The following is a 115,343-nucleotide window of genomic DNA, read 5'->3' on the forward strand; positions in this document are numbered from 1 at the left end:
AAAAAATACGGAAGCTATAGCGGCAGAGCCTGCCACGCCATAACGGAAGACGGAAAGAACCTTCGCCTGATCTGAAGCGAAGGTTCTTTTTTATTTTTACAACGGATATTTTATGAAACGTAAACGAACATTTTACAGTATGTAAGGCTAAAGTGATTATTAGATGCGAAGGGGTCAAGGACTGCGATGACAACTACGGAAGATCTTCAGTACTTAAATTCAGAGTTAAGGTTAATCGAACAGTGGGAGAAGGAGCAGAAGGATCTGTTCTTCTGGGAAAAGCTGGGCCGCTTGCCTTTTGTCATCCTGGACCGGATAACGCCAAAGTTCATCCAGGACAAAATAGGAATCGTTCTCGACGAGCTTGGAAGCTATGTGCAGAGCGGCGGCCGTTATTTAATCAGCAAGGAGCAAATGTACCGGAAAATGCTGCCGCACGAAGAACCGGATGCAGATACGGCATTGGAGAGTATTGCGCAGCTTCCTCTTGGCAGAATGGATGAAGTCGCCGAAAGCATAAGCAAATCAGGCAGCAACACGGCGACCGTTCAAGGCGCAACGACGGGTATCGGCGGAATCTTTACGCTAGCCATCGATATTCCGCTCCTGCTTGGGATTTCCATCAAAGCGCTGCAGGAAATCGCAATCAGTTACGGCTATGACCCGTCAGAGAAATCCGAACGTATTTTTATCGTAAAATGCCTGCAGTTTTCCTCCTCCGACATTGTAGGGAAGAAGGCTATTCTCGAGGATCTTGCCGCTTTCCGTTCAGGCGAGCAGAGCAAGCAGATATTGTCTCAGCTGCAAGGCTGGCGGGAGGTCATGCTGTCATATAGGGATAATTTCGGATGGAAAAAGCTCTTTCAGATGATTCCGATCGCGGGAATTTTATTTGGCGCTTATCTTAATCGCTCTACCCTTCAGGATGTGACCGAGACTGGCCGAATCATGTACCGGAAGCGCAGAATTATCGAAAAGCTGGAAGCTATATCGTGAATAGTGGAGCATCAACAAGGCAATTGTAAATGAAGCAGATGAACTCGAGTTAAGACAAAGGAGCAAATCTTAGTGGAAAATATGGAATGGTACGATAAGCTGCATGACTATTTTCCTGAGCACGAGATGAAGGATCCTCATCAACTCGTTGACTTGCTTGAAGAGACCGACGTCTATCACATTAAAGAAACCGACAGCTACATCGTTTTGTATGCCGAATTCACAACCTTTATTTTTATCGATTATCTGTTGGTTACGCCGCATTCGAGAAGCAGAGGAATAGGTTCCAGAGTACTTAACTCGTTAAAGACGAAGGGGAAAATGATCCTGCTTGAAGCCGAGCCGAATGATCCCGATAACGAGGATACCCGCCGGCGTCTTGCTTTTTATAAAAAGAATGGCTTCCGGAAAGCCAAAAGGATTGTGTATGCTCCCGAGGATTTCGATGGCCATCCCTATCCCATGCATGTTTTATACTGGTCGCCAGTCGAATTGGAGGAAGAAATCATTATGGGCCGCATGGAAAAGGCGTGCAAAGAAATTCACAACTTCAAATCCAAGCAATATTACGGGCGTATTTTGGTCGATCCCGATAAAGCTTTGAAATTACTGCACTAAGGCATGGCGGTGGACTTGAACGGCAGCCAGGCAATGGCTGCTTTTTTTGCTATCATCTTTTGAGATATTCATTATCTAGATTTCGTATTAGGCACGTTAGCGGAGATATAGTAATATGAAGCAGCGGACAACAAAACGAAAAAAGCACCACCTACCTACTAATAGGTAATGAATATACAAAATTGAAGGAGGTGAGACCATGTTGTACGAGCTGCGAATTTACGATATGCATCCTGGCAAGCTGCAGGCTATTAAAGACAGATTCAGAGATCATGTCATCGAATTATTCGCGAAGCATGAGATGAAAATCACGCTATTCTGGGAAGACCAGGATGAAGCTAAAGAACGTTTATATTATGTTGTCGAGCATGCCGATATGGAACAACGCAACCTCAACTACGATCGCTTCCGCAACGATCCGGAGTGGATAGAAGTGAAACGGGTCTCTGAGCTTGACGGACCATTGGTGAAGAAACAAGAAAGCATCTTTATGAAGAACGTATCTTTTTTCCAAAATAACTAATAAACCATTAAAGGAGCAATTCATCATGAAAACATTGGTAATCGTAGCACACCCTAATCTGGAAGCTTCCCGCGTAAATAAGGCTTGGATCGAGGAATTAAAGAAACAAGGCGAATATACGATCCACGAAATTTACAAAGCTTATCCGGACGAAAACATCGACGCCGCGAAAGAGCAAGCGCTGGTGGAAGCCCATGACCGCGTTATTTTCCAATTCCCTGTATTCTGGTACAGCGCGCCCGCGCTTTTGAAAAAATGGTTCGATACCGTGCTGCAATACGGCTGGGCGTTTGGTCCGGAAGGCGACAAAACAACCGGCAAACAATTTGGCGTGGCCGTCTCCACTTACGGTACGGAAGAATCTTACCAGCCAACCGGCTTTAACCGGTTCACTTTGCAAGAAATCCTGAGTCCGTTTGAAGCAACTGCCCATTTCATTAGCGCAACCTATCTGCCGCACTTTACGTTAAACGACGTATCCAATCTCTCGGATGAGCGTCTGGCGCAAAGCAGTGCCGACTACGTTGAGCATCTGAAATCGGTTAAGCCTTTGGCAAACGTCTAATAACTAAGCATCTAAATAAACTATCTATTAATAGGTAAACAAAAGGAGAGCAAACAACATGACTTTTCAAAATAAAGTAGCCATTATTACAGGCGGAAGCAGCGGTATGGGCAAGGCTGTTGCCATTGAACTCGTTAAAAAAGGCGCGAGGGTCGTTATTAACGGTCGTCGCGAGCAAACACTAGCGGAAGCTGCAAAAGAAATCGATCCAACCGGATTGAATATCGCGTTTGTCGCAGGGGACATCTCCAAACCGCAGGTGGCGGAACGTCTGATTAGCGAAGCTATCGCACGCTTTGGCCGGGTGGATACCCTGATCAACAATGCCGGCATTTTTCTCGCAAAGCCGTTTACGGAATATACCGAAGAGGATTTTGACGCGGTATTGTCTACAAACGTAGCAGGCTTCTTCCATATTACGCAGAGAGTCCTGACGGAAATGCTGAAAACAGGCTCCGGACATATCGTGAATATTACGGCAAGCGGCGTCTCCGAACAACCGATTAAAGAAGTACCGTCGGCACTTGCCGCTTTGTCCAAAGGTGGCTTGACGACGGTATCCAGGTCCCTTGCGATCGAATACGCGGACAAAGGCATTCGCGTTAATGCGGTTGCGCCAGGCGTTATCAAAACGCCTATGCATGCTCCCGAAACTCATGATTTCTTGTCTAAGCTTCACCCGATGAAACGAATGGGCGAGGTACATGAGATTGTGGAAGCTATTCTGTACCTCGAAGCCGCGCAATTCGTGACGGGCGAAGTCCTGCATGTGGATGGCGGTCAAAGCGCGGGCAAGTGGTAAACGGATTGTTTTCCGCGTTTATTTGGAAAGACTATATCTCGTGAGGAGATGATGTTCATGCTTTACGAGCTGCGAATCTACGATGTGGTTCCGGGTCGATTGCATGCCCTGCTGGATCGGTTCGAGAACCATACAATCGGATTTTTTTATAAGCATGGGATGCGGGTTCCGAATTTTTGGGTAGATGCGGACGCATCAAAGAACCGTTTATATTACATTTTGGAGCATCCGGATATGGCTGCGCGCGAGCGGAACTTCCAAGCCTTCATGGAGGATCCCGAATGGCGGGCTATTGTAGAGAAAACCGAAACAAACGGTCCTCTGCACGAGAAAATAGAAGTGATCTATATGCATAACGCGCCTTTTTCCCATTCCGATAAAGGATGATTGAAATAAATGTGCTATCTGCTATCTCATTTTAGGATAGCAGATAGCATTTTTCTGTATTATTCGCGAAAGCCGGATCGTTGTATACTTGAAGCAAGAAAAGGCTGGACGATAAAAAAGGAGTGATCCCGATGAAAATAACTCTGCAGACGGCTTTGTGCGAAATATTCGGTATCCGTTATCCGCTCTTCCTGGCCGGGATGGCAGGCGGGCCCTCCACGCCGGAATTAACGGCAGCCGTCTCCGAGGCGGGCGGTCTTGGCACCTTGGGTGCAGCTTACATGGCGCCATCGGATATCCGAATAGCTATCCATCGAATAAGAGAGATAACTTCGGCACCGTTTGGAGTGAATCTCTTCGTGAATCAGCCTGCCGATCAGAACATGCGGATCCAAGAAGTTCAGGACAAGCTTAACGATTTCCGAATGCAGCTGGGTATCCCCGCTTCAGAAGGAACCGAGGTCCATTCGCCTAATTGGTTCGAAGAACAGTTCGAAGTGCTGATTGAAGAGAAGGTTCCCGTAATTAGCACGGCTTTTGGCGTGTTGCCCGAACCGCATATGCGAAAGGCCAAAGCGTCCGGGATTAAGGTAGTGGCCATGGTAACTACGGTAAGGGAAGCGCTATTTGCCGAGGTGAAGGGCTGTGACGCCATTGTAGCGCAAGGAAGCGAAGCCGGCGGACACCGCGGAACGTTTAGCGGGGACGTTCATCCAATGGGAGCGAATATCGGTACGATGGCTCTTGTTCCGCAGATTGCGGATCGCGTCTCTATTCCCGTTATCGCTGCAGGGGGGATTATGGATGGCCGCGGGTTTGCTGCCGCTCTGATGCTTGGCGCGCAAGGCGTGCAGCTGGGAACCCGCTTCCTGACGTCGATTGAAGCCGGAACGAGCGAAGCATACCGGGCGGCGCTGCTTGCCAGCAATGAGGAGAGCACGGTCATCACCAATGCGTTCTCCGGAAGGCCGGCGCGCGGCATTAAAAATAGCTTTATCGAGCAGTGGGAAGCTAGCGGTATAGAGCCACTGCCATTCCCGACGCAAAATACCGCTACGCGAGATATCCGCAACGCGGCAAGCAAGCTGCAGAATGCGGAATACTTGTCCTTGTGGGCAGGACAGGGAACGCGAATGCTGACTGCCGGTCAATCTGCCTCGCAGATTGTTGATGAGATCATGTATCAAGCTGCCGCATTAACGAAGTAAAAGCCCATTTAACTAAAATGGGCTCTCATTTCCGAGAGGAACGCGGATAATGCGGGAGTCATTAAGGCATCCTTGCGCCGTATGAATACCGTTGTGACTAGCGCATGCTTGCTTGGAATCGCGTGCGTGCGAATTTGCCCTTGCTGCTCCTGTTCGATGACAATGGAGCGCGGCAATAAAGAAATGCCGAGTCCTGCTCCGACGCAGCCGATTATCGTCTCCAGCGAGCCGAATTCCATCAGCTTGACGGGTACAATGCCTTCGTCTTGAAGCATTTGATTAAATTTTGCCCGGTAAGAGCATCCGTTTTGAAAAACAAGCAGCGTCCGCGATTGAACCTCGTGAATGCTGTTAATAGGCGGGTGGGAGGCTGCGGTGACGAGGACTAGTTCTTCGTCAGTCACCTCTTCCTGCTCCAATTCGGGATGATCAACCGGTCCGGCCACGAAGGCGCCGTTCAGCTCGTAATGAAGAACGCCATGTATGTTACGCTCCGTCGGACCCGTAACCAGATTGAAATCGACAGCCGGATAATCTGCGTGATATTTGGCAAGAAGAACGGGAAGCCGGACGGCAGCGGTCGTTTCCATCGAGCCGATAGACAAAGGTCCCGTAGGAACCTTGGAGTCTACAACTGCCGATCTGGCTTCCTGAATGACATTCAGAATTTTCTCCGCGTACGAGACGAGAATTTGTCCCGAAGGGGTCAAGGTAATACCCCGGTTGTGGCGGTAGAAGAGCTGAGTCTGCAAATCGGCTTCCAGCTGCTGAATTTTGTGAGTGACGTTTGATTGGGCAAAATTCAATTTTTGTGCCGCTTTAGAGATACTTCCTTCTTTAGCGGTAGCGGAAAAGACTTTGAGTAATTGAATGTCCATTGCGGCCTCCATCGTATGATTATGTCATTGATATCTGGAATCTAGATATTAAATTTATATAAAATCCAATATTCATGATAACAAAATTATAGCATCATGAACAGGCTGTCCAAAGAAAGAAGGAACATTTATGAGAAGACGCACTTGGATTGTACTTGCCGGGGGTGTAGCCGCCATGATGGTTGCCATGGGGATCGGGAGGTTTGCCTTTACCCCGATTCTGCCCATCATGATGGATCATCATCTGTTTTCCGCAACAGGCGCCGGCTATCTGGCTTCGAGCAATTATTTGGGATATTTAATCGGTGCATTTCTCTTAACGCTCATACAGGTCAAGAACCGCTCAACGCTATTGTTTGCGGGTATCGTCATTAGTATAGGGACGACATGGGGCATGGGGGAATTCCACAGTCTGGAGGCGTGGCTGCTTCTACGGTTTTTATCCGGCTTGGCAAGCGCTACTGTATTTGTTATTGTCACAAGCATCGTAATGGAGCGTTTGTCCGCCCTGCAGGCCGGTATCTTCTACGGAGGGGTAGGAGCCGGGATCCTGCTGACCGGGATTGCCGTTCCGCTGCTAGCTCACAACAGGGAGTGGATGGGAATCTGGAAGGGATTAGGCTTGATTAGCCTTGTCCTTGGCATGGCGGCCTGGTATTCATTAGGGGGAAGCAATGCCGGAGCGGTTAAGGCCAGCTCTTCAAGCAACCAAGTTTCGTCCTCCGTGCGCCGGATTTTGGTCTGTTTAACGATTGCCTATGGCTTGGAAGGCTTGGGTTATATCGTGACGGGAACTTATCTCGTAGCGTACGCCAAGACGGTATCGAGCATACCGAATATGACCTCGCTCAGCTGGATGCTTGTTGGCGCTGCAGCCATTCCTTCATGCGTCGTTTGGTCGATGGCTGCAACGCGGTGGGGGAAAAAGTGGACGTTGTCCCTTGCGATGGCCATACAAGCCATTGGAATTGCCATTCCTGTGATCATTCCGAATACGGCGGCCGTCTTTGCCGGCGCTATTTTGTTTGGGGCTACTTTCATGGGGATTACCATGATGTTTGTTGCATATGCCAAGGATCTGTTGCCGCAGAACAATCGGAAAATCATTGGCCTGCTGACTACGTTTTTCGGCTTGGGGCAGATCATCGGTCCGCTTATTGCGGGTCACTTGATCTCCGGCAACGGCAGCTATCTTGCGGCTTTGATTGGAGCAGCGCTTATCGTCCTCGCCGGTGCGATAAGCTTGCCGCTTGGGATCGGCCGTGCCGAACGGATTGCATGAAAGAAGCCTGGAGCTTAACTGCGCTCCAGGCTTCTTTCATGCAATCCCTGCTGAATATTTTGAATCGCCGCATCCATACTATGGGAATGGAATTCATTATGGGCCTGATACCGCCTGGGAGGAGCCTTCATGAGGAGATTAAGAATCAGATCATCCGGTAAAGCCTTCAATATTCTTAAATCCAAAAGCAGCATCCTCCAGGAAGATCACGATAAAGCATTTGGCCCCGCCATAGAGCTGAACGAAAGTTATATCAAAGAAACGTTTAAGAATTGCTATGACCTGGAGTACAGAAGGATAAAAGCTCATCAGCACTTGCAGTGGATCGTTGTTTACATAGACAGCTTGATTGACAAACCGATGCTCGAAGAGCACGTATTAAAACCATTGCTCCGGCGTTCCGCAGAGGATGATATTCCCGCAATAGCGGAAGAGCTGGCCGACCAATGGATTTCGATCGGAACAACGGCGTGCTCCGGTCGGATATCCGATGTCGTCCTCAACCTCCTGCAGGGCCATGCGGCAATCCTGTCGGCAGGAAGCAGCAGCGTTATCACGGTTGCGGTTCCCGGAGTCGCAAAAAGAAGCCTCGAGGAACCTTCCTCCGAGCCCGTTATCCGCGGTTCCAAGGAGGGCTTTATCGAGCAGCTGCCGACCAATCTGGGTCTGGTCCGCGCGAGACTCAAAACCTCAAAATTAAAGACGGAAAGCATAACGCTAGGAGAGCTGTCCCATACGCAAATCGTCATGACGTATCTTGAGGGTATTGCAGAAGATAAGGTAATCGAGCAGGTTAGAAGCCGATTGCGGTCCATACGAATAGACGGCGTGCTTGATTCGGGCTATGTTGAGGAATTCATAGAGGATCAGCCCTATTCACCGTTTCCCCAGGTCCACAGCACGGAACGTCCGGATGTGGTTGCCGCTGAGCTGCTGGAAGGGAAAGTGGCCATTCTCGTGGATACAAGCCCTTATGTCCTGATTGTTCCGATGACGTTCTGGACGGGGCTTCAAGCCAGCGAGGATTATTATATCCGGTGGCCCATCGCTACTTTTATCCGGTGGATCCGTTTTTTGTTTATACATTTCGCCGTTTTTGCCCCTGCTCTTTACGTAGCGATCACGACCTTTCATCAAGAAATGATCCCAACGAACCTAGTGCTCAGCATTGCCGGATCGAGAGAGGCCGTTCCTTTTCCCGCGATGATTGAAGCCTTAATGATGGAGATTGTATTCGAGGCATTGCTTGAAGCCGGGGTCCGGATGCCGAAGCAAATCGGTCCTACGATCGGCATCGTTGGAGGTCTTGTTATCGGACAAGCAGCGGTGCAGGCCGGATTAATCTCCGCTCCGGTTGTCATCATCGTATCGATTACGGGGATATCCGCTTTTACGACCCCGCGGTTCAGCTTGCGCAACGGGATCCGGCTGCTTCGTTTTCCGATGCTGTTTATGGCTGGTACGCTAGGGTTGTACGGCATTGTTCTCGGGTTTCTCGGCATCATGCTGCATGTGACCTCGCTTCGATCCTTCGGCAAGCTGTATTTTGCTCCGGTCACTCCGATTGGACTGGCTGCTTTTAAGGATGTTTTCGTCCGAATCCCGATTCGGCTCAAATATCGCTTGAAGTCTACTTCTAATCAAGAAGGTGAGAAATAGATGAGAGTGCTGAAAGGTGCATTGCTTTTTCTTGTCGTTTGCATCCTCGGCGGCTGCTGGGACCGCATGGAGATCAACGATCTGGCTTTTGTAACGGGGACGGCCTTGGACGTGCAGGAAGACGGCAGCTTATTCTGCACTCTGCAGATCGCCATTCCCGGCTCCAAAGAAGGTTCGGGAGGCGGGGGAAAAGGAGATTCAGGTTCCTTCTATCTCATCTCGGCAAAGGGGAACAACGGTAATGAAATTCATCAGGCCTTGCAGAAAAAAAGTTCGCGTCAACTGTTTTACTCCCATCGCAGCGTGGTGTTTATAAGCGAGCGGTTGGCCAGACAAGGCATCAATAAAGCCTTGCTTGATGTCTTTACCCATGATCCGAGAAATCGCCTGAAAACCTATATGATGATCGTCAAAGGCGGAGATGCGAGGCAGATTCTTGAATTAAACTATCCATTGAAACAAGTGCCGCTGGAAGTCGTTAACGAAATGCAAAGAACGGGAGACGAAGTCGCCGTCACCTTGCGCGATTTTTTTATCGCCAATCAAAGCGAAGGGATTCAGCCCGTTGTTGGAGTTCTGGAGCTTGGAGATCACCTTACCGATAAAAAGGAGCAGATCTTTAAGGCCGAAGGGACGGGAATTCTGAAGGATCTTAAGCTAATCGGACTATTGGACGAGAAAGAGACGCTTTCTTTAATGTGGTTAATGAATAATTTGAAATACGGGCGCATTTCGACACCATTACCCGAGGACCAGGGAAAGATCGGGATTATGCTGAATCATACCACAAGCAAAATCGTAACTCATGCGGATAAAAACGCAGTCCGTTTCAACGTCATGCTGGAAGGGACGGGGACGGTAGAGGAGAATAATTCTTCGCTCGATGTTAGCGATTCCGCCCAAATGGCGATGATCAAACAAGCGGTGGAGAATTCCGTGCGAAAGCAAGTCGAGCAGCTGTTACTTAAACTGCAGAAGAAATATAAAGCGGATAGCGTGGGATTTGGACAAGAGGTATACAAGAGTAATCCGGGCAAGTGGAAGACGCTAAAAAAAGAGTGGGATGCCCAGTTCCAAAACGCCAGCATAACCGTTGACGTCGATCTGACGGTCAATGGCGCCGGAATGGTTCATTCCACGCTCCAGCATGAATAGGAGGACTGCCCAGTGATCTTGCAGTTGATTGTTTTTGTTCTAATTGCGGTAGGCTGGACTTTGTATCAAATTCAACAAATAAAACAGCCGGGATCGGCTGTTTTATTTGCGAGTTTAATGGTGATCTGCGTAATTGCGGGATGCCTATGGATTGCTCATATTCCGCTTCCAAGCACAACAACCCCTTTAAGAGCTTTTTTTGAACCATTCGGAAGAATGATAGTTCGACATCATTAATGCGCAGCCTTCCTAATACCTCTCCTGATCGTATCAATGGCAAGAAGGATAAGAGGCAACACAAAGTGGGTAAACATCGCGTAGCTGGGATAGGTAAAGTTCAGATAGCTGGTGAGCTCCGTAGAGTAATTTTCAAATACGGTTAACGAACCCAGTACAGACAATAGCATGACGGGAATAACGATGTCCCTGTAGTTTTTCGTATTGAACGTCTGGCTGATGCTTAGGCAGATTACGAACATCGTAACGGCGATTTTAATAAAGCAGCTCATGACCCAGATCGCCACGGCCAAGGCTTCCAATCTCTCAAAGCTTCCTTTGATCCCGATATACTGAATGACGCTTAATACGGGAAATGTCAGCTTGTCCGTTAAAGGTCCAAACACCATAATTAAGGGAAGCAGCGTAATGCATAAGAGTCCCGTGATAATGCTCAAGGAAATATAGGAAGCTTTGGCAGCTTTTTTCGGTTGATTCAAGTATGGCAGAAGCCAGCCTAATGTGAAAAATTGAGTGATGTATGCGATGGGAAAGACGCTCGCTTGAACGATGGGGACCACTCCGCTGCCCATTACCGGACGAAGCCTCTCCGGATCCGATTCCGCAAGCATCAGGAAAAGAAGGGGAATCAGAAGCAAAAAATTGAGCAAAGCAAGATATTCGTTGCATCTCCCAATCGCTTCAATCCCCATATAGACCGCAATGCAGCAGAAGATCGCCAGCGTTAGACTAATGACGACGGAAGGAGTTCTCATAAGAAAAACCGTATTTATAAATTGGATATGCTGATTAAGAATGATGAAATCGAAATTAAACCAGACGTAAATCAGATAACAGCTTAGAATCTTCGCGGGCCATTTGCCAATAATGCAAGCACTGTATTGGATGATGGTCATCCCGGGATAACGTTTTGACAAAATGAGCATGATCCCAATATTTAACGCACCGAACAAGAATGTGGGGAGTATCGTTATCCAAGCATCCTGCTTGGCAAGACTTGACATAAGGCCCGGAATAACGAGAATGACGGTAGGGGCGATAAAAGAAAACATTAATAGGCATAATTGCGTTCCTGAGATTTTTTCTGCGGACTCCATTCATTAACTCCTTCCTCAGCCATGGCTACAACCAAGTATTCCCATGAATGCATTGATAATACGGAGGATAGAAAGGAACACACGAATGATAACAACGACTAAACGGGCGCTCAGGCGCTTTTTATTGGAAAAGCAGCTTCTTCTTACACCGCGAAGCAATGTTTCAGCCGATCATGTTGGGGTACTCGATACCATCCGCCGCTTGGAATGTCTGCAGATCGACCCGGTGGCTGCCGTCCGGGCGAATCAGCATTTGGTCATGTCCGCCCGGCTGAAGGGTTATGAGCCAAGTTTTCTTAATGACTTATTAAGCGATCATAAGGTATTCGAATATTTTGCTAATGCGGCTTGCATTATTCCGATGGAGGATTATCCCTTATTCGAACCTACCCGGTCAAGAATCCGTGAGCGATTGTCTTCCGCGATTGAAGCCTTGCAGCCTGTTCCGGAGCAGGTTATGGACAAGCTTCGCCAGGAAGGAGCTTTGCCTGCCAGAGCGTTCGAATCGGATACTCGGGTACACGGTTATTGGGAAAATACAAACGCGGCTGCCAAAACGAAAGCAACCTCGCATGCCATCAACCTGCTAACCGATTCGGCTCATATCCGGATTGTCGGCAGGGAAGGCAATCAGAGATTGTTCGATTTGACGAGCCACAGCGTGCCGGAGCAGCTCCTTAAAGCTGCCGGGGAAATGGGGATAGAAGAAGCGGAACGGCTTATGCTGCTAAAATATTTCCGCGCTTACCGCGTCTTTGAGCCCTCCGATTCCCGATTTGGCTGGCTGAGATACAGTGCCGCCCAGCGTCGTGACGCAATCAAGCAATTTATCCAATCCGGCATCCTGACAGAGGTTGAGGTGGAAGGTCTTAAGCATCCGTATTATGTGCTGTCTTCCGATGCGGAACGGGTGCTGGCACACCATGATACGGTTGCCGAAGAACAAGAGCAGGCGCTGGAAGCGGAAGCCGCTGAAATTACGTTCTTGCCGCCGCTTGATAATTTACTGTGGAGCCGAAAGCGCTTGGAAGATTTATTTCATTTCGAATACCGCTGGGAGATATACACGCCCGCGGTTAAACGGAATTATGGCTATTATGCGATGCCTATTCTTGCCGGGGACCGATTAATCGGCAGGATGGATCCCCGGCTCGACCGGAAAGAAAATGTGCTGAAGGTTGAGCTGCTGCATTTTGAACCGGACGTTAAAATATCTGCCCAGCTGCGCAAAAACGTCAAGAAAGCGGTCAAGGAGTTTGCAAAAGCTAACGGAGCAGTTAATGTTATTTATAATTAACGTCACTAAATAATTATGCGCCAATGCAATCGGACACATTTTGTTGACATCTTCGAGACATCTTGTCCGCAGCTTCTAGACAATGCCGAAACATATGAAAGTTACTCTTAAAGATACAAACGAATTAAGATTGGAGCTTCATTATGGACAAAACGAGAATACTCATCATCGAGGACGAGGAGGCCATTGCGGATCTGCTTGCTTACGGTCTAGGGCGTGAAGGCTTCGAGACGCGTATAGCCTGCACTGGCGCGGACGGGCTTCGGGAGATTGACAGGTTCATGCCCGATCTGCTTGTGCTGGATTGGATGCTGCCTGACAAAAGCGGTCTTGATATCTGCAAGCAGGTTACCGCTCAATATAATATCCCGATTCTCATGCTTACGGCCAGATCCGACATAACGGACAAAATCCTCGGACTTGAGGTAGGGGCGGACGATTATATTACGAAGCCGTTTGATCTCCGCGAAGTGGTTGTCCGGATCCGAACCATACTCCGCAGGCTTGCGCAGGCGCAAATGCCGGTCAGGGAAACTGTTTCGCCGGTGATTGGCTTCCGGGACATCGCCATTTCGAGAGAGGAGAGGCTTGTTACAAAGAATGGGGAGGCCGTTGACTTAACGCCAAAAGAGTTTGATCTGCTTCTTGCGCTGCTTGGCGTACGGGGCAAAATCTTTACGCGCGCCGAGCTGCTCGAGTCCGTGTGGGGGTATGATTTTCCCGGGGACATGAGGACCGTGGATACGCATATTCAGCGGCTGCGCAAGAAGCTTAATGCGGCTGATCTGATAACAACAGTGTTTGGTATCGGTTATAAATTCGAGAAAAGGGCGGATTGACCGTATGCTCCATACTTTGCGGTCCAAGTTCGTTATCGGATTTTTCCTGATATTTTGCCTTTCGTTCCTCTTGCTGAACGTCACTTTAAAGGAATACATCCGAAACAGCAACAAGAGTATTGTCACAACGGATCTCATAGATCTCAAGAACAACGGCAATATTTACGTCACTCAAGCCTTCCTCATTAATCATTTCACGAACAACGACCTTTATTTCGGTCAGATGGCCGAGGAGATGGTTAGCGACCTTCATCGAGCCACTTCCAGCGACGTCAGTGCCTATACGGTTGATGGCATGCTGCTGTATTCCACGGACGCCGGTAAATTCGCGGGTCGTTCCACCGATGACCTGAAGCTTGCGCTGCAAGGCAAGACGGCATATACCATTTCGTATAACGGCAGCGCCGGCTCCGTGCTTTATTCCTATCCTGTCGTTATCGATGGGGTAAAAGTGGGGATTCTGCGTTTTGCAAAAGACTTTTCTTCGCTGTATGAGCAGAGCGGACGAATTCTAAACATTATCTTCTATCTCGCTCTTGCCATCTTCCTGGCTGCGTTCGGTTTCTCTTATTTGCTGTCCCGGAATATCACGATTCCGCTAATCAAGCTGACTAACGCATCCACAGAGGTCATACGGGGGAATCGGAATGTCCGTCTCACCTTTAGGCGCAAGGATGAAATCGGGCGGCTCGCGGACAACTTCAACGATATGATTGAACGGATTGACAGCCAGATTGCAACGATTGGCCGGGATCGAGACAGGCTGCAGTCCCTAATCGAGCAGGAAAAGCGCTTCTTCGATAACGTCACGCATGAGCTGAAGACGCCGCTGACGTCGATTCTTGGCTATGCGGAGATCATCCGGGAGAATGGAGAGAGCGACCCTGCATTTTTCCGAAAAGGCATGACCCATATCGTAGAAGAAAGCCGGCGGCTGCACGGCATGGTGCTGAACCTGCTTGAAGTGTCCCGGCGAAACGCCGTAAGGGAGGAAGCGGAACTTGTCGATACCGGCATTTTGCTCCGTGATCTATGCGATGCCATGACGATTCGCGCCAAACGTTATAAGAAGAGCATCGTTTTGAAGATGGATGACGGGCTTGTTGTATTTGGAGAAGCGGATAGGCTGCGGCAATTGTTTATCAATTTGCTTGATAACGCGATCAAATACAGCGCACCGCTGGCGGAGATTATGGTTACCGGAGAGCATGGGTCGAAGGGGGAGACTCTTCGCTTCGCGATAAGCAATCCGGGCGAAACGTTATCGGCCGATCAGATAACCAGCGTATTTAACCCCTTCTATTCCGGCGACCGGACATTTAAGGAAGAAGGAAGCGTGGGCTTAGGACTCAGCATTGTAAAATCCATCGTGGAGGATCATAGCGGAACCATTCGTATGGATAGCGACGAAGGACGGACTACCGTATACGTTGAGCTTCCGGCCGCAGGCAGTAAGGGAGGCGGGGAGTAATGCGCAGCAAGATTAAGCGGTTCACGCATGTCCGTCTTTACCTGGTTTTGGCAGCACTGCTCCTGACGGCTTCCGGCTGCACGGGAAATCCCCGCTCCGACACAATCGTAATCCCGGAGTCGGAGGCCGGACAGCCAACGATTGGAGCAAGCATCGGCAAGGCGTTTCAGGTGAAGACGATTTATCCTCTGGAGGAGTGGTTTGACAAGTTTGCGGTACTTGGTTGGACGAACGAGGAAGAGCTCGTTGGTTATAATTCGGGTAGCGTTCCTTCCGGTTCTCCATACGACGGCCTGCAGCTGCTCGCGCCTCCATATAATCGGCTTAACCAGCTTACAACAAGCTTAAATGCAGGAAAGGATATACTTAGCCTATCGCCTGACGGCAAGCTGCTCGCATATCTGTCGGAGTCCGAGAACGGCCATTCTTTGATACTGTTACCTGTGGACGGAAGTGCCGGTAAGTCCATTGAGGAGCCTGTGCAGCCGCAGCGATTGTTTTCCCGTAACCTGCGGTGGTCGAACGATAGCCGATATCTGTCGTATCTAGTGCTGGGAGACCGCCGCGATCAGCTGAACCTTGTTGTCTATAACGTGCGGCAGGGATCGTCTAAGCAGCTGGCGCTGCAGGGCATGCCGGATATGAAAAACAGCGCTTCTGCCGTCTTGTCCGAAGACGGCAATCGTCTTTTAATCGATAACGGCACGCTGGTATCGATGGCTGCATTAAACGATGAAGGACGCTTTGAAGTCATATACGACCACCCGTCTACGATGAACGGTTGTTTTTGGGTAGATGCGAACCGGTTTATATTCCTGGGTACCGACGGCACCTTGTTCCAATACGACAGTCGTAACGGTGAGCTTACCGTATTGCTGGAGAAGATCGTCAGCTTTAGTCTGTCGGCGGATCGAAAAATGATCGCATACACGCAAAACGACGGGGAGATTATCTATGTAGGCAAGCTTCAAGGCAACAACTTGTTGTCCCAAACGGCCGTCTATCAAGGTTTTGTGCCTTCCCTTATGAAATGGAGTATCGGCAATGGCGAGCTCCTGGTTGCGGGCAGCAAGCCATTTACCAGAGCCGCGCAAGAGATTGCGCCGGCACCTGTGTCCGAACAGGAGAGCTCGCATGCTCTCCATGGTTTTATTATCGAGTTCCAGGACAAGTAAAACCGAATATTTATTTGCCCGCCAATGCGGCAGGTTGGACGAAAGCTCGTCTGGCCTGCCGTATTTTTTTTGGAAGTTGGAGACATCTTGTACGCAATTTGATGAAGGCTTGGAGATATCTCTTATTTATACTTGGGTCAAGCATCCGGCAAGATGCGGCTAATGAAATACCAGAGTAACAATACAAGAAAAGGAATGAATGGGATGAAAAATCGGGGACTAATCATACTTACCGTCTCGCTAATCGTGTTAATTATGGCTGCTTGCAGTAATAACAGAAGCATGGTAGATAATGAAGCAAGTCAAGAGCCAGGCAAGACAACTGTTCCATCAGGAACAACAACAAATACAAACCCGGATGGAAATGCATCCGGCGGAGATCAGAAAACCATTGTGTTCTCGGTTTTCTGGCCAAGCGAGCAATATGAACAAGCGGTTAAATCCTACGAAGCGGCTCATCCGAATATCAAGATCAAGCTGCAATACGGGTTAAGCGAGCCTTATAGCAACGGAGGGGGAAGTGAGCAAACGGATGCCGACATCGAGAAGTTTACGACAACCACAAACTCGGCGATGATGGCCGGAAAGGGACCGGACCTGGTTGATCTCCGTTATTTGGCGGCAGACGATTACGAGAGGCATCATTTGCTCGAGAACTTATCAGCAAGAATGGACGAAGACCATACGTTCCGCAAGACGGACTACTTCACGAATGTATTGGGCAGCGAACAAGGTGGAAAGAGTCTATACAGCCTTCCGTTATCCTTCAGCTTAAGCGGCATGGTTGGGGACCGCAGCGCGATTACCGCCACCGGGGTAAAGATCAACGACCGTTCGTGGACATGGGATGATTTCATGACAGCGGGCAAAGAACTGGTTGACGCAAACGGAAAATATAAGGCGGCTATTGTCAGCGGAGAAGGTCTTCAAGTTGGCGGTACCGATTATTTCGTACGGAGCATTGTCGCGGACAACTATAGCAGGTTTGTAGATGAGACTAACCTCAAGGCAAGCTTTGATTCACCTGAATTCAATGGTCTACTGGAGCAAATAAAAAGCATGTTTGACGCTGGAATCATCAGTACGTCGGAACGGGGATATTTTACGAATGTCAGCATTTTGTCGCCGGAAGATTATTTAACGACATTAAATGTATTTGGCAAGGATACGGAATTTTATATCAAGCCTCATGCGGATCAAGAGGCTGCGGGCACTTCCTACGAAACGAGGTCCGATATCGGCATAAACGCCAATTCCAAAGTGAAGGACGCCGCCTGGGATTTCCTGAAATACATGATGGATCATACTTCGATTGGCCTTCCCATCAACAAGGAGCGTTTCGCTGACGCCGTACAAGCCTTGAAGAAGCAGGGAACGATAACGCCGCCAACCATTGGTTCGCAGCACAGCGAGTCCTTCAAAGTGGATGAAGCGCAGCTTAACCGGCTTGAAGGCTTTGCGGATGCCGCTTCCCGCAAGAAGAATGCATCCGGCAAAGTGCTGGATATCGTATCCGCCAATACGGCAGCCTACTTCGCCGGCCAGAAATCCGCGGAAGACGTGGCCAAGCTAATACAGAATAAAGCGATGACGGTACTCAATGAGTAGAAGAGGACTGCGGAGATGGAGAGGGGACGGTATGGCAGCGGTGCTGTTCCTTGCTCCTAGCTTAATCGGATTTTCCTTGTTTTATCTCATTCCGTTTCTGCTAGGCGTTTATGAGTCCTTTACTGACGGCGCGCTTGGCGGGCAATTCGTGGGCTTTAGCAATTATTCGGAACTTCTCCATAGCGCCTCGTTCCGTAAAGCGGCAGGCAATACGATGCTTTTTACATCGGTAAGTGTTCCGTTATTAATCACGCTGTCCTTGACGCTTGCGATCCTCCTTAATAGGCGGATCTTCCTGCGAAGTACTTTGCGTACATCGTTTATGCTCCCGCTAGTAGTGCCTGTGGCATCCGTTGTGACGGTCTGGCAAATCTTTTTCGATTGGAACGGGGCCTTGAATGCATGGCTGCACGCCTTTGGAATGGACCGGATCGATTGGATGCAGTCGAATTGGTCCATGAGTATCGTTGTCTTGATGTATGTATGGAAGAACATCGGCTACGACATGATCCTTCTGCTGGCAGGACTGCAATCGATTCCGAAGGATTATTACGTGACCGCATCGCTTGAAGGCGCCGGCCGTTTCCATCATTTTCGCCATATTACGATTATTTATTTGACGCCAACCTTATTTTTTGTGCTTCTTATCTCCATCATTAACTCGTTCAAGGTATTTCGTGAAACGTATCTGCTGGCCGGAGATTATCCGTATGACCGGTTGTATATGCTGCAGCATTACATGAATAACATGTTTTTCGAGCTGGATGTCCAGAAGCTGACGGCTGCCGCGACTATGATGGTCGCCTGTATCGTGATCCTGACCTCGGGACTGCTCCGCGCTGAACGCCGGTTCAGGGAACAAACGGAGTAGGGGAGGGGGAAGCAATGAATATTAGAAAGCGGTTATCCGGACTGGCATTATCGGTCATTCTTGCCGCATTCGCAGCCGTCATGCTGTTTCCGATTGGACTTACGCTTGTAAGTTCTTTGATGACGGGGGCCGAACTTAGCCAAAATTACAATTTGATCGGACAAATGGTGGATACGGCGAGCGGCGGTAAGGATGCTTTCGTTAATCTGAAGCTGCTGCCGGACTGGCTGTCATTCGAACAATACGCGAATGTATTGTTCCTGAGCCCGAAGTTTCTTCATATGTTTTGGAATTCAGCCGGACTTGCAGGGCCTATTGTTATTGGCCAGATCTTCGTCGGTTCGCTAGCGGCTTACGCTTTCGCCATGCTGCGGTTTCCGGGAAGGGATAAGCTGTTTCTCGTCTATTTAATGACGATGCTTATGCCTTTCCAGGTTACGCTCGTCCCCAATTATCTTGTTATCGATAAGCTGGGGCTCATGAACCATCCTTCAGCAATCGTGCTGCCGGGCATATTCGGCGCGTTTGGCGTGTTTATGCTGCGGCAATTTATGGCCCATATTCCCTATGCGCTTTCGGAAGCTGCCAAAGTCGACGGAGCAGGTCTGTTTATTATCTTTTGGCAGGTTGTTCTTCCGCTGGCCAAGCCGGGTCTCGCCGCGCTGGCAGTGTTGCTGTTCGTTGATTATTGGAACATGATCGAGCAGCCGCTTATTTTCTTGCAGGACGCTGCCAAGCAGCCGTTGTCACTCTATTTGGCGCAAATCAACCAGTCGGAACGGGGGGCCGGGTTTGCCGCTTCCGCGTTGTATATGGCCCCGATGGTGCTTTTGTTCCTGTATGCGGAGTCTTATTTCGTGGCAGGAATTCAACATTCGGGCATAAAAGGATAATCTCAGGAGTGAATGCAATGGAGGAAAGAAAGTCCGTTTCCGGCAAACGGAAGCTGCGGCTGCTTGCCGGTCTGTTTCTGATCCTGCTCGCGGTATGCACCCTTGCGGGAAATACGATAAGGAACCTGTCTTTGCAGAAGGTCTATACGCAAACCGCATCCAAAGGTTCGGTCACGCATGAATTCGAAGGCAAAGCGACTGTTCAACCGGGGCAGACGCAAGCCCTTATGAATCCGGCAGGCTGGAAGGTGAAGCGGGTGCTTGTTAAACAAGGCGATAAAGTAGCGAAAGGCCAGAAACTAATCCAATATGACGGCAGCGAAGCAATGCTTCAGCTCGATGATATGAAGACAAGTCTCAAGAAGCAGCAATTGTCCATGAATCAGCTGCAGACGGATTATATTACGGCGGTAACCGAAGGCAACGAGAGCACCCTCTCTGCCGCTAAGGTTGCGCTGGATTCCGCCAAGCTTGACATGGCCTCGCAGGTAAATCACATACAAAGCCTTCAAAAGAGCATAATCGATAGCCAATCGGTTTCCGCGCCTTTTGCGGGCATTGTAACCGAAGTTAATGCGCTGGCTGGTTCGGGTCCCGGCGGTGGGCCGGATATTGTACTCGCCAATGCATCCGAAGGCTTTAAGATTCAGTTTCAGGTACCGGGCGATATAGCCAGATTGCTGGAAATCGGAGAAACGCTCGATCAATTAAAGATCGCGGGCAAGGACACGGAACAACTTACAGGAACGATAACAACTATCGATAATGACGTGAATGGCGCAGTCCTGGATACGCCAGACAGAGGCACATTGCATGCAAACGATTCTAGTTCCATTTCAGGTACCGTAGCGGTTCGGCTCCATGACAATCAGCTGATTGGCGGCGAACGTGTACAAGTGAAAATTGTGAAGAGCAACAGCGAAGCCATCCTTACGCTGCCGAACGAAGCCGTGCATCAGGATGATCAAGGAGCTTATGTATTTACGTTGGAAAGCAAGGAAGGACCGCTCGGAAATGCCTATTATGCCGTAAAAAAACCAATAAAGGTAACTGACTCCAATGCGTATGTTACGGCTGTTACGGAAGGGCTGTTCGAGGAGCAGGAGGTAATCGTGAGCAGTACCGGCTACCTGATAGACGGGGCTAGAGTAAGAAAGCAATAAGAAAAAGCCGCTATATCGCGGCTTTTTCTTGTATTGAAAATCGAGTTATAAATCAAGGCCAATCATGGATTGCGCAAGAGTAGGGGTATCCGTAATCAGACCGTCCACCTGAAATTTAAGCATTTCCTTCAAGTTGTGACGACCGTTTACCGTCCACACCCATACCTCCCGTCCGGAAGCATGCGCTCGGTCGACGAGCTGTTTCGTTACCATCACCTGTTCAACCGTATAGAAGTCAACGTCTAACGAAGAGAGATTGCCAACGGCGAAATACATGATCTGCCCGATGCGGATATCCGGAGACAGCTCGCGGATTTGCCGCAGCATGGTGCTGTCGAATGATTGGATATAGACTTCATTCTCCATCTCGTTGGCATGGATCAAGCGGATCACTTCCCGTACGAGAGGTTCGCTTGCTCCATGGGGCTTCAAATCCAGCAGCAGCTTAATCCTTCCTTTTGCTTCCGTTAATACCTGCTCTAGCGTAACGACGGGAATTGGGACGCCATCCGCATCTTGGCCGATGGATAGCTTGCTTATTTCCTCGTAAGTTAGCTCATTAACGGACTTGTTCACACCGGCCATCCGGTTAAGAGTAGCATCGTGATTCAAGACGGCAACGTTGTCTTTGGTTAATTGAATGTCGATTTCAACCGATTGAATCCCCTTGTTGATGGCACTCTGAATGCCCGGCAGCGAGTTTTCAGGAGCGTTCTCCGTGTCGCCGCGATGCGCGGAGATAAGGACGCTCCATTTGGCATAGACCAAATGGCTGCTAGCTTTTAGACCAACAAATAAGGCAAGGCTTACATAAACAACGGCTAAAAGGGCGAATAAGGCCCGTTTGTGAGTGAACCGCTTCATCATCCCGGAAACCGCGTCTTCGAATCGTCCGATTGTGCTGCGATACAATTTCAGATTATCTTGCAAATGCTGTCCGTTTTCGCGTTTGAGCACGTAGAATAACCGGGTCAGAACGATAATGTTGAGAGGCATGATCGCCAGCGTCAGCATGTACGTAAGAATAGTGGATAGCGTTAACGAATAATGATCGGAGAACGCCTTCAGCACATTGTGATTCAGCCAATGAGGCAATAAGGAGACTGACGAAAGCGTCGCAAAGCCTGTACCGATAACAATCGCATTTATTAAGAATAACGAGGTAAGCACCTTGAAATGCTTGCCCCTCGTCAGATCGAGACTGCTCCGGATTGCGCGGCTGATCGAATGTCCCTCGAGTACGATATAATGCAGCACAAAAATCCATCTAAGCACCAAATAGATGGCAGCAATCAAGATAAGCACGTAGACAATGGACATGACGAGGGACAGGTTCATGACGCTGCGTTCGAGTACGATGGGGACGTTAAACAACGCATAGAACGATTCCGACATCGGCGAATCGACGAACGGAATCAGCACGAGCAGCAAGACTAGCAGCTGCACGGTACCGAAGCCGAGTAGACTCGGCGTCTGACGAAGCGCGGTAAGAAGGGCGTCCGTAATAGCGATTCGGTTGCCGAAATAACGTTGTTGAACCAGAATAATAAGAACGCACAGCTCGATAAATATCGCGTAGGATGCGACTAGGGCAATTGCGGTAAGACCAACCATGCTCTGCCAGCTTAAGCCGAGCTGAACGACATCGTCGTTCATAAGCGAACCGGACCCAAGAACGGTCAGGATACGGCTGAAGATTAGGGTAATAATGGGAATAATGATAACGCTGGTTACCAGCATAAATAAATATTCAAACAATAAGAGCTGCGGATACGCTGCGCGGAAGTCGCGGATGCTTCTACTGAGCAGCTTGAACATGAGATTCATCCTTTCTCGACAATCAGCATAGCTGCCGGTCTCGGGTAGTTGTATTAACTTACCATACCGTAACTATAGTGACAATACCAGACTAGCTTGCGGGGAATGATTGACAGTGGTAATTATATCCAATATAATTCGAATACTTGAATACTCAGATAATCGCGCGAGGATAACTCTCGTCCCTTCGGGATGGGAGTTTTTTGTATTCATCTCTTTATAAATGAATGAAGGAGGGAACATCATGAACCCTATTTTTATTGGCGGCGCCTGGCCTTATGCGAATGGATCGCTGCATCTGGGTCGTCTCGCAAGCTTGCTGCCGGGAGATGTGCTGGCCCGCTATTACCGGGCGAAAGGCAATCCGGTCCTGTATGTTTCGGGCAGTGACTGCCATGGCACGCCGGTTGCGGTGCAAGCGCTAAAGGAAGGCGTATCGCCGGGGGATATAGCGGATCGGTATCACCGGGAATTTACGGAATGCTTTCGGAAGCTGGGGTTTACGTATGACCTGTATACGAGAACGGACCAAAAGTTTCATCATAAGGTTGTAAAAGAATTGTTTTTAAGCTTATTGGAGAACGGATACTTGTACAAGAAAACGATTCTGCAAACCTATTGCGAGACGGACCGCAGATTTTTGCCCGACCGTTATGTAGAAGGGACTTGTCCGGTTTGCGGAAACCGGGCTCGGGGAGATGCGATTATTGCTCCACTTTATTGGATCCTGCCGACCTGACGGATAAGCCCTGTAAGATATGCGGCAATCCCCCGGTAGAACGTCCCACCGAGCATTATTACTTGGAGCTTTCCCGCTTTCAGGATATTCTGACGGAGTATGTAGAGCAGGCTCGCGGATGGAAAGACAATGCGGTCCGGATAACCGGAAGGTATCTGAAGGAAGGACTGCAAGACCGTGCGGTTACGAGGGATTTAACCTGGGGAGTGGATGTTCCCGTCCAAGGCTTCGAGGATAAAAAAATCTACGTCTGGATAGAAGCCGTCAGCGGCTATCTGTCGGCAAGCAAGCAGTGGGCTGCGCAAACGGGAGGAAGTTGGGAGTTGTTCTGGCAGGAAGGCGAGGAGCCTATCACGGCCTATTACGTGCACGGCAAAGACAATGTACCTTTCCATACGGTCATTTGGCCGGCGTTGCTGATGGGCGCCCGCGGTCTGCATCTGCCGAACCGGATTATTTCCTGCGAATATATGACCTTGGAAGGAAAGAAGTTCTCCACGAGCAACAACTGGGCAGTCTGGGTTCCGGACATTCTAAGCCGGTATCAGCCGGATTCCATCCGTTACTTTCTGATTGCCAATGGACCCGAGAACCGGGATACGGACTTCTCTTGGCGGGAATTCATTCATAGCCATAACGGCGAATTGCTTGGCGCATTCGGGAATTTCGTCAATCGTACGTTGTCTTTTATCGAGAAATCGTTTGAAGGCCTTGTTCCGGAGGGTCATCTAAACGATGAATGGAAGCAGACGATCGGCGACTGTTATACTAGAAGCGGAGAATTAATAGAAGAAGGGCATATGAAAGAAGCCATTGAGCTGATACTCGCTTGCGTACGCCGGGCCAATAAGTATTTCGACGAACAGAAGCCATGGCTTCAAATTAAGGAAGATAAAGCGGCATGCGGGAATACGCTTCATGCATCCGTTCAGATCATTGCCAATCTGGCTCAATTGTTAAACCCTTTTATTCCTTTTGCCTGCGACAAAATAAGAAACTTCCTGACGCTTGATCAACCGGGATGGACGCCAGCTTCCGTTCCCGCAAACCGCAAAATCAAGGATCTGAGCATCTTGTTTGAACGGATTGACGTGAGCCGCATTGAGGAAGAAACAAACTTGTTAACGAAGCAGCAGGAAATGAAAAAGGATCAATAAACCAATACTATGATGCAAAATAAAGACTAGGGAGGATGTCGATGGATCGAGGTAACCGAACGGTGCCATTTGGCCACGTTGAAGAGCCGGACACCCGAAAGGGGACGCTGGCGTATTACGACACGTTCCAGGATGTGTCTGAACTGCAGCTGGAACAAGCGGCGGCGTTAGCTAAGGCAAGGTCGTTTGCCAAGCTTGTCCTTTATCCGCTCCATGAAGAAACGGCAAGACGCATGTGGAAACGTCCTATCGAGCCTTATTACAAGCGGGAGGACTTCCTATTCGACTGGAGAAGGGAACACGGGGACGAAGGTATGATTGCGATTGAGAATTGGGAAGGAAAGCGCAAAAAATATACGCCTATCGAAGCGGCTATCCGTCATCTGATTGAAGCATATCCTCCGCCGCTCTTCCTGTACGTTTCGCCGGAGACGGCCAACGCTTTTGCTTCGTATCATTCCTTCGAGGAATGGATGGGCAAGATTCGCTTGATCATCACGGAACCGCCTCCGGATGCACATCCGAATCTGACCAAGTTTAGACATCGTTGGGATGTAGGTTAGAACAGCATTAATCTCGTAGAAGCAGCTGCCAAGCATTGGCGGCTGCTTTCTTTATGTATGCCGCCTGAACGATAAGGACACGCATAATTTCCATCACATTGGTAAAACCTGAGAAAGCATAAAGTCAGATTATGGTGAGTAGCAGGTGATGAAATGCCAACAAGAAAAGTCAGAAGATTAGACGCGAAGCTGCTTATGCCAAGCCCAAGCAAAACGATGGATAAATACAAGGGACAACAAGTATCCGGAAGCTTAGGCGACACCATTGCTTTTTTAGACGGAATTTTGGGTATAAACGAAGATTTTACGGTCCGTAAATTCAACGTATTTGGCCAGTTTCCTGCTGCCATTATGTTCTTCTCCTGCATGGTCAATCAAGACAGCGTCAATTCGGATATTATGAAAGCGCTGATGTATACGCCGCCGCATCTTATCGGGAGATCCATCGAGTCTAATCAGTTATCCGACGTGATCATGAATGACTCTCTCTATCATAGCAAAAGCAGCTTGCAGGGCGAATTAACAGCGCTTGTAGAATGCATTTTACGGGGGGATACGGTCATTGCCGTTGACGGGATGAAGGAATCCATCATCATTACGACGCGATCCGTTGAGAAACGTTCCATCGAACAGCCTGCAACCGAGCAGGTTATCAGAGGGCCACGCGAAGGCTTCATAGAGCCGCTTGGCACCAATATCTCCTTAATCCGCTACCGGCTCCAGTCTCCGGATCTCCGCATACAGACCATGGAGATTGGCCGCAGAACCAAATCAAAGGTAGCCATCTGTTACATGGATGGCATTACCAATCCGGCATTAGTGGAAGAGGTTCATAATCGTCTTTCCAAAATCGATATCGATACGGTGCTGGATTCCGGCTATCTGGAGCAGTTTATCGAAGACAATCATTATTCACCGTTCCCTCAAGTTCAATATACCGAAAGGCCGGATAAAGTGGTTGCGAATTTGGCAGAAGGAAGGGTTTCTATTCTTGTAGACGGTTCGCCATTGGCGTTGGTTGTGCCTACGGTGTTTAACCAGTTTTATCAGACGGTTGAGGATTACACGGAACGATTTCTACTGATGAGCTCGATCCGTTTTGCCAGACTGATCGCTCTTGTTTTTTCGTTGGTTTTTCCGTCCTTGTACGTCTCGATTATTTCTTACAATCCGGAGCTCATTCCGACCGATTTTGCGGTAGCCGTAGCGGGAGGACGAGCAGGCGTACCGTTTCCGGCCGTTATCGAGGTCATCATTATCGAGATTTCCATGGAAGTCCTTAGGGAGGCCACGATCCGATTACCGCAGCAAGTTGGCGGAGCCCTTTCGATTGTCGGCGTGTTGGTTGTTGGTCAAGCAGCCGTAGCGGCCGGATTCGCGAGCCCTATTACGGTAGTTATCATTGCTTTAACGACAATAGGATCATTTGCTACACCGGCATATAACGCAGCCCTTGCGCTACGGCTGCTTCGTTTTCCGCTCATTATATTAGCCGGGACCTTTGGACTTTACGGGGTAATGATCGGATTGATCTTAATTGCAAACCATCTCTTGTCCCTGAAGTCTTTCGGTGTTCCATACCTCAGCCCGCTTATTCCGGTTGACTTTCAAGGCTTGAAGGATCTATTGATCAGAGGGCCGTTGTGGCTGATGAACAAACGACCTGCTTTTCTGGATCCGGTCGAAGAAACAAGGGTATCGGAGTCGAAGTTTGACGAGCTCAAAAAAACGTCAAAGAACGTGTTGGATCCTTTAAATGATAAGAGTGAGTAGGAGGAATCGTTAGATGGAGACCCGCCAGATTACAGTCATACAGGCAGCCGCAGTTCTAGTCAGCACCATTATTGGTGTAGGCGTGCTCGCACTGCCGCTATTTGCGGTACGCGCTGCCGACTCAGGCGGGCCACTTGTCACCTTTCTGGCTATGCTGCTTGCCTTTGTCGGGTTAAGTCTGATTGCCCGGCTCGGCATGCGGTTTCCGGACGAGACGATTATCCGATATAGCGAGAAGATTATAGGCAAGTGGCTCGCCTGGATTGGGAGCGTATTTATTATTCTCTTCTTCGCGGTACTAACCTCGTTAACCGCACGGGAATTTGGTGAAGTCGTCGTTACATCGGTTTTGAAATCAACTCCGGTTGAAGTTACGGTTATCGTCATGCTGCTTCTCGCAGCTATATCTACTCGGCACGGAATTACCACCTTCGCCCATATCCATACGTTTTACTTTCCGTTTTTGTTAGTCCCAGCTCTCGTCATTGCCGCTTTGTCCCTAAAAAATGCGGAAGCGATTAATCTGCTGCCAATCTGGGGCAATGAGCCGGGCGGAATGCTAAAGGGGACGCTAACGATTGCCGCCCTTTTCCAAGGGGCGTTCGTATTGACGGCCGTAATCCCGAGTATGAAGCACCCGGGGAAGGCTATGAAGGCTAGCTTCTGGGGGATGATGATTGCCGGAGGCCTCTATGTTATTATCGTGGCGGCCACGATAAGCGTGTTTGGTTCGGAGGAGATAAAAAAGCTTCTATGGCCGACTTTGGAGCTTGCCAAGGCAACGTCATTGCCCGCTAACATTTTGGAGCGGATGGATGCCGCTTTTCTCGCCGTATGGGTGACGGCCGTGTTTACAACGCTGTTCTCCAGTTACTTCTTTACGATTTATTCAATGAGTCATCTGTTCCGCTTGAAAGAGCATAAGCTCTTTTCCTATTTTATTTTGCCTTTTGTTTTTGTAATGGCCATGCTGCCGAAAAACATTATTCAAATGTATGAAATCATTGAAAATGTTGGCCGAATCGGCCTGATTATTACGATTGTCTATCCGGGTTTATTGCTTATCGTTTCGATTCTTCGCAAGAAGAGAGGGAACCCTGTTGCGGATCAAAATCATTAGAACCCTTTGTGCGGTCACGCTTGCCGTACCGTTTCTCACCGGATGCTGGGACAGGCTGGAAATCGAGGAACGTGCCGTTGTACTAGGGGTATCTATCGATAAGGTAAACATGGAAACGGCGGAAAAAGAAGAAGACGAAATCTCCCATTTACACGGAACGATTCCGGCCCCGGAGAAAGGGATGGTGCGCGTTGCCGTTCAGATTGCGCTGCCCGGAAGAATTCCGTTAGGTCCCGGCGAGAGCGGAGGAGGCGGAGGAGGCTCCGTTGGAAAGACGGTATGGGTTATTGACGTTGTTGGCCATAGCTTAAATGATGCATTCATGAACTTGCAGCAGCAGGTATCCAGCAAGCTTTTTTTCGGTCATCTTCGCGTTATCGTTATATCCGAAGCCGTTGCAAGAAATGGCCTTGAAAATATAAACGATTATTTTCGCCGCAATTCCGAAGTCCGGCGAATGGCCTGGATGATGGTGGCGAAAGGACAAGCGCGGAAGCTTATGCTCGCTGCTCCGCCTCTGGAAAGGGTTCCTACTCTTTATTTGATGTCAACGCTGGATGAAGGCATTCGAATGGGGAAATTTCCGAAGGATTATATCGGCATTTTCTGGAGCAATGTCTCCAAGAAGGGACAGGAAGGTTTTTTACCGTATGTCGATATCAAAAAAGAAGAGAATGTGGAAATTAAAGGATTAGCTTATTTTGTAGGAGACCAAATGGTCGGGGTGACCAAGCCCCTAGAAATTGCGGGTTATCTGGGAATTAAAGGGATAAATCCCGCGGGCTACAGAGTATTTGTTCAACTGAGCAATCCGGAACAGACGATCATGACGACCGCAACGCACCGCCGGTCAAAAATAAAGGTGCAAATCAAGGACGGAATTCCCCATTTCACCATTGATATGGGAATTGAGCTTAACGTGGAAGGAAAGCTAAGCGACGAAATTCAGATCAATAATCCGGAAGTTCTGAGAATGATAGAGGAGAAGCAAACCGAAGATGCCGTCAAATCCTATTACAAGCTCATCAAGGATTCGCAAGAGAAAGGTTCGGATTATTTCGGATTCGGCGAAATCGTACGGGCCAAAAAGCCTCATTATTGGAATAAACGGATCAAGACGGCAGAGGAATGGGGCAAAATGTACCGGAACTGTACTTTTGATATCAAAGTAACGTTGAAGGTGCGCAGGATCGGAATGAAAGGCGTTTAATATCCTGATTGGCGAGGAAGGGATTACGGATGCTTGGCGGTTACACGATAGGCTATCTGTACTACGCAATCACATTGTATATCATAAGCGGGCTGCTTATCATTTACATTGATGCAAGTGATCTGGGTAAGGATAAAAAGAAGAAAAAGGAATGGAAGATTTCGAGGTTCATCGGGTGGTTCAATATCGCGGCTGGCGTCCTTATGTGGGCTTTCGATGTGATTTTGAATTAATTAAAAGCTGCTAACAGCCTTAAGACACGGGAAATCCCGCCTTGAAGCTGATTCATGAAACCCTCTTCCTCCAAATTCGTAAAAAGTAAAAAATCAAACATGCAGGAAGGAAGAGGCAGCTGAATGAGAACGCTGATGATTCTCTTACTCGTCGTTTCATCGATGACGCTAAGCGCTTGTTCGTTGTTTGAAAGCGCCAATCAAACCGTTCAATACGCGGATTCAGCACAGGAGCATATCAATAGATTAACGGATTTCGCGGAGCAAGCACCGCAAATGATCCAAGACGCGGCGACTAATCCCGAAACGAAGCGGCAGCTGGAGGAACGGCTAGTTGCGTTAAAAGAGGATATTGAGCAGTTTAATTTGATGGACGCCCCCGCCATGGCAAAGGATCTGCATCAACAAATAATCGAGAAAAATCAAGTATTGCTGCAGGAGATCAACGACGCCCTGGTTAATGGCCATCTCGCATTGGACCAGCTTCAAAATTCGCCTATCATACAAACGATTACGGATATAACGGGCTTGCTTAACCGGATCGAAAATTTAGGTTTGTAACAGCAAAGGGCCATCTGATATCGGAGGGAAAGCCACCGAAATCAGATGGTTTTTTTCTTAACGATACATGGAGTAAACCTGGTTATTTTCGAATAACTGTTGAACCTGGCCAGCCATAAATGAAGTGGAATGAGGCATACCGCGGCGGATCCACCACTCCACAATGCCAATAAAGGCCGAAGCCATAAATTGCGATTTAATCTCTAGGTCTATATCGGGCTTGTCATTCGTCTGCTCCATCTTGACCGTCATATTCACGGAGAAGAAATGCAGCAATTGATCCCGGAATAGAAAAGCTCTCTCATTGGAAAACATAGCGGAGAAAAAGGGGAAGTGCTCTTGGAAGTAATCAAACACCTGCTGGGGATTTCCTTCGCCCGACTCGCGATTTTTACATAAGGAGATAATTTCGCGTATATGCTCTTCCGTACACTTGTCCAAAAGGTCGTATTTGTCGCTGTAGTGCAAATAAACAGTACCGCGATTGACATTTGCCCGATCCGCAATCTCGTTAATGGTGATTTGTTCAAATTCTTTCTCCGTAAAAAGCTCAAGAAACGATTTCTTAATCGCCTGCTTCGTTCTTAGAATTCGGCGATCGGTCTTAGCCACATTTTCCATCCTGCTTGGTTCCTCCGTAAGATAATCAACAATTGCGTTGAGAGTGTCGGATATAAAACAAAAGCGCATCAATCAACCATTGAGAGGCTGAGACATCTGTCTATAATGTAAATCAACGGCCGTTAAATATTCAACAAGCGTTATCCAGGAGACACAACTTCATCATACAAAAGGAGAGTACTCATCATGGAAAATATCAAAGATAAAGTGGTCATCATAACGGGGGCTTCAAGCGGAATAGGAGAAGAAACGGCAAAGCTGCTTGCGCTAAACGGAGCGAAGGTTGTTTTAGCGGCAAGGAGAGAGGATCGTCTCCGGGCGGTTGTTAATGACATTAAACAATCAGGTGGAGAAGCTGCTTCCGTTCGAGCGGATGTCGTATCCGCTGAAGATATGAATAGCCTGGCTCAATTTGCCCTAGACAAATTCGGCCGCATCGATGTCTTGGTGAATAACGCAGGCATTATGCCGAACTCCAGATTAGACGAGCTTCGTGTAGAAGAGTGGGAGCAAATGATTGACGTCAACATTAAAGGCGTATTGCACGGAATCGCGGCGGTACTGCCAATCATGCGCGGGCAAAAGTCCGGACATATCATTAACTTGACTTCCACCGCAGGCTATCAGGTGTCCCCGACGTCTGCCGTATATTCGGCAACTAAGTTCGCCGTTCGTGCGATCTCCGAAGGATTGCGCCTCGAAGAGTCCGCTACGTCGGGTATCCGATCTACCTTAGTGGCACCTGGCTTGACGCAAACGGAGCTATTCAGCAGCATTGCTAGTCCGGAGGTGCAAGCAATGGTCAGCAATTTGGGGATTGCTCCAGCCAGCATTGCGAGAGCGATCGCCTATGCAATCGGTGAACCAGATGATACTCTGGTAAGCGAAATTATGGTACGACCAACCGCATTAGCTTAAAGCATACCGGTTTAGGAGACTGCCGATAATAAGGTATCGGCAGTCTTTGCTTAGAGCAACGACTTGACACGCAATGAAATTCACAGTATTGTTAACTTGCAAATAATTAAATGATTAATTATAAAGGAGGCTAACCGTATAGAAAAATGGGATCCGTTTGAGAAGCCTCTTCTCGAAATCGATGTATTTCTTACGATTTATAAAACTAGTCATCATCTGGTCCAAAAGCTGGAAGAGCATTTAGGGAAGTTTGATTTAACGCTTGGCCGATGGTGCTTACTGGTCGCCTTGAAAAGAGGCGGAAAGCCAATGCTTCCGTCCGAATTAAGCGATGACCTCGCCGTGACCAGGGCGAATATCAGTAACTTGCTGAATACGTTGGAGAAGGCTGGGAGGATCCAGAGAGATTTTGACCCCTCTAACCGAAGACGGATACTTGTCCGATTAACTTCTCAAGGCGAGGATCTGCTTGAAAAGGTGTGGCCTGTTTACGAGGATACAATCAAAGAACATATCGGAAAGCTATCGCGGGAAAATCAGTCTAATCTGAAACAATTGTTGAACACCTTATTCTAAATCACGATTACCGTCCTGGAATAGGACGGCTTACACCAAATAGTTAAATAATTAATTATTAATTAATTAATATAGTAAATAATTGCTCAAAGGAGACTGAACTTATGTTAAACGATAAAGTTGTCATTATTACCGGCGGTGGAGCCGGTATCGGATTTGCCGCCGCGCAAATGTTCGCTGCGAAGGGAGCTAAGGTGCTCATTACAGGACGGAGGGCGGAAGTTCTGGAAGAGATTACGGCAAAGCATCCGAATATCAAAGGAGTTGTCGCTGATGCAAGCGATCCCGATTCGGCGGCCGATACGGTTTCGGCGGCAATCGATCTGTGGGGACGAATAGACATTATTATCAATAACGCGGGAGCAGGCGGCATTATGCCGCTTGAGCATGTGAGCGCGCAAGCGATTACGGATATTTTCGCGGTGAATGTCCTGGCACCTACTCTTCTTGCCGCAGCCGCTATTCCTCATCTTGAGAAGACTAAGGGATTAATCATCAATATGTCGAGCACATTTGGCAGTAAAGCCGGAGCTAATCTGTCGCTATACGGTTCGAGCAAAGCTGCAATGGAATATATGACGCAAAGCTGGGCGCTTGAGCTTGCTCCGAAAGGCATTCGCGTAAATGCCATCGCTTCCGGGCCGGTCGAAACTTCTTTTCTCGAGGAGAGAATGGGACTAACGCCAGAGCAGGCCGAAGCAGTGAAAGAGCATGAACGTCGGAGCATACCGCTTGGCCGCCGCGGAGAGCCTGCCGACGTTGCGGCATGGATCGTGTCTCTTGCCAAGCCGGGTATGGACTGGATAACGGGCCAGGTTATCGCCGTAGACGGCGGGCTGAACATCACTTAAAACTTTTTTCGATGCGGCTGTCACAAATCAAAGTCTTCGATTGTCTTAATAACGTCACAACAAATTCGAGGAGGAATACAAAATGACACAACGTGTAAATTATATGCAGCAATCGCCGGAGTTTACTAAAAAGATGATGGAGCTCAGCTATGCGGAGAAATCCAGTTCCATTGAAACGAGCATTATTCATCTCGTCCATATCCGGGCTTCCCAAATGAACGGCTGCGGATTCTGTCTGGATATGCATGTGAAAGAAGCTAAAATTCACGGAGAGAGAGAATTGCGCCTTTACCATCTTGCTATCTGGAGAGAATCCACGTTGTTCGACGCTCGTGAAAGAGCTGCGCTTGCTTGGACCGAGGTTTTGACTAAACTGCCGGAGCACGGCGTTTCCGACGAAATCTATAATCGAGTTCGCGAACAATTCACGGAGAAAGAGATTTCCGACCTGACTTACTCGATCATGGCGATCAATGCTTGGAACCGAGCAAACGTAGCTTTTAGAACAGAACCTGGCTCCGCCGACGCTGCATTTGGTTTAACCAAAGCCGGCTTGAAATAATCATAACAATTATAAAAACAGAGATAGGGAGAGAAACCTTATGAAAATCGTCGTTATTGGCGGCAGCGGACTAATTGGGAAAAAGCTGGTCAGCAATCTAAAACAATTAGGTCATGAAGTCATAGCCGCATCACCGTCGCTTGGCATCAATAGCGTTACGGGCGAAGGTCTGACCGATGCCTTAAACGGAGCAGAGGTAGTTGTTGACGTAACGAATTCTCCTTCATTCGAAGACAAGGCTGTTCTGGAGTTTTTCGAGACCTCAACCCGCCATCTTCTTGCCGCCGAAGAAGCGGCTGGCGTTAAACATCATGTTGCTTTGTCGGTTGTTGGTACAGAAGGTCTGCTCCAAAGCGGCTATTTCCGGGCCAAAATCGCGCAAGAGAACTTGATTAAGGCTTCCAAAATTCCGTATACTATTGTACGGGCTACTCAGTTCTTCGAGTTTGTGGGCGGCATTGCTTATACGTCTACAGAAGGGGATAAGGTGCGGTTATCGTCGGCTGATGTACAGCCTATTGCGGCGGAAGACGTATCCGAAGTACTTGTCGACTTTACGCTCGATAAACCGTCGAATGGAATCCGTGAGATTGCCGGCCCCAAGAAGTTTGGTCTCGACGAATTTGTCCGTCAATATTTGATCGCAACCCAAGATGCTCGTCAGGTTGTAACCGATGATAAAGCTCCGTACTTCGGCACAGAGCTGAAGAAGTCCTCGCTTCTACCGGATGACAGTTCTGCACGGCTTACCTCTGCGCGTTATGCGGATTGGCTGAAAAGTATTGCCGTTAACGTCTAAAATACAGATCATAGTAAGCACAAAAAGAAAGGAGACCCGTCAAAGGTCTCCTTTCTTTAATGCTTAGGTTTATAAATGGATGACTCCATTACTTCTGTTTATTGCTATCCCCGGTGGAACCGTTTATATTAGGTAATGTTCTACTTAAATTGATTTCGTTATGATTAGATATAAAAGAAAGTGGAGGAGAAGGTTGATTAGCGCGCATGATTTTTGGCTTCCTATCCGGCTATCCATACAAGTAGCCTTGTTCTCGAGCATTTTTGTGCTGTTTCTTGGGGTAGCTGCAGCATGGTGGATGTCCCGGACAAAGCTAAAAGGCAAGATACTTATCGAAACCGTATTTATGCTGCCGTTGGTCCTTCCGCCAACGGTTGTTGGTTTTTTATTGCTTGTGTTATTGGGAAGGAGAAGCTGGTTGGGGCGGGCGATCGAATGGCTGTTCTCGGCTCCGGTTATTTTCACGTGGTGGGCAGCGGTTATTGCCGCGGTTGTCGTTTCTTTTCCGCTGGTGTATCAAACCATGAAAGTTGGCTTTCAATCCGTCGATAAAAAATTGGAAGAGGCTGGACGGTCTATCGGGGCGAATGAATGGCAGGTTTTCCGTCACATAACATTGCCGCTGGCATTCCGATCGCTTGTTTCGGCGTATATACTTGGTTTTGCACGCGGATTAGGCGAGTTTGGCGCTACGTTGATGATCGCAGGGAACATTCCGGGCAAGACGCAAACGATACCTACCGCCATCTATGTAGCCGTTGATTCCGGCAATACCGCGCTGGCTTGGGCATGGACAGGCTCCATCATTGTGATCTCGTTTATCTTGCTCTTAATAAGCAGACGATAACGGAAAGCAGCTGCCGATTTTTTTCGGAAGCTGCTTTTTTGTAATGAAATATTCACGATTCCTTCAATGAACAGCCACATGGCCGGCCATATGAAGTCATGTTGAACGTGTATAATCGACCTAAGGAAGGAGTGCATTTTATGAAAAACAGCATATTAAAATCCCCGACCATGTGGCTCGTTTTAGCGATAATTTTGATATGTGCTTTATTTTTCGTCTTCTTCTACTCATCAAACACGAAGACAAATGCGGAGGCACCCGCCGTTTCTATGCAGGAAGGTTATCAGGTGGTTACGATCCAAGTCAAGAAGGACGGTTTTTACCCTTCAAAAATTGAAGTGAAGGCCGGAGTTCCCGTAAAGCTGAACTTTGTCAAGAATACCTCTTTTACCTGCATAACAAGCGTGGATTCGGATGAGCTCGGATTCGATCTTTATTTGAAAAAAGGGGAGAATTACACGACGCTGGATCATTTATCGCCCGGGTCGTATCCATTTGATTGCGGAATGTACATGTACCACGGAACGATAACGGTCGTTGCCTGATCAACATAAAATAAACCGTTAGCCAAAAGCTGCAGATTAACGATCTGCAGCTTTTTATTGATTTTAAAGATAGCCAAGATTCATAGATTGGCTTGTTTGGCACCCTATGTCCGGGATACATAATGACTGTATTTCGGGTAACGCTATGAGGTAGCACCTTATTGCGATTTCTAAGGTTAGGAGAATAAACGAACATGGCGAACAGCGAAAGTGTAGTGGATAAAATGAAAGAATCCTCAATCCCGCTAAGAAGCGCAGCGGATCTTGACCCATTAATCCAAGCCATTGGAGATGCGGATTTTGTATTATTGGGCGAAGCCTCTCACGGGACGTCCGAGTTTTATACTTGGAGAGCGGAGTTGTCCAAGAGACTTATTGCCGAGAAAGGTTTCTCATTTATTGCGGTGGAAGGGGACTGGCCCTCCTGTTATACCCTCAATCGATATGTAAAACAGTACAACGGCGCTGCTCCAAATCCGAGAGAGGCGCTCCGCGACTATAACCGTTGGCCGACCTGGATGTGGGCTAATGAAGAAATTTTGCAATTAACGGAATGGCTTCATGATTACAATCGTTCTCTATCTTCGAAGTCGAGGATTGGCTTTTACGGCATTGACGTATACAGCTTGTGGGAGTCCATGGACGAAATTTTGAAGCATTTGGAGCAAACGGGCTCGCCGGAACTTGAGACGGCGCGCAAGGCGTTTGCCTGCTTTGATCCTTATAACCGCGAACCGCAAAACTACGGGGTTTCCGCTGCATTTTTATCCGAAAGCTGCGAAGAAGAAGTTGTGCAGTTATTGAAAGACCTTCAAAGCCAAAGACAGCTGAGCGACAACCGGGACGAAGCGCTCCTCAGCGATGAGCTGAACGCACTCGTAGCCGTCAACGCCGAGCGTTACTATCAGTCGATGGTGCGTGGAGGACCCGAATCCTGGAATGTTCGGGATCAGCACATGGTTGAAGCGCTGGACAGAATCAAAGCCTTTCACGGCCAAGGGGCCAAGGCTATTGTGTGGGAGCATAATACTCATATCGGCGACGCCCGCGCAACGGATATGCTCGAAGACGGTATGGTGAACGTCGGCCAGCTGGTTCGGGAGAAATACGGGGAGGACCGTGTTTATGCCATCGGTTTCGGCACGCATAGGGGAACAGTTATTGCTTCGGATGAGTGGGGCGGAGAGATGATAACAATGAGCGTGCCGGAAGCCCGTAAGGACAGCTGGGAAGACCTGATGCATCGAGCGGGCGCTTTTGACAAAATCCTGCTGTTCGATGAGCAAGATCTATCTCTTTCGGAGCCGGTTGGACACCGCGCGATAGGTGTTATCTATAATCCTCGGCGAGAGCGGGGGAATTACGTTCCATCTGTTCTGCCTCACAGATACAACGCGTTTATTCACATCGAGGAGTCGCATGCGCTGTCACCGTTGAATCAAGAAGTATTGCATATTTGAACGGGAAAAAGGGATATTCCTCAACCGGGAATATCCCTTTCTTGTACGTTATACAAGGGCGCCAGCCTTCTCCGCGATGGCTACCGCTTGTTCATAATCGTCTTCATCGATAACGACAGTGAGAAGAATGTCGCGTCCGGCTGTTTCATAAGACTGTTCTCCAGAACTCATGCCGCTTGCGCTAACGTTGGCTGCGGCAAGGATGGCGGCATCCCGATCAGGGAAATCCCCTCCCAAAGTCAAGTAACCAAGTCCGGGGAAATCGCCTGTTATCGGGTTGCGAATCCGGTCCGATCCGTCACCGGGATAACCGTCAAACCGGTTAATGGAGCTGTCTACAAGCTTTAGCGCTTTTATTTGCTCGAGTGCTTTTTCTGCTTGCTCGGGACTTTTGAAATAAGCGAGAATATTTTTTTCCGCCATGGCAATCCCCCGGTTCTGAGTAATCATTAGTCAGGTTCCAAGCTGTATCTTGCGCGTATAGCCTGAGATCTATGCACTACGGTTACCGGATACGCGCTTATTCGTATGAAATTGACGATTTCGTCCACCCTAAAGTTGATCGCGAAATGAATCGTACAGTGGGGTGAGCTGATTTGTCCAATTCAACCGGGTTATTGACTCCGCCGGCACGCGATACGAAGGTATTCGTTCCGGAGCTTGTTTATTTTGAGCCTGATGCGCTGAACTATGCGAAAGGCCAACGAATATATGAATGGGCCAAAGAACAAGGGCTTCCGATTCAAATGACGACCTCGCATAACCGGATAACGAACTTGCCGGGGGAGAGCGATCTGGAGAAGTACAGGATTGCGAAACGTACTCTCGTCGTAGGCATTCGGAAGACGTTAAAATTCGACCAATCCAAGCCATCGGCCGAGTATGCCATTCCGATTGCTACGGGATGCATGGGGCATTGCCATTACTGCTACCTGCAGACAACGCTTGGAGCCAAACCGTATATTCGCGTCTACGTAAACACAGACGATATTCTTAACCAGGCTAAACAATATATCGAGGAGCGTGCTCCGGAGATTACCCGCTTCGAGGCAGCATGCACCTCCGATCCCGTTGGCCTTGAGCATATTTCCGGCTCACTGAAGGAATACATCGAATTTATGGGGCAGCAGCCTCTTGGACGGCTGCGTTTTGTCACGAAATACCATCATGTCGAGCCGCTCCTGGATGCGAAGCATAACAAGCATACCCGGTTTCGCTTTAGCGTAAACGCCGACTACGTCATCAAGCATTTCGAACCGGGCACGTCGAAGTTCTACGAGCGAATTACCGCAGCTGGCAAGGTTGCCCATGCGGGCTATCCGCTTGGATTTATTATTGCGCCGATCATTTGGCATGAAGGATGGGAAGACGGTTACGCCGAACTTATTAGTCAATTAAAACAAGCGCTTCCTCCGGAAGCATGCACCGATCTGACATTCGAGCTAATTCAGCATCGCTATACGAAAACAGCCAAAAATATCATTCAGCAGCGCTATCCCAAATCCAAGCTGGAAATGGACGAAGAGAAGCGGAAATACAAATGGGGCCGCTGGGGACAGGGGAAATACGTTTACCCCGATGAGCAAGCTAACGCGCTCAAGGAATTTCTTTATAAACGGATCAACGAGCATTTTCCGGAAGCCAAGATCGAGTATTTTACATGATACCAAAAGCCAGGTAACAGATTCGTGCCAGGCAAGCGGCCATGATATAATCGGAAGAAGCTAAGTTGTAGCTAAACAGCTTAGCTTCTCTTTCTAATCGGTTTCCGAACGGTTTTGCGTACATATTTAAAGTTCATCAAGACGACTGCTTAAGAAGCCCAAAGGAGGATTCTATGCGATATTTTCGAATGTTTACGCTTTACGCGACAATTTTTACGCTCCTCGTTCTAACCGGCTGCGGGACGGCAGAGCAACAGCAGCCTGTAATCAGCGAGACGCCAAAGCCTGTCGATCCGATAGCCGAGCTTGTAGCATCCATGAGCTTGTCCGAAAAAATCGGGCAAATGATATTGGTAGGGATGGACGGCACGGAAATACAGCCCGAAATAAGCAAGCTAGTCAAGGATAGCCGTGTTGGCGGAGTTATTCTATACAGTAATAATATCGCGTCGGCATCTCAGACAATTAAGCTGGTTAACGATCTAAAGCAGATGAATAAAGATAACGGAGCAAAGCTTCCGCTTCTCTTGAGCACGGACCAGGAGGGAGGCCGGGTCTCCCGGTTGCCTAAGCAAATCAAGGCATTTCCGGCAAGCAGAACGATCGGCAAGACTAACGATCCCCAATATGCCTATCGGGTGGGCACGGCATTAGGCGAAGCGGTGAAAGCGATTGGCTTGAATACCGATTTCGCACCCGTACTGGATATTAACACAAATCCCAAAAATCCGGTCATCGGCAACCGCGCTTTCGGAACCACGGCAGAATTGGTCAGCAGCATGGGCGTGCAGGAGATGCTTGGCATCCAATCGGAAGGGGTAATTCCGGTGGTCAAGCATTTTCCCGGACATGGCGACACTTCCGTTGATTCGCATCTCGGTCTGCCTGTTGTGGATCATGATCTGGAACGGCTCCGCTCCATTGAGTTTGTACCGTTCAGCTCGGCAATTAAGGAAGGAGCGCCAATGGTAATGGTCGCGCATATCTTAATGACCAAGCTTGATCCGAACACACCAGCCTCTATGTCAAAAAAAGTTATCCAGGATTATTTGAGAGGGGAGCTTAAGTTCGGCGGAGTCGTTATTACGGACGATATGACAATGGGAGCCGTAGGAAAAGTTAAACCAATCGGGCCAGCCTCCGTACAAGCCGTGCAAGCCGGCGCGGATATCATTCTTGTCGGGCATGACCCCATTCAGCAGCAAACCGTTATCGATGCACTGACTGCAGCTGCGAAGAACGGAGAAATCACTCCGTCTGTTCTGGATGCCAGCGTGTATCGCATCGTCAAGCTTAAGCAAAGCTTCAAGTTATCGGATCAGCCAACGTCTTCAATCGATATAGCAGCGCTGAACCAACACATTCAAGACGCTCTGGAAAAATGAGAATCTAAACGAAAAACGGATTCGAGAGCTTTAAGATCGCAAAAAATAACGTTAGCGTGGCCCGCGGAGAATCTGCGGGCTTTTTTGTTTTGTACAGTCCCATACAAAACGATTAATACAGTATTTAACGCGAAATACAGCTTTAATGTGCTGCTATTCGAGAATTGAACAGTTTCCATCTGATTCATGATCAGGCACGATGAAGGAGTGGATAAGGGAGGTGAAGACTGATTCAGAGCGGTTAGCAGCAGAGAGAGGAACTTCTTAGCAATCATAACAGGGGAGAAGAAGCCGGGAGCATCTGTATGCCATTATTCCAGTAACGAAAGAGAGAGTGAAATTATGAGATTAGCCAAGTCGATGCGGACTTCCAGGACCAACAAAAAAATCGCAAGCCTTTTATGCGCGACAGCCTTGCTGCTTCCCGTCATACCCGCGATGCCTGCTTACGCCGCAACCTTGAATGTCGCTTCGTACGGCGCGAACGGCACGGACACGGGTGACGACAGCTCCGCTATTCAAGCGGCCGTTAACGCGGCAGCCAGCGGCGATACGGTCTTTATTCCCGATGGCACGTATTATCTGGGAACCGCGGTTAGCGGAAAATCCGGCGTCAAAATTACGGGACAAAGCAGGGACAACACGATTATTAAATACAATTCGACCTCCGCTAATACGTTTTTCTCCCTCTACAACTTGTCGGGCGCCGAAGTGTCGTCCATGACGCTTGACGCGGGCAGCAGCGCGGTCCCGCAATCCGCCGTTGTATCGGAAAACGGCAGCGGCAATAAAATGCTCAATTTGAAGGTCAAGGATTTCGGCATGTCTTCCGGGTTCGGCCCGTTTGCCCTATACGGTGTCAATACGGATAATCTGACCATCGCGGACAGCGTGGTAACCAATATCGGGGTCAATTCGGACTGGGGCGGCGGCGTACGCGTAGGCTGGGGTTCGGATCATGCGCTTGTCGAGAATAACTATGTTGCGGAAACCGGACGCGGCGGCATCTTTATAAACGATGACAGCCCTTACGCAATTGTTCGGGGGAATACGGTCGCCGGCACAGGCAAGAAAATGGAAGGTCTAGGCATCGAGCTCCATACCAACGTAGATTATTCCCTGGTTGAGAACAATACGGTCGATCATTGGATCAGCACGGTTCGGTCGGCTTATATCGCGGTTCGCAACAATTATGTCGGCTCCAGCACAACCGTGGGGAATATGGGACTAGAGGTGATGGTTGACCACGGCGTCACTTCCGGCAATATGGTTGACGGCGGCCAACAGGTCGGCATTCAACAATCGCCGGGTACCGGCTATCAGCTCTGGAACTACAACACGGTACAGAATATGGTGATGTGGGGCATGCAGCTGCAAGGCGAAGGCACTGGACAAACGGAGCAATACCAATATTTTTACAAAAATACGTTTAGAGACGGAGCCGCCGGCAATCCGAAAGCAGCTTATCCCGGTTACGACGGCAACGCGGTCCGCATTCACGGCAATACGAAAAACGTGACGTTCGACAGCAATACGATTACGAATAACGGACGAAAAGCAATCGAAATTACTACCGCGGGCGGTACAGATCGCCTAAGCTTCATTAATAACATCATTACAAACAACGCCGGGCCATCCATCGACCAATATCCTTCCTCGGCAGCGGACCTGGAGTGGAGCAACAATACGGTCAGCGGTAACGGCAATAACACGCAGCTTACAAGCAGGGGCTTCAGCGATCCGAAGCCGGTAGCGAACTTCACCGCTCCGCTTACCGTGCAGCTCGGTCAATCCGTGACGTTCACGAATACATCGACCGATAACGGTACCATCGTCGAGAATTTGTGGGATCTCGGCGAAGGACTGCCGGTTACGACAGTCAGCCCAACCTATACTTATCAGAAGCCCGGTACTTATCAAGTTATTCTTGGCGTTTGGGATAATGGCGGACGCGCCAGCGTAAAGGAGCAGACGGTTACCGTTATCGCGGGACCGCCGGATACAACGCCTCCTACTACGCCAACCAATTTGGCGTCTCCGTCGAAGACCGATACAATCGTTACGCTGACTTGGACGGCCTCTACGGACAATATCGGTATTGCCGGCTACGACGTTTACAAAGACGGCGTGCTGGCGGGCTCGACGGTTGGCTCAACCACGACTTCCTTTACGGCTAACGGCTTGACCTCCAACACGGCTTACAGCTTTGCCGTCAAAGCGAAGGATGCATCCGGCAATACTTCCGGGTTAAGCAGCGCAATCAGCGTGACGACCAGCTCGATTCCGACACCCGTATGGGTAGCATGCGCGGGGGAGAACAATATGTGCAGCTTCACGGGAACGAAGGAAGTCCGCTACGGCGCAGCTGGTCTATACAATTACGGCACGTTTACAAACGGCGTCATGTGCGCCAACAACATATTTGGCGATCCGGCTCCCGGACAATATAAAACCTGCGACGTAAACATGGCTGCCGGCGGTGGCGGAAGCGATACGCAGGCGCCTACGGCTCCAACCGGATTGTCTGCTCCTTCGAAGACATCGTCAAGCGTTAATCTGACTTGGTCGGCATCGACGGACAACGTGGGTGTTACGGGCTACGACATTTATAACGGAAGTACGCTGGCCGGATCGACCACAGGCGTGACTTCCTTTAATGTAACCTCACTTTCTCCAAGCACAACCTATTCATTCACGGTGAAGGCGAAGGATGCCGCCGGCAACGTATCTGCCGCAAGCACCCCGCTAAGCGTAACGACTAATGCTCCGGCTGGCGATACGCAAGCTCCAACGGCGCCAACAGGGCTTACTTCGCCATCGAAGACGTCCACAAGCGTAAGCCTGTCCTGGTCGGCTTCGACGGACAACGTGGGCGTAACCGGATACGAAGTCTACAACGGAGCAACGCTTGCGGGCACAACAACGGGAGCCACGTCGCTTAATGTAACGGGCTTGTCTCCAAGCTCGACCTACAGTTTTACGGTGAAAGCGAAAGACGCCGCCGGCAACGTGTCGGTAGCAAGCGCTGCGCTGAACGTTACGACAAACGCGTCCGGCAGCCAGACGCCTACGGGCTCCATCACACGCGAATACTGGACGAATATTACGGGCAGTACGATTGCCAGCATCCCGACCGGTACGGCTCCTACCGGAACCAGCTCGTTAACAAGCTTCCAGGCGCCGTCCAACTGGGGCGATAATTACGGCACGCGGATCCGCGGCTATTTTGTCCCTTCGGTAACGGGTATCTATCAATTCTCAATCGCGGGAGATAATAACAGCGTATTGTATCTCAGTACGGATGCGAATCCTGCCAACAAAGCGCAAATCGGGGAAGTTGTCGATTGGGTATATCCGCTGAACTTCACTCAAAACACGGGCCAGCAATCCGGACAGATTACGTTAACGGCCGGCCAGCGCTACTATGTAGAAGTCCTGCATAAGGAGGAAGGAGGAGACGATCATGTCGCGGTAGGCTGGAAGACGCCGGGCAGCTCTTCTTATACCGTAATCGACGGGGCTAACCTTGCCCCAATTCAATAACGGAATCCTACAAAGAACCGCAAGCAGCGCTATGCTGCTTGCGGTTCTTCTTTATCCACCGGATTAATCGTCAAATCAAAGGACGCATATGCAAATACGAATAGATTCTTCAATGTTACGATAAACGAAAGGTCTGCTTATGCCCGGGAAAATGAAGTGCGGGGAAACGATTTTTATAGGATAATAGAGAAAGAGCGTGTAAGCGCTGCCAGCATATCAGGGAGGGGGTGGCGAATGAAAAAGTTTAACAGCGTTTTTAGGAGATTCCTCGTATCGTACATCGTTATTCTGATTATTCCGAGCATCGCCGGCTTCCTATCCTATCACACTTCCATTTCGGTCACGGAGAAGCTGTCCATTGAGAACAGCGTCATGCAGCTGCAGAAGAGCAAAGAGCTGCTGGAGCGAAGAATGGCGGAGGTTGAAGGATTTACGAGACAGCTTGCGATCAACCCGGATATAAATGTACTGATGAACGAGAAGAGCTCCGGAGAGCAGACGAATGTATACGGCATTTGGCGGATCTTGCGCAGCGTGCTGACGTTTGGACAGACCAATGATTTTCTGCAGCAATTTTATATTTATCTGGGGAATTACAACGTCATTCTGACGCCAGGCTCCGCATACGTAAGACCGGAACATTTCTACGAAAGCTTCCGCTATGAAGACCAGTCATTGGCAGAATGGCGACAGTCTATTCTCGGCCAGACGCACCGAAGCGAAATTATGCCGCTGCGCCAATACAATAATAGGGGAACAATTACATCAGTTGTCACCTATATGCAGTCTTTGCCGCTGGACAGCTTCAGCGGTTCGTCTCCTGCCGTAGTGGTTGTTACGATCGACGAGAAGACGATTACCAATCTACTCACGGGCATCACGGACAAATACGGCGGCTGGACGCAAATCAGCGATGCCAGCGGCAGAACCATCGCTTCGCTCGGTAACGGCGTACCCGACATGCAGGCCTTAGCCAAGGATGCGAGCTTTGATGCAGACAAAACCAGCCAGTTCTACAAGGACGATCTAGTCATCACGATTCATTCCAATACGAACGGCTGGATATACCGCTCGGGTATTCCGAGACACGCTTTGCTTGAGTATGCGAACCAGATCAAATTCATCACTTGGACGATTACCGGCATTGCCATCGCCGTAGGTCTGTTCGTTGGTTTGATGCTGGCATACCGCAACAGCATGCCAATCCATAAGCTGGTGTCTGTCGTTAAGGAACAGTTCGGAAAAGACGACACAACGGAGAGGAACGAATACGACTTCCTGCACGGGAACATAGCGGAGATGATTCGCAGCAGCAATCAGCTGGAATCCGAACTGCGAAGACAGCTTCCGCTCATTCGAGATGCGTTCCTGAAAAGGCTCCTTTCCGGAGAACTGCAGACGCGCGAAGAAATATTCGCGGCTGCCTCGCAAGCGAATACGGGCATTTACGGGCATTCCGGATTCGTGTGCATTTTACAGGTGCAAGGCTATACGGGCATGGACAGCGTGGAGGTGCTGAATGAGCTTCATGCCGCCAGGTTGCTGCTGAAGCAGGCGCTCCTCGACATCGCCGGTTTTACGTTGACCACCGATTGGGGCTCCGACAGGATTGTTATCGTATTCGCGTCGAAGGAAGCGGAAACCGGCAATACGATAGGAAGGGATGAGATTGCCAGTCTGCTCGATCAGCTGTCCAAACATGCGTTCGCCGAATACCGGATTACGTTTATTGCCGCGCTTGGCGAAGCGTTCGCTTCGGAGACGGAAGTCAGTGTCTCCTATGAGCAAGCGAAGCAGACAATGGATCAAGCGCTTCATGCCGACCGCAAAGGAATCGTCTGGTTTGAGGAAACTAGGCTCGAGAGCGCTACTTATTACTATCCGCTTGAGATGGAGCTGCGTCTGATCGGTACGATCCGGGCAGGAGAGACGGAGGAAACAAGTCGCATCGTCCGTACGGTCATGTCGCTTAACACCGAGCAGCGCGAGCTGTCCGTGGAGATGTGGCAGCAGCTTGCAGGCGAATTGAAGGGGACTTTGCTGAAGCTGCTCGATCAGAAGTCCTTTATGGAATCCGGTATGTTCGAACAGCTTAAAGACAGGATCATTGCGCTGCATGCCACTGACAAAAGATCCTTCCAGGCTGAAATCGAGGAGATTACGGGCGTGATGTGCTCAATCGTCGTCAGCCGCAAGAATGACGGACATACAAGGATTATTGAAGCGATTAAAACTTATGTTTCCGGTCATTTCTCGGATTCCGACCTGACCTTGTACCGAGTGGCTGAAGCCGTCGAGAGGCCCGAAAAATATATATCCCAGCTATTCAAGGAAGTGACGGGCTCCAATCTGTCCGATTATTTGGAACAGGTACGGATGGAGAACGCAATTGCGCTGCTGCGCGAAAACCGGTACACGGTTGACGAAATATCTTCCCGTGTCGGCTACAACAGTTCCCATTCTTTCCGTCGCGCATTCAAACGGGTAACCGGCGTTTCGCCAAGCTCTTACAGGCAAACGGTGGAAGGGTGAAGGGAGGAAATGCTTTGAACAAGCTTATTCGTGTGGCCTGCACCGTTCTCTGCGTTTGCTCGGTCTTTCTGGCGCTCTCCTCTTGCAATACGGCGGAGCAACAAGGTGCCGAAGCGAATAAACCGCTTCGGATCAGCGTTTTTGCTCAGCAAGACGCCGGCCAGAACCTGAAGACCAATGATTTCTCGAGATTATTGGAACAGAAGTTTAACGTAACCTTTGATTGGCAGACGATTCCGTACGAAGGAGCCAAGGAGAAACGGCAAATTTCGCTGGCTAACGGTCATTATCCCGACGCTTATATTCTGACCAGCTACATTGACCAGTTCTCGCAAGCGGACGTAATCCGCTACGGCAAGCAAGGAATCTTTTATCCGTTAAACGATCTTATTGAACAGTATGCGCCTCATATTAAGACGGCTTTTGAACAAGAGCCCGGGCTGCGGGCGCTTAATACGGCCCCGGACGGCAATATTTACGGTCTTGGCGCTTATAGCGATTGCTTCCATTGCTCGTATCCGTACAAGCTTTGGATAAACGACAAGTGGCTCAAAAAGCTTGGACTGGATATGCCGGCAACGACGGAGCAACTGCGCGAGGTGCTTCTGGCATTCAAGGATGGCGATCCGAACGGCAACGGCTTGCCGGATGAAATACCGCTCAGCGGTTCTACCGAGGAGTTTGGCGTACGCGTGCTTCCTTATTTAATGAACGGATTCGTGTACGATGACGACCGGACCTATTTGAACGTGGCGACCGGAAAAGTCAGTCTGGCGGCAGTCAAGCCCGAATGGCAGGAAGGATTGAGGTACGTCAAGTCCTTGTATGATCAAGGGCTTATCGACTTGGGCGCTTTTACGCAAAATGCCGACGCGTTCTACAAGCTTGGCGAGAATGCCGAAGCTCAGATTTTGGGGGCGGGTACGGCCATGCATCCGGCGATATTCGTAAATACCGGGCCTGGCAATAAGAGAGGGAGCGATTACGTGCCGGTTCCGCCTATAAGTGGACCGCATGCCTCTTATGCGGTATATTATCCGTCCGGCATCATGCCGGGCGCCAAATTCGTTATTACGGACAAAGCTAGTCTCGAGGCGCGAATCGCGCTCATCCGCATGGCCGATTATCTCTTCACGCCGGAAGGTCAGGCAAATGCGGAGATTGGCAAGGAAGGCGTGGACTGGAGGAAGCCCATGCAAGGGGAGCAGGCGCTCGATCCGGATATCCCGGCAGCGTTCGCCAGCATTGCGCCCAAAGAAGGGGATCCTCCGCATAATACGAGATGGAGCGGGATGGGGCATTTCTATATGCCGAAATCCTACCGGAACAGCTGGGTGCAGGACATGGATATTTACGCCCCCGGCGGTTATGAGAGAAGGCTGTTTCAAGCGACGAAATTATACGAAGGGCATGAACCGGAGGAATACTTTCCGATGTGGTCCGTATGGCTTGATCCGGGCAGCGCGGATGAAGCAAGTCTCTTGCAGTCCAATCTTAAAAACGAGATCGATGAGAGCGCCATGGAGTTCATTACCGGCCAGATGGATCTGGATAAGGATTGGACTTCCTATGTAACCCGATTGGAATCACTCGGATCCGACCGCTATATCGAGATCATGCAGCAAGCGTACGATACGTGGCTGCAGGAAAAAAATACAAAATAAAGCTTTAGGCCGGCCGCGGCGCACGCGGCCGGCCTTTTTGCTGTAATTGTACGGTGCCGCAAGGCCTAAATGGCCGTACCACGCGGAATTGTCCCTCGATTTTCGGGAGATTTGTACGCTGAATGACGCAATTGTACCTATTCCGGCACCCTTGAAATCCCCTATGATCAAACCTGTAGAAAGCGCTGTCATCCATCAAGACGCGGTTTACTCAATTTAATAGGGGGGATTCGTTTGGAAGCCGCCGGCAAACGTCTCAGCGCAAGAAAGAGCTTCGCTAGACACTGGCAATTGTATCTTATCGTAGCACCGCCGCTGTTGTTCTTTATCATTTTCAAATACTACCCGATGCTGAACGCGGTGCTGGCCTTCAAAGACTATTACGTCACGAAAGGCATATGGGGAAGCCCTTGGGTCGGATTCCACAACTTCAGGTTGTTCTTCGAGAATCCGATATTCGGCTCGCTTGTGAAAAACACGCTGATGCTCAGCTTCTATCTGCTGCTTGCCGGATTTCCGATTCCGATTCTGCTCGCATTGATGCTGAACGAAGTGCGAGCCCAGAAATTCAAACGGTTCGTGCAGCTCGTGACATTCGCGCCGTACTTTATCTCCACGGTTGTCATGGTGTCGATTATCATGCTGTTCCTGGCGCCAAGGCTTGGTTTCGTAAATGTGCTTATGAATCATCTGGGGATGGAATCGGTCAATTTTCTCGGTAACCCCGGCATGTTCTCGTCGATCTATGTCTGGTCCGACATTTGGCAGACGGCCGGCTATTCTGCCGTCATTTATTTGGCCGCATTATCGGGTATCGACCCAACCCTGTACGAAGCCGCAAGAGTGGATGGAGCTTCGCGTTACCAGAAGATTTGGAACGTTGATCTGCCCGGTATTCTGCCAACGATCTCCATCATTCTCATTCTGAACGTCGGGAACGTTATGGCGATTGGCTTCGAGAAAGTGTACTTGCTCCAGAACAAGCTGAATATCGCCAACTCGGAGATTATCGCTACTTACGTGTACAAGATCGGCTTGCTGAACGCGAATTACAGCTTCGCAACGGCTGTCGGCCTGTTCAACTCGGTTATCAATCTTGTTCTCCTATTTACGGTTAACGCACTGGCACGACGTTTTTTGAAATCCAGCATCTGGTAATGAAGAGGTGTTTGCATGGCTAATGTAGCGAAGGTAAGGAATAAAATCAGAGAATCATCGGGCGATAAAGTATTTCTCATCACCATTTATATCATTCTTGCGCTTGTGCTTGTCGCCGTACTCTATCCGCTGATCTATATTTTGAGCAGCTCGTTCAGCAGTCCGTCCGCCGTTTCGGCAGGCAAGGTCTGGTTGTGGCCGGTGGACGTCTCGCTGAAGGGATACGAAGCGCTATTCAAAAACTCTCAGGTGTTGACGGGTTACGGCAACTCGCTGCTGTATACGGTATCGGGCACGCTCGTAAGCGTCACGTTGACCATTATGCTGGCGTATCCGCTGTCGCGGTCAACCTTCTTCGGAAGAAACGCCATTATGATGATTATCACGTTTACGATGCTGTTCAGCGGCGGCTTGATTCCAACCTACATGGTTGTGAAGAGCCTGGGCCTCATCGATACAAGATGGGCGCTCATTATCCCGAATGCGGTCTGGGTGTGGCAGGTTATTATCGCCAGGTCGTTCTTCCAGCAATCGATTCCGTCCGAGCTTGTTGAGGCAAGCGAAATCGACGGCTGCAGCGATCTGCGCTTCATGCGCAGCGTCGTGTTGTCGCTTTCCAAGCCGATTATCGCCGTACTTATCATCATGTATGCGGTAGGGCAGTGGAACGCCTACTTCGATGCCTTGATTTATTTGAAATCGGACACCAAGTATCCGCTGCAGCTTATTTTGCGCAGCATCATTATCCAGAATAACAGCGGCAGCGCCAATATGGACGCCTTGAAGCAGGTTGAGCGCCAGCAGCTGGCGGAGCTTCTCAAATACTCTCTGATTGTGGTGGCAACGCTTCCCGTGCTCATTATCTACCCGTTCGTGCAGCGGTATTTCGTGCAAGGGATGCTTGTTGGTTCCGTCAAGGGCTAATTCCGTGGACATGGAAAGGGGGAATGCCGTTCAAAGCGCAGCATGAAGGACATCTTCGATACAGCTAGCAAAACTTAACGGAATTCATTAAAAGGGAGCGATTGCACGTGTTAAAACAGAGAATGGTCATTCTGCTCGTGACAGTCTTAATGGTCAGCTTGGTCGTATCGGCCTGCTCGAAAAACAATGCAGGCAGCAATGCGCCAGCCAGCAACAAACCTGCTAACAGCGCTTCAACAAACACCGAAACCGAAAAACCAGCCGCACCGGTAGATATTAAGCTGTTTGCGGTACAAGAGCCTAACATCGACCTGGCAACGAACAAATTCACGAAATTCGTGGAAGAGAAATTCAACATCAAGTTCAATTTTGAAGCCATCCCTTCGGACGGCGCCAAGGAAAAACGCCAAATTTCGCTGGCGAGCGGCGATTTCCCGGATGCCTACATGCTGACAGCCTACATCGATCAGTTCTCGCAAGCGGACCTGATCAAATACGGCAAGCAAGGCGTACTTATCCCGCTGAACGACTTGATCGATAAATACGCGCCAAACATCAAGCAAGCCCTTGAAACCAACGCGGACTTTAAAGCGTTCAGCGTAGCGCCGGACGGCAACATTTACGGCCTTCCCGCTTACTCGCAATGCTTCCACTGTTCGTATCCGAACAAATTGTGGCTGAATACGGGGTGGCTGGAAAAGCTGAACCTGGAAATGCCGAAAACAACCGAAGATTTCAAAAAAGTGCTCGAAGCGTTTAAAAACCAGGATCCTAACGGCAACGGCAAAAAAGACGAAGTACCTCTGAGCGGTTCGACCGAAGAGTTCGGCGTTCATGTCGTTCCTTACCTGATGAATGCTTTCGTCTACGACGACGACCGCAACCATCTGATGCTGCAAGACGGCAAAGTTGGCTCTGCCGCTGTTACGGACGAATGGAAGCAAGGCTTGGCGTACATTAAATCGTTGTATGACGAAGGCTTGATTGATCCGGGCGCGTTTACGCAAAATGCCGAAGCGTTCAAAAAAATCGGCGAAAACGGCGATGCTCAAATTCTTGGCGCCGGCGCCGGCATGCACCCTGCGATCTTCCTGAACATTGACCATGGCAACAAAAATTCGAAGGACTACAATCCGGTTCCTCCGCTTACCGGTCCTAACGGCGTATCGCTGGTAACGCATGACGGCGGCGGCGTATCTCCCGGAGCCAAGTTCGCGATCACGAGCAAAGCAAGCGAAGAAAAACAAATCGCACTCATCAAACTGGTAGACTACATGTTTACGCCAGAAGGTCAAACGAACGGCGCATCCGGCATGAAAGGCATTGACTGGACAGACCCGAAGGAAGGCGATCTTGCGCTTGGAGAGAACGTCAAGCCGATGGTAGCGCCAATTCCAACGACGGAAGGCGAAGCACCGCGCAACGCTGGCTGGAGCGGCATGGCGCACTTCTATATGCCGAAAGAATACCGCGACAGCTGGGTGCAAGGCTCGGACATCTATGATTCCGCGAACTACGAACGTCGTCTGTATCAAGCAACGCTGCTCTACCAAGGACATGAGCCGAAAGAATTGTTCCCGCTGTGGGCGATTTGGCTTGATCCTGCCGAAGTAGACGAAGCAACCATGCTTCAAACCAACATCAAAACTTACATTGACGAGAACGAATTGCAATTCATCACCGGCCATAAGAGCCTTGACAAGGACTGGGACAGCTACTTGAAAGGCCTGAAAGACTTGAAGCTTGACCGTTACCTGGAAATTTTGCAGAAAGCATACGACGCCTCGACTTTCAAAAAATAAGAGGTATAGGCGAAGCAAGAGCGTTCTCTCCGCGATTTGGCGGATAGAACGCTCTTTTTAAACTTCACTCTGTTTATTCGGTGTTGACTAATTTTCTTTTAGCGGAAGTCATAATCCACAGACCTATCGGTATACCTATCGCGCATACCGGAATAACGATCGTTTCCCACAATTTCTGGAGCGTCATTATGGCTGCTTCATTAGGGATGGCCAGCGCAATGATATAAATGAGAGGAGCGGTGAACCAGATTAGGCGTTTCCAGGACTTGATCCGGAAGGACTGAGCCAATTCATAGCTGGTAATGAACAAGTAAAGCGACATTTTCGCAAACACTCCGAATATCCAAATAAAGATGACAAGAATATCAACATTCTGAATGAAATTCAAAATGTTGATCGACCGAACCAGCATGAAATAAGGGAATCGAAGCTCCTGGGCAACCGTTGGACCAAACACCATAAGAACCATCAGCGTGGACAGGATAAGCATGCCCCCGGTTAACCAAACGCTTGCCAAGGACTTCCTAACAATATGCTTGGGATTGGATACAAACGACAACAGAACAAGCACCATAAAAGATTCAGCCAGAAACGAAGTTGGCGCGAAGGAGGCGCTTACGATTTCCGTCAGGCTTGCATCGCCAACCACCGGCAGCAAATTAATCCATTTCGCGTTTGTTGCATTCAAAAGAAAACTCACCAAGAGGGTAAGAATCGTTAGAGGTCCCGCGATTTCGCAAAAACGACCGATCCCCTTAATTCCGCTTGTACCCGTCAAGTAAATGGCGGCAATCAGAATCATGGCCATTAGCACCCATACCGGCGTTTTGTCCAAGAGGACCAGATGAAGGAAATCCGCAAAAGAACGAAGAACATCTCCGGATAAAATAAACCAGGCCGTAAAATAGGGAAGGGTGACGATTTTACCCAGCCATGGCCCAAAGAGCTCCCGGCTGAATTGGGCCAGACTTTGGCCGGGATGCAGCATGCCGACTTTGACAACCAGAACGGTGATCGCTCCGCCTAGCAGGCATGCAAGGAGCATGGACAGCCAAGCATCTTGTTCGGCTATCTTCACGGCAGGCGATATGCGAAGCCAGACAGCCATCACCACTTCCGCGGTTGCCACAATCCAGAATAATTGCCACCCCGTAATTTTCATTTCCTTCGTCCTTTCCCGCATGCCTGCTGAACATCATATCGAAGAATTCGTTTGTCCCGGATCCTCGTACCGAAGCTGTACCTCTACCGTGATTGGAAGCCTGCTGAACGTCTCGTTCCAGTTATTCTGCAACGATTTCCATTCACCAGGGAACTTGCGATGCACATGCTTGCCGATTCCGAAAATATCTGCTTTATATTGCCCCTGAGCTTTACGGACCAGCTTGTTTACGGCCTGTTCAGCTTCACGGCTTAAGCTATCTTCGATTTTTCGGAGCTCCTTGCCTTGGGAAGGATCCCGCATGGTATTGTTTTCCACAAGGTTTCCTTTTCCGCTTAATTGAATATGTATGCGCATGCCTTTCGAGTCTTTGACCACTCCGATCCGGCTCTTGAGAGCTTGCGCCTTTAAGCTGATACTGCCATTGCTTTGAGTTCCCGAGGTTGAAACGGTAAGGGCGCTTTGCCTTCCCTTAATCCAATTCGCATAATACGATTCGTCCGGCTTCAGAAATCCGCCCAGCCTATGCGAATTTTCCTTATTCAGAATCGCTGCTCCTGCGTAGATGAACCTTTTTGTACTCGCATTGTAACTAATGGCCGGCAACAATACGGCTCCGCCTTTTGTCCGCGAGTCGCACAGAAATTCCCTATAGTAATAAGGTTTCATCCCGAGCGCCAACTGAACGCTTCCCAATGCCGTGCTGATCAACGGATCAAAGACAGGCTCCGTGGCAAGGATTTCCTTCGCCGTTCCATCTTTTACGACAAAAATGACGGATCTCATCTCCGATTTCGGATTTCGCACGACCATATCCAAATATTTGTCCATTCCTTGCTCGGCCATACGCTGGCCAATCAGCAGCGTCTGGCGATGCGCGTAGAACAAGGTGCGGGATAGCTGCGTCTGCAGATTCTGCCCCGCATCCATAAAGTCCTTGCCGGTAGCGCTGACTACCACGAAGCTTTTTTTCTTGCTGGGTCCGGTATCCGGACCTCCCAAACCAGCCGGAACGGCAATCTGGGAGCTGACATCCAGCCTTCCTTCCGCATTTATATCCAGCCCTCCGCCGATAACAATCGCCAGCTGGTCAGGCTCTTTAAGATTCCAGCAGCCGGCCGTTGCCGCTGACAGAATCAATAAGCATATGGTTATCAAGTATTTTTTCATTCATGGATCCCGCCTTAATTCATGCGCTTTCTGGGCCTTCTCAAAAAAACATTCTTCAGCTTGCTTTTACTGGTCGGCGCCATCGGTTCAAGATACGGCGTTCCAAGCGGGCTTAATTGAATCAGGTGGGACAGGATCATGATCAATCCAAGCGCAACGCCAAAGAGACCAAATAATCCGGACAGAACGAGCAGCGGGAATCTCAGCATTCGAAGCGGATAACCAAACCGGTATCGCGGAATAACAAAGGACGAGATACCGGCTGCCGATACGACAATAACAATAGGAGCCGAAATGATTCCCGCTTGCACGGCTGCTTGACCGATAACCAAAGCTCCAACGATGCTGACGAGCGGACCGATTTGCTGCGGCAGGCGAATCCCGGCTTCCCTCAATCCTTCGAACATGAATTCCATTAGAAACACCTCGATCACCGTTGGAAAAGGAGATTGTTCCCTAAGCCCCGTTATGCTCAGCATAAGCTTCGGAGGCATCATCTCGGGATGATAAGTAGTCAGCGCGATATAAATGGACGGGAAGAGAATCGAAAAAAGAGCGAACAAATAGCGGATCCACCGGTTCATCGTTACATACAGGAATCGTTCGTAATAATCATCCGGCGCCTGAAGACCGTCCCAGAACGTCATCGGAACGACAAGCACGATCGGAGATCCGTTAACGAAGACGGCAACTCTTCCTTCCAGCAGACCCGCGGACACAACATCGGCCCGCTCCGTGCTTTGCATTTGAGGAAACGGAGAATAACTCGTGTCTTCGATATATTCTTCGATATAGCCTGATTCCAGGACGCTCTGAATGTCGATTGCGCCGATTCTGGTCCTTACTTCATTAACGAGAGCAGGGGTGGAAAGACCATCGATATACGCAAGAACAACTTCGGTTTTCGTCAATTTGCCGATTTGAAAAGATTCCATCTTCAGATCGGGCGTCACGATAATCCGTCTAAGCAGCGTTGTATTCGTTCGAAGCAGCTCGGTGAAGCTTTCGCGGGTGCCGCGCAGAGCCGCTTCGGTGGAAGGCTCTTCAATGGAACGCGTCTCGTATTGGGAGACATCCGCAAGAAGAACGAAGGGATCGCCGTCTGCGAGGAACGCAACATTTCCTTTTAAAATAAAGTCGGCGGCCTCTTCGAATTTGGTAATCCTCTGGGTCTGCAAAGCCGCAATAAGCTCCATATCCAGCATTTGCGCCAGGCTGCCAAGCGTCCCGAGACCTTGGGGAATTCCCTCATACAGCAATGGCTTAAGGATCGTGTTTTGAACGAGATCTTTATCGATCATGCCGTCGACGTACACAAGCAGAAGGAAGATGTTGCCTTGCATAGTCATGCGCCGAAAGACTACATCGGAACAGTTCTCGAATATGGAACGGAGCGTTTGTTCATTTTCCGAGAGGGAAGGACTAACCGCTTTAGCGGCATTTCTTTGCGAAACGGTGCGTTCGTTATGGGATGACATTGGAGTTGCAGCACCTGCCACTGGAAAAGTTTTGTGTTTCTTGATACTATACCCAAATCGTTTGCTCCCTACACTCCGTCACTGATTTGTTCCTTATGCCAAACAACCTCCGCCAAATGTTGCGCCGAGGCTGTTTCATTATATAGGAGGAAGACGAGAGGGCGGTCCGCTAGTTACGATCCCGTCGAGCGATAATGCCTGACGCCAATATGCCATAGCAACAGGCAAGGGAGGATGAAGACTACGCCTGCGAGCGGAGACAGCATATACTGGAGCTGATGTCCGTCGGTTCGGCCAAGCACGTAGAGGAGCGGCAAATAATTGACGCAGCCTAACGGAATGACATAGGTGAAGAAATTCGTTACCCATTTCTCGTAGATCGACAGCGGGTATTTCGCCATCTCCCGGCCACCATCGGTAAAGACGTTGGCTACCTCTATACCTTGAATCGTCCAGAAGCTCAGCGAGGCGGTGGCAACGAATAATCCCGAGAAGATCAGCACCCCGCAAACAATCATCAGCATAAGCGTAAAAAGCTTCGGAAAAGTAAGCTCAATCGGCAGTTTGCTCAGCGACCAGAACAATACGATCAAGCTCTGCAGCATCCGGCCAAGCCTGGCGAATTCGAATTTGGAACCCAGCACCTGCAGAATGGTGCTTCTAGGCCGGACAAGCAGACGGTCGAAGTCGCCGCTGCCAACCAGGCTTGAGAACATATCGAAACCGCGGGCGAACGTCTCGCTAAGGGCATAGCTGAGTCCGATAACCGCGTAACATAAAGCCGCTTCGTAGAAAGTCCAGCCCTTTACCTGTCCAAACTGCGCGAACATAAAGTATAATCCGGCCAGCACGGTTAGCGGAGTAAGCGCTTGCCCCACAGTCAGCAGCCAGAAGGAGAGACGATATTGCGCCTGCGATTTGAACAAGATAGATATATATTTCAGATACAGATACATGCGAATTAACCTCCTTGTACAACGACCTGGCGAAGAGCCCGCTTCAAGCACCATCGGCCAAGCAGGATTAATGCGGCAAGCCACACGACTTGAATGAGAATGCCCCAAACCGCCTCGGATTGCGGAATTTGCCCGGAATAGACGCGAAACGGAAAATCGGCCGTCCAGCGAAAGGGGAGCGCATAAGTAATGGCCTGCATCCAGGACGGCATCAAGGGAACCGGAATAATCATCCCGGCCAGAAATTCTCCGATCACGGCGATTACCAGGGTGGATCCGACGGGGGACATCGTCCAAAAGACGGAAATGTAGATAAACATGGAGATGGCGATATTGACGGCGAGTCCTAGCAGCAGAGTCACCACAAACAGGGCAAAGGTTGTTGCCGTAGGAGGCATGGTTAAGTTATACGGTTTCGGCAGCAGGAAAGCGACCAGCAGAATAGGGACGCAACGCAGGATAGCGCTCGCTAAACGCTGGGCCAGCAGCTTGGCATACCAAAAGGAGTAGATTCCGCATGGCCTGCATAATTCATAGGCGATATTGCCGCTAGTAATCAGGTTAAAGATCTCATTGTCTCTGAACCAGAGCATGACAAAAGCGAGGAAAATTTGCTGCAGCCATATATAAGTAGCCAATTGCTCAAGCGACATAGAGGGCTGAGCCGAGCTGTGTGCATAGAAAGCGACATACACCATGATAAAAACAAAGCCGAAAAACAGCTGGGTAGCCATGCCGGCAATTGCGGCAGTCCGATATTGCAGTCCGCTGACAAAACGCAGCTTCCAGACGGACAGGTACGTATTCATATCCGGTGCTCCTTATAGAGCTCGAGCACAAGCTCCTCGACTGGCGTTGTGCCAACCTCGAGGTCAACGACCTCAACTTGCTCGGATAGCCTGGCAATTACGCTGGCTACCGGAGTGACTTCGATATCCATGCTGTACACGGCACGCTCCGGCGACCATGACAGACAAGTAACCCCGTCGATAGGTACCGGTTCGTAATGCTCGCGGTAATCGACCGTAACAATCCGCTTCGATCCGAATCGGCTGCGCAGATCGTTCAGCGTTCCATCATAGAGAAGAGTACCTTTGCCAATCATTAGGATCCGGTCGGCGAGCGCTTCAATATCGTTCATGTCATGCGTAGTCAAGATGACCGTGACGCCACGGTCCTTATTGATTCGTTTGATAAACTGTCGGACCGCGATTTTGCTGGCGGCATCAAGACCGATTGTCGGTTCATCGAGGAATAGAATTTTAGGGTCGTGAAGAAGGGAAGCGGCAATTTCGCAGCGCATGCGCTGGCCCAGGCTAAGCTGCCGGACAGGCGTATGCACAATGTCCGTTAGCGCAAGCGATTCCGTCAACATCGCAAGGTTGGCGTGGTATACATCGCCGGGAATTTTGTAAATATCGCGCAAGAGTCCAAAGGAATCGATGACGGGGACATCCCACCACAGCTGGGTTCGCTGACCGAAGACAACGCCGATATTCCGGACATACGCCGCGCGGTCTTGCCAAGGCGTGTAGCCTAAAATTTTGCATGTTCCATTGTCCGGTACGAGAATACCGCTCATGACTTTAATGGTGGTTGATTTACCGGCACCGTTCGGGCCGATATAACCTACGATTTCACCCGGGGAGATTTCAAAAGAGATATTGTGGAGCGCCTCGACAATCGTATGCTCCCGGGCGAACAGGGCTTTAACCGCTTGCCGGACCCCGGCTGTCCGCCGAGCAACCTTAAATGACTTAGTAATACCTTGCAGCGCAATCATGGAATGACGCCTCCTTAAATGAATTTTTAGTCCAGAAAAGAAATATACCGATATTTTCTAATAAAGTATAGACTTATAATAAAATCCAGGTTATAATACTATTATAGAGATCGAGGATATCTCTGAATTGGAAAATATTGATTTTTAATTTTTTAGGGACGAAAGTTGATTCGTTTCTTAATTTAATTACATAGATCGAGCATGAAACCTTGTATTTTGCTTCTCGCAGATAAGGTTTTTTTATTGCGTTAGCCACATGATCAATTAAAAGGACATCTTCCCAGTCGGAGAAGATGTCCTTTTTGTCATTCTATGAAAAAATTTTCAAGAGGACTGGTGATATGACTCAATCGTTCAACCCTCAAACTGTATACGCTAGTAAGTATGGAGATTGATAGTTTCCGAGAGAGGGAAAGGGAGGATGGAGCGATGAAAATTATCGTAAACGAGAAAGAACTGAAGGAATATTTCGACGGGCTTGCCCGTTTGTTGCCTCAGTCGAGCGCGATACAGCCGCAAGGTTCGAATCCGTGTGACATGTCGGCACTTCTGGCAGAGCTGCGTCAAACGATTCGGGAAGAATTGGCTTCGCTCGGAATGGAGGGACAACGCGATGCCGGCTCGTACAACTTGAATAAGCTCAGGCAAGTATTCGAGCCATACACAAGCAAGCCAGCCGAATTATTAACGTCGGCAGGTACAGTCGAAGGGACCATTACGAAGGTAGGCGGCGATTTTTTGGTCGTTCGCGAGCCTGGAGGAACGATGGTTATGGTTCCGCTGGAACAGCTGGTCTCCTTTCAATTGACAGGAAAGAAGGTGGAACGATGATTGAAGAGCTACTGTCTTTCGTGAACAAAGAAGTACAGATTGCAAGCACCTTGGAGACGCTGTGCGGAACGCTGGTATCGGTTGACGGATCGGCTGTTACGATCCGCACTTCGGAAGTATTCGGGTATGAGAACGGCAGCTATGCCATCATTCAATTGCGCTTTATTTCTTATATCCGGCTGTTATGACGATTTAGAAGAAAAAGGGAGGTGAGGCATTTGTCGTATCAACGCGTGCCAGGACTAGTCAGCATTGTTGTCACCGTCTACAACAAGCTTCCCTATCTGTCGGATTGCTTGACAAGCCTGCTCAATCAGACCTACACGAATTGGGAACTTATTCTTATCGATGATTTGTCTACGGACGGGTCATACGAATTCGCCGTAAATTGGCTGAACAGCAACGAGCCGTTGCTGCAGGGAATAAAAGGAATTTACACGCTTCGTCTTCCGCGCAATGCGGGTTACGCCGGCGCCATAACGGCCGGGATGTATCTGGCGAAAGGAGAGTATATCGCCATTCAGGATGCGGATGATCTGTCTCATCCGGAAAGGCTGGCCAAGCAGGTTCGTTATTTGAACGATAACCAGCATATTGATCTGCTGGGTACGAATTACGAGGTGTTCGAGGATGGTCAGCCGGACAGGCGTCTGCCTGTAAATTGGTTGAAATACGGGGATCAGATCGGGAAAGTCTATGCCAAAGGAGGGCATTGCATCTGCCATGGGACGGCTATGTTTCGAGGAACGGTGTTCGACCGCATCGGCGGGCATACAAGACGTATCGAAGGAGCCGAGGATTACGAATTTATATCCAAGGTTATCAAGCCGGGTGCAAGAAACGTGGACAATTTGCGGGAGGCGCTGTATTACTACCGCAAGCATCAAAAGCAGCGTTCACGTGAATTTTTCGGCAAATCGAAGAAGGAGCAGGGTCATGACGCGTAATCGGATTCGGCTGCTGATGGTGATGGACAGCTTGGCTGTCGGCGGCACGGAAACGTATGTGCTGAGCCTTGTGAAGGCTTTGCCGGCGCTTGGCGTCATGCCGGTGTATGCAGGCGGGACAGGCGTGATGTACGAAGCTTTTGCCCGCGCGGGATGTCCGATTCACCGCGTGGATTTGACGGCTGAGCGGCTGATGGACCCGGAACGCCAGAAGCAGGCGGAATCCGCGCTTACGCATATTATGCGCAGCCGTCAGATCGATCTCGTGCATATTCACCAGACGCCATCCGGCTTGCATGCGGCAAGAGCGGCACGAAAACTGGGGATCCCGGTTGTCTTTACCGTACACGGTGCCTACTATCCGACAGAGCAGCTTCAATTGCTGAAGGATGCCGGATGTACCTTCATTAGCGTTAGTCCTCCCATACAGGGATATTTGGATTATTTGAATTTTCCGTCCTATATGATTGCCAACGGTATAGATTTTGAACAATATCGACCCGCATCATCCGCAGCCTTGCGCGCCAGTCTTCAAATCCCGGACGAAGACAAGGTCGTTGTCTACGCGTCCCGCCTGGCATGGGACAAGGCAGCGGTTTGCGCGATGCTCGTGCGGGCGGCACGAACTCTTCGCCTTCATGAAAAGATGCCCCTTCATTTGGTTATTGCCGGCTCCGGCAATCAAGCAGCTGCTATCGCCGAACTGGCGGAGACCGCGAACCACGATTGCAACGCGAAATTCGTCCATCTGGTAGGCAATCAGATGCAAATGGGCGACTATTACAATCTCGGCGACCTGGTTGTCGGGACGGGGCGAGTCGCGCTGGAGGCAATGGCTTGCGGCAAACCGGTTCTGGCTATTGGGAATCACGGTTATTTCGGCCTTGTGGACCAGTCTGTTTATGACGAGGCATGGCTTTATTATTTTGGCGACCATAATTCCAAGGAGCGTCCGACCGAGCGGTTAATCGGAGAAGCAATCAGCGGAGCGCTATCAGCAGCGATCAATCTAGAAGAAATAGGCCATCAGGGACAAGAGTGGGCGCGGGCGAACTTTGACATTCAAGGCAAAGCGCTGCAGTTGAAGCAGTTGTACGGCTCTTTGCTGGCAAAAGTCTGATAGGAATGGAGTGAAGGTAACGTATGCGAAAGGTACTGTATTTAGGATGGATTGGCTTCAACAATCTTGGGGACGAGTGGATGTGGGAGATGTTTAAGACTTTGGCGGACACCCATCTGGCGAAGGAGGAGTATCAAGTTATCCCCTCGCTTCCTAACGTTGAATGGAAGAAGGTAGGCCAATACGATACGATCGTTCTTGGCGGAGGATCACTTATTGTACCCGGTTATGTCGAACTTGTGCATGAGGCGTTAGAGCTTGGGAAGACCATTGTCATCTGGGGCAGCGGCCATGACCGTCTGCATAAATGGATCCCGGCAATTGACGGGCGGCCGAAGCCGGAGGGGGCCGCGGAAAGCGCGGCGTATCGCCAAAAGCTGAAGGATATCTTGGAGCATAGCGTCTACTGCGGCGTTCGGGGGCCTTGGACGCGGGATTATATCGAATCGCTTGGCGCATTGCCTAAGCGCATGGAGATCAGCGGAGATTCCGCCATGCTGATGAATGCGCTGAAGCCAATGGTGACTGAGCCGCTATCCGAAGATCTGGAAGGGGACAATCGCACGATTGGAATCAACTGGGGAACTTCGTATAACCGGATTTACGGAGGTAACGAGGAAGAGGTGGAGGATCGGCTGGCGGAGACGGGACGATCGCTTCTCGCACTTGGGTACAAGCTCCATCTGTACTCCGTCTGGGGTCCGGACGAAAAGGCGCTTGCAAGCCTGTACCGCAAGATAGGCCATGACGAGCGCGTAGCATTCGATCCTAAAGTGTATTCGGCTGCGGATTACGTAAGGCAATTGTCGGGATTCGAAGCGACGATCAACCTCAAGCTGCATGCCAATCTGCTATCTGCGGCGGCTAACGTTCCCTTTGTATGTATCGGCTACCGGTTCAAAGGCTTCGATCTGATGAACGGTCTGGACTTGGCCGATTGGATTGTTGCTTCGGATGACCGGCAATTGGCCGACAAGCTGACGCAGAAAGTTCAAGCCGCCGCGGCATGGCGGGAAGGGTATATCGGCAAGCTGGAAGAGGGGCGCCAAGCTGCTTATCAATCGCTCGTTAAGCCGTTTGCGGAGAAGTTATTCTAACGTTGCTTCAAAAGAGATTGTCCGCTTATGAGAGGGCAATCTCTTTTTTGTTGATGCAACAAATCGACAATACCAACGTCTATAGAGTGTTTCTAAGGGCAGGAAATCGATTGTTGCCAAACCTAATAAAACTTTTAGATGAAGGTAACAAGGATTTCGAACATTCGTATAGTATTCATTTACACAGTAGGATTTATTTGGTTAGAAGGATGGCGTTTAGCAAGACTACGAGGCGTAGGTGATCCTTTTTGTTTCTTATTGATTATATTGTGAATCTATCGATCTTTTCGCTGCTGGTTAGCGTTCCATTCATTTTCCGTTCATTTATAAATTTCAAGCCGCTGAAGCATCCGCTCTGGGGAGGTCTTTATGCGGGAGTTGTTTCCGTCATCCTCGTTTTATTAGCGGTTAAGCAGCAAGGTTATGTCTACGACATTCGATATTCTCCCGTTATTTTGATGTTTGCCTATCTCGGCCCCATACCGGGTATTATCACCGGGTTATTCGCGTTGTCCGTCCGTTTGCTTTCAAGCGGCAATTGGATGCCCGCCATTGAAGGCTGGGCTTTTATTATGCTGGCTTTTTCTCTTCTGCATATTTACTTCTCCCGCCGGCAGCTGCCGCCTATTAAGAGAAGCCTTGCATTTTCGGGCGCCTATGTCCTGCTGTACGCATGCGTGGTATTTACCTTCCGGATCCTGGTGAACGAGCCGCTCTTTCATCTGCAGTACGTCTGTTTTGTCATATTGGGCGTTTTGCTAGGCGCGCTGTTGATTGAATCCCATGAACGTCTGCGCCGCACCATCGCCGAACGCAACGAAATGGAGCTGTCGCTTCTCGAGAGCGAATACCAGTACCGGTTAATTGCCGAGAATACGTCCGACCTCATTGTGGTGATGGATCCTGATCACTCGATACGGTATTTCTCGCCGTCCCACGCGTTTGTGCTTGGATATTCTAGTCTGTCCTTGAACCGCGCGGAGCTGGATCGGATCATAAGTCCGGATGATGCGAAGATGTTTAACCAGACGATAACGAAAATATTGAATCAAAAAAAATCGCTTTCGATGGAAATTCGGTTCCGTCATACGGACGGCCGATTGATACCATTTGATTCGTTATGCAAGCCGGTTGAGGGCAAGGATGGCCGGATCGAGCATATCGTCATTATCAGCCGGGATATCTCCGAACGCAAAAAGGCAGAGGAGTTTCTGCTGCAATCCGAGAAACTCTCGATTGTCGGGGAATTGGCCGCCGGCGTTGCCCACGAGATTCGCAATCCGCTGACTACGCTCAAAGGATTTCTCCAATTATATAATATAGAGAACCCTACTATGAAATACGGGGATTTGCTCCGGGACGAGCTGGAACGCATCGAAATCATTACAAGCGAGCTTCTCTCGATGGCCAAGCCGCAGGCGGCAATGTATACCGTCGCGAACGTCAAGGACGTCATTGAGCAAACGCTTGAATTTCTGACGCCGCAGACGCTGTTAAGCAATATTGAATTCATCCGCGAGTACGAGGGAGATTATTTCCCGGTTACATGCGCCAAACATCAATTAAAGCAGGTGTTCCTCAATGTTTTAAAAAATGCGATCGAATCCATGTCTAACGGAGGGAAAATTCATATCGGCATGCAATTGGACGAAGCAGGTGAGTGTTTAATTTCCATTCAAGATCAAGGCTGCGGCATTCCGGAGGAGCATCTTCACCGTCTGGGACAGCCCTTCTACAGCTTGAAAGAGAAGGGAACGGGACTAGGACTCATGATTAGTCACAAAATCATTAAGCAATATCACGGCCGTATCATTTATGACAGCAAAGTAGACATAGGTACCCGAATCGAAATCAGGCTGCCGATTCATAATCATTCAAAAGATCGGGCTGGTAAATAAGCATCGGGAGAGAGAAGGTATAGTTATGATATTGGAAGTCATAGCAACGTGCATGGACGATGCTTTGACGGCGGAAGCGAACGGAGCGGACCGTCTTGAGCTAATAACGGCGATTACGGAAGGAGGCTTAACGCCAGGAATCGGTCTCGTGGAGCGGGTGGTACAAGCCGTCCGGATTCCGGTATTTGTAATGGTGCGTCCGCACAGCCGTTCCTTTGTGTACGCGGAGCATGATATCGATACGATGGCTTTGGAAATAAAAGCGATTGTAAATGCCGGAGCGGCAGGCGTTGTGCTAGGCGCTTTAACGCCGGAGGGGAAAATCGACGAACGGGCGCTTGAGAGGCTTCTGCCGCTTACCGGCAGTTTGCAAGTAACGTTTCACCGAGCGTTTGACGAGCTGGCGGATCAGCATGAAGGTCTTCGAACCTTGATGAAGTATCCGCAAATTACGCGCGTCTTAACTTCTGCCGGGCCAAGACCGGCGATAGAATCGGTGAAGGAAATGGCCGATCTTGTTTCAGCAGCCGCAGGAAGCCATCTTGCGATTTTGGCGGGAAGCGGTCTTACGACGGAAGGCGTTGCAGACTTTATAACGCGAACCGGAGTAGGGGAGGTTCACTTTGGATCGGCTGTCCGGCACAACAAATCCAACCTGTCACCGATTGATCCTTCCGCGCTCCGGCAGCTGGCTGACAATTTACGCCTGTTCAGATGAACATAAATAAATATAAACAAAAAAGAACCTGGGCAAAAGCCCGGGTTCTTTATATTGCGCATCCGTAAACGCAATGTTATAATCGGTTTACGACTGCCTTATAATAAAAAGTCATAGTTATCTTATCTTACAATTTAATTGTAGCATGCCGATTCAAATCTTGTCAAATGTTTTTATCAAATTTACGATCGGGAGAGATGCGGAATGAATTCATTGGTGCTTGATTTGAAGGAAGCCGACCAAACTCAGGTTTCGCTTGTTGGCGGAAAGGGATCCAATCTTGGCGAATTATCAAAAATGAATGGCATACACGTGCCTGAGGGATTTTGCGTGACCACCGAAGGCTATCGAAAAGCCATTGAATCAAGTCAAACGTTGCATGCTTTGGTGAACCGGTTAACGTCGCTGAAGCCCGGGGACCGAGGGGAGATCGGCTCAATCAGCAGCGAAATCCGTCAGACTATCAGACAACTCGAGATTCCGGCGGAGGTTGTAGCAGCCGTTGCTCATTACCTTTCGCGGTTTGGCGAGCAGGCTGCCTATGCCGTACGCTCCAGCGCAACGGCAGAGGACCTGCCGCATGCCTCTTTTGCCGGACAACAGGATACCTATCTCAATATCGTCGGCAAGGAAGAGATACTTAGGCATATCAGCAAATGCTGGGCATCCTTGTTCACGGAACGCGCGGTCATCTACCGGATGCAGAACGGATTCGACCACGGTCAAGTTCATCTATCCGTCATCATCCAAAAGATGGTCTTCCCTTACGCATCGGGCATTTTATTTACCGCGGATCCCGTTACGGCTAACCGCAAGGTGTTGTCCATTGATGCCGGCTTTGGACTCGGAGAAGCGCTGGTCTCCGGCGTGGTATCTGCCGATTGCTATAAAGTGCGGGATGAAATCATTGTCGACAAGAGGATAGCAGCCAAAAAGCTCGCGATCTATAGCCGTGAAAATGGCGGAACCGAAACGCAGCCGATGGATCCTGACCGGCAGAACAATCAAGTGCTGACGGAAGAACAGATTTTGCGACTGGCACGGATCGGAAGACGGATTGAAGCCTATTTTGGCTGTCCGCAAGATATCGAATGGTGCATGGCGGAGGATACTTTTCATATCGTTCAGAGCCGGCCTATCACAACCTTGTTCCCGATTCCAGAAGCGAATGATGCAGGAAATCATGTTTACGTATCCGTTGCCCACCAGCAAATGATGACCGACCCTATCAAACCGCTCGGTCTATCCTTCTACCTCATGACGACTCCCGCACCCATGCGGAGGGCAGGCGGATGGTTGTTTGTTGATGTTACCCAAATGCTTGCTTCTCCGGAAAGCAGGGAACGGCTATTAAATACAATCGGACAATCCGAACCGCTGATCAAGGACGCCTTAACGACCGTAATCAAGCGTGGAGATTATATCCAGCCCGTATCGATGGAAGCTTGCGAACCTCATCCCGGCCACAGCCAAAAAGCTTCTCCGCCTGCAAATGCTAAAGCAGAACCGGAGCTTGAGCCTCATATGGTTGATGATTTAATTAAGAATAGCGAAGCGTCGATCGAGGAATTAAAACGAACGATCCAAACGAAATCTGGCACGGAGCTATTTGATTTTATCGTGGAGGATATCCAGCAGCTGAGGAAGGTATTATTTAACCCGCAAAGCATTCAAATGATTATGGCTTCCATGAATGCTTTAACCTGGATCAACGAGAAGCTTTACGAATGGTTAGGCGAGAAAAACGCAGCGGATACGTTATCTCAATCGGTTCCGAATAACGTTACCTCGGAAATGGGATTAGCGCTTATGGATGTCGCGGATGTCATTCGTCCATATCCGCAAGTCATTGAATATTTGCAGAATGGTAAAGATGATTTGGAGGGACTAATCAAGGTGAAGGGAGGACAGCAAGCCCTAACTGCGATTCATCATTATCTCGAGAAATACGGCATGCGTTGTCCCGGAGAGATCGATTTGACCAGAACCCGCTGGAGCGAAAATCCGGCTGCGCTTATTCCCGTTATACTCACAAACATTAAAAACTTCGAACCCAATGACAGCACCCTTAAATTCGAGCAAGGACGCCAGGAAGCTCTGGATAAGGAACAAGAGATATTAGCAAGGTTAAGGCAATTGCCCGATGGCGAGGAAAAAGCAAGCGAAACTAAGAAAAGAATTAATCTGATCCGGAATTATGCCGGTTACCGGGAGTATCCGAAATACGGGATGGTCAGCCGTTATTTTGTTTATAAGCAGGCCATTCTGAAGGAAGCCGAACAACTCGTGCACAAGAACGTCATACAAGAAAAAGAAGATGTGTTCTATCTCGCTTTTGAAGAGCTTAAAGAGGTTATACGCTCGAACCAATTGGATGAGCAGCTCATCATTAAACGAAAAGACGATTATAAGCGGTACGAAAAGCTAACTCCGCCACGCGTCATTACATCTGACGGCGAAATCATTGCAGGCGAGTACAGACGCGAAAATCTGCCCGCCGAGGCTATAGCGGGTTTAGCGGTTTCCTCCGGCGTTATCGAGGGCCGGGCACGCGTCATCCTGGACATGGGGGAAGCAAATTTGGAGGACGGGGATATATTAGTTACCTCTTTTACGGACCCGAGCTGGACCCCTCTGTTTGTATCCATCAAAGGTCTTGTCACTGAAGTAGGTGGACTAATGACGCATGGCGCGGTTATTGCGCGCGAATACGGGATTCCCGCGGTAGTTGCCGTAGAGAATGCCACGACTTTGATTAAAGACGGGCAGCGGATCCGGGTGCACGGAACGGAAGGGTACATCGAAATCTTGTCTTAACGATTGAACTGCATAAATCTGACCGGAAATACACAATCTAGATTTAGCTTTTGCAGAAAGGATGAGCCCGGAAATGTCCGATAACAGTAACTACAACCATAACCAGCATGATCATACCGACAATAATGATCAGCGGCAAAATAGCGTTCACGGCGGAGAGAACCGCAATGGACGTCTAAGCCAGATTAAAAATAGCAATCCGAATGGCGAAGAAGTGCAAAACGAATTTTTAAGCGAAAAAGAACTATAGGCCTCGAGACGGAAAAAATAACGGGAACAGCAGCCAAATCGGCTGCTGTTTTTTGTTGCGGGCTAGCCAGGCGCTTAAATTATTCCATTTTACGTTTGAGATCTTGCATCGGGAACGTATGTTTGGTATATAATAAATAAGAACAAATGTTCCTGACGGGGTGAATTCGAATGGAGAGGTTTATCGGCAAAGTGGTACAGCTCATTTATATTGATCGAAAGCGCGAGGTAAGCATACGCGATGTTCGCGTTATATCGGTTAAAGCCGGTCGGCTGAAGGCGTATTGTTTCCAGGCTCAAGCCATTCGTATTTTCAATCTCGAAGGAATCGTAGATGTTGAAATCGCGCGAAAGAAAGAAGGGGCTTAACCTGTTGAACGATACGGAGCGGAAATTGCTCAGGATTCTATTTAATCGAAATGGCCATCAGAATACGCGTATCGTTATTCCGGAATTAGCGCGATTCGCTCAAAGGGAAACGGGGCAGATCCGAAAGGCGCTTGAGAAATTGCGCGAGGAGCGCTTCATCGAATGGGAAGATACGATGGATTACGTAAGGGTTATTCCCGGATGGCTGCAATTGCGTTAAATGTAAACAGCCCGCTTCATTAGAAGCGGGCTGTTGTTGTTAAATGGGCAAACTTTTTATTTACCGTTAAACGCGCTAAGCATCCAAACATGTTTTTCGAGCTTGCTATGGATGGCAAGAAGCATGTCCGCCGTTGTTTCGTCGCCGGCTTCCTCGGCTTCATCCATTCCTTCTTTAAGTTCATCTATCACTAACGAGAAATCTTTAATAAGCTGGTCAACCATTTGTTCGGCTGTCTCCTTGCCGCTGGCCTCCTTAAGGGTGGACTCCTTCAGGTGGTCGCTCATTGTGGCGATCGGCTGGCCTTTTACCGCGAGTAAGCGTTCCGCGATTTCGTCGACATGCAGTGCCGCTTCTTCATAGAGCTCCTGGAACTTAACGTGCAGCGTAAAGAACTGCGAACCTTTGACGTACCAATGATAGTTGTGAAGCTTCGTATAGAGAACGCTCCAGTTGGCGATTTGGCGGTTCAAGTGTTGTTGGACGGTTTTGGTTGTTTTGGTAGTCATGCTACATTCATTCCTCTCGAGATTAATATTGAACTCTGGTTAGTAAATAAACAGGAAATCGATCATTGAAACAGCATCGCTCTATTTACTCGCGAACATCCGTTTGGTATAGTCGATTCAATAAGGAATCTTGTACGGCGAAGAGCGAGGAGCGAGAAGAACGTTATGACAAATACTGTGAAATTATCCGTGCGTGCGCTCGTGGAATACGCTTATAGGAGTGGGGATATCGATACAGCTTTCCGATCGGCCGTTGCGCTTACGGAAGGAACGAAGGCGCATCAGCAAATACAGCGGCAATATGGCGAGCAGGATGCCAAAGAGGTATACGTATCGGCAGAACTGGCTTTCCGGGATCTGCTGTTTGTCATTGACGGCCGTTGCGACGGTCTTCTTCAGACCGATGGCGGGCTAACGATCGACGAGATCAAATCCACCTCCGGCAGACTCCCCGCCCTTATGGAGGAGACGCACTTCGTTCATTGGGCGCAGGCGTATTGTTATGCCTATATGGTCGCAAAGGAGCGGGAATTAGCTTCGATTAACGTTCAGCTCACCTACATGCATATAGACACCGGAGAATGCCGCCGCTTCGTGCGGACGATGACAGTAACGGAACTCGAGCAGTTTTTGCACGATACGGTTAGCAGCTATTATCCGTATGCCGCAATGAAGATTCTTCATGCCGCAAAACGGGATGCCAGCATCAAGAAACTGGCTTTCCCGTTCTCCTCGTATCGGGCTGGCCAGCGCAAGCTGGCAGCTTCCGTGTACCAGACGATCGTGGATGGGCGCAAGCTGTTTGCGAAGGCGCCAACCGGAATAGGCAAGACGATGTCGACACTTTTTCCGGCTGTGAAAGCGATTGGGGAGGAACGGCTGGAGCGGCTCTTTTATTTAACAGCCCGAACGACAACGCGCACGGCTGCCGAAGACGCGCTTAAGATGCTCGGCGATGGCGGTCTGCATCTGCATGCGGTTACGTTGACGGCAAAGGAAAAGGTATGCCTGAAAGACGAAGTTCGCTGTTCTCCCGAGTACTGCGAATTCGCAAAAGGGTATTACGACCGCGTAAATGGAGCCATCCTGGACATGCTGGGCAACGAGACGTCCATGACGCGCGAAGTCATTGAACGGTACGCTTACAAGCACCATGTCTGCCCGTTCGAGTTTTCGCTTGATGCCGCTTATGCGGCGGATGCGGTCATTTGCGATTATAACTATATTTTTGATCCTCGCGTAAACCTGAAGAGACTGTTTGAGGAGCAGAAGCGGAAGACGGCATTATTGGTAGACGAAGCGCATAACCTTGTCGACCGGGCACGGGAAATGTATTCGGCGGAGCTTAAAAAAGCCGATTTTCTCGAGCTTCAGCGCGCAAGCAAAACGATTCGTCCGCTCGTGTACCAATCGGCGAAAGCAGTAAACCAATATTTTATCGCTTTGCGCAAATCGATTGAGGAAGTCGGCAAGGAAGCAACCGGAACAAACATGGAGCGTTACCTGCCTGAGCAATTGATTGAACAATTGGAATCGCTTGTCCAAACGGCGGAAGAGCAATTGGCTCAAGGGGACCAAGATCCGTTATTGCTGGACGTCTATTTCGGTTGCCAGCATTTCTTGCGCATAGCCAAGCTTTATGACGAGCGATACGTCACCTACGCCGAGAAGGAAAGGAATGACGTTCGCATCAAGCTGTTCTGCCTCGATCCCTCGTATCTGCTTCGGCAATTTGCCAAAGGCTACAAAGCTCAGATTCTGTTTTCCGCTACGCTGTCTCCGCTTCATTATTTTATGGACATGCTTGGCGGAGATGCTGAAACGGATTACGCCGTTGCCATTCCCTCGCCATTCTCGTCCGAGCAGCTTGATGTCCGGATCGAACGGCTGTCGACCCGTTATCAGGACCGCGAACGGACAATGGACCGGGTCGCGAGTTTGCTGCATTCGATGGCCGAACGGCGACGGGGCAATAATTTTGTGTTTTTTCCGTCATATGCCTACATGAACGGAGTGTATGAACGTTTAATGGAACTGTCGCCGTCCTCCGAAGAGATGACAACCTATACGACGATTGTCCAAAAGCCTTCTATGTCCGAGGAGGAGCGGGATGCCTATCTGGCCGCCTTTGCACCGGACAATAAAAAGACGCTTGTCGGCTTCGCCGTTATGGGCGGCATTTTCTCGGAGGGGATCGATTTGGTGGGGGACCGTCTTACCGGCGTGGCCGTCGTTGGAGTAGGATTGCCCCAGGTCGGGCTGGAAAGGAACATTATTAAAGACTATTTCGACCGCCAAGGGAAAAACGGCTTCGAATATGCATACGTCTTTCCCGGCATGAACAAAGTGCTGCAGGCCGGCGGGCGGCTGATCCGTTCGGAAAACGACCGGGGAATGCTCATGCTGATTGACGACCGTTACGCGCAACCCCAATATGCCAGGCTTTTGCCGCCGGAATGGAGTAGGCAAGAGACAAACAAATCCGAGTAGGAAGACGAACCCAACAGGGGGCGTCTTTTTTTATTCTGATAAAAATGGGATATGTTGCTTGCATTAAATATAGGTATGCGATATATTGCATATAAGATTGATAATCGATAAAAAAGAGTAAGGATGATTAAATCCATGCCGGTACCTAAAAATTTCGTCTCGCCTGCGCGAATGTCCGCAAAAGAAAGAGCCTTTTCCCAAATCCAACGATGGATTATCGACGGTACTTTGCAGCCAGGAGAAAAACTGATCGACGCCGAATTGGCGGAATCGCTTGGCGTCAGCCGCACGCCGATACGTGAAGCCTTTCAACTGCTCGAAGTACAAGGGCTTGTATCCACGCATCCGGGAAAAGAAACGAAAGTAACGGAAATCGAGAAGGACGACATATTTAAAATGTATTCTACGATGGCCGTTCTCCAGGCTTTAGCAGCCGAAATTACGGCGAAAATTATTGTTCCCGATCAAATTGAGCAGTTAAGGGCAATCAATCTGGAATTTGCTGATTCCATTAAGAGCGGTCAAGCTTATCAAGCGATGGAGGCGGATGAACAGTTCCATAATTTAATCGTGGAGCTGTCGGACAATCCTTATATCGCTACCTTCAGCGCATCCCTTCAGATTCATATCCGGCGCTTTAAATATGTGTTCTTAAAACAGCCGATTACTGCTGCGCAAACGTCAGTCGATGAGCATGCACGAATTATTTCGGCCTTTGAGAAAAAGGACAGCGAGCTTGCTCATAACGTGATGAAGCAAAACTTCATTCGCCCGATGCAGGAATTATATGAATTACTTTAAGAGATAGGAGCGAGAAACATGGCAAATGGAAAAGATCTTCGAATTCGCAGCAAGGTAATTAGCGAGGGAGTTAATCGAGTACCAAACAGGGCGATGCTGCGCGCTGTAGGTTTTACGGATGAGGATTTCAAGAAGCCGATGATTGGCGTAGCCAGTACATGGAGCGAAGTCACCCCGTGCAATATGCATATCAACGACTTGGCAGCTCAGGCTAAGCAAGGAGTACGCAACCATGGCGGCGCTCCCTTGATTTTTAATACCATAACCGTATCAGACGGTATATCCATGGGACATGGCGGCATGTTGTTTTCCCTGCCAAGCAGGGAAGCAATTGCGGATTCCATTGAAATTGTAACCGGAGCAGAGCGGTTTGACGGAATCGTAGCGATCGGCGGCTGCGATAAAAACACTCCGGCTTGTCTTATGGCAATCGGTCGTATGAATCTTCCGGCCGTTTACGTGTATGGAGGGACCATTCAACCCGGTAATCTGGACGGGAAGAAAGTCGATATCGTTACGGCTTTTGAAGCGGTTGGTCAATATCACGACGGAAGAATGACGGATGAGCAGCTTCACAAGGTCGAATGCAGCGTATGTCCGGGCCCGGGCTCTTGCGGCGGGATGTATACCGCTAATACGATGGCTGCAGCGGCGGAAGCAATGGGCATGTGTCTCCCAGGTTCTTCTTCCACGCCTGCTATATCGCCTGACAAAGCTGCGGAATGCGCTGCAGCCGGCAAACAGGTTATTTCGCTGCTGGAACAGGAAATTTACCCAAAGGACATTATGACAAGAAAAGCGTTCGAGAATGCGATTACGGTTGTTATGGCTTTGGGAGGTTCAACCAATGCCTTCCTGCATTTGCTGGCCATTGCGCACTCGGTAGGCGTTGACTTAACCTTGGATGATTTTGAGCAGATCCGGCTTCGCGTACCTCATCTGGCAGACCTGAAGCCAAGCGGCAGATACGCGATGCAGGATTTAAACGATATCGGCGGAGTTCCGGGCGTTATGAAGTTATTGCTTGCCGAAGGCCTTCTTCATGGGGATTGCTTAACCGTTACCGGTAAGACCTTGGCGGAAAATTTAAACGACATTGCTCCGCTGCAACAGGACCAGGACGTTATTCGTCCATTGGACAATCCGCTGAAGCCAAATGGACCTCTAGTCGTGCTTAAAGGAAACCTAGCCCCGGAAGGCGCCGTTGCCAAGATGTCAGGCATGAAGAAGCTGCGGTTTGTTGGACCGGCCAAGGTGTATGATAGCGAGGATGAAGCAACCGAGGCTATTTTGAATAATGAAATCCATAAAGGCGACGTGCTGGTGATTCGCTACTGCGGACCTAAGGGAGGGCCAGGCATGCCGGAAATGTTGTCGGTTACCGCATTGATTGTAGGCAAAGGTCTTGGCGGGGAGGTTGCTCTCTTGACGGATGGTCGATTCTCCGGCGGTTCACACGGATTCGTAGTTGGCCATGTATCGCCGGAAGCGCAAGTAGGAGGGCCAATCGCGCTGCTTAAGAACGGGGACATCGTCACGATTGACAGCGAAACCCAGCAGATCATGTTCCAAGTGACGGAAGAGGAATTGTCCGCACGGGCGAAAGCATGGACGCAGCCTCCGCTTAAAGTAAGCTCAGGCGTATTAGTGAAGTATGCCAGACTGGTGTCCTCTGCTTCAAAAGGAGCGGTTACTGATCTTTAAGGCATCCATACAATTGCAGCAAAAGAGTAAATCAATCGCTCATATCCCTGTTTCAAATACAACATGGATGTCTATAAGAGAGTAGCAACGTTTTAAGGAGGAATGGACATGCCTTGGAACAAAGACGACTATCCGGATTCTCTCAAAAACTTCATGGCTCCGATCCGCAACAAGGCGATTGATATCGCTAACGAGCTGTTGAAGGATGGCTATTCCGAAGGCCGCGCGATTTCGATCGCTACCGCGAAAGCCAAGGAATGGGGAGAGCATCACGATAAGCAAATCCGCAAGAAAGGCCACTGACCGCCTTCGTTAATCCCGTTAATTAATTTGGGTAGCAGCTATTATGCGCGGTTTCGAAGCTTTTGCAAAATAATTGAATTTACAACAGAAGGCCCTCACCATACGGTGGGGGTTATTCTGTATTCTTTTCCAGACGTTAAGAAATACTTTACTTGAATAATTGACGACTAGGAGAGAAATAAGATGAATTTTCGTCGTATTGTGGTTATCCCTTTAGTTTGTTTCCTGATTGTGTATTCAAGGGCTTATGCATATGCTGATCCGAATCCACGTACGGATGTCCTTGAGAAAGCGATGCTGCAGGAATTAAACCCCGTGATCAAGAGCTCGCTGCAGAAGATTTACAACGAAAAATATCCTCAGTTTAATTGCGAGAGGATTATTTCGATCAATGAACATTTTACGCTTAAAAAGAATAGAAGCCGCACGCTCCCGGTTGACGCCATTCACGGAGCTCAATATTTTGAAATAACGGTAGAGCTGTGCAAGCCGGATGGCGAACGTGTTCAACTCTTATTAAAAAATGATAGCCCCGATGGAAGTTACGCGATGAAAGATCATAAAATCATAACTGCTCCTTGATTGCATATCTGATGCCGCGTATAACGCGGCTTTTTATTTTTCCGGAAACGTGCTTCACTCTATCATGAGCAGGGTATATATCCTAAAAATTCACGTTTAATAGAATGCGAGTGTGATTTTCTATGGATTACGCAATGATATCGGTGAAGCTCGTCACGGGTTTCTTTGGTCTGTGGTTCATGACCAAGCTGCTGGGCAAGAAGGAAATATCCCAGCTTACGCCGTTCGACTTCGTTTCGTCGCTTATGTTGAGCGAGCTTGTGGGGAATACGGTCTATGACCGCGATGCGCATTTTTCGATGCTCATCTATGCCCTCGCCTTATGGATGGCGTTATCGCTCGCCCTGGAAAAGGCCGTTCAGCTTATACCCTCCCTATCGATACCTCTAAACGGCAGACCGGATATCATTATTCGCGGCGGCGAAATCGACGTGAAGGCAATGAAACGGAATCGGCTGGATATGCATCAGGTTGGCATGCTGCTAAGAGAGCAGGGAGTCTTTTCCGTTCGCGAAGTAGCATTTGCGGTATTCGAGCCCAACGGAAGTCTCAGCGTAATGAAAAAGCCAAGTCAAGAATCTCCGACTCGGGCAGAGCTCCAGATGCCTGAACCGAAGGCAGCACTTCCGCGCATTCTTATCGAGCAGGGCAAGCTGCAGAGCGGCGAGCTTAAGGAGATTGGCCGAAGCGAAGAATGGCTGTTAACTCAACTGGAGGCGCAAGGCATCAATCGCATACAAGCCGTCTATTACGCTGAATGGTCGGAGGAGAAAGGCCTGCATATCCAGCTGAAGGATACCGCAGGGTGAACGGATGGAAACGGCCGAAGGTCAGTTGGATCATGCGAATACGTAATTTGAATGGTCTTTTATAAAAAAGAAGAAGGCATTTGTTCGATAACAAAGAATTATATTATCGTATGAACAAGTTAACGGACAAGGAGAGCGAGACATGAGGATTGATCTATCTGGAAAAGTAGCCTTGATCACAGGGGCGACAGGCGAACTAGGCCGCGTCATCGCACGTTCACTCGCAGAGTGCGGGGCGGATATCGCCTTGCATTACCATAGCAACGGAGCCAAGGCAGCTGAATTAAAAAGCACGATTGAAGCGCTCGGAAGGCGTGCGGTTGCTATTAAAGCAGACGTAACGAAGCAGGACTCCATTGACGCGCTTAAGCAATCCGTCGAATCGAGCTTGGGTCATGTGGATATCGTTGTAGCGAATGCGGTGGTGCAGTACAAATGGACTTCCGTACTTGAGCAGCCGGCCGAGGACTATGCGAGCCAATTCGAGTCCTGCGTCATGCAAAGCGTGTATTTAGCTAAAGCTTTCATTCCATCCATGATCGAGAAGAAGTCCGGACGTTTCATCGGCATCAACACGGAGTGTTCAATGCAGAATTTCCCGACGCAATCGGCTTATGTAGCCGGAAAAAGGGGCATGGATGGCGTATACCGGGTGCTCGCGAAGGAAGTTGGCGAACATCAAATTACGGTCAATCAAGTCGCTCCAGGCTGGACAATCAGCGAGCGCGAGCGCACGAATGGCTTGGATGAAAGCGCCAATTACATCAAGAGCGTTCCGCTCAAGAGACGCGGCACCGACCAGGAGATTGCGAATGCGGTCGCATTCCTTGCCTCGGATTTGGCCAGCTTCATTACGGGGGCTTATATCCCGGTTAGCGGCGGCAACGTCATGCCAACGATATAAATTAGGTTCAAATAAAGCATACTTAATTCATTTTTTTATGACAAGTCATCAAAAACCGGAAACGACATTCGTTTCCGGTTTTTGATTTTCCGAAAAATCATACCTGTTCATTCAACGGAAGCGTGATGTGATACGTGGTTCCGGCGCCTTCCTTGCTATGGACCTCGATCTTGCCGTTCATTCCCCGAATGACGCTGAAGATAACCATGGTCCCAAGACCGGTACCCTTGTCTTTGGTGGTATAATAGGGCGCCCCCAAACGGTTAAGCTGCTCCTCGTTCATGCCGATGCCGGTATCGGAAATTGTAATGATAACGTTGTTGTTGGGTTCGTTGACCGTATAAGACAAAGATAGCTTTCCCCCGGCGGGCATCGCCTCTATTGCGTTCTTGCCGATATTGATAATGGCCTGCCTGAACTTGGACTTGCTGCCGTATACCGTTGCGGGATGCTTTACGTTCGTGATGATCTCTACGTTCTGCATATTCGCGTAGGAGCTCAGGATTTGTGCCGCCTTGGAGAGTGCCTCATCCAGGCAGATGGATTCGAATCTCTCGATCTGAGGTTTAGCAAGAGATAAATAATCGGAAATGATTGATTCCGCCCGGTCCAGCTCCTCGAGTGTAATAGCGGAGAATTCCTTGCGTTTATGTTCGCTTAGTGCCGGATTGGACAGCAGTTGGATGAAACCGCGGACGGACGTTAACGGGTTGCGGACTTCATGCGCGACCGAAGCTGCGATTTCGCTGACAACCTTCATTTTCTCCGCTTGGATGATTTCCTCTTGCATCCGATTCTGCGAGCGGATCGTTTCAATCATGAATACCAGCATGACCGCCATGACGCATTGAACGAGGATAATAGGCAGACTCGGAACGAACGAAGCTATAAAGAAAGTCTCCTTGCCCTCGAGCAGGGCATAAAAATTGACGACCGTTACGCGCAAAAAGAAGCATATACCGGAAGCAAGCAGCATTCTTTTTTTGGCGCCGCTTTTCTCGTATGTCCTGATGAGAAGCAGCAGCAGAACGATTGTTGGCAGCAGCGAAAGTAAGTAATGAAAAAGCTCGATGCCGCCCAAGATCTGCCTGTACGTCAGCATGCTGCCAAATAGAAGCAAGGTCGTATAAATGCCGCCGTAGAGTGAACCGATGACGAGAGGAATAGCTCTGAGGTCAAGCACCGAATCGAAAATTTTGACGGGAAAGGTCATTGTAATAATCAGGGGAATCAAAAATAAAACGTAAACGAAAAGCGGGTGTTTACGTTTATTGAAAGGTCCGTAAAAAATCAAAGGCAGGAAAATAATAAAAGCGTTGAGGATGAAGTCGGAATGAGAGATCATGAGATGTTCCTTTCGTGAGTGCTTGCCATTGTTTTCGAGAGAGGAACTGTCAATTCCTTCAAACCGGGAGAGTTAATTTTATATGAAGGTTGGGAACAGTTTGATCCGGGAACAGCGCAACTTATACACCGTCACCATTAAAGATAAAACATACGGTCTTACTGATGTACAAGTACCCAAAGAACAAATTGGAGAGAAAATTGGAAATATCCCCGTAGACTGCAATGTACCGGAATGTGCAGCACCTCCCGGGAATACCTTTTATCAAGGGAAAGGAAAGCAAGAAAGATGTGGCAATGTTAAGCTTCGACGGAGAAACTTATTACCGATGGACAAAAATAAAAGAAGCATAAGACAACAGATAAGGCTGCCGACAATTCCGGCAGCCTTATTATTTTTGTTACAAGCGATTACGGCGTAACCCGAATGGAATCCAGCAGCATATACGTGCCGGACTTCTTAACGGCCTTAAGCGTATGGCTTCCGCTCGTCAAGCCCGTCGCCTGGTATACGACTTGGTTAACTTGCCGAGTGGTACCCGCCGTATTAACCGTTGCCTGCAAGACGTTGTCGATATAGATATCAACGTTGCCTTGAGACGCATCCTTCTCCGTAATGAGTTCGACGCCGGTGCCCGTAAACGCGAACTGTAAGGAATCGTTGTTCGTCTGGGTGAAATGCACGTCGTTGTTGTAATCGCCGAAGCCGCGATTGCCGTTCAGCGACCATGAACCGGTGTAGACGATGCCGGCATCGGTATCGTTATACTGGATGCGGGGGCTTTTGATTTTGAATTGATCGATCAGCATGTACGTGCCGGATTTTTTTACGGCTTTGATCGTATGAGTACCGCTTGTCAGCCCCGTTATGCTATACACGGTTTGCTGGACGAGGCGCGAAGGGCTGTAGGTATTTACGGTTTGCTTGAACACGTTATCAATGTAAATATCGACGTCGCCTTGGGCAGAATCCTTCTCCGTGACGAGGTCTATTCCCGTCCCGTTGAACGTGTATTGCACGAAATCGTTGTTGGTCTGCGTGAAGTGGACGTCATCCTGATAATCGCCGAAGCCCCTGGCGCTACTCAGTGACCATGCTCCCGAATAGGAAATACCCGGGTCCGTATCGTTTACAGCGAGGGGTGATGCCACAAAGAAGCGCAACTTGTCGAGCAGCATATAGGAACCGGATTTTTTGACAGCCTTTAGCGTATGCGTACCGTTCGTCAGTCCGCTGACGCTGTACACGGTCTGCTGCAGCTGCCTCACGCTGTTATACGTACTGACTGTTCCTTTTAATACATTGTCGAGATAAATGTCCACATTGCCTTGGTCGGGAGATTTCTCCGTAATCAGATCGATACCGGTGCCTTTGAAGGTATATTCAAAAGAATCATTGTTCGTCTGGGTGAAATGCACGTCGTCCTGATAGTCGCCTAGTCCGCGGTTGTAACTGCGCTGCCAGGAGCCAGTGTACTTGACCCCGGTATCATCGTCGTTTGCGGTTACGGAACCGCCGGCAGCTGTCACCTTGAGCAGCCGCGAAGCATGGGGCGGCAAATTAACGGAGCTGTATCCCGCGTTGAACGATCCAAGGTCGTTGTGACTCCACAGATCGCGCACCGCAGCGGCGCCGTTCAGACCTATGTCGTTCCAATTCACCGTCACCGTAGCGGCGGAGGAACCAAGGTTGAACAATCCGACGGTATACGTTCCGTCGCCGTTATTGGCGTACCAGACTTGTTGATTAGACGCGGTCGATACGGGATGGGCTGGCCGGCCGGCCTGGTTGACGGCAATGACTTCATCGTTCGTTAGAAGCGACAAGCCAAAAGCGTCCAGGTTGGTCAGATCGTTGCCCGTATACAGCTGTGCCGAGGACATCGCCCACAGCGACATTGCCGTCTGCCGCTCATCCTGCGTCAAGCCGTCCATCGCTCCGTTGCCAACGTTAAGCGAGTCGAAGTCGTTCCAGCCGCCCGGCCCGGCATCCCGCCACCAGACAGCGGCGTCCGGGAAGAGTCGAGCGATGTTCGGCCAGCTCGTGAGCGCCGTATTGACGCAGTAGCATTCTACGTCCCAGTCAACGCGCCAGCCGTTGGCGTATTGCTTCCAATAATCGACGTAGTTATGGTCGAGCGCCCACGAGATCTCGAACCAGATGCCGCGCGAGCTGAGCGCCTGCGACCAGGCTGCCACGTCGCCGCGAGCGTCAATCGATGTATCGTTATGACCGGAACCGGGGGTAACGCTATCGAATTTCACGAAATCGACACCCCAGGAATCGATAAGATCCGCGATAGAATCAATGTACTTTTGGGCGCATGCGTTGCCGAAGTTGATTTTGTAGTCCAACCCCCAATAATCCGCGGTAGTCAGCGGTTGGACCGCGATGTCCTGCATCGAGCAGCCCGGGGCGCCGTATATCGGCAGATCGGCGTCATAAGCTTGAGGGGAGAGACCCGGAATGAAATAGAGGCCGAACTTTTGTCCGTTGGCATGCACGTAATTAATGACGTCAGTCAATCCGTTCGGATAAAGCGCCGTGCTTGGCACGGGCCGTCCGTAACCGTCAAGGCCGCCATTCCATCCCGCGTCCACGTTAATGTACTCGTACCCATGCGACTGCAGCTTCTGATGCATCGCGTCCGACTGCGCTTTGATCTGCGCCGCCGTGATCCAAGCGCCGTTGCCGGAATACACCTGCATGCTGTAGCTGCTCCAGCCCATAAGCGGCTTTAGAGCCAATCCGTTGTTCGCAGCCTCCGCGACCCGGGGTGGCAGAAAGCCGTAACCGCCGAAGACGGCGGTCAGCAGCAGGGCGAGTCCCAGAATAATCGCGCCAGCCGGTTTGAATGCTGCGGACAACCTTGCGGCATTCCTTGCTTTGTACTGTACCTTCATGAATTCCTCTCCTTCGCATTGATAAATTGTCGTCAAGAAAACGTAGCTCTCCGGTTGGAGAAACCCTGCAAGACAGCGCTTTCTTTGCTCCGATCATAGTGGTTGGGAGGAGTCCCGGACAAGGTACAGTTAAGCGCTTTCAGGTACAATTTTCCTGCTTTGCGGAGTGCTCCGTTCATATTGCCGGCTATTATCCGTTCATGGAAAAGCAAGAGATATGGAAGCAAATGAGATTGGCTGGTATAATGCCTAATTGAGGATCAACTGCTTTTCAACGGAGGATTAGATGTATTCAAATTTCAACGGCGATAATCTTTTTTTGCATGCATTCGAGAAATCTCCAATTGGAATGGCTTTGTTATCGTTTGATGGACGTTATATAAAAGCTAATTCTTCTTTATGCCGCATGTTAGGATATAACGAAAGTGAATTAATAAATCAAACCGTTTTTTCCGGCACCCATCCTGACGATTTAGAAGCAGATCTGGAATTATGGCGTAGAATGGTACAAGGTGAGATCGAAGGTGATCAAATCGAAAAAAGGTATATTCATAAATCCGGGACCATCATTTGGGGACTTCTAAATGTGACTGTCGAGAGGGATGTACAAGGGATTGATGGCAAACCTATTTTCATTTCCCAAATCGTAGATATATCCGAGCAAAAAAAGAAGGAAGAAGAGTACAAGAGGATTGAAGAGCTGCACATGCTTATTTCTGAGCATTCGCAAGACGTGATATTACGATTAACTCCCGACGGAATTATCTCGTATGTCTCGCCAGCTGCCCGTTACCAGATCGGATACGAACCGGAAGAACTAATAGGGAAGCACGCCTATGAGTATTGGCATCCGGATGATTTGAACGGCGGCTGGTTAAGGCGGGGCAATCCCGACCAATCGGATAGCAGAATATTCGTGTACCGTCTTCGGCATAAAAGCGGCCATTACATCTGGCAAGAAGCTCACTCTAAAAAAATTAGAAATGCCGAGGGAGAAATTCAGCATGTGATCAGCATGGGACGCGACGTAACCGAACGGGTTCATTCGGAAGAATTAATCCGGAGATCGGAGAAGCTCTCCTTGATCGGCGAGCTTGCGGCCGGGATCGCTCATGAAATTAGAAATCCGCTAACCAGCCTGCGAGGATTTATGCAAATGTATTTGAAAGAGGATAGGGATGGTTCAAAGAAATTGCGTAATGATGTCATGATATCGGAAATCGACCGAATCAATGAGATCGTAAGCGAGCTTCTCGTGTTAGCCAAGCCGTCGAATGAGGTCTATGAGTTAAGGGACCTGGTGCATCTATTAACTCACGTTACAAGATTATTCGAGGGACAAGCCAACCTATACAATGTTCAAATAAAGCAGGAATTCGACGCCAATCTGCCGTTGATTCAATGTCAAAGCAGTATCAATCAAGTCTTTATCAATGTTTTTAAGAATGCCATCGAATCCATGCCTAAAGGCGGAGAAGTAACTCTGCAAGCTAAGCAAATGGGGAATCATATAAACATTCGAATTAAAGATACGGGGTATGGAATCCCGAATGATGACATAGCCAAGATCGGCAATCCATTTTTCACTACGAAAGAAACAGGAACAGGGTTGGGATTAATGGTTTCGATGAGGATCATCCAAAATCATAAAGGAACGATGCGAATCGAGAGTGAAGTTGGGAAAGGAACGATGGTTGAAATGATTCTGCCGATCAACAAATAGGATTTAGGCCTGCGTATGCTTAACCTTTAAGTATACTTTAGGCTTTTTTATTTTTACGGGAAAGGAGGATATTGCAATGATTCCACCTCGAAAAATCCGGCGAATATCCATCTTTTTCATCATTCTTTTATTGGCCATTGGTTTAAGTTATAACGAAAGGAGGCCAGCGGCATGCGCGTGCTTTATGAAGCAGCCATGGATGAAGAGCGCGACGGATTTGTCGTGGGCGACGTAGACGAGCTCTTTGGAAAAAAGGGAAACTTCCGGGTGCTCCAGTTTTCGGATGCGGCCGTGCAGGGGGCGCTAGATCTGGACGATCCACAGCGGATCGTATTCGAATATCCGCAGGCGATCCTCCATCTGCTGGAACATAACCAACCGGGGCTGGAGAGCGTATTTCAAATCGGACACGGGATCGGGACGATCGCCCGGCATTGCCGGGGCGAACGGTTCAAGACCGCGGAGCTAGACGAACGGATTGTCCAAGCCAGCCGACAATATTTTGGTTCCGCCGGGGAATTGATCGCGATCGGTGACGGACGCCGTATTTTGGAAGGCGAGGAAGCGGAGTTGTACGACGGCATCATCGTGGACGCCTTCACGGACAGAGGCGTACCGCGGCATTTGACAACGGACCGTTTCTTTGCGACATCCGCGGAGAAGCTCGACTCCGGAGGGATGATTGTGCTGAACGTGACCGGCAAAGGACCTGGCGACCGGCTAATTGGCGCCCTTCATGCAACGCTGCGCGAATCTTTCACTCACGTATCGGCTTACATGCTGCCCGCTGACCGGGCATCCGAAACGCGGAATGTGCTGCTTGCAGGGCGGAATGGCCGAATCGAATGCCGGGCGCGGGATATGGCCGGCTTCGTTCCGTTTGAGCCCGCTCCGGGACATGTCATTAAGGAATCGGTTCCATTCTCATGCTGATCAAATTCATTTATAGCTAGGTTGGTGGTTTATATGCGCAGCCCGCCATTTGCTGGGAGTCATGCCGGTCACTTTTTTGAACACTGTGCTGAAATGCTGGCTGGTCTTGAATTCAAGACTTAAAGCAAGGCTCGTAATGGGAGTATCTGAATGCGCCAATAGCTGAGCGGCATACTCTACGCGTGAACGCTCCACGAATGAAGAAGGCGACTGGCCAAAGCTTTCCCGGAACAATCGGTAAAAATGGGATTCGCTCACCCCAATGGAGGCAGCAATGTCCCGGTTGTTCCAATGCTTCTCGGGGTTTCGCTGTATGTTTTCCACAATGGAACGCAAAGCGGCATGCAGATCTTCCGGGATGTGCAAATCCGGAGGAGGCTCGGTCATGTTAAGAATCAGATCCAGCACCATATGGCGGACTTTCAGCTTGAGCCAGGGCTGCGCTTCCGTTTGAAGAACTTGCTTCAGCCTTCGGAAGCTTATTTTCAATTGATTATTGGTCCGCAAAACCCTAGGCAGATTATGCAGTTTTTCTACGACGGCATCGACTTCAATCGCGCTTAAACCAAGCCATAAGGAATCCGCTGAAGGCCGTTTTACAATCATCCACCAGATCGAGCAGGGCTCCATGTAGTTCATACGCGCCCGGTGAGGCTCATTCGGCCGCGTATGAAACATCTCACCGGCCCTTGTCTCATAATCCTGTCCATTGACTTCCCAAGTTACTTTACCGCTCTCTACGAACACAAATTCAAAGGCTCCATCATGCTCATGACGAGACAATCTTAGCGCTTCGGTGAAATGATCATAGCCAAGCATGAGAAGCTCCGGTACCTGTACGGCACCGGAATTGCCATTTCCCTCCTGATCATATACCCAACGTCCCGAACGGTCTTTCCCGGCTGTCATTGGCAAGTCTCCTTGTGTCAAATCATATCTATGTACAAAATCCTATTCGATAGTTTCCGGGAAGTCAAAGTCTAAAAAAGTTGATATCTTAAGGCGGAATCAACAATTATAGACGAAGAGGTGGAATGATGGGTTTTATTCCTTATGAAGTAACTGCGCAAGATAAACGGAATTTCGAACGCGATGGTTATTGGATCAGCCCTAAGCTTATTGACGACGAGACGATTGAAAAGCTTCGACTGGCTCATGAACGGATATGGGCATCCGATTTCGATGGCGACGGTTACCCCATGCATGATGTTCGTATTCCCGAGAATAAGATAGCGTTGCGAAAACACGATAACGGCTGGTGGATTAATGACGAGGTTAAAAACGTTGTTACCCATCCGGATTTAGGACGCATGTCCGCTGATTTGATCGGTGAATCCTCGATTAGACTTTGGCATGATCAAGTCATCTACAAGCCTAGTGCGGCAGGTCAGGAAACGATGGCGGGCAATGTTGGATGGCATCAGGACTATGGCTTTTGGAAATGCAGCAGTACAACGAATATGGTAACCGTCTGGATTGCCTTGCAGGATACCGATCTAAGCAATGGGGGAATGAGAACGATATTGGGTTCCCACAAATGGGGAGTCGTCGAAGGAAGCGCTGCTTTTTTCGACCAGGATCTGGACGGACTTAAACAGAAGTTTTCCGGGTTGGGAGAATGGAAGGATGAGCCGTGCATATTGAAAGCCGGCCAGGCTAGCTTCCACCATGGATTAACGTTCCACGGTTCCGGACCAAATCTGTCAGAGCAACCGCGGCTTTCCATTGTTGCGCATCTAATGCCCGGAGATACGGTATACAAATCGGGCAGGGGCAGGCATGATAATGTTCGATTAATAGGTCCTCGGCCATATGACGGGCAGCCTTTCAATAATGAATACTTCCCATTGCTTTACAGCAGATAAGCATCGAAGGGGGATAATGGTCAGAGAGTCTCTCGAAAAATAGAGTATCCCTTTACAATATAAGGAATTAACTTTAATATCTCAATCATAAGGAACACGATAAATGGATGCGAGTGAGGAGGTACTGCCGATGATCGAAGAAACGCTGCTCTGTGCAAAGTCTACACTATAAACAACGGCGGTTGTTTGTATAGAGCGTAATATGAGTTTTAATTAACCGCCTGTGTGTTAGGCAGCTTGAACGTTTATAGCGATAGGCTTTGCCCCTAGTGTAATGGAATCTATTACGTAGGAGTGGAGCAACTATCATGAAATATGTTAAAGCGGACATGGTCTTGCCGGAGCAGCTGCTGCGGGAAGTTCAGAAATATATGAATGGCGTCATGATGTACGTGCCGAAGGCTGAGGGAGACCGTATAGGCTGGGGCGTCAAATCTGGCGGAAGACAGAGGCTTGAACAGCGTAATGGCGAAATGCGGGAGTTATTCTCGCAAGGAGCGACAATCGAGCAGCTTACGGAACGCTTCTATCTATCATGCGACACGATTAAAAAAATAGTATATGCCAAAACAAAATAGAAGAAGTTTATAACCTTAAGCCGCATAGGACCTGCTCCGATGCGGCTTTCGTGTAGGTCAAGAATGGGTTGAACGGTTTGTTGCCTATTCTTGGATGGGGAACGGTTGCTAAAATAGAAAACGTTCCCCATTAATAATCAAGTTATTGCCCAGAAAGGAGAGAGTATGATCAAGCAGCATCCATGTAAGCTTGCCGCTAACCACCGTGTCGGGGTTGTATGGTTTACCGGTTTATCCGGCTCTGGCAAAACGACAATCAGTCAGCGGGTGGAGCGGTTATTGCTAGATCGCGGTTATCATTGCGCCGTGCTTGATGGCGATAAGCTGCGGGCAGGGCTAAATTCTGATCTCGGATATACAGAGGCGGATCGAACGGAAAACTTGCGGCGAACAGCTGAGGTAACTGCCATGTTATTGGATGCTGGCTTTATCGTCCTCGTTCCGATGATTACGCCCACGGAGGCAATGCGAGCGCAGATTCGAAGGCGTTTCGATGCGCATTCGTACACGGAAGTGTATGTGCGATGCTCGCTTGACACATGCGAACAACGAGATCCCAAAGGGCTGTACCGTAAAGCACGAGAAGGTATACTCCAAGATTTTACCGGCATTGATGCACGTTATGAACCGCCGTCGCAGCCGGAACTAATCCTGGATACGGAGCATCGGTCGATCGGGCAATGCGCGCAGCAGCTTGTTGAATTTATTGATCGTAAATATTCAATTCATTAAAAAGGAGCAGGAGATTCAATGAAAAAACCAATGCAAAGCTATACGATATGGTTCTCCCAACGCACGGGCAGCACGCTTCTCAATAAAGCGCTCGCTTCGACAGGCGTAGCAGGTGACCCATCAGAATGGCTGCATTACGGGTGGAACGATCCTGTAACGTTTCGTTTAGAAAATCTGGAGAATATATGGCAGCATGGTACGACGCCGAATGGAATCTTTGGGATTAAAATCGGTTACGAGCAGCGATGGATCGATGCCTTCCGAGACATGTTCAATCTGTCATCCGAAATATCGAGCGCGGAGGTGTGGAGTATGGCCTTCCCGAATTGCAGCAAACATATCTTCATGACCCGCCGCAACAAAGTAAGACTAGCCGTATCGTGGTGGAGAGCCATCGTATCCGAAGAATGGCATCGAAGCGCATGCACACAGCCGAAGGAATGTAACCTTGAAGATCAATACAATTACGATGCGATTCATCATCTCATTCAAGAAAGTGTCATGTTTGAGGCTGCGCTTGAAGATTTTTTCTCGAAAAACGGTATATCCCCCATGACTGTTGTCTACGAAGACTTCATTGAGGACTATGAAGGTACGGTCCTGAGAGTGCTTCAGTATCTCGGCATTCAGACAGAAGGCGTGAAGGTAGCTCCGCCGGCATTCGATAAGCTCGCTGATGAGTATGCGGAGCAGTGGGTTCAACGTTATCGCACCGAAAGCCAGCATGGATGGACGAATGTGAGATGGTAGCATAGAAAAGGGGGAGAAATACAGTATTGCAATAAAAGGAAACATTAGCTAGAATAAATCGTGTATGATATATGAAACAGCAAGGCGATGATGTGATGAAAAAAAATTTAAATCGTTACGTACTAACGGAAGAAATCTATACGCTGCTTAAAAGCCATATTCTAAACCACGAGATTGCGCCAGGCGAGAAAATCAATATCGATCAGTTGGCCCGCAATCTCGAAGTCAGCAACATCCCGATTCGCGAAGCGCTGTCCCGATTAGCAGCCGAGGGCTTGGTGGACACGGTGCCATTCAAAGGCATGTTCGTAGCCAAGATGTCGCTGCAAGAGCTGGACGAGATGTTCGAAATCCGAATGGAGCTGGAGTGTCTCTCTATCCGCAAAGCTGTTCATTCGATTCCGGCTTCCCAATTGGAACAATTGCAAAGAGAGATGGAAGAGTTCCCGCGTTCCGATCTATCGTCGGGCGAGCAGCGCATTCAGGTTATTGCTCAGATGAATGAGAGCTTGCATGGCTTGATTTTGAATCACTGCGGCAACCAATCGTTGAAAAGCTTGATCGAGTCTTATATTGAGAAAATTCAAAGATATTTGGCCTTGTACCAAAAGGATTTGAACGCTCAGCTCATTCAAGACGAGTGGGAAGAACATATGCGGATCGTTGAATTCCTGACGGTAAGGGATCAGCAGTCAGCGGAACAAGCACTCAAGCAGCATCTGGAAAACTCGTACAAACGGACGCGTGCGTTCTTTGTATAAGTTTTTTTGTCTCGAATCATGTACGATACATGATAAAGGAGGATTAAAGATGAAGTTATCGGGTAAAACGGCTATTGTCACCGGAGGTTCATCCGGCATCGGGGAAGCCATCGTCCGCTTATTCGCAGCGGAAGGTGCAAACGTGGTTATAGCTGACCGGAAAGCGAACGATGCAGCACGTTTAATTGAACAAATCCAGATCAATGGCGGAAGCGTCATCGCCGTTCAGACCGACGTGTCCAAGGACGAAGAGGTTCGGCGGCTTATGCAAGAGACGGTGCTTCAATTCGGGCGCATCGATATTGTGGTCAACAACGCAGCAGCCATCATGCCTAAATATTTGGAAGAGGTTGAAGAGGAGGAATGGGATCGAATCTTCAACGTGAATCTGAAAAGCGTCTTTCTGATGATCAAGCATTCCATCGCGGAACTCAAAAAAACGCGGGGATCCGTCGTCAATATGTCTTCGCTGAATGGTCTAATCGGACAAAAAATGAATCCGGTCTATGCCGCAACCAAAGGCGGGATGAACGCCCTGACCAAGGCTTTGGCACTGGATTACGCCCCCTACGGCATTCGCGTTAACAGCATTTGTCCCGCGGGCGTTACGACGCCATTGCTGGAGCAATGGATCAGCCAACAGGCTGATCCGGTTCAAACCGTCCGGAACTTGAACGCCATGCATCCTTTGGGCAGACCCGCGACTTCGGAAGAAGTAGCTCAGACCGCACTTTTTTTGGCCAGCGATGCATCCGGTTTCGTGACGGGCGTTACTCTTCCCGTCGACGGCGGCGCTTCGCTTGGTTATTAATAGATAACCATAATATACATACGAGGGAGCTTGTGAAGATGAAAATCACAAAAGTAGAAAGCTTTGTTCTGCATGTCCCGATTACACCCCCGATTACCGATGCCATTAACGTAGCCACGCACTGGGGATTATCCGGCGTTCGGATTCATACGGATGAAGGATTTATTGGATACGGTTACACGGGTACTTGCGCGCACGGCGACGATATGATCGTCGATACGATCGACAAATACTACGCTCCGCTTCTCGTCGCTAAAGATCCGTTTATGGTGAAAGAGTTGTGGAATGAGATGCGCTTCGGGAAAATGCATTGGATCGGACGCTCGGGCGTGACTCACATGGCTTTGGCAGCGGTGGATATCGCGCTCTGGGACATCATGTCGAAGGCATCAAACAAGCCATTATGGCAGTACCTCGGCGGGGCGAAATCCAAACCTATCAAAGCCTATAACACCAACGGCGGCTGGCTTAATTGGTCAAAGGAACGGTTGCTTAAAGACGTAACGGAGATTGTCGAATCGGGCTTTACGGGCGTTAAAATCAAGGTTGGCAAGCCGGATCCCCGCGAAGATTATGACCGCTGCAAGGCAGTGCGCAAAGCGATCGGCGACGATGTGATCTTCATGATCGACGTCAACCAGCAATGGAACATCAATACGGCGATGACTTGGGGCAAAAAGCTGGAGGAATTCGATCTGTACTGGCTGGAGGAACCGCTCAATCCGGACGATATTATGGGACATAAAAAGCTTGCTGACGAACTTAACGTACCGATTGCTTTAGGCGAGCACGTGTACAACAAGTATGCCTTCCGGGATTATATCCACAATGGCGCGTTAGAGTATTGCCAAGTGGACGTAACCCGCGTCGCGGGTATTACCGAATGGCTTCAGGTAGCCGGTTTGGCTGCAGCCTATGACGTGCCGATTTGTCCTCACGTAGGCGATATGGGCCAAATTCACCAGCACCTCGTCGCCTCGACGCCAAGTGCCATTATGCTCGAGTATATTCCGTGGATCCGGCATATTTTCGAAGAGCCCGCAACGGTGAAGGACGGACATTACGTGCTGCCCCAAATGCCGGGTGCTTCAACGACCATCTTACCTCGATACTTCGACGAATATCGTATTCGTTAACAATAAGATCGGAGGCACCCCATGAGATTAATCGATAAAGTCACTTTGATCACCGGGTCGGGATCGGGAATTGGCAGAAGTACGGCGCTTCGTTTCGGCGAGGAAGGCGCCTTTGTTATCGTGAACGACCTTGATGCCGTTAACGGAGAAGAAACCGTGCAGCAGATCCGTGACAAAGGAGGCAAGGCGACATTCATTCAAGCGAACGTCGCCGATCCGCAGTCCGTGCAAGAGCTTGTAAAACAATCGCATGAGAAATACGGCCGTATCGACGTGCTCTTCAATAATGCGGGAATCAGCGGTGTCGGCGCCATCCACGAGACCGAGCCGGAGCAATGGGACAAGGTAATTGAAGTCAATGTACGCGGCGTTTTTCTAATGAGCAAATACGTCCTTCCCGGCATGATGGAGCGTAAGACCGGTAATATCATCAATATGTCGTCTTGCATTGCGGAGATTGGACTTGCTCGCCGCGCCTCTTATTCGGCGTCCAAGGGCGCCGTGCTGGCCCTTACCAAATCGATGCAAGTCGATTACGCCCCTTACAACATACGCGTAAACGCCTTGCTGCCAGGAACGATACTAACGCCGTTTGTTGAAGATTTTCTAGCAAGATCGTATGACGATCCCCATATAGCCTACGAATCTCTGCGCAAACGCCAGCTGAGCGGTGACTTGGGCAGGCCGGAAGACGTTGCGCAAGCCGCCGTATTCCTCGCGTCGGATGAGTCTAAATTCATGATGGGATCCCCCTTATATATCGACGGAGGCGTCGTATTCGGAAAAAATGCTTAGGAGGAACTTATGAAACTATTAACCTTTAAAGAGAACGGCGAATATAAACTTGGAATTAAAACGGACCTAGGCGTACTCGACGTCGCTTCCTCTGCACGGGAACTCGATATGGCCGGCAAGGTGCCAACGGATGTTCATTCCGTCATTGCCGAAGGAAAGCCGGCTGTCGAAGCGCTCAGCAGGCTTGCGGAAAAAGCCTCTTCCGCCGCTCGCGCGAGCTCCTATTGGCTCGAAGAGGATTCGCTTAACTACGGTCCTTGCGTCACGAACCCGCAAAAAATCATCTGTATCGGACTCAATTACCGCCGCCACGCGGAGGAGACAAATGCGGCGATTCCGGAATATCCGATTTTGTTTAACAAGTTCAACAACACGCTGACGGGGCACGGACACGATGTACCGCTCCCGCGAGTATCGAGCAAAGTGGATTACGAGGCCGAGCTCGCTGTCGTCATCGGTAAGCAAGCAAAGTATCTTTCCGAGGAAAATGCGCTGGACCATGTATTCGGTTATTGCTGCGTCAACGATATTTCCGCGCGCGACCTGCAGATGAGAAGCCAACAATGGCTGCTCGGCAAATCATGCGATGGCTTCTCGCCGCTTGGTCCTTACTTGGTCACGGCGGATGAAGTAGGCGACCCAAACAACCTGGCGATCCAAACGACCGTAAACGGAGAAATTCGCCAAAACTCCAACACGTCCGATATGATCTTCCATTGCGGAGAGATTGTAAACTACGTTTCCCAGCATATGACGCTATTGCCGGGAGACATCATTCTTACAGGAACGCCGGAAGGCGTCGTGCTTGGTTACCCGCCGGAGAAGCAAGTTTATTTGAAGGAGGGGGACATGGTCACGATCTCCATCGAGAAACTCGGCAGCATTACGAACCGTATGGTGAAGGAATAAGGTGTAACAGGGTCCCTGAAAGAAAAACCTTGAACGTTCGTTGCAGCCGGTCAATTTGACCGGCTGTTTTTATTTAAATAACAATTTCGATAAAAATAGTAGGAATATGATTGTACTCCTGAATATTCCATGTTATTATCTCATTGTGATAATAAATTACTTATATATGATATTTTAAAGGAGGCTTAAAGCATGAGCACGAATACGAAGAAGGTTATCAAAATCGACGTCAATCCGAGAAGGGTTCGCGTAAAGTTTGCCGGAGAAACGATTGCCGACAGCAAACGGGTACTGACGCTGCATGAACGCGGTCATTTGCCCGTCTATTATTTCCCGATCGAGGACGTAAGAACTGACTTGCTCGTCGCAACCGATCATACGACCTATTGCCCATTTAAAGGCGATGCGTCGTACTGGACGATCGAAGCCAACGGCCGCGTATCCGAAAATGCGGTCTGGGGGTATCAAGAGGCAATTGCTCCATCCGAAGCGATAAAAAGTTATGTATCGTTCTATTGGAACAAGGTTGACGCCTGGTTTGAGGAAGAAGAAGAAATCTTCGTGCACCCTCGCGATCCATACAAACGCGTGGATGCTTTGCAAAGCTCCCGCCATATTCGCGTCGTAATCGACGGCATTACAGTAGCGGAGAGCCAGCGTCCTGTCATCGTATTTGAGACCGGCCTTCCGGTGCGTTATTATTTGCCGGCGGAAGATGTCCGACAGGATTTGCTTACGGCAACGGAACATCGGACACGTTGCCCATACAAAGGCGAAGCTTCTTATTGGACTGCGAATATCGACGGTCAAACGCATGAGAATATCGTATGGGGTTACGAGAACCCGATTCCCGAAATTCCGAAAATCAAAGGGCTCCTGTCCTTCTATAGTGAACGCGTTGAAACGTATGTTGACGGCGAACGGGACGGCGATTTAACTTGGCATCTTTCGGCGCTTGATTTTTTTAACGCGAACGAAATTAAACCGGTGCTCGCTTAAAGCAAGAGTCAAATAACGGGACTGACCTGATTGCAGGAAGTCTTTTTTTTATTTTGAGGCCATGTAATATATTTGTACACGTACTTGTACAAGGGGGGGCATCATGAACGGAACACAAACATTAAATAGGGCGCTTGATATTTTGTTTGCATTATCGGAAGCGAACGATACGCTGACGGTAAGCGAGATTGCCGAGAAAGTATCCATACCGGAGAGCACAACCTACCGCTTTTTACAAACGCTTGAACAGAACGGCATCGTAGAGCGGCGCGGGAAGAGCCAAGTTGGCCTTGGCTTAAGGATCTTAGACTTGGCAAGGAGTCTCAGCCATCAGATGCACCGCGAGTTACTGCCGCTCGCTTTCCCAATCATGGAGGAATTGACTGCGCAAACCCAAGAAACATCCGTATTGTTCGTACGGACAGGACTGAACTGCGTATGTATTCAAAACGTCAGGAGCCAAGGACTTCTGCAATTCGCCGTGGAAAATGGCCGCGTGCTGCCGCTAGCTTCCGGCGCGTCGGGAAAATGTATACTCGCTTATGAAAACGAACGGACGATCGATCGTGTATTTGACACGCTTGGATCCGAGTCGGAACGGTCAAAGCTTGCCGAGGATCTTGAGATTATCAAAAACAACGGTTACTGCATCACGCACGGCGAAGTCGATCCCGATATTTTCGCTATGGCAGCCCCGATTTTCGATGCGCATGGGCTCATCGTTGCGAGTATTTCCATAGCGGGTCCGAATTTTCGCAGCAATGCCGAATACGACAAGGAGATGGCAGGATATTTGCTTGATGCATCCGAGCGGTTGTCGCGTAGGCTAGGGAATGGATAGCTTATAATTCCGACAAGTTTACTAGAAAATATTTCATTGACAGGACCATGATTCCATAATAATATTAAATTATAATATGTGTTTATCACATTGTAATAATTAAGGGGCTCACCTGGCGATAGGAGGTCTCATTTTCCCGGAAGGGAAAATGAGACCTTTTTTGTTTACCGGGAGCGGAAGAATTCCGATAGTCTGTATCGGACACTTCAAAAAGGAGGGAAAAGGACTCATTTTTCATCTATAAATCTGACTAAAAATATAAGTCTAATATGTTTTACGGAAGGGAGAACGCCATGAACAACGGTACCGCGGTGGAATTCAGGAAAGTGACGAAAAACTACGGTTCGGGCAATGTGCTGGACGGATTCAATCTCATTATACCGGCTGGAAAAATTGTTACGATCATCGGTCCGTCAGGCTGCGGGAAGACGACGCTACTTAAGATGATCAACCGGTTGATCGAGCCGGAATCAGGCAGCGTATTCGTCGAAGGGGAAGAAGTCTCGCAGCTAGACCCGGTCACGCTGCGGCGAAAAATCGGGTATGTCATTCAACAAATCGGATTGTTTCCGCACATGACGATCGCTGAGAATATTTCAATCGTGCCACGGCTAAAGGGGGAGAAGAGACAGCGTTACAATGCGCGTGCGGATGAACTGCTTGAACTGATCGGACTTGATCCTATGCGATTTCGAGGCCGGTATCCGCATGAACTAAGCGGCGGGCAGCAGCAGCGCGTAGGAGTCGCACGTGCCCTCGCCGCCGACCCCTCCATTATTCTTATGGATGAGCCTTTCAGTGCACTCGATCCAATCAGTCGCGTACAACTGCAAAAAGAATTGATCAAGCTGAACGAACGAGTTCAGAAAACAATCATATTCGTGACACACGATATTGACGAGGCACTGAAAATTGCTGATTTGGTCGTACTTCTCCGTGAAGGAAGCATCATCCAAATGGGGACGCCTGCCCAACTCCTAGATCAGCCAGCCGGACATTTCGTCCGCGAATTTCTGGGTACTGAACGGTATGGTGAATACAGCATTTAATTACTTGAAAGGAGTAATCCGCTTATGGATCAAGTGTGGAACACCTTGCAAGCCGATTGGCCGCTCATCGTGCAGAAAACCGGCGAACATTTTCGGCTATCGTTCCTATCGGTACTTATTGCGTGCCTTATCGCCATTCCAGCCGGTATTACATTGACCGCCTATCGCAGATTGGCAAACGGCGTCATTACGGTTGTCTCGGTTATTCAGACAATCCCAAGTCTGGCACTGTTCGGTTTCATGATCCCGTTTGTTGGCATCGGAACGAAACCGGCGATTATCGCGTTGACGTTATATTCGCTTCTGCCCATTTTGCAAAATACATACGTTGGCATCGGCGGAGTTAATCCCGCGCTTATAGAGGCGGGAACGGGAATGGGGATGACGAGATGGCAAATTTTATGGATGGTTCAACTGCCTATAGCGCGCAGCGTTATCATGGCGGGGGTCCGGCTCGTGGCCGTGCAAACGATTAGTTTGGCGACCATCGCCACGTACATCGCCGCCGGCGGACTTGGCGATATCATTACGCGGGGTATTTCCATGATTAATACGACTACCATCATGGAGGGAGCTATACCGGTATCGCTGCTCGTCATCGTGGTTAATGTCCTGCTGTTGGGATTGAACCGGGTTTTAACGCCGAAGGGCTTGCGTCACTATACCAAACAATAAGGAAAAGTCGAGAGGAGATATGAAATGGGGAACATGAGAGTGAGCGTGCATGGCAGATATTGGCGTAAGGTGGCATTCACTGGAGGGCTGGCATTCCTTGTGCTTTTAGGAACAGCGGGTTGCGGGAAATCGGAGTCCGCCTCGTCTTCGGCGGAGGATACGATCACCATCGCAACCAAAGGCTTCGCGGAATCCGATATTATGGCCAACGCGATTAAGCTGCTGATCGAGGATAATACGAAGCTGAAAACAAACGTGACGACGCTAGACAATAACCTGCTGTGGAAAGCGATTGATGCGGGTGACGTCGATACCTATGTTGAATATACCGGCACGGCGCTGCTGAATATCTTGAAGGCCAAGCCCGAATATGATCCGCAGAAAGCCTACGACGTCGTCAAGCAGCAGCTTAAAGAGAAGAACCACATTAACGTGCTGGACCAAATTGGCTTTAACGATACGTATGCTCTCGTACTGCGCAAAGAGGTCGCAAATAAGCTGAACATCAAAACCACTTCGGAACTGGCGGCGCACGCGGGTGAAATCGTCTTCGGCACGAGCCAGGAATTTTTGAAGCGCGAAGATACTTGGCCGCTTTTAGAGAAGGTATACGATCTAAAATTCAAAGAGATCAAAACGATTCAAAATAATGCCCTTGGTTATAAGGCGATTGAGCAAGGAATTATCGACGTTACGGACGTTTATACGACAGACAGCAAGATTCCTACCGCAGACTTTATCGTACTCGATGACGATAAGCACGTTTTCGTGCCGTATTACGCCATTCCGGTCATTCGCGAAGCGACTTTGGAGAAGCATCCCGAGTTGAAGGGCATTATTAATAAACTTGCCGGCACCATCGACGATGCCGAGATGCAGAAACTGAACGGTGAAGTGGAACTGAAGAAGCGTCCAGCAAATGATGTAGCGAAGGAATGGCTGCAGAGCGAAGGTTTGCTCAAAAAATAAAAGGGGGGCAGAAAGCATGAGCAAGAAACAACGACAAATGGCGCTTGGTGCCATGATGTATTTTCCGGCAGGCGAGCATATCTCCAGCTGGCGGCATCCGGAATCGGACGCCGCCGGCCTGATGGATTTCAATTATTATAAGCACATCGCTCAAACGGCGGAACGCGGCAAGTTCGACATGTTCTTTTACGCGGATGAGTTATACGTGTGGGATCGCTTCGAATCCGGTGTTGCGCAATCGAACAGCATTCGCCCGGAACCGTTTACGCTGCTCTCGGCGCTGGCGGCCGTCACAAGTCGGATCGGGCTAGCTGCAACGGTGTCGACGACCTACAACGAGCCTTACCATATTGCACGAAAACTGGCTACGCTGGACCACTTGAGCGGAGGCCGTGCGGGATGGAATATCGTCACATCCCAAACTGACGAAGAAGCACGTAATTTCGGGTTAGAACAGCATCCGCAGCATAAAGACCGTTACGGTCGTGCCAGGGAGTTTGTGGACGTCACCCAAGGGCTATGGGACAGCTGGGACGACGATGCGCTTCTGTTCGACAAGGCAGGAGGCAACTTTGCCGATCCGTCCAAACTGCATACGCTTCATCATAAATCAGAGAATTTTGCAGTACGCGGTCCCTTGAATGTTTCGCGGCCGCCGCAGGGTTATCCGGTTCTCATTCAAGCCGGCGCGTCGGAGGCAGGTAAAGAATTGGCAGCCGCTTCGGCTGAGGTCGTCTTTGCGCCGGGCTCCGCCTTTGGGCTGTTCGGCACGGTCGAAGACGGAAAAGCACTGTATGACGACATCAAGGACCGCATGACTAAATACGGACGTTCACGGGATGATCTAAAGATTTTACCTGGCGTGCTGCCGATTATCGGCAGAACGGAAGAAGAAGCAAAAGAAAGACTGGATGCCGTAAATGAGTTGACGCCGGAGCGTCTTGGCTTGGATCTTCTCTCGCATTATTTAGGCCGCGATATCTCCAATTATCCACTGGACGAACCGCTCCCGTACGTCCCCCAATTGGAAGGCTTTAATCAAAGCAAGAGTAATTTGACACGTATCCTGCAGCTGCTGGAACGCGAAGCTCTGACAATTCGCCAGTTGTATAAACGGGTTAACTCCCGCGGCATAGCAGGCACGCCTACACAGATCGCGGATCAGCTTGAAGCCTGGTTCCTTGCCGGGGCAGCTGACGGCTTTAACGTCATGTTCCCGCACCTGCCAGGCGGCTTGGATGATTTCGTCGATCTGGTCGTGCCTGAGCTTCAGCGGCGAGGTCTGTACCGACTGGACTATACCGGCGCGACACTTCGTGATCATCTCGGGCTGAAGCGACCCGAAAGTCGATACGCCAACGTCCAATCTCAAACAAAGAGGTGAATCCCCAATGACGGTACATGCAAACGAGAATCGAATCGAAGCTGCGCGGGGGAGTAAACTGCGCTGCAAAGGGTGGCGGCAAGAGGCACTGCTGCGCATGCTTGAAAACGTGCTGGAGAACGGGGAGAACCAGAAGGAGCTGATCGTTTATGCTTCGCTTGGCAAAGCGGCCCGCGACTGGCCTGCTTATCATGCGATTGTGGATACGTTGAAACAGTTGGAGGAGGGAGAAACGCTCGTCATACAATCCGGCAAACCAATCGGCATATTTCGCACCCAGAAACGGGCACCTCTCGTCATCATGGCCAACTGCAACCTTGTCGGCCGCTGGGCGACAAGCGAGCATTTTTATGATTTACAGGAGAAAGGCTTAATCGTCTGGGGTGGCCTTACCGCGGCTGCCTGGCAGTACATCGGCTCGCAAGGAGTCATTCAGGGCACCTACGAAATTTTTCAAAGTATTGCCAGATTGCATTTCGGAGGCAGCTTGCGCGGCAAGTTTATCTTGACGGCGGGACTTGGAGGCATGGGCGGTGCTCAGCCGCTAGCCGGAACGATGGCCGAAGCCGCCATTTTATGCGTGGAAGCGGACGTAGCGCGTATCGACAAACGCCTTGCGAGCGGCTATTTGCAGCGCAAAACGTCAGATCTGGACGAAGCGCTTCGCTGGATTGGCGAAGCGGTAACGACCCGCGAAAGTCTGTCGGTCGGCTTGCTTGGCAATGCCGCTGACGTTTATCCGGAACTGCTTCGCAGAGGCATTGTGCCGGATATTGCGACGGATCAGACCTCAGCGCATGATTTGCTTTACGGATATATCCCGAGCGGTTATACACCAGAGCGGGTGGTGGCGGTTCGGGCTGAGAATCCCGACAGGCTGAAGGACGACGCGGGCCGTTCCATTGCCGCCGAAGTCCGCGCATTGCTCGGTTTTAAGGAACGGGGGGCCATTGTTTTCGATAACGGCAACAACATTCGTACCCAAGCGAAGCTGTACGGCGTCGAAAATGCCTTTGACATCGATATTTTCACGGAAGCGTTCCTGCGCCCGTTGTTCGCGCGAGCGATCGGGCCTTTCCGTTGGATTGCATTAAGCGGTGATCAGGGCGATATCGCAAAAATCGATGATTATATTCTTCAAGCCTTTGGCGACAACGAAATCGTCGCAAACTGGATCCGGCTGGCGAAAGTCCATGTTCCGGTTGAAGGATTACCCGCCCGCATCGGTTGGTTCGGCCACGGGGACCGGACGAAGCTTGCCCTCGCGGTAAATACGATGGTTCGGGAAGGCAAGCTATCGGGTCCCGTCGCTTTCTCGCGTGACCATTTGGACGCCGGGGCGATGGCGCATCCCAATATTATGACGGAACGAATGAAAGACGGCAGTGACGCAATCGCGGATTGGCCGCTGCTAAATGCCATGATGAGCTGCTCATCCATGGCAGATCTGGTCGCGATTCATTCCGGCGGCGGAGGATACGCTGGTTATATGACGAGTGCGGGCATTACGGTCGTCGCCGACGGTTCCGAATTCGCGGACGAGCGTCTTCGCACCTCGTTGACCAACGATACAACTCTTGGGGTCCTTCGATACGCGGACGCCGGCTACACGGAATCCCATGACGAAATTCAAAACAAAGGCATCCGTCGCATCGCGACGGAGCAATATGGAGGTAATCCTAATGCGTGAATTAACACATGAAGATGTCGTCGCCGCGGTAAGAGGCGGATCCGTCTTCGCCTCCGGCGGCGGAGGTTGGGTGGATCATGGTCTTGAAATTGGCGGAGCTGCTGTCGCGCTTGGCAGGCCTAAGCTAGTATCGGTCGACGAACTGCCGGAGGATGCCATTGTTCTGACCTGTACGGCAATCGGCGCGCCGGCAGGCACGGATTGGCAGATGCTCGGAAAGGATTATATTAAAGCCGTTCAACTGGTTCAGGAGCGTTACGAAGGCAAAATCGTCGGCGTCATGACGCCGCAAAACGGCATGTCCAGCAGCATTAACGGGTGGCTCCCCGCGGCGGCGCTCGGACTCGTCGTTGTTGACGCGACCGGTGACATCCGTGCCCATCCTACGGGCAAAATGGGTTCCCTCGGACTTGCGTCCCGCATCGATTTCGAGACGATTCAAGCCGTAGCTGGCGGTAAGCCGGATAGCGGGACATATATCGAGCTAGTGACGACCGGAACCCCGGCTAAAACCTCCAATATTCTGCGCACGGCAGCTGATATGGCAGGCGGGTTCATCGCCGCGGCCCGCCATCCGTTGCCGGCTAGCTATATTAAGGAACACGCGGCCGTAGGAGGTATTTCCATTGCAATCGAATTGGGCCGCACAATTCTGCAAGCTGAGGCGAGCGGCGCGGACGCCGAAGGCATCCTGAAGGCGATTGAAACGCATACGGGTGGTTTGTTCATTGACCGAGGTAAGGTATCGCGGAAGAACGTTCGCTATTCAGGCGCGTTCGATATCGGCACGATCGAGATCGACGTGCAGGGTGAAGGCGGATTGACGCTGCATGTCATGAACGAATATATGGCAGTCGTCGACAACCAAGGGATTCGTAAGAGCACGTTCCCCGATGTCATCACAACCTTCTCACTGGAGACCGGCAGACCTGTCAGCGTCGGCCATATCGAAGAAGGTCAGGATATCGGCGTCTTCGTTATCGACAAGTCTCTTATTCCGCTAAGCTCCAGTGTCAAAGACCCTAGCGTCTATCCAGAGGTAGAACTTGCGCTCGGTATCGAGCTGTACCGCCATGCATTCCCGGAAACGGTGAAGGCGCATGTCTGACATACTGCGCCTGGATGGCAGCAGCCTTTCGATAGCAGACGTATATGAGGTTGCATACGGCGGGAGGAAGATCGAAATCGCCGCGCCGGCTTGGGAACGAGTGAACGCGGCGCGCCGGCTAATCTTTGAATTAGCCGATCGGGACGTCCCGGTGTACGGGTTGAACCGAGGCGTGGGCTGGAACAAAGATAAAACCATTGAAGCGGTTTTCTTCGAACGCTTTAACCGCAATCTGATTCGCTCCCATTCCGCGGGAATCGGGCCCTATGCATCTGAGCCCGAGGTCCGGGCTGTTCTGCTCGCTAGATTGAATACGTTATTGGTTGGTTGCTCCGGCGCGGATCCATCCATCGTTCTGAGGTATGCCGAATGCCTGAATCGACGCGTCCATCCGGTACTCCCGTTGCGCGGATCCGTTGGTGCAGCTGATATTACAACACTTTCCCATATCGGGCTTGCATTCATAGGGGAAGGGGAGGCCGATTACGAAGGCCGCCGACTTCCCGCGTTGGAGGCGTTGTCTGCTGCAGGATTGACGCCGCTTACACTCGGGCCGAGGGACGGGCTCGCTATCGTCAGCTCCAATGCGCACGCGGCTGGAACGGGGGCTCTCGTTTTACACGAAATCGGTGAATTGTTGGAGCTGGCGGATATCGTATATGCCTTGTCGCTAGAGGGGTTGAGCGGTAACGTCAGTCCTCTTGAGGAGGGAGTTCATCGCGTCAGACCGTATCCAGGTCAGCTGCGAAGCGTCGCCGGCGTGCGATCGGCTCTACAAGACAGCGATATATGGCAGCATTATAATCCAGAATCGCTGCAGGATCCGCTGAGCTTCCGCGATGCTTGCCACATTCATGGCGCGGCATACGATGCTCTTGGCTACACAGCCGAGCAACTGGAAATCCAGTTAAACGGCTCTGATGATAATCCATGCGTGCTGGTGGACGAGGGTCGTATCATCTCCTGCGCGAATTTCGAAGCGGTCTCATGGACGCTTGGCTTCGAGATGCTTGGCAGTGCCCTGCATCATGTGTCACGGGCCGCGTGTTATCGGATCATCAAGCTCGGTACGCCTTCCTTTACCGGCTTGAGTCGGTTTCTGACACCAAACGAAGATTCCTCAATCGGCTATTGCACCGCGCAAAAAACCGCAACATCCCTCGACGCGGAAATCCGACATTTATCCAATCCGGCATCTGCCGATTATTTTGCGCTTGCAGGCGAAATCGAAGATCACGCGGCCAATTCGCCTTTCGTCGTGGCAAAGACGCGGGAGATCCTCGACCGGCTGCGCTGGATTATCAGCATCGAGGTGCTGCATGCCGCGCAGGCGGTTGATCTGCGCAATGCCGCCTCCGGTAATTCTGTGCTTGGCAGGGGGACACGCGCGATTCATGCAGCTCTTCGGGAACAGGTATCGTTTCTCGCGGAAGACCGCAACATCAGCAAAGATATAGAAACCGCCTACGTTATGATTAAAAACGGAGAAATGCTTGAAGCGGCAAGAGAGGCATTCGCTACTAGTATATAAAGGGGATGTGAAATAATGGTACATTTTGATCCGCAATGGTCGCTTCGGGATATCGGAGGCGAAGATTGGCAAATTCGGGCGGAGCGGAGCCCCCGCTGGATCCGCGTGAAGTTCGGCAATGTTTTCGTCGCCGATAGCAAGCGTGCACTAGTCGTAACGGAAACCGGCAAGCTGCCGGTCTACTATTTTCCGAAAGCAGACGTGCGAACGGATCTTCTGCTAGAATCTCCGCATCGCGAATTGGACCCTAATAAAGGAGAAGCGACGTATTTGCATGTCGATACGGGTAATGGCTTCATTGAACGGGCTGCCTGGACGTATTCGACACCAACAACGAAAAGCGCGCTGCTCGCCGATTATATCGCATTTGTTTGGAAGAAGGCCGATGCCTGGTTTGAGGAAGAAGAAGAGATATTCGTCCACGCTCGGGATCCATATACGCGCATTGATGCCTTACCGAGTTCTCGCCATGTGCAAGTACTGCTAGGCGGCCAGGTGATTGCGGATAGCCGTAATCCGGTCATTCTCTTAGAGACAGGATTGACGCCTCGCTATTATTTGCCTAAGGAGGACATCGACTTCAACTATCTTATTCCGTCAGAGACGATCACAAGATGTCCATATAAAGGTCTCGCCACCTACCATACAGTAAGCGTCGGCGACAAAGTATACAAGGACGTTGTCTGGCAATACGAAAATCCGCTGCCCGAGGTGCATGAAATTTCCGGCAGGTACAGCTTCTATAATGAGGTTGTTGATGCGATTATCATCGATGGCGAGAAATGGGTTCTACGGGGAGAAGATCGTCTTGCTTACGGAAACATTGGCAAGACCAATTCGTAACCGTTTATTGCGAGGGATGGCATAATGATGAGGAGTGGGCGTCAATCGGCAGTACTGGCATTGCTTGGCACGTCCATTTCGTGGGGGTTCAGCTACGTAATTAGTGCCCATCTGCTTCAATCCTTCTCACCGATGGGGCTGTCTTTCCTTCGAATGGCGCTAACTTGGGCTTGGATCGTGATTTTGCTCTAGCGAAAAAAAGAAACAACGAGACTTTCTCATCAGACATGGTTGCTCCTGCTGATGTCTTCCGCATTCGGAACATTGATTCAACAGCCGCTCTATTTTGAGGGACTTCGTTTGTCCACGGCTGCAAATGCTTCTTTGATCTATGCTGCGGCTCCGCTAGCTGCTATTTTCCTCGAGAGACTAACGCTGAAGACACACCTGACTACCATGAAGCTGATCGGAGGAATCATCGGCTTTGCCGGGGTTGCGATCATTGTTGGTATCGGGGATAACGGTTTACGGCTTACCGCCGGAGACGGGCTATTATTTTTTGCAATGTTAGGCATGACCGCCAGCATGATGTTCACGCCTGTTCTGGCGAAAAAGATGTCGTTGCGCATCATGAACCTAAATTCCGTTGGTATCGGCATGCTTATGATGGCTCCTATTGCGGGGAGCGAGGCGTATGCGGGAAGATGGATAGCTTCAAACCAATCGATGCCTTGGATTCTATTGATTCTGCTTGCCTTTATTACAGCCGTATCCGGCATTTGGTGGACAAAGGGAGTGGCGGAGGCTGGACCGGGAACAGCGGCAATATTTATGAATCTACCTCCATTTATCTCGCTCATGGCAGGTCATTGGATTATCGGTGATCCGATCCGACACGTCCAGCTGTGGGGAGGGGCTTTGGTCTTGCTGGGAGTATTCGCTTCTACCGGCCTGCCGCTGCTTAAGCCGGATTTAAGTAAAACCACGGACCAGTAAGTAGAAACCCCAATCGCAATAATTGATTGTAATCTGCCGGTTAAATACACATCGGCAGATTCTTTGCGTTTAAATGACAGACTGGATTGTAGAGCTATCGTGTGTTATGTTAATTTTTAGGAAATGCACTTACTTAAAAGTAAGGAGATGATTCGTCCAATGATTCATCAGCGTGAATGTCCGGTCGAGACGCTCCTTCATGTTTTAAGCGGCAAATGGAAGCCTCTGATTTTATGGCATCTGATGGAATCCAAGAAGAGATTCAACGACCTGGAAAAGCTAATACCCGATGTATCCCAAAAAATGCTCTCGCAGCATCTCCGTGATTTGGAACGAGAAGGCATCGTCGACAGAACGGTCTATCCCGACGTCCCTCCAAGGGTAGAATATTCGCTAAGCGAGTATGGCAAAACCTTGATTCCCGTAGCGGAAGCGATGTGTGCTTGGGGAGAAAATCATAATAAGCGGAAATATGAAGAGTCAGCGTCATAGAGCTGGTTCAAACAACAGGCTGCCACATCCCGGGCAGCTTTTTTTGTCTTCCCGCGGCTTTAATCCTGATACTTACTTTTAAGTTAGTACCCTACTTTAAAGTGGGTTCTTAACAGCATTTTGAAGCGGTGCTAAGCTTGAATTAACCAATATTAGGGTTTATTCAAGAGGAGGAATCAACAATGAAAATGATTGTTTTTGGAGCGACGGGCAATACGGGAAAAAGAGTGTTGGTACAGGGGCTAAAAAGGGGGCATGAGATGACCGCATTCGTGCGAAATGCCGAAAAGCTTTATGAGCAGCTAGGCGAGCATTACGCAAAGCATGTGAAGGTGATCGCAGACGATATTTTGGACCCGGCGAGTGTCGGTGAGGCGCTCGCGCATCAAGACGCCGCTATTCTTGCAGCCGGCCATGCGGGTCAGGGAGAAGAGTTTATTCGTATGGTCGATAACATTATCAGCCAATGCGAATTGCAATCCAGCTTCTCCGGACGGGTATGGATGATGGGAGGAGCCGGCCTGCTGGATATTCCGAATACGGACCTTATCGGCAACCATTTACCCGGCTTTCCGCCCGAGTATAGGAATCACAACCGGAATCTCGAAAGGCTGCAGCAGACGATGCTTGACTGGTCCATCATGTGTCCGGGTACAATGATCGATTCAAACGAGCTGCCGGCACAGGCTCATCTGCATGTTACAACGGATGCTTTGCCCATTCCGATGCCGGAGACGATCAAGGAATATTCCGAGGCAGATATAGCCGGTCACTTGTTCAGCCGGCTTCAAGAGCTCGATGTAACCTATGATGATGTCGTAACCTGCATGTTGGACCATCTTGAACTCGGAGGAGCGTTTCATAGAAAAAGGGTTGGTCTAGCCTATCAGAACCATAGCACGATACGCTAGGGGAAGGGAGATAAACGCATTGTTCGGATTACTGCTCGTCGTTCATATATTTGCTTCGATCGCCGTCATTGGCCCCGCATTCGTAATGCCTATCATTCGAAGATCCGCAAGAACCGTAGGTCAATTGCACTTTGCTTTAGGTGTGACGGCTAAACTTACCATTATACTCAAGATCGGCGGAACCGTACTCATTTTAACCGGAGTTTGGCTTATGATCATAACCAAGATGGGGTTATCTCAATTATGGCTCAATACAGCCATTCTGTTATCGCTCTCCATGATCGTCATGATCGATGGATGGATTGAGCCGCGTGTGAAGAAGATCTTTAAGCTTACTGCCGAAAGCCAGGACCACAGCAAGGAAATACCCGCCGAATTCAGATTATGGATAAAAAAGGTCGTACCAATTGAGATCGCAGCACAGCTGCTAATGATTGCCATATTGGTGCTTATGGTCGTTAAACCATTTTAATAATGCTGATTTTTAAAAAAGCCCTTGCAAGAGGGCTTTTCGTGTTTTTGACAGGGGAAGTGAAAAATCTTGTAACTACAGTTAAACTACAGATGACCATGCTATCTTGTTTCAGGAGGAATATTTATGGACATACGAATTCTGCTTGTCGAGGATGACGAACATATAGGCAATACCGTCAAAACCTTTTTAATCGAAGCCGGCTATCAAGTAGACGTCTGCCTAGACGGCAACGAAGCGTACAAAAAATTTTATAATCAGATTTACCAGCTTGTCATTCTCGACATCATGCTGCCCGGTATGAATGGCCAAGAGCTATTACGGGAGTTTCGCAAGCTGAATAATACGCCCATACTGATGATGACTGCTCTATCGGACGATGAAAACCAGATCAAAGCGTTCGACGCGGAAGCGGACGATTACGTAACAAAGCCATTCAAGATTCAGCTTTTGCTGAAACGCGTGGGAGCCCTGCTCAGGCGAAGCGGCGCGTTGGCAAAAGAAATACGCTGCAGCAACCTGACGCTTCTGCCGGATGATTTCAGAGCGCTTTACCGTGGCGTAGAGCTGCCCCTGACGCTCAAAGAATTTGAGATCCTTATGCTATTGGTTCAGAATAGGGGCCGGACGTTATCCCATGAAATCATCTTATCGCGAGTGTGGGGCTACGATTACGACGGTGACGGCAGCACCGTGCATACGCATATCAAAAATCTGCGGGCAAAGCTGCCTGAAAATATCATCAAGACGGCACGCGGCGTAGGCTACCGATTGGAGGAAGACACGCTTTGAGAAGAAGCGGAATATTCATCAAAGTATTTATTTACACCATCATTTTCTCAGGGTTGTTGGTTGGCGCGACGGCAGCTCTATTTTCAACGCAAATCATGTCTTATTATTCAGGCCTCCAACTCCAGAAAATCAGCGGGACATACAAGCAGTTAATTGAACGGTCACAAGGGAATGCCGATATTGCGGAAATCGCGAATCAATTCCATGATCGGAACCAATCGTTTCGTTTCTATATTACGGACGAAGGCGGCAGCATTGTTTATGTAACGCCTGCCGCTAATCCAGCCAGCAGTTTGACTGACATAAAGGCCGAGAGAGAAAGATCTTCGTTCCTCGTTTATCTCGGAAACGGCTATGCGCTCCACGTATTCAACGACGATGCCTTTTCGCTAAAATACGGTCCTTTGATTGCGCGCGTGATGGTTATATTGTCAGGCATGCTTGTCGTCTGCGTCCTCGCATCGTATATCTTTGCCCGCCAGATGACGAAACCGATCAAAGCTTTGGCGGATAATACAACCAAGATGGCGAATCTCGAAGAGGTCCCGCCTCTCCCGGAGCGCAAGGATGAGCTTGGGGTATTGGCACGCGACGTTCATTCCATGTACGACAGGCTGAAGAAAACCATCTCCCAGTTAGAGGACGAAATTTTAAGAGAACGCGAGCTGGAGGAAACGCAGCGTTACTTCTTCTCCGCGGCTTCCCATGAGCTAAAAACGCCTGTCGCGGCAACAAGCGTTTTGCTGGAAGGAATGCTTGAAAATATAGGCGATTACAAAGATCATCCCAAATACCTGCGCGAATGCTTAAAGATGATGGACGCGCAAGGCAAAATGATTTCCGATATATTGGAGATTGTCAGTCTGAACGACGGAAAAATCGTACCCGCTCCCGAAAAACTCGACATCGGGCGTATCGTTGCCGACATGCTGCTTCATTTTCATCCCTTGTATGAGGCAAAAGGGCAACGTATCGTTACGGATATTCCTGAAGGGGAGACCTGCCTGGCAGATCCTAAAATGTTAAATAAGGTGCTTTCAAACATCGTATTAAACGCGGTGCAAAATACGCCGCACGGCGGGGAGATCCGGGTATGGAGCGCTTCCGTCGCCGGTCAATGCCGCCTTTGCGTGTTGAACAAGGGGGTGAGAATTGACGATGCGGCACTGCCGAAGCTGTTCGATCCGTTCTATCGGGTAGATAAAGCGAGGAGCCGGAATAAGGAACGTAGCGGCTTGGGACTAGCCATTGTCCGCAAAACGTTAGAATCCATGCGCGTTGATTTTGCTTTGGAAAACACGACGGACGGCGTTCTGTTTTGGATGCACTTGCCCGTAATTACGAAGGATGCATAGAAGGAGATTTTATGAATACGCGACAACGAATAGAAACCGTCATTTTATATGGCGTTTGCATCTGTTACATAATAGTGTTACTAAAAATATTGTTCCTATCGAGAGTTTCGATAGCGGAGATTTTTAATACGGAAAGAACCATAACGAGGTCTATCAATCTCGTACCCTTTCACAGCATAACGGAATTCATAGCCGGCAGCACGGCTAATTCAAAAAGATTCGCTTTTGCCAATGTGATTGGCAATATCCTTATTTTTTTCCCTCTTGGGGTGTATCTGCCTTTATTTAAGAAAAAAAACATAACGAATGTTTTGTCTATTATGATTGTGAGTTTATTCGTTGAGATCATTCAGGGACTTTTAGGCATTGGAGCGGCAGATATTGACGATATCATTCTAAATTCTATAGGCGGATGGATTGGCCTTTTCGTTTACGAGTTATTACTCTTGATTTTGAGGAATAAGACAAGGGTTATGACTGCGATTACCGTCATCTCGGCTATCGTTGGATATCCGGTTACTTACTATTTATTGTTTATGATCAAAATGAGATTTTGAAGATCTGTTAATGCTTGCCTGACTCAAGCCTTCTCGATAATAAGCTGAATTCCGGGGTACTCTAAACAACGGAATGCTTACGCTTTATATTGAATGGAGGATAAACAATGAAAACGTTGGTCATCATCACTCATCCTAATATGACGGCTTCAAGAGTGAATAAGGCATGGCGCGAAGAATTGCAAAACCATAAAGACATCACGATTCACGAATTATACGCGACGTATCCCGACGAAAAGATCGATATTGCCCGCGAGCAAAAACTTATCGAATCCCACGACCGTATCATTTTCCAATATCCGTTGTATTGGTACAGCACGCCGCCTTTGTTAAAGAAATGGTTTGACGAGGTTCTGCAATACGGATGGGCGTATGGAGCCGATGGCAGTAAAATAGCCGGCAAAGAAATTGGCGTTGCCGTTTCAACATACGGTACAAATGAGTCGTATCAGCATTCCGGGTTTAATCGATTTACGCTTGAAGAAATTCTGCGCCCAGTCGAAGCATTGGCTCATTTCATCAGCTGCGAGTACCTGCCGCATTTCGCCTTAAACGATGCTTCAAATCTGACCGACGAGCGGCTTGCTAAGAGCAAAGCCGATTACATCAACCATATTCGCAGCGTTAAGCCAACCTTGGTTCACAGCTAAGCTTGTCTTTCTTGCGAGGAAACCGCCCCCTTGGGGCGGTTTTTTAATGCGGCAAGCAGAAGCGAATGAAGGGGATAACCAAAGGGATAGGCTGGAATACTATCCTCAAAGAAAGGGAGGACTCGCATATGAAGACTTGGCGTAAAAATATCTGCTTCATGCTGTTATTCGCGGTCATTCTGCTTGGCGGATCGGCATGCGGCAATAAAAACAACGATAACGGTGCAAATACGGGCACTAATAACGGGAACAACGGGACTGCCGGTACGGGAAACACGACGAATAGCGGTAACGCGGCATCCTATAATTCACTGAAGGCGATTAAGTCAAGCGGCGAGATCACGATCGGCACGGAAGGTACATACGCACCGTTTACGTTCCATGACGCAAGCGGCAAGTTGACGGGGTTTGATGTCGAAATCGCCGAGGAGATCGCTAAGCGCATTGGGGTTAAGGCGAAGTTCGTTGAAACGAAGTGGGACGGCATGCTTGCCGGATTGGATGCGAAGCGCTTCGATATGGTGGCAAACGAAGTCACCATTCGAGACGACCGGAAGGCGAAATACGATTTCTCCGACCCGTATATCCTGTCCAAGGCGGTTCTGATTGTGAAGGAAAGCAATACGAACATCAAAAGCCTGACCGATCTCAAAGGGAAGAAGTCCGGCCAGTCGCTTACCAGCGATCTTGGCGACATTGCCAAAGCGAACGGAGCGCAGCTTGTCGCGGTGGATGGATTCAATCAAGCTATCGATTTGCTCACGTCCGGACGAATTGATGCGACGATCAATGATAAATTATCCTATCTGGATTTGAAGAAAGCGCGTCCTGACGTTCCAATAAAGGTGGTTGCGGAGACGGACCAGGTGTCGCAGAGCGGCATGCTTTTCCGTAAAGGAAGCAACGAGCTTGTTGCTGCCGTAAATAACGCGATTAAAGAAATGAAGGCGGACGGCCGGTATTTGGAAATTTCCAAAACCTATTTCGGCGAGGACGTTTCGAAATAAAAGGGCGGGTAGGGTATCATGAATGAACGAACTAACCTGGATATTTTCACCGATTCCTTCCTGCCCCTGCTGCATGCAGGAATCGCATTCACGGTTCCTCTTACGTTGATTTCATTCGCGCTGGGACTTGTGCTGGCGCTCTTAACGGCACTCGCGCGGCTGTCGGATTTTTATCCGATTGTTTGGATCGCGAGATTCTACGTCTGGATTATACGCGGGACTCCGCTCTTGGTCCAATTGTTCATTATTTTCTACGGGCTTCCCAGCGTAGGCATTCTAATCGACGCGTTCCCGGCAGCGGTTATTGGGTTTACGCTTAGCGTAGGTGCCTATGGATCGGAGATCATCCGTGCGGCAATCGTATCCATTCCGAAGGGACAATGGGAAGCGGCGTTCTCGCTTGGGGAAACGAGATTGCAGGCGCTGCGCCGCATAATCCTGCCCCAGGCGGCAAGGGTCTCGGTGCCGCCCCTATCCAATTCGTTCATTTCCTTGGTAAAAGATACCTCGCTGGCGGCAACGGTGACGGTTACGGAGCTATTTCAAAAAGGGCAGCAAATCACTGCGGCTGTCTACGAGCCGCTGTTGATCTACTGCGAGGTCGCATTGATCTATTTGATTTTCTGCTCGATACTGGCATTGCTGCAACGGCAGCTGGAAATCTTTTTTAATCGATATTTTACGGCTTAACCGGTGCGGTTCATTCTTAGGAGGTTATCCCCAATGATCGAAGTACGCGAATTAACCAAATCATTCGGCGACACTCCCGTGCTTCGCGGTATAAATTTGACGCTGGAGCAGGGGCAGGTGCTTGTGTTGATCGGACCTTCGGGTTCCGGAAAGTCAACCTTGCTGCGCTGTTTAAATGTGCTCGAGATGCCTACATCGGGGATTGTCGCAATCGGGAAGGTTCGGCTCGAATTCCGGCCGAATTCGAAGCCGCGAAAGGCGGATGTGCTGGCGTTGCGCCGCCAGTCAGGCATGGTGTTCCAAGCCTATCACTTATTTCCTCATTTCACTGCGCTTCAGAACGTGATGGAAGGCCAAATAACAGTTCGTCGCAAACCGAAGAACGAAGCACGGACAAAGGCGTTGCAATTGCTTGCGAAGGTCGGGTTGGCTGAGCGTGCCGATTCTTACCCGCATCAGCTGTCCGGAGGGCAGCAACAGCGGGTAGGTATTGCCCGGGCGATGTCTACTGACCCGGAGCTGCTGCTGTTCGACGAGCCGACTTCCGCGTTGGACCCGGAGCTCGTCCGCGAGGTGTTGAGGGTCATTCGGGAATTGGCGGAAGAGGGGAGAACGATGATTATCGTTACCCACGAGATGAAGTTCGCCCGCGAAGTGGCGGACCGTATTGTGCTGCTTGATGAAGGCGTCATTGTGGAGGAAGGGCTGCCAGAGCAAATTTTCAGTCAGCCCCGCGAAGCCCGTACCCGGCAGTTTCTCTCGTTGTTGATGGATCAAAGCACCGTGTAAGAGAGGGGTATGTATAGGCAATCTCATAAATATCCGCGTAGATCGCGGTTTTTTTTATTTATTTGATCTATCATATCTATAGAAATAGCGATATTGATAAATCATTTTTATTTTCATAGAATGAATTTGTCGGTTCGATAGTCTTCGAACTCTAATAATAGAGGAGTAGAGGAGAGGTTGAAGATGTCCAATTTTATCGCGGATATAAAAATCCCGGATAGTAAGCTGGCCATAGAAGCAGCTGAGCTATTGCGCGAGCATGGGGATGAGCTTTTGTGGAACCACTCGAACCGGGTATTTTTATTTGCGGCCATGAAGGGTAATCTGAATCAAATTAAATATGACCCCGAATTGCTGTGCATCAGAATTACGGGAGCAGGTTGTCAAGGCTTTTCCGCGGGACAATTTCAAGCATGACATCTTGCATGCTTTCTTGGAAGGCTTCAAACATAAAAACATAAGCCTGAAACGACTTACGGCACGATTAACGTCGATGTGTGCGAAATGTTTCTCCCGGGATTCAAACGTCCTAATTTTTGCCATAGCGTGCTTCATTCCCAATGGGATGCGTAGAATAGAAAATCAATCATGGATCATTATTCCCAACAAAACCGCGTATATCGCGGTTTTGTTGTTTCGTTAAGGTTCCGATTCGCGGAACATTTGAGGCGATTTGCCGGTGTACTTGCGGAACGTTCTGGAAAAGTAATGCACGGAGCTAAAATGATATTTGTCCGCGATTTGCATAATGCTGAGGTTGGACGAGCGCAGATCCTCTTTTGCCCGGCTAACGCGGAACCGATTGATGTACTGGACCGGCGACAGACCGGTTGTTCGCTTGAATAATTCGAAGAAGTAGCCTCTGCTGACTCCGATTTCATTATAGTACCGCTCCAGTTCGATTTCGGCGCCGCCGAGCAGCTCGGCTTCTATTCGCTCCAGCAGCTTGCTGATACGAGGATCAGGGATATGGGAATCTTGCAGCGAGAACGCGAGAAATTGATGGATGAATACGGCAAAATGGCTCTGCGCCGACATACTGCGCAAAAAAGTCCGTTCATTCGTATGCTCGTTAGAGATAAAGCTCCTCTGCAGCAGATCGGTCCAGTTTAACAGCGATGCTCCTACATTTGAGACTTCAGGCAGCGGATATGGAAATGTCTCGCCAAGTAGATCCGTTCGCAGCATATTCCGGTCATAGCAGATAGGGGCTGCCTCATCCTTGAACGATTCCGTGCGGTCGACGTAATGCCAATCGAAATAGCAGCATACATGCGTCATAGGCTCGTCCGCATCCGCAATCCAGTCATGGGCTTGACCGGGTTCCATATAGACCATCATGCCGGGTGAAGCTTCATATTCGGAGCCCCCGAGACGAAAAATGCCTTTTCCCTCCGTAACGAAATAAATAGAGCTCGCGTAAACGTATCGGTTAAGGCTTGTCTGTCCCCGGTAGAACGGATACTTCGTAGCGTAATAAACATACGGGTGGAATTTGGAAAAATCCATCCATGCGATGCTCCTTTCCGTATCAATCCATAATCATTCAAATTCACCTAACTATTGTGCAACAAGCTGACTGTAAGCTAAATACAAATCGGGCGGCCCCAGGTACATTAAATATATCACATATACTTGTTAATGAAGGGGCTGCCAACCATGTCGAATGCGTTAACTTTGTTGAATGACGAGCAAATGATTCAGTTTATTACGAACGGATATCTTGTCCTTCAGAACGATTTACCGGAAGAGCTGCATCGAAGCGTGATGAATCAAATTGACTTTGTCCTGCAAAATGAAGGAAATCCCGGCAATAATATTTTGCCTCGCGTACCGGACATCCAGAAGTTCTTTGAGACGCCGGTAACGAAAGGCGCGTTGACTAGCGTCCTGGGACCTGACTATTATATGCACCCGCATCGCCATATGCATTTCAATCAGCCGGGCAACGGAAAGCCGGGAGGCGGAGAGTGGCATAAAGACGGCTTTTGGTCCTCCATGCGCAGTCATCGTCCATGGTGGGTCATGATGTTCTACTACACGCAGGATATTACGGAAGAAATGGGCCCGACGGCGATTATGCCCGGCTCCCAATACAATGAGAAATTCCCGAACCAATCTACGCTGCTGCCGACAGGAAAGGCCGGTACGATCGCTCTCGTGCACTTTGATCTATGGCATAAGGCATCCCTGAACACGTCCCATTTAGACCGGTACATGCTTAAGTTCCAATTTGTCCGTTTATCCGAGCCCAAGTCGCCAAGCTGGAATCATTCCAACGCTGTACCTGTTTTTCCTTGTAACGCGGCGGATGCGCACTTGAATTTATGGAACGATGTTTGGTATTGGCTAAAGGGAGAAGGGAACAAGGCGAAGTCCGCAGTCCGCGACAATAAAGAGGTGCCGGCTTTAATCGAGGCATTGTCCAGCGGGGATGAAGTCGTTCGAAGCCAGGCAGCCGACAAGCTTGGCATCGCCGGTAAAGCCGCAGCGGCTGCCGTTCCGATGTTGAAGCAGCTTATAAGCGATTCTTCGGAAAATGCGGCACTAAATGCCGTCTATGCGCTTGGTCATATAGGGGATTCAGGAACAGCGGCATTATTGAAGGAAGTTGGGGAAGGATCCAGGTTAACGGCACAGCGGGCAGCTTATGGGCTTCAAGCTTCCGGCGAGGAGGCCATTCCCGGTCTGGTTCAACTGCTTGCTCATCAAGACGAGAATAAAAGAGCTCTGGCCGCATTCGTGCTGGGGATGCTGGGATCTACTGCTGCCTCCGCGGTTCCCTCTTTAATTATCACGTTGAATGACGCAAGCGAATGGGTGAGACGCAATGCCGTCGAAGCGCTCGGAATGATCGTCGAGCCCGCAGACGAGACGGTACCCGCATTGGTTCGGACCCTCGATGACGCGGTTGCCCGGGAATCTGCCGGCAAGGGAGACATCAGCGCAAGCGCTTACGTGCACAATCAAGAATATATAACGAACAAAATAGCCTATACAGCGGCATTATCCTTACTGAGAATCGGAAAATACGGGGACGCGGATCTCGTTATCAATGGGCTTGAATCCGGCCTGCAAAGCCAAGACCGGTATACGAGAGCTTACTCTTTCGAAGCGCTGACGGCTATACGCACCGATAGGGCAGTAGACGTATTGATTAAGCAATACCGTGCCGCGCGCTGGTGCCCGGACACGCATAAAGAAAGCACTTTTTAATTCAGGCGTCCGTTCAAATTATCGACATGGCTTTCATTCCTAATGCCCTTTATTGAAGATGGTCGTCGTGCTAGACTAATGTCATCACGAGAAGTAAGGGGTTAACTTAAATGATTCATGCTGACATGATTAGCCAACGGTACAATGACGATGAACAATAAACGAATGAAATGGACGACAACGGTAATCATCGCTATGATGATTATCCTGCTGGCAGGTTGCAGTCTTGGATCAAAGCCATCTTCAAGCCCATTCCTGGATGATCTGACTATTTCGATGGAGGACACTCCAAACACCGGCGACACCACAGCCCATGCATACAAGTTGACGATTAAAGATTCAACCGGCAGCCTGGTAGATGTCGACCTTGTTCGAATAAATATGTCCATGTCGATGCAAGGAATGAATCATAAAATGAAAGCGCAAATGGAGAGAAGCGCATTGGGAGAATATAAAACCAAGGTTTATCTTCCAATGAAC

Annotated in this window: 111 protein-coding genes and 4 pseudogenes (2 of these 115 cut by a window edge); 99 read left to right on the forward strand and 16 right to left on the reverse strand. The window is 49.5% G+C overall.

Going from position 1 to position 115,343, the window contains the following annotated elements:
* From CFI03_RS21620 to CFI03_RS21655, 8 genes are all read left to right on the forward strand, one after another.
* A protein-coding gene (locus CFI03_RS21620) for an MFS transporter (RefSeq protein ID WP_248759490.1) crosses the window boundary here: on the forward strand, positions 1-43 show its final stretch. Its footprint begins 1,178 nt before the window's first position; 43 of the gene's 1,221 nt are visible here — the last part of the coding sequence; its start codon lies beyond the left edge, outside the window; its stop codon occupies positions 41-43.
* A gap of 143 nt (positions 44-186) precedes the next feature.
* Positions 187-996 (forward strand): EcsC family protein, encoded by an 810-nt coding sequence (locus CFI03_RS21625; RefSeq protein ID WP_248759492.1) that lies wholly within the window; start codon positions 187-189, stop codon positions 994-996.
* A gap of 81 nt (positions 997-1,077) precedes the next feature.
* Entirely contained in the window at positions 1,078-1,614 is a 537-nt protein-coding gene (locus tag CFI03_RS21630) for a GNAT family N-acetyltransferase (RefSeq protein WP_248760106.1), read from the forward strand.
* Between the two features lie 199 nt (positions 1,615-1,813).
* Positions 1,814-2,137, forward strand: coding sequence for an NIPSNAP family protein (locus CFI03_RS21635; RefSeq protein ID WP_248759494.1), 324 nt, complete (start codon positions 1,814-1,816; stop codon positions 2,135-2,137).
* Between the two features lie 25 nt (positions 2,138-2,162).
* Positions 2,163-2,702 (forward strand): NAD(P)H-dependent oxidoreductase, encoded by a 540-nt coding sequence (locus CFI03_RS21640; protein WP_248759502.1) that lies wholly within the window; start codon positions 2,163-2,165, stop codon positions 2,700-2,702.
* 58 nt (positions 2,703-2,760) lie between these two features.
* Positions 2,761-3,504 (forward strand): SDR family NAD(P)-dependent oxidoreductase, encoded by a 744-nt coding sequence (locus tag CFI03_RS21645; protein WP_248759504.1) that lies wholly within the window; start codon positions 2,761-2,763, stop codon positions 3,502-3,504.
* A 57-nt stretch (positions 3,505-3,561) separates the two neighbouring features.
* Positions 3,562-3,891 carry an NIPSNAP family protein gene (locus tag CFI03_RS21650; protein ID WP_248759506.1) on the forward strand — a complete coding sequence of 110 codons (330 nt, stop codon included), beginning with the start codon at positions 3,562-3,564 and terminating at the stop codon, positions 3,889-3,891.
* Between the two features lie 131 nt (positions 3,892-4,022).
* Positions 4,023-5,099 carry an NAD(P)H-dependent flavin oxidoreductase gene (locus CFI03_RS21655; protein ID WP_248759508.1) on the forward strand — a complete coding sequence of 359 codons (1,077 nt, stop codon included), beginning with the start codon at positions 4,023-4,025 and terminating at the stop codon, positions 5,097-5,099.
* An 8-nt stretch (positions 5,100-5,107) separates the two neighbouring features.
* On the opposite strand, the gene CFI03_RS21660 is transcribed toward CFI03_RS21655, so the two are convergent.
* Positions 5,108-5,977 (reverse strand): LysR family transcriptional regulator, encoded by an 870-nt coding sequence (locus tag CFI03_RS21660; RefSeq protein WP_248759510.1) that lies wholly within the window; start codon positions 5,975-5,977, stop codon positions 5,108-5,110.
* A 130-nt stretch (positions 5,978-6,107) separates the two neighbouring features.
* Between CFI03_RS21660 and CFI03_RS21665 the strand changes: the two genes are divergently transcribed.
* The 4 genes from CFI03_RS21665 to CFI03_RS21680 all read left to right on the forward strand — a co-directional run bounded on the left by CFI03_RS21665 (position 6,108) and on the right by CFI03_RS21680 (position 10,310).
* Positions 6,108-7,259 (forward strand): YbfB/YjiJ family MFS transporter, encoded by a 1,152-nt coding sequence (locus tag CFI03_RS21665; RefSeq protein ID WP_248759512.1) that lies wholly within the window; start codon positions 6,108-6,110, stop codon positions 7,257-7,259.
* A gap of 129 nt (positions 7,260-7,388) precedes the next feature.
* Positions 7,389-8,918, forward strand: a complete 1,530-nt coding sequence (locus CFI03_RS21670) for a spore germination protein (RefSeq protein ID WP_248759514.1) — start codon at positions 7,389-7,391, stop codon at positions 8,916-8,918.
* On the forward strand, positions 8,919-10,073 hold the full coding sequence (locus tag CFI03_RS21675) for a Ger(x)C family spore germination protein (protein ID WP_248759516.1): 1,155 nt from the start codon (positions 8,919-8,921) through the stop codon (positions 10,071-10,073).
* A 12-nt stretch (positions 10,074-10,085) separates the two neighbouring features.
* A complete protein-coding gene (locus tag CFI03_RS21680; RefSeq protein WP_248759518.1) occupies positions 10,086-10,310 on the forward strand; it encodes a hypothetical protein in 225 nt (74 codons plus the stop codon).
* On the opposite strand, the gene CFI03_RS21685 is transcribed toward CFI03_RS21680, so the two are convergent.
* Positions 10,307-11,407 (reverse strand): GerAB/ArcD/ProY family transporter, encoded by a 1,101-nt coding sequence (locus CFI03_RS21685; protein ID WP_248759520.1) that lies wholly within the window; start codon positions 11,405-11,407, stop codon positions 10,307-10,309. The two genes, CFI03_RS21680 and CFI03_RS21685, sit on opposite strands and share 4 nt — an antisense overlap.
* A gap of 85 nt (positions 11,408-11,492) precedes the next feature.
* Here CFI03_RS21685 and CFI03_RS21690 point away from each other — a divergent pair, with 85 nt between their 5' ends.
* The 8 genes from CFI03_RS21690 (at position 11,493) to CFI03_RS21725 (ending at position 20,724) form a co-directional block, all read left to right on the forward strand.
* On the forward strand, positions 11,493-12,704 hold the full coding sequence (locus CFI03_RS21690) for a winged helix-turn-helix domain-containing protein (protein ID WP_248759522.1): 1,212 nt from the start codon (positions 11,493-11,495) through the stop codon (positions 12,702-12,704).
* A 143-nt stretch (positions 12,705-12,847) separates the two neighbouring features.
* Positions 12,848-13,543 carry a response regulator transcription factor gene (locus CFI03_RS21695; RefSeq protein WP_248759524.1) on the forward strand — a complete coding sequence of 232 codons (696 nt, stop codon included), beginning with the start codon at positions 12,848-12,850 and terminating at the stop codon, positions 13,541-13,543.
* A gap of 4 nt (positions 13,544-13,547) precedes the next feature.
* Positions 13,548-15,014: a sensor histidine kinase gene (locus tag CFI03_RS21700; protein ID WP_248759533.1), complete on the forward strand. Its 1,467-nt coding sequence runs from the start codon at positions 13,548-13,550 to the stop codon at positions 15,012-15,014.
* Positions 15,014-16,189 (forward strand): WD40 repeat domain-containing protein, encoded by a 1,176-nt coding sequence (locus tag CFI03_RS21705; protein ID WP_248759535.1) that lies wholly within the window; start codon positions 15,014-15,016, stop codon positions 16,187-16,189. The genes CFI03_RS21700 and CFI03_RS21705 overlap by 1 nt, the downstream gene beginning before the upstream one ends.
* A gap of 204 nt (positions 16,190-16,393) precedes the next feature.
* Positions 16,394-17,797, forward strand: a complete 1,404-nt coding sequence (locus tag CFI03_RS21710; RefSeq protein ID WP_248759536.1) for an ABC transporter substrate-binding protein — start codon at positions 16,394-16,396, stop codon at positions 17,795-17,797.
* A gap of 31 nt (positions 17,798-17,828) precedes the next feature.
* The gene (locus CFI03_RS21715; protein ID WP_248759538.1) at positions 17,829-18,668 is read left to right on the forward strand and encodes a carbohydrate ABC transporter permease; all 840 of its coding nucleotides are present in this window, start codon (positions 17,829-17,831) and stop codon (positions 18,666-18,668) included.
* Positions 18,669-18,682: 14 nt separating this feature from the next.
* Positions 18,683-19,561, forward strand: coding sequence for a carbohydrate ABC transporter permease (locus CFI03_RS21720; protein WP_248759540.1), 879 nt, complete (start codon positions 18,683-18,685; stop codon positions 19,559-19,561).
* 17 nt (positions 19,562-19,578) lie between these two features.
* Positions 19,579-20,724 carry an efflux RND transporter periplasmic adaptor subunit gene (locus tag CFI03_RS21725; protein WP_248759542.1) on the forward strand — a complete coding sequence of 382 codons (1,146 nt, stop codon included), beginning with the start codon at positions 19,579-19,581 and terminating at the stop codon, positions 20,722-20,724.
* Positions 20,725-20,769: 45 nt separating this feature from the next.
* On the opposite strand, the gene CFI03_RS21730 is transcribed toward CFI03_RS21725, so the two are convergent.
* Entirely contained in the window at positions 20,770-22,542 is a 1,773-nt protein-coding gene (locus tag CFI03_RS21730) for a glycerophosphodiester phosphodiesterase (RefSeq protein WP_248759544.1), read from the reverse strand.
* A gap of 244 nt (positions 22,543-22,786) precedes the next feature.
* On the opposite strand from CFI03_RS21730, the pseudogene metG reads away from it, so the two are divergent.
* The 7 genes and pseudogenes from metG (at position 22,787) to CFI03_RS21765 (ending at position 29,898) form a co-directional block, all read left to right on the forward strand.
* Positions 22,787-24,438, forward strand: a pseudogene (gene metG / locus CFI03_RS21735) (methionine--tRNA ligase).
* 41 nt (positions 24,439-24,479) lie between these two features.
* Positions 24,480-25,001, forward strand: a complete 522-nt coding sequence (locus tag CFI03_RS21740) for a hypothetical protein (protein ID WP_248759546.1) — start codon at positions 24,480-24,482, stop codon at positions 24,999-25,001.
* A gap of 153 nt (positions 25,002-25,154) precedes the next feature.
* Positions 25,155-26,774, forward strand: coding sequence for a spore germination protein (locus CFI03_RS21745; protein WP_248759548.1), 1,620 nt, complete (start codon positions 25,155-25,157; stop codon positions 26,772-26,774).
* A 13-nt stretch (positions 26,775-26,787) separates the two neighbouring features.
* Entirely contained in the window at positions 26,788-27,894 is a 1,107-nt protein-coding gene (locus CFI03_RS21750; RefSeq protein ID WP_248759551.1) for a GerAB/ArcD/ProY family transporter, read from the forward strand.
* Positions 27,875-29,104, forward strand: coding sequence for a Ger(x)C family spore germination protein (locus tag CFI03_RS21755; protein ID WP_248759553.1), 1,230 nt, complete (start codon positions 27,875-27,877; stop codon positions 29,102-29,104). The genes CFI03_RS21750 and CFI03_RS21755 overlap by 20 nt, the downstream gene beginning before the upstream one ends.
* 29 nt (positions 29,105-29,133) lie before the next feature.
* Positions 29,134-29,337, forward strand: coding sequence for a CLC_0170 family protein (locus CFI03_RS21760; protein ID WP_248759555.1), 204 nt, complete (start codon positions 29,134-29,136; stop codon positions 29,335-29,337).
* Between the two features lie 123 nt (positions 29,338-29,460).
* Positions 29,461-29,898, forward strand: a complete 438-nt coding sequence (locus CFI03_RS21765) for a DUF6376 family protein (protein WP_248759557.1) — start codon at positions 29,461-29,463, stop codon at positions 29,896-29,898.
* Between the two features lie 57 nt (positions 29,899-29,955).
* Here the strand turns inward: CFI03_RS21765 and CFI03_RS21770 are convergent, their stop codons facing one another.
* Complete coding sequence (locus CFI03_RS21770) at positions 29,956-30,519, reverse strand: TetR/AcrR family transcriptional regulator (protein ID WP_248759559.1); 564 nt, start codon at positions 30,517-30,519, stop codon at positions 29,956-29,958.
* A gap of 186 nt (positions 30,520-30,705) precedes the next feature.
* Between CFI03_RS21770 and CFI03_RS21775 the strand changes: the two genes are divergently transcribed.
* The 8 genes from CFI03_RS21775 (at position 30,706) to CFI03_RS21805 (ending at position 37,077) form a co-directional block, all read left to right on the forward strand.
* Positions 30,706-31,437 carry an SDR family oxidoreductase gene (locus CFI03_RS21775; protein ID WP_248759560.1) on the forward strand — a complete coding sequence of 244 codons (732 nt, stop codon included), beginning with the start codon at positions 30,706-30,708 and terminating at the stop codon, positions 31,435-31,437.
* 228 nt (positions 31,438-31,665) lie between these two features.
* Positions 31,666-32,013 carry a MarR family winged helix-turn-helix transcriptional regulator gene (locus CFI03_RS31450; protein WP_481857704.1) on the forward strand — a complete coding sequence of 116 codons (348 nt, stop codon included), beginning with the start codon at positions 31,666-31,668 and terminating at the stop codon, positions 32,011-32,013.
* 104 nt (positions 32,014-32,117) lie between these two features.
* Positions 32,118-32,864, forward strand: coding sequence for an SDR family NAD(P)-dependent oxidoreductase (locus CFI03_RS21780; protein ID WP_248759562.1), 747 nt, complete (start codon positions 32,118-32,120; stop codon positions 32,862-32,864).
* Positions 32,865-32,946: 82 nt separating this feature from the next.
* The gene (locus CFI03_RS21785) at positions 32,947-33,426 is read left to right on the forward strand and encodes a carboxymuconolactone decarboxylase family protein (protein WP_248759564.1); all 480 of its coding nucleotides are present in this window, start codon (positions 32,947-32,949) and stop codon (positions 33,424-33,426) included.
* Positions 33,427-33,466: 40 nt separating this feature from the next.
* Positions 33,467-34,225, forward strand: coding sequence for an SDR family oxidoreductase (locus tag CFI03_RS21790; RefSeq protein ID WP_248759566.1), 759 nt, complete (start codon positions 33,467-33,469; stop codon positions 34,223-34,225).
* A gap of 160 nt (positions 34,226-34,385) precedes the next feature.
* Positions 34,386-35,072 (forward strand): molybdate ABC transporter permease subunit, encoded by a 687-nt coding sequence (gene modB / locus CFI03_RS21795; RefSeq protein WP_248759578.1) that lies wholly within the window; start codon positions 34,386-34,388, stop codon positions 35,070-35,072.
* Between the two features lie 170 nt (positions 35,073-35,242).
* Positions 35,243-35,617, forward strand: a complete 375-nt coding sequence (locus tag CFI03_RS21800; RefSeq protein WP_248760108.1) for a cupredoxin domain-containing protein — start codon at positions 35,243-35,245, stop codon at positions 35,615-35,617.
* A 194-nt stretch (positions 35,618-35,811) separates the two neighbouring features.
* Positions 35,812-37,077: an erythromycin esterase family protein gene (locus CFI03_RS21805; protein WP_248759580.1), complete on the forward strand. Its 1,266-nt coding sequence runs from the start codon at positions 35,812-35,814 to the stop codon at positions 37,075-37,077.
* A 48-nt stretch (positions 37,078-37,125) separates the two neighbouring features.
* On the opposite strand, the gene CFI03_RS21810 is transcribed toward CFI03_RS21805, so the two are convergent.
* Positions 37,126-37,500, reverse strand: a complete 375-nt coding sequence (locus CFI03_RS21810; RefSeq protein ID WP_248759588.1) for a hypothetical protein — start codon at positions 37,498-37,500, stop codon at positions 37,126-37,128.
* Positions 37,501-37,673: 173 nt separating this feature from the next.
* On the opposite strand from CFI03_RS21810, the gene splB reads away from it, so the two are divergent.
* The 8 genes from splB (at position 37,674) to CFI03_RS21850 (ending at position 51,749) form a co-directional block, all read left to right on the forward strand.
* Complete coding sequence (gene splB / locus CFI03_RS21815; protein WP_248759590.1) at positions 37,674-38,741, forward strand: spore photoproduct lyase; 1,068 nt, start codon at positions 37,674-37,676, stop codon at positions 38,739-38,741.
* A gap of 173 nt (positions 38,742-38,914) precedes the next feature.
* On the forward strand, positions 38,915-40,126 hold the full coding sequence (gene nagZ, locus CFI03_RS21820) for a beta-N-acetylhexosaminidase (RefSeq protein ID WP_248759598.1): 1,212 nt from the start codon (positions 38,915-38,917) through the stop codon (positions 40,124-40,126).
* Positions 40,127-40,468: 342 nt separating this feature from the next.
* Positions 40,469-43,669: a fibronectin type III domain-containing protein gene (locus tag CFI03_RS21825; protein ID WP_248759608.1), complete on the forward strand. Its 3,201-nt coding sequence runs from the start codon at positions 40,469-40,471 to the stop codon at positions 43,667-43,669.
* 234 nt (positions 43,670-43,903) lie between these two features.
* Entirely contained in the window at positions 43,904-46,201 is a 2,298-nt protein-coding gene (locus CFI03_RS21830) for a helix-turn-helix domain-containing protein (RefSeq protein WP_248759610.1), read from the forward strand.
* Positions 46,202-46,215: 14 nt separating this feature from the next.
* On the forward strand, positions 46,216-47,865 hold the full coding sequence (locus CFI03_RS21835) for a type 2 periplasmic-binding domain-containing protein (RefSeq protein WP_248759612.1): 1,650 nt from the start codon (positions 46,216-46,218) through the stop codon (positions 47,863-47,865).
* Positions 47,866-48,099: 234 nt separating this feature from the next.
* On the forward strand, positions 48,100-49,023 hold the full coding sequence (locus CFI03_RS21840) for an ABC transporter permease (protein ID WP_127496289.1): 924 nt from the start codon (positions 48,100-48,102) through the stop codon (positions 49,021-49,023).
* A gap of 15 nt (positions 49,024-49,038) precedes the next feature.
* Complete coding sequence (locus tag CFI03_RS21845) at positions 49,039-49,947, forward strand: carbohydrate ABC transporter permease (protein ID WP_127496290.1); 909 nt, start codon at positions 49,039-49,041, stop codon at positions 49,945-49,947.
* A gap of 122 nt (positions 49,948-50,069) precedes the next feature.
* Entirely contained in the window at positions 50,070-51,749 is a 1,680-nt protein-coding gene (locus tag CFI03_RS21850) for an extracellular solute-binding protein (RefSeq protein ID WP_248760110.1), read from the forward strand.
* A 73-nt stretch (positions 51,750-51,822) separates the two neighbouring features.
* On the opposite strand, the gene CFI03_RS21855 is transcribed toward CFI03_RS21850, so the two are convergent.
* The 6 genes from CFI03_RS21855 to CFI03_RS21880 all read right to left on the reverse strand — a co-directional run bounded on the left by CFI03_RS21855 (position 51,823) and on the right by CFI03_RS21880 (position 58,298).
* Complete coding sequence (locus tag CFI03_RS21855; RefSeq protein WP_248759614.1) at positions 51,823-52,911, reverse strand: GerAB/ArcD/ProY family transporter; 1,089 nt, start codon at positions 52,909-52,911, stop codon at positions 51,823-51,825.
* Positions 52,912-52,944: 33 nt separating this feature from the next.
* Positions 52,945-54,081 (reverse strand): Ger(x)C family spore germination protein, encoded by a 1,137-nt coding sequence (locus tag CFI03_RS21860; RefSeq protein ID WP_248759615.1) that lies wholly within the window; start codon positions 54,079-54,081, stop codon positions 52,945-52,947.
* A gap of 14 nt (positions 54,082-54,095) precedes the next feature.
* On the reverse strand, positions 54,096-55,559 hold the full coding sequence (locus CFI03_RS21865) for a spore germination protein (RefSeq protein ID WP_248759617.1): 1,464 nt from the start codon (positions 55,557-55,559) through the stop codon (positions 54,096-54,098).
* 173 nt (positions 55,560-55,732) lie between these two features.
* Entirely contained in the window at positions 55,733-56,515 is a 783-nt protein-coding gene (locus CFI03_RS21870) for an ABC transporter permease (protein WP_201005621.1), read from the reverse strand.
* Between the two features lie 5 nt (positions 56,516-56,520).
* The gene (locus tag CFI03_RS21875) at positions 56,521-57,324 is read right to left on the reverse strand and encodes an ABC transporter permease (protein ID WP_248759619.1); all 804 of its coding nucleotides are present in this window, start codon (positions 57,322-57,324) and stop codon (positions 56,521-56,523) included.
* Positions 57,321-58,298: an ABC transporter ATP-binding protein gene (locus tag CFI03_RS21880; protein ID WP_248759621.1), complete on the reverse strand. Its 978-nt coding sequence runs from the start codon at positions 58,296-58,298 to the stop codon at positions 57,321-57,323. The genes CFI03_RS21875 and CFI03_RS21880 overlap by 4 nt, the downstream gene beginning before the upstream one ends.
* Before the next feature lie 429 nt (positions 58,299-58,727).
* On the opposite strand from CFI03_RS21880, the gene CFI03_RS21885 reads away from it, so the two are divergent.
* The 11 genes from CFI03_RS21885 to CFI03_RS21935 all read left to right on the forward strand — a co-directional run bounded on the left by CFI03_RS21885 (position 58,728) and on the right by CFI03_RS21935 (position 68,564).
* Complete coding sequence (locus tag CFI03_RS21885; RefSeq protein WP_248759623.1) at positions 58,728-59,129, forward strand: hypothetical protein; 402 nt, start codon at positions 58,728-58,730, stop codon at positions 59,127-59,129.
* Positions 59,126-59,317: a hypothetical protein gene (locus CFI03_RS21890; protein ID WP_248759625.1), complete on the forward strand. Its 192-nt coding sequence runs from the start codon at positions 59,126-59,128 to the stop codon at positions 59,315-59,317. The genes CFI03_RS21885 and CFI03_RS21890 overlap by 4 nt, the downstream gene beginning before the upstream one ends.
* Before the next feature lie 30 nt (positions 59,318-59,347).
* Entirely contained in the window at positions 59,348-60,076 is a 729-nt protein-coding gene (locus CFI03_RS21895; protein ID WP_248759627.1) for a glycosyltransferase family 2 protein, read from the forward strand.
* A complete protein-coding gene (locus CFI03_RS21900) occupies positions 60,066-61,196 on the forward strand; it encodes a glycosyltransferase (protein ID WP_248759629.1) in 1,131 nt (376 codons plus the stop codon). Before CFI03_RS21895 ends, CFI03_RS21900 begins: the two co-directional genes overlap by 11 nt.
* Before the next feature lie 23 nt (positions 61,197-61,219).
* The gene (locus tag CFI03_RS21905) at positions 61,220-62,293 is read left to right on the forward strand and encodes a polysaccharide pyruvyl transferase family protein (protein ID WP_248759631.1); all 1,074 of its coding nucleotides are present in this window, start codon (positions 61,220-61,222) and stop codon (positions 62,291-62,293) included.
* A gap of 248 nt (positions 62,294-62,541) precedes the next feature.
* Positions 62,542-64,191, forward strand: a complete 1,650-nt coding sequence (locus CFI03_RS21910; RefSeq protein WP_248759633.1) for an ATP-binding protein — start codon at positions 62,542-62,544, stop codon at positions 64,189-64,191.
* A gap of 25 nt (positions 64,192-64,216) precedes the next feature.
* A complete protein-coding gene (locus tag CFI03_RS21915; RefSeq protein WP_248759635.1) occupies positions 64,217-64,909 on the forward strand; it encodes a copper homeostasis protein CutC in 693 nt (230 codons plus the stop codon).
* Positions 64,910-65,113: 204 nt separating this feature from the next.
* On the forward strand, positions 65,114-67,726 hold the full coding sequence (gene ppsA, locus CFI03_RS21920; RefSeq protein WP_248759637.1) for a phosphoenolpyruvate synthase: 2,613 nt from the start codon (positions 65,114-65,116) through the stop codon (positions 67,724-67,726).
* A gap of 73 nt (positions 67,727-67,799) precedes the next feature.
* Positions 67,800-67,976 (forward strand): hypothetical protein, encoded by a 177-nt coding sequence (locus CFI03_RS21925; protein ID WP_164775524.1) that lies wholly within the window; start codon positions 67,800-67,802, stop codon positions 67,974-67,976.
* 170 nt (positions 67,977-68,146) lie between these two features.
* Positions 68,147-68,344, forward strand: coding sequence for a WYL domain-containing protein (locus CFI03_RS21930; RefSeq protein WP_127496300.1), 198 nt, complete (start codon positions 68,147-68,149; stop codon positions 68,342-68,344).
* On the forward strand, positions 68,310-68,564 hold the full coding sequence (locus tag CFI03_RS21935) for a hypothetical protein (protein ID WP_127496301.1): 255 nt from the start codon (positions 68,310-68,312) through the stop codon (positions 68,562-68,564). The genes CFI03_RS21930 and CFI03_RS21935 overlap by 35 nt, the downstream gene beginning before the upstream one ends.
* A gap of 56 nt (positions 68,565-68,620) precedes the next feature.
* Here the strand turns inward: CFI03_RS21935 and CFI03_RS21940 are convergent, their stop codons facing one another.
* Positions 68,621-69,073 carry a Dps family protein gene (locus tag CFI03_RS21940; protein ID WP_248759639.1) on the reverse strand — a complete coding sequence of 151 codons (453 nt, stop codon included), beginning with the start codon at positions 69,071-69,073 and terminating at the stop codon, positions 68,621-68,623.
* 165 nt (positions 69,074-69,238) lie between these two features.
* On the opposite strand from CFI03_RS21940, the gene CFI03_RS21945 reads away from it, so the two are divergent.
* From CFI03_RS21945 to CFI03_RS21975, 7 genes are all read left to right on the forward strand, one after another.
* Positions 69,239-71,563, forward strand: a complete 2,325-nt coding sequence (locus tag CFI03_RS21945; RefSeq protein WP_248759641.1) for a helicase C-terminal domain-containing protein — start codon at positions 69,239-69,241, stop codon at positions 71,561-71,563.
* 135 nt (positions 71,564-71,698) lie between these two features.
* Positions 71,699-72,364, forward strand: a complete 666-nt coding sequence (locus CFI03_RS21950) for a GntR family transcriptional regulator (protein ID WP_248759643.1) — start codon at positions 71,699-71,701, stop codon at positions 72,362-72,364.
* A gap of 18 nt (positions 72,365-72,382) precedes the next feature.
* Entirely contained in the window at positions 72,383-74,068 is a 1,686-nt protein-coding gene (gene ilvD / locus CFI03_RS21955) for a dihydroxy-acid dehydratase (RefSeq protein WP_248759645.1), read from the forward strand.
* Between the two features lie 108 nt (positions 74,069-74,176).
* Positions 74,177-74,371 carry a DUF2188 domain-containing protein gene (locus tag CFI03_RS21960; RefSeq protein WP_127496306.1) on the forward strand — a complete coding sequence of 65 codons (195 nt, stop codon included), beginning with the start codon at positions 74,177-74,179 and terminating at the stop codon, positions 74,369-74,371.
* A gap of 183 nt (positions 74,372-74,554) precedes the next feature.
* The gene (locus tag CFI03_RS21965) at positions 74,555-74,953 is read left to right on the forward strand and encodes a hypothetical protein (RefSeq protein WP_248759647.1); all 399 of its coding nucleotides are present in this window, start codon (positions 74,555-74,557) and stop codon (positions 74,951-74,953) included.
* A gap of 122 nt (positions 74,954-75,075) precedes the next feature.
* Positions 75,076-75,762 carry a YetF domain-containing protein gene (locus tag CFI03_RS21970; RefSeq protein WP_248759649.1) on the forward strand — a complete coding sequence of 229 codons (687 nt, stop codon included), beginning with the start codon at positions 75,076-75,078 and terminating at the stop codon, positions 75,760-75,762.
* Between the two features lie 142 nt (positions 75,763-75,904).
* Positions 75,905-76,666 carry an SDR family NAD(P)-dependent oxidoreductase gene (locus CFI03_RS21975; RefSeq protein ID WP_248759651.1) on the forward strand — a complete coding sequence of 254 codons (762 nt, stop codon included), beginning with the start codon at positions 75,905-75,907 and terminating at the stop codon, positions 76,664-76,666.
* 97 nt (positions 76,667-76,763) lie between these two features.
* On the opposite strand, the gene CFI03_RS21980 is transcribed toward CFI03_RS21975, so the two are convergent.
* On the reverse strand, positions 76,764-78,011 hold the full coding sequence (locus CFI03_RS21980; RefSeq protein ID WP_283094641.1) for an ATP-binding protein: 1,248 nt from the start codon (positions 78,009-78,011) through the stop codon (positions 76,764-76,766).
* An 82-nt stretch (positions 78,012-78,093) separates the two neighbouring features.
* Between CFI03_RS21980 and CFI03_RS21985 the strand changes: the two genes are divergently transcribed.
* On the forward strand, positions 78,094-78,432 hold the full coding sequence (locus CFI03_RS21985; RefSeq protein WP_248759655.1) for a hypothetical protein: 339 nt from the start codon (positions 78,094-78,096) through the stop codon (positions 78,430-78,432).
* Here the strand turns inward: CFI03_RS21985 and CFI03_RS21990 are convergent.
* Positions 78,422-80,914: a glycoside hydrolase family 27 protein gene (locus tag CFI03_RS21990; protein ID WP_248759663.1), complete on the reverse strand. Its 2,493-nt coding sequence runs from the start codon at positions 80,912-80,914 to the stop codon at positions 78,422-78,424. The genes CFI03_RS21985 and CFI03_RS21990 overlap by 11 nt on opposite strands.
* 286 nt (positions 80,915-81,200) lie before the next feature.
* On the opposite strand from CFI03_RS21990, the gene CFI03_RS21995 reads away from it, so the two are divergent.
* Together CFI03_RS21995 and CFI03_RS22000 are read left to right on the forward strand one after the other, a co-directional pair.
* On the forward strand, positions 81,201-82,637 hold the full coding sequence (locus CFI03_RS21995; protein WP_248759665.1) for a PAS domain S-box protein: 1,437 nt from the start codon (positions 81,201-81,203) through the stop codon (positions 82,635-82,637).
* Between the two features lie 171 nt (positions 82,638-82,808).
* Positions 82,809-83,570 (forward strand): spermidine synthase, encoded by a 762-nt coding sequence (locus CFI03_RS22000; protein WP_248759667.1) that lies wholly within the window; start codon positions 82,809-82,811, stop codon positions 83,568-83,570.
* Positions 83,571-83,576: 6 nt separating this feature from the next.
* Here CFI03_RS22000 and CFI03_RS22005 read toward each other — a convergent pair whose 3' ends face one another.
* Entirely contained in the window at positions 83,577-84,479 is a 903-nt protein-coding gene (locus CFI03_RS22005) for an AraC family transcriptional regulator (protein WP_248759669.1), read from the reverse strand.
* Between the two features lie 125 nt (positions 84,480-84,604).
* Between CFI03_RS22005 and CFI03_RS22010 the strand changes: the two genes are divergently transcribed.
* From CFI03_RS22010 to CFI03_RS22165, 33 genes and pseudogenes are all read left to right on the forward strand, one after another.
* Complete coding sequence (locus CFI03_RS22010; RefSeq protein WP_248759671.1) at positions 84,605-85,435, forward strand: phytanoyl-CoA dioxygenase family protein; 831 nt, start codon at positions 84,605-84,607, stop codon at positions 85,433-85,435.
* A gap of 308 nt (positions 85,436-85,743) precedes the next feature.
* Positions 85,744-86,013 carry a CD3324 family protein gene (locus CFI03_RS22015; protein WP_127496316.1) on the forward strand — a complete coding sequence of 90 codons (270 nt, stop codon included), beginning with the start codon at positions 85,744-85,746 and terminating at the stop codon, positions 86,011-86,013.
* Positions 86,014-86,178: 165 nt separating this feature from the next.
* On the forward strand, positions 86,179-86,745 hold the full coding sequence (gene cysC, locus CFI03_RS22020; RefSeq protein WP_248759673.1) for an adenylyl-sulfate kinase: 567 nt from the start codon (positions 86,179-86,181) through the stop codon (positions 86,743-86,745).
* An 18-nt stretch (positions 86,746-86,763) separates the two neighbouring features.
* Complete coding sequence (locus CFI03_RS22025; RefSeq protein WP_248759681.1) at positions 86,764-87,495, forward strand: Stf0 family sulfotransferase; 732 nt, start codon at positions 86,764-86,766, stop codon at positions 87,493-87,495.
* A gap of 95 nt (positions 87,496-87,590) precedes the next feature.
* Positions 87,591-88,256, forward strand: a complete 666-nt coding sequence (locus tag CFI03_RS22030) for a GntR family transcriptional regulator (RefSeq protein ID WP_127496319.1) — start codon at positions 87,591-87,593, stop codon at positions 88,254-88,256.
* Between the two features lie 49 nt (positions 88,257-88,305).
* The gene (locus CFI03_RS22035) at positions 88,306-89,067 is read left to right on the forward strand and encodes an SDR family NAD(P)-dependent oxidoreductase (protein WP_248759683.1); all 762 of its coding nucleotides are present in this window, start codon (positions 88,306-88,308) and stop codon (positions 89,065-89,067) included.
* A 38-nt stretch (positions 89,068-89,105) separates the two neighbouring features.
* On the forward strand, positions 89,106-90,203 hold the full coding sequence (locus CFI03_RS22040) for a mandelate racemase/muconate lactonizing enzyme family protein (protein WP_248759685.1): 1,098 nt from the start codon (positions 89,106-89,108) through the stop codon (positions 90,201-90,203).
* Between the two features lie 21 nt (positions 90,204-90,224).
* On the forward strand, positions 90,225-90,998 hold the full coding sequence (locus tag CFI03_RS22045; protein ID WP_248759687.1) for an SDR family NAD(P)-dependent oxidoreductase: 774 nt from the start codon (positions 90,225-90,227) through the stop codon (positions 90,996-90,998).
* Between the two features lie 9 nt (positions 90,999-91,007).
* Entirely contained in the window at positions 91,008-91,907 is a 900-nt protein-coding gene (locus CFI03_RS22050) for a fumarylacetoacetate hydrolase family protein (RefSeq protein WP_248759689.1), read from the forward strand.
* A 192-nt stretch (positions 91,908-92,099) separates the two neighbouring features.
* Positions 92,100-92,906 (forward strand): DUF427 domain-containing protein, encoded by an 807-nt coding sequence (locus CFI03_RS22055; RefSeq protein WP_248759696.1) that lies wholly within the window; start codon positions 92,100-92,102, stop codon positions 92,904-92,906.
* A 103-nt stretch (positions 92,907-93,009) separates the two neighbouring features.
* Positions 93,010-93,747, forward strand: a complete 738-nt coding sequence (locus CFI03_RS22060; protein ID WP_248759698.1) for an IclR family transcriptional regulator — start codon at positions 93,010-93,012, stop codon at positions 93,745-93,747.
* Between the two features lie 293 nt (positions 93,748-94,040).
* Positions 94,041-94,775, forward strand: a pseudogene (locus tag CFI03_RS22065) (ABC transporter ATP-binding protein); the annotation flags it as partial.
* 45 nt (positions 94,776-94,820) lie between these two features.
* Positions 94,821-95,471: an ABC transporter permease gene (locus CFI03_RS22070; RefSeq protein WP_248759700.1), complete on the forward strand. Its 651-nt coding sequence runs from the start codon at positions 94,821-94,823 to the stop codon at positions 95,469-95,471.
* A gap of 24 nt (positions 95,472-95,495) precedes the next feature.
* On the forward strand, positions 95,496-96,440 hold the full coding sequence (locus tag CFI03_RS22075; protein ID WP_248759703.1) for an ABC transporter substrate-binding protein: 945 nt from the start codon (positions 95,496-95,498) through the stop codon (positions 96,438-96,440).
* Positions 96,441-96,456: 16 nt separating this feature from the next.
* Positions 96,457-97,824 (forward strand): LLM class flavin-dependent oxidoreductase, encoded by a 1,368-nt coding sequence (locus CFI03_RS22080; RefSeq protein WP_248759705.1) that lies wholly within the window; start codon positions 96,457-96,459, stop codon positions 97,822-97,824.
* A 7-nt stretch (positions 97,825-97,831) separates the two neighbouring features.
* Positions 97,832-99,514: a urocanate hydratase gene (locus CFI03_RS22085; RefSeq protein WP_248759713.1), complete on the forward strand. Its 1,683-nt coding sequence runs from the start codon at positions 97,832-97,834 to the stop codon at positions 99,512-99,514.
* Positions 99,507-100,622: a DUF917 domain-containing protein gene (locus CFI03_RS22090; protein WP_248759715.1), complete on the forward strand. Its 1,116-nt coding sequence runs from the start codon at positions 99,507-99,509 to the stop codon at positions 100,620-100,622. The genes CFI03_RS22085 and CFI03_RS22090 overlap by 8 nt, the downstream gene beginning before the upstream one ends.
* Positions 100,615-102,153 carry an HAL/PAL/TAL family ammonia-lyase gene (locus tag CFI03_RS22095; RefSeq protein WP_248759717.1) on the forward strand — a complete coding sequence of 513 codons (1,539 nt, stop codon included), beginning with the start codon at positions 100,615-100,617 and terminating at the stop codon, positions 102,151-102,153. Before CFI03_RS22090 ends, CFI03_RS22095 begins: the two co-directional genes overlap by 8 nt.
* 15 nt (positions 102,154-102,168) lie before the next feature.
* The gene (locus tag CFI03_RS22100; RefSeq protein ID WP_248759719.1) at positions 102,169-102,996 is read left to right on the forward strand and encodes a DUF427 domain-containing protein; all 828 of its coding nucleotides are present in this window, start codon (positions 102,169-102,171) and stop codon (positions 102,994-102,996) included.
* A 24-nt stretch (positions 102,997-103,020) separates the two neighbouring features.
* On the forward strand, positions 103,021-103,188 hold the full coding sequence (locus CFI03_RS22105; protein ID WP_248759721.1) for a hypothetical protein: 168 nt from the start codon (positions 103,021-103,023) through the stop codon (positions 103,186-103,188).
* A gap of 27 nt (positions 103,189-103,215) precedes the next feature.
* Positions 103,216-103,431: pseudogene (locus tag CFI03_RS31360) on the forward strand (EamA family transporter); the annotation flags it as partial.
* Positions 103,414-103,932 carry an EamA family transporter gene (locus CFI03_RS22110; protein WP_349292494.1) on the forward strand — a complete coding sequence of 173 codons (519 nt, stop codon included), beginning with the start codon at positions 103,414-103,416 and terminating at the stop codon, positions 103,930-103,932. The pseudogene CFI03_RS31360 and the gene CFI03_RS22110, both read left to right, overlap by 18 nt.
* 159 nt (positions 103,933-104,091) lie before the next feature.
* Positions 104,092-104,424, forward strand: coding sequence for a winged helix-turn-helix transcriptional regulator (locus tag CFI03_RS22115; RefSeq protein ID WP_127496324.1), 333 nt, complete (start codon positions 104,092-104,094; stop codon positions 104,422-104,424).
* A 182-nt stretch (positions 104,425-104,606) separates the two neighbouring features.
* Entirely contained in the window at positions 104,607-105,335 is a 729-nt protein-coding gene (locus CFI03_RS22120) for an NAD(P)-dependent oxidoreductase (RefSeq protein ID WP_248759725.1), read from the forward strand.
* Positions 105,336-105,354: 19 nt separating this feature from the next.
* On the forward strand, positions 105,355-105,807 hold the full coding sequence (locus tag CFI03_RS22125; protein WP_248759727.1) for a DUF2269 family protein: 453 nt from the start codon (positions 105,355-105,357) through the stop codon (positions 105,805-105,807).
* A gap of 126 nt (positions 105,808-105,933) precedes the next feature.
* Positions 105,934-106,599 carry a response regulator transcription factor gene (locus CFI03_RS22130; RefSeq protein ID WP_248759729.1) on the forward strand — a complete coding sequence of 222 codons (666 nt, stop codon included), beginning with the start codon at positions 105,934-105,936 and terminating at the stop codon, positions 106,597-106,599.
* The gene (locus CFI03_RS22135; RefSeq protein ID WP_248759731.1) at positions 106,596-107,954 is read left to right on the forward strand and encodes a HAMP domain-containing sensor histidine kinase; all 1,359 of its coding nucleotides are present in this window, start codon (positions 106,596-106,598) and stop codon (positions 107,952-107,954) included. Before CFI03_RS22130 ends, CFI03_RS22135 begins: the two co-directional genes overlap by 4 nt.
* 11 nt (positions 107,955-107,965) lie before the next feature.
* A complete protein-coding gene (locus CFI03_RS22140; RefSeq protein WP_248759733.1) occupies positions 107,966-108,511 on the forward strand; it encodes a VanZ family protein in 546 nt (181 codons plus the stop codon).
* 107 nt (positions 108,512-108,618) lie between these two features.
* On the forward strand, positions 108,619-109,161 hold the full coding sequence (locus tag CFI03_RS22145; protein WP_248759735.1) for an NAD(P)H-dependent oxidoreductase: 543 nt from the start codon (positions 108,619-108,621) through the stop codon (positions 109,159-109,161).
* A gap of 128 nt (positions 109,162-109,289) precedes the next feature.
* Positions 109,290-110,168, forward strand: a complete 879-nt coding sequence (locus CFI03_RS22150; protein WP_248759737.1) for an amino acid ABC transporter substrate-binding protein — start codon at positions 109,290-109,292, stop codon at positions 110,166-110,168.
* 18 nt (positions 110,169-110,186) lie between these two features.
* The gene (locus tag CFI03_RS22155) at positions 110,187-110,858 is read left to right on the forward strand and encodes an ABC transporter permease subunit (RefSeq protein WP_248759739.1); all 672 of its coding nucleotides are present in this window, start codon (positions 110,187-110,189) and stop codon (positions 110,856-110,858) included.
* 33 nt (positions 110,859-110,891) lie between these two features.
* Positions 110,892-111,647: an amino acid ABC transporter ATP-binding protein gene (locus CFI03_RS22160; RefSeq protein WP_248759741.1), complete on the forward strand. Its 756-nt coding sequence runs from the start codon at positions 110,892-110,894 to the stop codon at positions 111,645-111,647.
* A gap of 183 nt (positions 111,648-111,830) precedes the next feature.
* Positions 111,831-112,220 (forward strand): annotated as a pseudogene (locus CFI03_RS22165) (hypothetical protein).
* Between the two features lie 66 nt (positions 112,221-112,286).
* On the opposite strand, the gene CFI03_RS22170 reads toward CFI03_RS22165, so the two are convergent.
* A complete protein-coding gene (locus CFI03_RS22170; protein ID WP_248759743.1) occupies positions 112,287-113,156 on the reverse strand; it encodes an AraC family transcriptional regulator in 870 nt (289 codons plus the stop codon).
* Positions 113,157-113,306: 150 nt separating this feature from the next.
* Here CFI03_RS22170 and CFI03_RS22175 point away from each other — a divergent pair, with 150 nt between their 5' ends.
* Positions 113,307-114,863, forward strand: coding sequence for a HEAT repeat domain-containing protein (locus tag CFI03_RS22175; protein WP_248759745.1), 1,557 nt, complete (start codon positions 113,307-113,309; stop codon positions 114,861-114,863).
* 150 nt (positions 114,864-115,013) lie between these two features.
* Positions 115,014-115,343: the 5' portion of a FixH family protein gene (locus CFI03_RS22180; RefSeq protein WP_248759747.1), read on the forward strand. It continues 69 nt past the right edge of the window; the window shows 330 of its 399 coding nt (coding positions 1-330); it begins with the start codon at positions 115,014-115,016; the stop codon falls past the right edge of the window.

This window comes from Paenibacillus sp. ATY16 (assembly GCF_003399985.2).
GTDB lineage: Bacteria > Bacillota > Bacilli > Paenibacillales > Paenibacillaceae > Pristimantibacillus > Pristimantibacillus glycanilyticus.

What these genes read in the sequence shown, in the direction of transcription:
- CFI03_RS21625 (WP_248759492.1), top strand. Translation starts at nt 187, where the DNA reads ATGACAACTACGGAAGATCTTCAGTACTTAAATTCAGAGTTAAGGTTA.
- CFI03_RS21630 (WP_248760106.1), top strand. Translation starts at nt 1,078, where the DNA reads ATGGAATGGTACGATAAGCTGCATGACTATTTTCCTGAGCACGAGATG.
- CFI03_RS21635 (WP_248759494.1), top strand. Translation starts at nt 1,814, where the DNA reads ATGTTGTACGAGCTGCGAATTTACGATATGCATCCTGGCAAGCTGCAG.
- CFI03_RS21640 (WP_248759502.1), top strand. Translation starts at nt 2,163, where the DNA reads ATGAAAACATTGGTAATCGTAGCACACCCTAATCTGGAAGCTTCCCGC.
- CFI03_RS21645 (WP_248759504.1), top strand. Translation starts at nt 2,761, where the DNA reads ATGACTTTTCAAAATAAAGTAGCCATTATTACAGGCGGAAGCAGCGGT.
- CFI03_RS21650 (WP_248759506.1), top strand. Translation starts at nt 3,562, where the DNA reads ATGCTTTACGAGCTGCGAATCTACGATGTGGTTCCGGGTCGATTGCAT.
- CFI03_RS21655 (WP_248759508.1), top strand. Translation starts at nt 4,023, where the DNA reads ATGAAAATAACTCTGCAGACGGCTTTGTGCGAAATATTCGGTATCCGT.
- CFI03_RS21660 (WP_248759510.1), bottom strand. Translation starts at nt 5,977, where the DNA reads ATGGACATTCAATTACTCAAAGTCTTTTCCGCTACCGCTAAAGAAGGA.
- CFI03_RS21665 (WP_248759512.1), top strand. Translation starts at nt 6,108, where the DNA reads ATGAGAAGACGCACTTGGATTGTACTTGCCGGGGGTGTAGCCGCCATG.
- CFI03_RS21670 (WP_248759514.1), top strand. Translation starts at nt 7,389, where the DNA reads ATGAGGAGATTAAGAATCAGATCATCCGGTAAAGCCTTCAATATTCTT.
- CFI03_RS21675 (WP_248759516.1), top strand. Translation starts at nt 8,919, where the DNA reads ATGAGAGTGCTGAAAGGTGCATTGCTTTTTCTTGTCGTTTGCATCCTC.
- CFI03_RS21685 (WP_248759520.1), bottom strand. Translation starts at nt 11,407, where the DNA reads ATGGAGTCCGCAGAAAAAATCTCAGGAACGCAATTATGCCTATTAATG.
- CFI03_RS21690 (WP_248759522.1), top strand. Translation starts at nt 11,493, where the DNA reads ATGATAACAACGACTAAACGGGCGCTCAGGCGCTTTTTATTGGAAAAG.
- CFI03_RS21695 (WP_248759524.1), top strand. Translation starts at nt 12,848, where the DNA reads ATGGACAAAACGAGAATACTCATCATCGAGGACGAGGAGGCCATTGCG.
- CFI03_RS21700 (WP_248759533.1), top strand. Translation starts at nt 13,548, where the DNA reads ATGCTCCATACTTTGCGGTCCAAGTTCGTTATCGGATTTTTCCTGATA.
- CFI03_RS21705 (WP_248759535.1), top strand. Translation starts at nt 15,014, where the DNA reads ATGCGCAGCAAGATTAAGCGGTTCACGCATGTCCGTCTTTACCTGGTT.
- CFI03_RS21710 (WP_248759536.1), top strand. Translation starts at nt 16,394, where the DNA reads ATGAAAAATCGGGGACTAATCATACTTACCGTCTCGCTAATCGTGTTA.
- CFI03_RS21715 (WP_248759538.1), top strand. Translation starts at nt 17,829, where the DNA reads ATGGCAGCGGTGCTGTTCCTTGCTCCTAGCTTAATCGGATTTTCCTTG.
- CFI03_RS21720 (WP_248759540.1), top strand. Translation starts at nt 18,683, where the DNA reads ATGAATATTAGAAAGCGGTTATCCGGACTGGCATTATCGGTCATTCTT.
- CFI03_RS21725 (WP_248759542.1), top strand. Translation starts at nt 19,579, where the DNA reads ATGGAGGAAAGAAAGTCCGTTTCCGGCAAACGGAAGCTGCGGCTGCTT.
- CFI03_RS21730 (WP_248759544.1), bottom strand. Translation starts at nt 22,542, where the DNA reads ATGTTCAAGCTGCTCAGTAGAAGCATCCGCGACTTCCGCGCAGCGTAT.
- CFI03_RS21740 (WP_248759546.1), top strand. Translation starts at nt 24,480, where the DNA reads ATGGATCGAGGTAACCGAACGGTGCCATTTGGCCACGTTGAAGAGCCG.
- CFI03_RS21745 (WP_248759548.1), top strand. Translation starts at nt 25,155, where the DNA reads ATGCCAACAAGAAAAGTCAGAAGATTAGACGCGAAGCTGCTTATGCCA.
- CFI03_RS21750 (WP_248759551.1), top strand. Translation starts at nt 26,788, where the DNA reads ATGGAGACCCGCCAGATTACAGTCATACAGGCAGCCGCAGTTCTAGTC.
- CFI03_RS21760 (WP_248759555.1), top strand. Translation starts at nt 29,134, where the DNA reads ATGCTTGGCGGTTACACGATAGGCTATCTGTACTACGCAATCACATTG.
- CFI03_RS21765 (WP_248759557.1), top strand. Translation starts at nt 29,461, where the DNA reads ATGAGAACGCTGATGATTCTCTTACTCGTCGTTTCATCGATGACGCTA.
- CFI03_RS21770 (WP_248759559.1), bottom strand. Translation starts at nt 30,519, where the DNA reads ATGGAAAATGTGGCTAAGACCGATCGCCGAATTCTAAGAACGAAGCAG.
- CFI03_RS21775 (WP_248759560.1), top strand. Translation starts at nt 30,706, where the DNA reads ATGGAAAATATCAAAGATAAAGTGGTCATCATAACGGGGGCTTCAAGC.
- CFI03_RS21780 (WP_248759562.1), top strand. Translation starts at nt 32,118, where the DNA reads ATGTTAAACGATAAAGTTGTCATTATTACCGGCGGTGGAGCCGGTATC.
- CFI03_RS21785 (WP_248759564.1), top strand. Translation starts at nt 32,947, where the DNA reads ATGACACAACGTGTAAATTATATGCAGCAATCGCCGGAGTTTACTAAA.
- CFI03_RS21790 (WP_248759566.1), top strand. Translation starts at nt 33,467, where the DNA reads ATGAAAATCGTCGTTATTGGCGGCAGCGGACTAATTGGGAAAAAGCTG.
- modB (WP_248759578.1), top strand. Translation starts at nt 34,386, where the DNA reads ATGATTAGATATAAAAGAAAGTGGAGGAGAAGGTTGATTAGCGCGCAT.
- CFI03_RS21800 (WP_248760108.1), top strand. Translation starts at nt 35,243, where the DNA reads ATGTGGCTCGTTTTAGCGATAATTTTGATATGTGCTTTATTTTTCGTC.
- CFI03_RS21805 (WP_248759580.1), top strand. Translation starts at nt 35,812, where the DNA reads ATGGCGAACAGCGAAAGTGTAGTGGATAAAATGAAAGAATCCTCAATC.
- CFI03_RS21810 (WP_248759588.1), bottom strand. Translation starts at nt 37,500, where the DNA reads ATGGCGGAAAAAAATATTCTCGCTTATTTCAAAAGTCCCGAGCAAGCA.
- nagZ (WP_248759598.1), top strand. Translation starts at nt 38,915, where the DNA reads ATGCGATATTTTCGAATGTTTACGCTTTACGCGACAATTTTTACGCTC.
- CFI03_RS21825 (WP_248759608.1), top strand. Translation starts at nt 40,469, where the DNA reads ATGAGATTAGCCAAGTCGATGCGGACTTCCAGGACCAACAAAAAAATC.
- CFI03_RS21830 (WP_248759610.1), top strand. Translation starts at nt 43,904, where the DNA reads ATGAAAAAGTTTAACAGCGTTTTTAGGAGATTCCTCGTATCGTACATC.
- CFI03_RS21845 (WP_127496290.1), top strand. Translation starts at nt 49,039, where the DNA reads ATGGCTAATGTAGCGAAGGTAAGGAATAAAATCAGAGAATCATCGGGC.
- CFI03_RS21850 (WP_248760110.1), top strand. Translation starts at nt 50,070, where the DNA reads ATGGTCATTCTGCTCGTGACAGTCTTAATGGTCAGCTTGGTCGTATCG.
- CFI03_RS21855 (WP_248759614.1), bottom strand. Translation starts at nt 52,911, where the DNA reads ATGAAAATTACGGGGTGGCAATTATTCTGGATTGTGGCAACCGCGGAA.
- CFI03_RS21860 (WP_248759615.1), bottom strand. Translation starts at nt 54,081, where the DNA reads ATGAAAAAATACTTGATAACCATATGCTTATTGATTCTGTCAGCGGCA.
- CFI03_RS21865 (WP_248759617.1), bottom strand. Translation starts at nt 55,559, where the DNA reads ATGTCATCCCATAACGAACGCACCGTTTCGCAAAGAAATGCCGCTAAA.
- CFI03_RS21870 (WP_201005621.1), bottom strand. Translation starts at nt 56,515, where the DNA reads ATGTATCTGTATCTGAAATATATATCTATCTTGTTCAAATCGCAGGCG.
- CFI03_RS21875 (WP_248759619.1), bottom strand. Translation starts at nt 57,324, where the DNA reads ATGAATACGTACCTGTCCGTCTGGAAGCTGCGTTTTGTCAGCGGACTG.
- CFI03_RS21880 (WP_248759621.1), bottom strand. Translation starts at nt 58,298, where the DNA reads ATGATTGCGCTGCAAGGTATTACTAAGTCATTTAAGGTTGCTCGGCGG.
- CFI03_RS21885 (WP_248759623.1), top strand. Translation starts at nt 58,728, where the DNA reads ATGAAAATTATCGTAAACGAGAAAGAACTGAAGGAATATTTCGACGGG.
- CFI03_RS21890 (WP_248759625.1), top strand. Translation starts at nt 59,126, where the DNA reads ATGATTGAAGAGCTACTGTCTTTCGTGAACAAAGAAGTACAGATTGCA.
- CFI03_RS21900 (WP_248759629.1), top strand. Translation starts at nt 60,066, where the DNA reads ATGACGCGTAATCGGATTCGGCTGCTGATGGTGATGGACAGCTTGGCT.
- CFI03_RS21905 (WP_248759631.1), top strand. Translation starts at nt 61,220, where the DNA reads ATGCGAAAGGTACTGTATTTAGGATGGATTGGCTTCAACAATCTTGGG.
- CFI03_RS21915 (WP_248759635.1), top strand. Translation starts at nt 64,217, where the DNA reads ATGATATTGGAAGTCATAGCAACGTGCATGGACGATGCTTTGACGGCG.
- ppsA (WP_248759637.1), top strand. Translation starts at nt 65,114, where the DNA reads ATGAATTCATTGGTGCTTGATTTGAAGGAAGCCGACCAAACTCAGGTT.
- CFI03_RS21925 (WP_164775524.1), top strand. Translation starts at nt 67,800, where the DNA reads ATGTCCGATAACAGTAACTACAACCATAACCAGCATGATCATACCGAC.
- CFI03_RS21930 (WP_127496300.1), top strand. Translation starts at nt 68,147, where the DNA reads ATGGAGAGGTTTATCGGCAAAGTGGTACAGCTCATTTATATTGATCGA.
- CFI03_RS21935 (WP_127496301.1), top strand. Translation starts at nt 68,310, where the DNA reads ATGTTGAAATCGCGCGAAAGAAAGAAGGGGCTTAACCTGTTGAACGAT.
- CFI03_RS21940 (WP_248759639.1), bottom strand. Translation starts at nt 69,073, where the DNA reads ATGACTACCAAAACAACCAAAACCGTCCAACAACACTTGAACCGCCAA.
- CFI03_RS21945 (WP_248759641.1), top strand. Translation starts at nt 69,239, where the DNA reads ATGACAAATACTGTGAAATTATCCGTGCGTGCGCTCGTGGAATACGCT.
- CFI03_RS21950 (WP_248759643.1), top strand. Translation starts at nt 71,699, where the DNA reads ATGCCGGTACCTAAAAATTTCGTCTCGCCTGCGCGAATGTCCGCAAAA.
- ilvD (WP_248759645.1), top strand. Translation starts at nt 72,383, where the DNA reads ATGGCAAATGGAAAAGATCTTCGAATTCGCAGCAAGGTAATTAGCGAG.
- CFI03_RS21960 (WP_127496306.1), top strand. Translation starts at nt 74,177, where the DNA reads ATGCCTTGGAACAAAGACGACTATCCGGATTCTCTCAAAAACTTCATG.
- CFI03_RS21965 (WP_248759647.1), top strand. Translation starts at nt 74,555, where the DNA reads ATGAATTTTCGTCGTATTGTGGTTATCCCTTTAGTTTGTTTCCTGATT.
- CFI03_RS21970 (WP_248759649.1), top strand. Translation starts at nt 75,076, where the DNA reads ATGGATTACGCAATGATATCGGTGAAGCTCGTCACGGGTTTCTTTGGT.
- CFI03_RS21975 (WP_248759651.1), top strand. Translation starts at nt 75,905, where the DNA reads ATGAGGATTGATCTATCTGGAAAAGTAGCCTTGATCACAGGGGCGACA.
- CFI03_RS21980 (WP_283094641.1), bottom strand. Translation starts at nt 78,011, where the DNA reads ATGATCTCTCATTCCGACTTCATCCTCAACGCTTTTATTATTTTCCTG.
- CFI03_RS21985 (WP_248759655.1), top strand. Translation starts at nt 78,094, where the DNA reads ATGAAGGTTGGGAACAGTTTGATCCGGGAACAGCGCAACTTATACACC.
- CFI03_RS21990 (WP_248759663.1), bottom strand. Translation starts at nt 80,914, where the DNA reads ATGAAGGTACAGTACAAAGCAAGGAATGCCGCAAGGTTGTCCGCAGCA.
- CFI03_RS21995 (WP_248759665.1), top strand. Translation starts at nt 81,201, where the DNA reads ATGTATTCAAATTTCAACGGCGATAATCTTTTTTTGCATGCATTCGAG.
- CFI03_RS22000 (WP_248759667.1), top strand. Translation starts at nt 82,809, where the DNA reads ATGCGCGTGCTTTATGAAGCAGCCATGGATGAAGAGCGCGACGGATTT.
- CFI03_RS22005 (WP_248759669.1), bottom strand. Translation starts at nt 84,479, where the DNA reads ATGACAGCCGGGAAAGACCGTTCGGGACGTTGGGTATATGATCAGGAG.
- CFI03_RS22010 (WP_248759671.1), top strand. Translation starts at nt 84,605, where the DNA reads ATGATGGGTTTTATTCCTTATGAAGTAACTGCGCAAGATAAACGGAAT.
- CFI03_RS22015 (WP_127496316.1), top strand. Translation starts at nt 85,744, where the DNA reads ATGAAATATGTTAAAGCGGACATGGTCTTGCCGGAGCAGCTGCTGCGG.
- cysC (WP_248759673.1), top strand. Translation starts at nt 86,179, where the DNA reads ATGATCAAGCAGCATCCATGTAAGCTTGCCGCTAACCACCGTGTCGGG.
- CFI03_RS22025 (WP_248759681.1), top strand. Translation starts at nt 86,764, where the DNA reads ATGAAAAAACCAATGCAAAGCTATACGATATGGTTCTCCCAACGCACG.
- CFI03_RS22030 (WP_127496319.1), top strand. Translation starts at nt 87,591, where the DNA reads ATGAAAAAAAATTTAAATCGTTACGTACTAACGGAAGAAATCTATACG.
- CFI03_RS22035 (WP_248759683.1), top strand. Translation starts at nt 88,306, where the DNA reads ATGAAGTTATCGGGTAAAACGGCTATTGTCACCGGAGGTTCATCCGGC.
- CFI03_RS22040 (WP_248759685.1), top strand. Translation starts at nt 89,106, where the DNA reads ATGAAAATCACAAAAGTAGAAAGCTTTGTTCTGCATGTCCCGATTACA.
- CFI03_RS22045 (WP_248759687.1), top strand. Translation starts at nt 90,225, where the DNA reads ATGAGATTAATCGATAAAGTCACTTTGATCACCGGGTCGGGATCGGGA.
- CFI03_RS22050 (WP_248759689.1), top strand. Translation starts at nt 91,008, where the DNA reads ATGAAACTATTAACCTTTAAAGAGAACGGCGAATATAAACTTGGAATT.
- CFI03_RS22055 (WP_248759696.1), top strand. Translation starts at nt 92,100, where the DNA reads ATGAGCACGAATACGAAGAAGGTTATCAAAATCGACGTCAATCCGAGA.
- CFI03_RS22060 (WP_248759698.1), top strand. Translation starts at nt 93,010, where the DNA reads ATGAACGGAACACAAACATTAAATAGGGCGCTTGATATTTTGTTTGCA.
- CFI03_RS22070 (WP_248759700.1), top strand. Translation starts at nt 94,821, where the DNA reads ATGGATCAAGTGTGGAACACCTTGCAAGCCGATTGGCCGCTCATCGTG.
- CFI03_RS22075 (WP_248759703.1), top strand. Translation starts at nt 95,496, where the DNA reads ATGGGGAACATGAGAGTGAGCGTGCATGGCAGATATTGGCGTAAGGTG.
- CFI03_RS22080 (WP_248759705.1), top strand. Translation starts at nt 96,457, where the DNA reads ATGAGCAAGAAACAACGACAAATGGCGCTTGGTGCCATGATGTATTTT.
- CFI03_RS22085 (WP_248759713.1), top strand. Translation starts at nt 97,832, where the DNA reads ATGACGGTACATGCAAACGAGAATCGAATCGAAGCTGCGCGGGGGAGT.
- CFI03_RS22090 (WP_248759715.1), top strand. Translation starts at nt 99,507, where the DNA reads ATGCGTGAATTAACACATGAAGATGTCGTCGCCGCGGTAAGAGGCGGA.
- CFI03_RS22095 (WP_248759717.1), top strand. Translation starts at nt 100,615, where the DNA reads ATGTCTGACATACTGCGCCTGGATGGCAGCAGCCTTTCGATAGCAGAC.
- CFI03_RS22100 (WP_248759719.1), top strand. Translation starts at nt 102,169, where the DNA reads ATGGTACATTTTGATCCGCAATGGTCGCTTCGGGATATCGGAGGCGAA.
- CFI03_RS22105 (WP_248759721.1), top strand. Translation starts at nt 103,021, where the DNA reads ATGATGAGGAGTGGGCGTCAATCGGCAGTACTGGCATTGCTTGGCACG.
- CFI03_RS22115 (WP_127496324.1), top strand. Translation starts at nt 104,092, where the DNA reads ATGATTCATCAGCGTGAATGTCCGGTCGAGACGCTCCTTCATGTTTTA.
- CFI03_RS22120 (WP_248759725.1), top strand. Translation starts at nt 104,607, where the DNA reads ATGAAAATGATTGTTTTTGGAGCGACGGGCAATACGGGAAAAAGAGTG.
- CFI03_RS22130 (WP_248759729.1), top strand. Translation starts at nt 105,934, where the DNA reads ATGGACATACGAATTCTGCTTGTCGAGGATGACGAACATATAGGCAAT.
- CFI03_RS22140 (WP_248759733.1), top strand. Translation starts at nt 107,966, where the DNA reads ATGAATACGCGACAACGAATAGAAACCGTCATTTTATATGGCGTTTGC.
- CFI03_RS22145 (WP_248759735.1), top strand. Translation starts at nt 108,619, where the DNA reads ATGAAAACGTTGGTCATCATCACTCATCCTAATATGACGGCTTCAAGA.
- CFI03_RS22150 (WP_248759737.1), top strand. Translation starts at nt 109,290, where the DNA reads ATGAAGACTTGGCGTAAAAATATCTGCTTCATGCTGTTATTCGCGGTC.
- CFI03_RS22155 (WP_248759739.1), top strand. Translation starts at nt 110,187, where the DNA reads ATGAATGAACGAACTAACCTGGATATTTTCACCGATTCCTTCCTGCCC.
- CFI03_RS22160 (WP_248759741.1), top strand. Translation starts at nt 110,892, where the DNA reads ATGATCGAAGTACGCGAATTAACCAAATCATTCGGCGACACTCCCGTG.
- CFI03_RS22170 (WP_248759743.1), bottom strand. Translation starts at nt 113,156, where the DNA reads ATGGATTTTTCCAAATTCCACCCGTATGTTTATTACGCTACGAAGTAT.
- CFI03_RS22175 (WP_248759745.1), top strand. Translation starts at nt 113,307, where the DNA reads ATGTCGAATGCGTTAACTTTGTTGAATGACGAGCAAATGATTCAGTTT.